This window comes from Flavobacteriales bacterium, from assembly GCA_020635795.1.
In the GTDB taxonomy this organism is placed as follows: Bacteria; Bacteroidota; Bacteroidia; order Flavobacteriales_E; family Vicingaceae; genus Vicingus.
On sequence record JACJZD010000001.1, the window covers coordinates 195,001 to 310,343 of the forward strand.

Annotated in this window: 108 protein-coding genes, 1 tRNA gene and 1 pseudogene (2 of these 110 only partly in view); 43 read left to right on the forward strand and 67 right to left on the reverse strand. The window is 33.3% G+C overall.

Annotated elements, in window-relative coordinates:
- Positions 1–1,050, forward strand: partial view of a hypothetical protein gene (locus tag H6589_00815; protein ID MCB9173128.1) — the 3' portion only. It extends 741 nt beyond the left edge of the window; the window shows 1,050 of its 1,791 coding nt (coding positions 742–1,791); its start codon lies beyond the left edge, outside the window; its stop codon occupies positions 1,048–1,050.
- A gap of 6 nt (positions 1,051–1,056) precedes the next feature.
- Here H6589_00815 and H6589_00820 read toward each other — a convergent pair whose 3' ends face one another.
- Both H6589_00820 and H6589_00825 read right to left on the reverse strand, forming a co-directional pair.
- Positions 1,057–1,452, reverse strand: coding sequence for a hypothetical protein (locus tag H6589_00820; GenBank protein ID MCB9173129.1), 396 nt, complete (start codon positions 1,450–1,452; stop codon positions 1,057–1,059).
- A 48-nt stretch (positions 1,453–1,500) separates the two neighbouring features.
- Entirely contained in the window at positions 1,501–2,562 is a 1,062-nt protein-coding gene (locus H6589_00825; protein ID MCB9173130.1) for a hypothetical protein, read from the reverse strand.
- A gap of 112 nt (positions 2,563–2,674) precedes the next feature.
- Between H6589_00825 and H6589_00830 the strand changes: the two genes are divergently transcribed.
- Positions 2,675–2,878, forward strand: a complete 204-nt coding sequence (locus tag H6589_00830; GenBank protein ID MCB9173131.1) for a hypothetical protein — start codon at positions 2,675–2,677, stop codon at positions 2,876–2,878.
- Between the two features lie 82 nt (positions 2,879–2,960).
- Here the strand turns inward: H6589_00830 and H6589_00835 are convergent, their stop codons facing one another.
- The 3 genes from H6589_00835 to dnaB all read right to left on the reverse strand — a co-directional run bounded on the left by H6589_00835 (position 2,961) and on the right by dnaB (position 6,544).
- Entirely contained in the window at positions 2,961–3,548 is a 588-nt protein-coding gene (locus H6589_00835) for a hypothetical protein (GenBank protein MCB9173132.1), read from the reverse strand.
- A 47-nt stretch (positions 3,549–3,595) separates the two neighbouring features.
- Positions 3,596–4,861, reverse strand: a complete 1,266-nt coding sequence (locus H6589_00840; protein MCB9173133.1) for an asparagine synthetase B — start codon at positions 4,859–4,861, stop codon at positions 3,596–3,598.
- A 96-nt stretch (positions 4,862–4,957) separates the two neighbouring features.
- The gene (gene dnaB, locus H6589_00845; protein ID MCB9173134.1) at positions 4,958–6,544 is read right to left on the reverse strand and encodes a replicative DNA helicase; all 1,587 of its coding nucleotides are present in this window, start codon (positions 6,542–6,544) and stop codon (positions 4,958–4,960) included.
- Between the two features lie 187 nt (positions 6,545–6,731).
- Between dnaB and H6589_00850 the strand changes: the two genes are divergently transcribed.
- Positions 6,732–8,015: a hypothetical protein gene (locus H6589_00850; GenBank protein MCB9173135.1), complete on the forward strand. Its 1,284-nt coding sequence runs from the start codon at positions 6,732–6,734 to the stop codon at positions 8,013–8,015.
- A gap of 3 nt (positions 8,016–8,018) precedes the next feature.
- Here H6589_00850 and H6589_00855 read toward each other — a convergent pair whose 3' ends face one another.
- Positions 8,019–8,975 carry an acetyl-CoA carboxylase carboxyltransferase subunit alpha gene (locus H6589_00855; GenBank protein MCB9173136.1) on the reverse strand — a complete coding sequence of 319 codons (957 nt, stop codon included), beginning with the start codon at positions 8,973–8,975 and terminating at the stop codon, positions 8,019–8,021.
- A gap of 108 nt (positions 8,976–9,083) precedes the next feature.
- Here H6589_00855 and H6589_00860 point away from each other — a divergent pair, with 108 nt between their 5' ends.
- Together H6589_00860 and H6589_00865 are read left to right on the forward strand one after the other, a co-directional pair.
- A complete protein-coding gene (locus H6589_00860) occupies positions 9,084–9,839 on the forward strand; it encodes a 4-(cytidine 5'-diphospho)-2-C-methyl-D-erythritol kinase (protein ID MCB9173137.1) in 756 nt (251 codons plus the stop codon).
- Between the two features lie 16 nt (positions 9,840–9,855).
- Positions 9,856–10,863 carry a hypothetical protein gene (locus tag H6589_00865; protein MCB9173138.1) on the forward strand — a complete coding sequence of 336 codons (1,008 nt, stop codon included), beginning with the start codon at positions 9,856–9,858 and terminating at the stop codon, positions 10,861–10,863.
- A gap of 95 nt (positions 10,864–10,958) precedes the next feature.
- Here the strand turns inward: H6589_00865 and H6589_00870 are convergent, their stop codons facing one another.
- Together H6589_00870 and tgt are read right to left on the reverse strand one after the other, a co-directional pair.
- The gene (locus tag H6589_00870; GenBank protein MCB9173139.1) at positions 10,959–12,038 is read right to left on the reverse strand and encodes an LptF/LptG family permease; all 1,080 of its coding nucleotides are present in this window, start codon (positions 12,036–12,038) and stop codon (positions 10,959–10,961) included.
- 8 nt (positions 12,039–12,046) lie between these two features.
- A complete protein-coding gene (tgt, locus tag H6589_00875) occupies positions 12,047–13,177 on the reverse strand; it encodes a tRNA guanosine(34) transglycosylase Tgt (protein ID MCB9173140.1) in 1,131 nt (376 codons plus the stop codon).
- A 117-nt stretch (positions 13,178–13,294) separates the two neighbouring features.
- Between tgt and H6589_00880 the strand changes: the two genes are divergently transcribed.
- The 3 genes from H6589_00880 to rsmG are packed head-to-tail and all read left to right on the forward strand — an operon-like array spanning position 13,295 to position 15,738.
- Positions 13,295–14,446: a glycosyltransferase gene (locus tag H6589_00880; protein ID MCB9173141.1), complete on the forward strand. Its 1,152-nt coding sequence runs from the start codon at positions 13,295–13,297 to the stop codon at positions 14,444–14,446.
- Positions 14,437–15,048 (forward strand): sigma-70 family RNA polymerase sigma factor, encoded by a 612-nt coding sequence (locus H6589_00885; GenBank protein ID MCB9173142.1) that lies wholly within the window; start codon positions 14,437–14,439, stop codon positions 15,046–15,048. Before H6589_00880 ends, H6589_00885 begins: the two co-directional genes overlap by 10 nt.
- 42 nt (positions 15,049–15,090) lie before the next feature.
- A complete protein-coding gene (rsmG, locus tag H6589_00890) occupies positions 15,091–15,738 on the forward strand; it encodes a 16S rRNA (guanine(527)-N(7))-methyltransferase RsmG (protein MCB9173143.1) in 648 nt (215 codons plus the stop codon).
- 80 nt (positions 15,739–15,818) lie between these two features.
- On the opposite strand, the gene H6589_00895 is transcribed toward rsmG, so the two are convergent.
- The 3 genes from H6589_00895 to mfd all read right to left on the reverse strand — a co-directional run bounded on the left by H6589_00895 (position 15,819) and on the right by mfd (position 22,068).
- A complete protein-coding gene (locus H6589_00895; protein MCB9173144.1) occupies positions 15,819–16,289 on the reverse strand; it encodes a hypothetical protein in 471 nt (156 codons plus the stop codon).
- Positions 16,290–16,297: 8 nt separating this feature from the next.
- On the reverse strand, positions 16,298–18,610 hold the full coding sequence (locus H6589_00900; protein MCB9173145.1) for a SpoIIE family protein phosphatase: 2,313 nt from the start codon (positions 18,608–18,610) through the stop codon (positions 16,298–16,300).
- Positions 18,611–18,717: 107 nt separating this feature from the next.
- Complete coding sequence (gene mfd, locus H6589_00905) at positions 18,718–22,068, reverse strand: transcription-repair coupling factor (protein ID MCB9173146.1); 3,351 nt, start codon at positions 22,066–22,068, stop codon at positions 18,718–18,720.
- An 88-nt stretch (positions 22,069–22,156) separates the two neighbouring features.
- On the opposite strand from mfd, the gene H6589_00910 reads away from it, so the two are divergent.
- Entirely contained in the window at positions 22,157–22,585 is a 429-nt protein-coding gene (locus H6589_00910; GenBank protein MCB9173147.1) for a hypothetical protein, read from the forward strand.
- 1 nt (position 22,586) lies between these two features.
- Here H6589_00910 and H6589_00915 read toward each other — a convergent pair whose 3' ends face one another.
- Positions 22,587–23,717: an AhpC/TSA family protein gene (locus H6589_00915; GenBank protein ID MCB9173148.1), complete on the reverse strand. Its 1,131-nt coding sequence runs from the start codon at positions 23,715–23,717 to the stop codon at positions 22,587–22,589.
- A 168-nt stretch (positions 23,718–23,885) separates the two neighbouring features.
- Between H6589_00915 and H6589_00920 the strand changes: the two genes are divergently transcribed.
- The 5 genes from H6589_00920 (at position 23,886) to H6589_00940 (ending at position 28,256) form a co-directional block, all read left to right on the forward strand.
- Positions 23,886–24,401 (forward strand): hypothetical protein, encoded by a 516-nt coding sequence (locus H6589_00920; GenBank protein MCB9173149.1) that lies wholly within the window; start codon positions 23,886–23,888, stop codon positions 24,399–24,401.
- On the forward strand, positions 24,385–25,149 hold the full coding sequence (locus tag H6589_00925; GenBank protein ID MCB9173150.1) for a CPBP family intramembrane metalloprotease: 765 nt from the start codon (positions 24,385–24,387) through the stop codon (positions 25,147–25,149). The genes H6589_00920 and H6589_00925 overlap by 17 nt, the downstream gene beginning before the upstream one ends.
- A gap of 120 nt (positions 25,150–25,269) precedes the next feature.
- The gene (locus tag H6589_00930) at positions 25,270–25,617 is read left to right on the forward strand and encodes a hypothetical protein (GenBank protein MCB9173151.1); all 348 of its coding nucleotides are present in this window, start codon (positions 25,270–25,272) and stop codon (positions 25,615–25,617) included.
- 68 nt (positions 25,618–25,685) lie between these two features.
- On the forward strand, positions 25,686–27,890 hold the full coding sequence (locus H6589_00935) for a TonB-dependent receptor (protein MCB9173152.1): 2,205 nt from the start codon (positions 25,686–25,688) through the stop codon (positions 27,888–27,890).
- A 24-nt stretch (positions 27,891–27,914) separates the two neighbouring features.
- Positions 27,915–28,256 (forward strand): heavy-metal-associated domain-containing protein, encoded by a 342-nt coding sequence (locus H6589_00940; protein ID MCB9173153.1) that lies wholly within the window; start codon positions 27,915–27,917, stop codon positions 28,254–28,256.
- 52 nt (positions 28,257–28,308) lie between these two features.
- On the opposite strand, the gene H6589_00945 is transcribed toward H6589_00940, so the two are convergent.
- Positions 28,309–28,677, reverse strand: coding sequence for a hypothetical protein (locus H6589_00945; protein MCB9173154.1), 369 nt, complete (start codon positions 28,675–28,677; stop codon positions 28,309–28,311).
- A 209-nt stretch (positions 28,678–28,886) separates the two neighbouring features.
- On the opposite strand from H6589_00945, the gene H6589_00950 reads away from it, so the two are divergent.
- Together H6589_00950 and H6589_00955 are read left to right on the forward strand one after the other, a co-directional pair.
- Complete coding sequence (locus H6589_00950; protein MCB9173155.1) at positions 28,887–30,818, forward strand: 1-deoxy-D-xylulose-5-phosphate synthase; 1,932 nt, start codon at positions 28,887–28,889, stop codon at positions 30,816–30,818.
- Positions 30,819–30,822: 4 nt separating this feature from the next.
- A complete protein-coding gene (locus H6589_00955) occupies positions 30,823–31,920 on the forward strand; it encodes a bifunctional 3-deoxy-7-phosphoheptulonate synthase/chorismate mutase type II (GenBank protein MCB9173156.1) in 1,098 nt (365 codons plus the stop codon).
- Between the two features lie 36 nt (positions 31,921–31,956).
- Here the strand turns inward: H6589_00955 and fdhD are convergent, their stop codons facing one another.
- From fdhD to H6589_01020, 13 genes are all read right to left on the reverse strand, one after another.
- Positions 31,957–32,742: a formate dehydrogenase accessory sulfurtransferase FdhD gene (gene fdhD / locus H6589_00960; GenBank protein ID MCB9173157.1), complete on the reverse strand. Its 786-nt coding sequence runs from the start codon at positions 32,740–32,742 to the stop codon at positions 31,957–31,959.
- 1 nt (position 32,743) lies between these two features.
- On the reverse strand, positions 32,744–33,448 hold the full coding sequence (locus H6589_00965) for a methyltransferase (GenBank protein MCB9173158.1): 705 nt from the start codon (positions 33,446–33,448) through the stop codon (positions 32,744–32,746).
- Between the two features lie 2 nt (positions 33,449–33,450).
- On the reverse strand, positions 33,451–33,990 hold the full coding sequence (gene rimM, locus H6589_00970) for a 16S rRNA processing protein RimM (protein MCB9173159.1): 540 nt from the start codon (positions 33,988–33,990) through the stop codon (positions 33,451–33,453).
- A 3-nt stretch (positions 33,991–33,993) separates the two neighbouring features.
- On the reverse strand, positions 33,994–34,581 hold the full coding sequence (locus H6589_00975; GenBank protein MCB9173160.1) for a 30S ribosomal protein S16: 588 nt from the start codon (positions 34,579–34,581) through the stop codon (positions 33,994–33,996).
- Positions 34,582–34,692: 111 nt separating this feature from the next.
- Positions 34,693–35,013: a DUF59 domain-containing protein gene (locus tag H6589_00980; GenBank protein ID MCB9173161.1), complete on the reverse strand. Its 321-nt coding sequence runs from the start codon at positions 35,011–35,013 to the stop codon at positions 34,693–34,695.
- Positions 35,014–35,072: 59 nt separating this feature from the next.
- Entirely contained in the window at positions 35,073–35,432 is a 360-nt protein-coding gene (locus H6589_00985; GenBank protein ID MCB9173162.1) for a four helix bundle protein, read from the reverse strand.
- A 40-nt stretch (positions 35,433–35,472) separates the two neighbouring features.
- Positions 35,473–35,898 carry a SufE family protein gene (locus tag H6589_00990; GenBank protein ID MCB9173163.1) on the reverse strand — a complete coding sequence of 142 codons (426 nt, stop codon included), beginning with the start codon at positions 35,896–35,898 and terminating at the stop codon, positions 35,473–35,475.
- 80 nt (positions 35,899–35,978) lie between these two features.
- Positions 35,979–37,220, reverse strand: coding sequence for a cysteine desulfurase (locus H6589_00995; protein MCB9173164.1), 1,242 nt, complete (start codon positions 37,218–37,220; stop codon positions 35,979–35,981).
- 19 nt (positions 37,221–37,239) lie between these two features.
- A complete protein-coding gene (gene sufD, locus H6589_01000) occupies positions 37,240–38,526 on the reverse strand; it encodes a Fe-S cluster assembly protein SufD (protein MCB9173165.1) in 1,287 nt (428 codons plus the stop codon).
- Between the two features lie 21 nt (positions 38,527–38,547).
- A complete protein-coding gene (sufC, locus tag H6589_01005) occupies positions 38,548–39,303 on the reverse strand; it encodes a Fe-S cluster assembly ATPase SufC (protein ID MCB9173166.1) in 756 nt (251 codons plus the stop codon).
- A gap of 130 nt (positions 39,304–39,433) precedes the next feature.
- Positions 39,434–40,876, reverse strand: a complete 1,443-nt coding sequence (sufB, locus tag H6589_01010) for a Fe-S cluster assembly protein SufB (protein ID MCB9173167.1) — start codon at positions 40,874–40,876, stop codon at positions 39,434–39,436.
- A gap of 59 nt (positions 40,877–40,935) precedes the next feature.
- Positions 40,936–41,262 carry an iron-sulfur cluster assembly accessory protein gene (locus H6589_01015; GenBank protein ID MCB9173168.1) on the reverse strand — a complete coding sequence of 109 codons (327 nt, stop codon included), beginning with the start codon at positions 41,260–41,262 and terminating at the stop codon, positions 40,936–40,938.
- Between the two features lie 123 nt (positions 41,263–41,385).
- On the reverse strand, positions 41,386–42,129 hold the full coding sequence (locus H6589_01020; protein MCB9173169.1) for a YdcF family protein: 744 nt from the start codon (positions 42,127–42,129) through the stop codon (positions 41,386–41,388).
- A gap of 92 nt (positions 42,130–42,221) precedes the next feature.
- On the opposite strand from H6589_01020, the gene thiL reads away from it, so the two are divergent.
- From thiL to H6589_01035, 3 genes are all read left to right on the forward strand, one after another.
- Entirely contained in the window at positions 42,222–43,283 is a 1,062-nt protein-coding gene (thiL, locus tag H6589_01025) for a thiamine-phosphate kinase (GenBank protein MCB9173170.1), read from the forward strand.
- 9 nt (positions 43,284–43,292) lie between these two features.
- A complete protein-coding gene (locus H6589_01030) occupies positions 43,293–43,625 on the forward strand; it encodes a hypothetical protein (protein MCB9173171.1) in 333 nt (110 codons plus the stop codon).
- Positions 43,626–43,694: 69 nt separating this feature from the next.
- Complete coding sequence (locus H6589_01035) at positions 43,695–45,947, forward strand: TonB-dependent receptor (GenBank protein MCB9173172.1); 2,253 nt, start codon at positions 43,695–43,697, stop codon at positions 45,945–45,947.
- A 227-nt stretch (positions 45,948–46,174) separates the two neighbouring features.
- Here the strand turns inward: H6589_01035 and H6589_01040 are convergent, their stop codons facing one another.
- From H6589_01040 to H6589_01075, 8 genes are all read right to left on the reverse strand, one after another.
- Positions 46,175–47,092, reverse strand: a complete 918-nt coding sequence (locus H6589_01040) for a hypothetical protein (GenBank protein ID MCB9173173.1) — start codon at positions 47,090–47,092, stop codon at positions 46,175–46,177.
- Between the two features lie 19 nt (positions 47,093–47,111).
- Complete coding sequence (locus H6589_01045) at positions 47,112–47,753, reverse strand: hypothetical protein (protein MCB9173174.1); 642 nt, start codon at positions 47,751–47,753, stop codon at positions 47,112–47,114.
- Between the two features lie 227 nt (positions 47,754–47,980).
- Positions 47,981–48,340, reverse strand: a complete 360-nt coding sequence (locus H6589_01050; protein MCB9173175.1) for a hypothetical protein — start codon at positions 48,338–48,340, stop codon at positions 47,981–47,983.
- 83 nt (positions 48,341–48,423) lie between these two features.
- Positions 48,424–49,401 carry a polyprenyl synthetase family protein gene (locus H6589_01055; protein ID MCB9173176.1) on the reverse strand — a complete coding sequence of 326 codons (978 nt, stop codon included), beginning with the start codon at positions 49,399–49,401 and terminating at the stop codon, positions 48,424–48,426.
- Complete coding sequence (locus H6589_01060; protein ID MCB9173177.1) at positions 49,402–50,352, reverse strand: NAD-dependent epimerase/dehydratase family protein; 951 nt, start codon at positions 50,350–50,352, stop codon at positions 49,402–49,404.
- Positions 50,342–51,208, reverse strand: a complete 867-nt coding sequence (gene rfbA / locus H6589_01065) for a glucose-1-phosphate thymidylyltransferase RfbA (protein MCB9173178.1) — start codon at positions 51,206–51,208, stop codon at positions 50,342–50,344. Before rfbA ends, H6589_01060 begins: the two co-directional genes overlap by 11 nt.
- Positions 51,205–53,670: an MMPL family transporter gene (locus H6589_01070; protein MCB9173179.1), complete on the reverse strand. Its 2,466-nt coding sequence runs from the start codon at positions 53,668–53,670 to the stop codon at positions 51,205–51,207. Before H6589_01070 ends, rfbA begins: the two co-directional genes overlap by 4 nt.
- Positions 53,671–53,771: 101 nt before the next feature.
- A complete protein-coding gene (locus H6589_01075) occupies positions 53,772–55,499 on the reverse strand; it encodes an ABC transporter substrate-binding protein (protein MCB9173180.1) in 1,728 nt (575 codons plus the stop codon).
- Positions 55,500–55,686: 187 nt separating this feature from the next.
- On the opposite strand from H6589_01075, the gene H6589_01080 reads away from it, so the two are divergent.
- Complete coding sequence (locus tag H6589_01080; protein ID MCB9173181.1) at positions 55,687–57,492, forward strand: hypothetical protein; 1,806 nt, start codon at positions 55,687–55,689, stop codon at positions 57,490–57,492.
- Between the two features lie 134 nt (positions 57,493–57,626).
- Here the strand turns inward: H6589_01080 and H6589_01085 are convergent, their stop codons facing one another.
- The 6 genes from H6589_01085 to H6589_01110 all read right to left on the reverse strand — a co-directional run bounded on the left by H6589_01085 (position 57,627) and on the right by H6589_01110 (position 64,355).
- On the reverse strand, positions 57,627–58,661 hold the full coding sequence (locus H6589_01085; protein MCB9173182.1) for a DUF1016 domain-containing protein: 1,035 nt from the start codon (positions 58,659–58,661) through the stop codon (positions 57,627–57,629).
- A 370-nt stretch (positions 58,662–59,031) separates the two neighbouring features.
- A complete protein-coding gene (locus H6589_01090; GenBank protein MCB9173183.1) occupies positions 59,032–59,697 on the reverse strand; it encodes a hypothetical protein in 666 nt (221 codons plus the stop codon).
- Positions 59,690–60,406 (reverse strand): hypothetical protein, encoded by a 717-nt coding sequence (locus H6589_01095; protein MCB9173184.1) that lies wholly within the window; start codon positions 60,404–60,406, stop codon positions 59,690–59,692. The genes H6589_01090 and H6589_01095 overlap by 8 nt, the downstream gene beginning before the upstream one ends.
- A complete protein-coding gene (locus H6589_01100) occupies positions 60,406–62,919 on the reverse strand; it encodes a sensor histidine kinase (protein MCB9173185.1) in 2,514 nt (837 codons plus the stop codon). The genes H6589_01095 and H6589_01100 overlap by 1 nt, the downstream gene beginning before the upstream one ends.
- Positions 62,912–64,144, reverse strand: coding sequence for a DNA cytosine methyltransferase (locus H6589_01105; GenBank protein ID MCB9173186.1), 1,233 nt, complete (start codon positions 64,142–64,144; stop codon positions 62,912–62,914). The genes H6589_01100 and H6589_01105 overlap by 8 nt, the downstream gene beginning before the upstream one ends.
- Entirely contained in the window at positions 64,137–64,355 is a 219-nt protein-coding gene (locus H6589_01110) for a helix-turn-helix transcriptional regulator (protein ID MCB9173187.1), read from the reverse strand. The genes H6589_01105 and H6589_01110 overlap by 8 nt, the downstream gene beginning before the upstream one ends.
- Positions 64,356–64,817: 462 nt before the next feature.
- Here H6589_01110 and H6589_01115 point away from each other — a divergent pair, with 462 nt between their 5' ends.
- From H6589_01115 to H6589_01135, 5 genes are all read left to right on the forward strand, one after another.
- Positions 64,818–65,435, forward strand: coding sequence for a TetR/AcrR family transcriptional regulator (locus H6589_01115; protein ID MCB9173188.1), 618 nt, complete (start codon positions 64,818–64,820; stop codon positions 65,433–65,435).
- Between the two features lies 1 nt (position 65,436).
- Complete coding sequence (locus H6589_01120) at positions 65,437–66,777, forward strand: TolC family protein (GenBank protein MCB9173189.1); 1,341 nt, start codon at positions 65,437–65,439, stop codon at positions 66,775–66,777.
- Between the two features lie 115 nt (positions 66,778–66,892).
- Complete coding sequence (locus H6589_01125; GenBank protein ID MCB9173190.1) at positions 66,893–68,026, forward strand: efflux RND transporter periplasmic adaptor subunit; 1,134 nt, start codon at positions 66,893–66,895, stop codon at positions 68,024–68,026.
- Between the two features lie 23 nt (positions 68,027–68,049).
- Positions 68,050–71,490, forward strand: a complete 3,441-nt coding sequence (locus tag H6589_01130; protein MCB9173191.1) for an efflux RND transporter permease subunit — start codon at positions 68,050–68,052, stop codon at positions 71,488–71,490.
- Between the two features lie 5 nt (positions 71,491–71,495).
- Positions 71,496–72,272, forward strand: a complete 777-nt coding sequence (locus H6589_01135; GenBank protein MCB9173192.1) for a hypothetical protein — start codon at positions 71,496–71,498, stop codon at positions 72,270–72,272.
- Positions 72,273–72,344: 72 nt separating this feature from the next.
- Here H6589_01135 and H6589_01140 read toward each other — a convergent pair whose 3' ends face one another.
- The 5 genes from H6589_01140 to H6589_01160 form a co-directional block, all read right to left on the reverse strand.
- Entirely contained in the window at positions 72,345–72,746 is a 402-nt protein-coding gene (locus tag H6589_01140) for a polymer-forming cytoskeletal protein (protein MCB9173193.1), read from the reverse strand.
- Between the two features lie 68 nt (positions 72,747–72,814).
- Positions 72,815–73,546 carry a polyprenol monophosphomannose synthase gene (locus H6589_01145; protein ID MCB9173194.1) on the reverse strand — a complete coding sequence of 244 codons (732 nt, stop codon included), beginning with the start codon at positions 73,544–73,546 and terminating at the stop codon, positions 72,815–72,817.
- A gap of 95 nt (positions 73,547–73,641) precedes the next feature.
- Entirely contained in the window at positions 73,642–74,205 is a 564-nt protein-coding gene (locus tag H6589_01150) for a nicotinamide mononucleotide transporter (protein ID MCB9173195.1), read from the reverse strand.
- Positions 74,206–74,207: 2 nt separating this feature from the next.
- Positions 74,208–74,456 carry a hypothetical protein gene (locus H6589_01155; protein ID MCB9173196.1) on the reverse strand — a complete coding sequence of 83 codons (249 nt, stop codon included), beginning with the start codon at positions 74,454–74,456 and terminating at the stop codon, positions 74,208–74,210.
- A 63-nt stretch (positions 74,457–74,519) separates the two neighbouring features.
- The gene (locus H6589_01160; protein ID MCB9173197.1) at positions 74,520–76,763 is read right to left on the reverse strand and encodes an NADP-dependent isocitrate dehydrogenase; all 2,244 of its coding nucleotides are present in this window, start codon (positions 76,761–76,763) and stop codon (positions 74,520–74,522) included.
- 230 nt (positions 76,764–76,993) lie between these two features.
- On the opposite strand from H6589_01160, the gene H6589_01165 reads away from it, so the two are divergent.
- From H6589_01165 to H6589_01190, 6 genes are all read left to right on the forward strand, one after another.
- Positions 76,994–77,230, forward strand: a complete 237-nt coding sequence (locus H6589_01165) for a 50S ribosomal protein L28 (GenBank protein ID MCB9173198.1) — start codon at positions 76,994–76,996, stop codon at positions 77,228–77,230.
- Positions 77,231–77,298: 68 nt separating this feature from the next.
- Positions 77,299–78,738: an aminopeptidase P N-terminal domain-containing protein gene (locus H6589_01170; protein ID MCB9173199.1), complete on the forward strand. Its 1,440-nt coding sequence runs from the start codon at positions 77,299–77,301 to the stop codon at positions 78,736–78,738.
- An 87-nt stretch (positions 78,739–78,825) separates the two neighbouring features.
- A complete protein-coding gene (locus H6589_01175; GenBank protein ID MCB9173200.1) occupies positions 78,826–79,125 on the forward strand; it encodes a hypothetical protein in 300 nt (99 codons plus the stop codon).
- A gap of 72 nt (positions 79,126–79,197) precedes the next feature.
- Positions 79,198–79,881, forward strand: coding sequence for a queuosine precursor transporter (locus H6589_01180; GenBank protein MCB9173201.1), 684 nt, complete (start codon positions 79,198–79,200; stop codon positions 79,879–79,881).
- Positions 79,882–79,962: 81 nt separating this feature from the next.
- Complete coding sequence (locus H6589_01185; GenBank protein ID MCB9173202.1) at positions 79,963–81,975, forward strand: thioredoxin family protein; 2,013 nt, start codon at positions 79,963–79,965, stop codon at positions 81,973–81,975.
- A gap of 124 nt (positions 81,976–82,099) precedes the next feature.
- A complete protein-coding gene (locus H6589_01190; protein ID MCB9173203.1) occupies positions 82,100–82,846 on the forward strand; it encodes a sulfite exporter TauE/SafE family protein in 747 nt (248 codons plus the stop codon).
- 7 nt (positions 82,847–82,853) lie between these two features.
- Here the strand turns inward: H6589_01190 and H6589_01195 are convergent, their stop codons facing one another.
- The 3 genes from H6589_01195 to H6589_01205 all read right to left on the reverse strand — a co-directional run bounded on the left by H6589_01195 (position 82,854) and on the right by H6589_01205 (position 87,036).
- Positions 82,854–84,125, reverse strand: coding sequence for an alginate export family protein (locus tag H6589_01195; protein MCB9173204.1), 1,272 nt, complete (start codon positions 84,123–84,125; stop codon positions 82,854–82,856).
- A 123-nt stretch (positions 84,126–84,248) separates the two neighbouring features.
- Complete coding sequence (lnt, locus tag H6589_01200; protein MCB9173205.1) at positions 84,249–85,853, reverse strand: apolipoprotein N-acyltransferase; 1,605 nt, start codon at positions 85,851–85,853, stop codon at positions 84,249–84,251.
- Between the two features lies 1 nt (position 85,854).
- Positions 85,855–87,036 (reverse strand): proline dehydrogenase family protein, encoded by a 1,182-nt coding sequence (locus H6589_01205; GenBank protein MCB9173206.1) that lies wholly within the window; start codon positions 87,034–87,036, stop codon positions 85,855–85,857.
- 108 nt (positions 87,037–87,144) lie between these two features.
- On the opposite strand from H6589_01205, the gene aroB reads away from it, so the two are divergent.
- Positions 87,145–88,218 (forward strand): 3-dehydroquinate synthase, encoded by a 1,074-nt coding sequence (gene aroB / locus H6589_01210; protein ID MCB9173207.1) that lies wholly within the window; start codon positions 87,145–87,147, stop codon positions 88,216–88,218.
- Positions 88,219–88,311: 93 nt separating this feature from the next.
- Complete coding sequence (locus H6589_01215; protein MCB9173208.1) at positions 88,312–89,493, forward strand: 3-phosphoshikimate 1-carboxyvinyltransferase; 1,182 nt, start codon at positions 88,312–88,314, stop codon at positions 89,491–89,493.
- A 28-nt stretch (positions 89,494–89,521) separates the two neighbouring features.
- On the opposite strand, the gene H6589_01220 is transcribed toward H6589_01215, so the two are convergent.
- The 6 genes from H6589_01220 to H6589_01245 all read right to left on the reverse strand — a co-directional run bounded on the left by H6589_01220 (position 89,522) and on the right by H6589_01245 (position 94,374).
- A complete protein-coding gene (locus H6589_01220) occupies positions 89,522–90,394 on the reverse strand; it encodes a T9SS type A sorting domain-containing protein (protein ID MCB9173209.1) in 873 nt (290 codons plus the stop codon).
- A 49-nt stretch (positions 90,395–90,443) separates the two neighbouring features.
- Entirely contained in the window at positions 90,444–91,436 is a 993-nt protein-coding gene (gene gap / locus H6589_01225) for a type I glyceraldehyde-3-phosphate dehydrogenase (GenBank protein MCB9173210.1), read from the reverse strand.
- A 226-nt stretch (positions 91,437–91,662) separates the two neighbouring features.
- A complete protein-coding gene (locus H6589_01230; GenBank protein MCB9173211.1) occupies positions 91,663–91,914 on the reverse strand; it encodes a 30S ribosomal protein S20 in 252 nt (83 codons plus the stop codon).
- A 136-nt stretch (positions 91,915–92,050) separates the two neighbouring features.
- A tRNA-Glu gene (locus H6589_01235) sits at positions 92,051–92,122 on the reverse strand.
- Between the two features lie 75 nt (positions 92,123–92,197).
- Positions 92,198–92,887 (reverse strand): hypothetical protein, encoded by a 690-nt coding sequence (locus H6589_01240; protein ID MCB9173212.1) that lies wholly within the window; start codon positions 92,885–92,887, stop codon positions 92,198–92,200.
- 14 nt (positions 92,888–92,901) lie between these two features.
- Complete coding sequence (locus H6589_01245) at positions 92,902–94,374, reverse strand: proline--tRNA ligase (protein ID MCB9173213.1); 1,473 nt, start codon at positions 94,372–94,374, stop codon at positions 92,902–92,904.
- Positions 94,375–94,468: 94 nt separating this feature from the next.
- Here H6589_01245 and H6589_01250 point away from each other — a divergent pair, with 94 nt between their 5' ends.
- From H6589_01250 to H6589_01260, 3 genes are all read left to right on the forward strand, one after another.
- Positions 94,469–94,822: a hypothetical protein gene (locus H6589_01250; GenBank protein ID MCB9173214.1), complete on the forward strand. Its 354-nt coding sequence runs from the start codon at positions 94,469–94,471 to the stop codon at positions 94,820–94,822.
- Positions 94,823–94,924: 102 nt separating this feature from the next.
- Positions 94,925–96,304 (forward strand): hypothetical protein, encoded by a 1,380-nt coding sequence (locus H6589_01255; GenBank protein ID MCB9173215.1) that lies wholly within the window; start codon positions 94,925–94,927, stop codon positions 96,302–96,304.
- A 33-nt stretch (positions 96,305–96,337) separates the two neighbouring features.
- Positions 96,338–97,807 (forward strand): hypothetical protein, encoded by a 1,470-nt coding sequence (locus H6589_01260; GenBank protein ID MCB9173216.1) that lies wholly within the window; start codon positions 96,338–96,340, stop codon positions 97,805–97,807.
- Here H6589_01260 and H6589_01265 read toward each other — a convergent pair.
- Both H6589_01265 and H6589_01270 read right to left on the reverse strand, forming a co-directional pair.
- Positions 97,797–98,126 carry a hypothetical protein gene (locus H6589_01265; protein MCB9173217.1) on the reverse strand — a complete coding sequence of 110 codons (330 nt, stop codon included), beginning with the start codon at positions 98,124–98,126 and terminating at the stop codon, positions 97,797–97,799. The two genes, H6589_01260 and H6589_01265, sit on opposite strands and share 11 nt — an antisense overlap.
- Positions 98,127–98,130: 4 nt before the next feature.
- A complete protein-coding gene (locus tag H6589_01270; GenBank protein ID MCB9173218.1) occupies positions 98,131–99,120 on the reverse strand; it encodes a peptidoglycan DD-metalloendopeptidase family protein in 990 nt (329 codons plus the stop codon).
- Between the two features lie 168 nt (positions 99,121–99,288).
- Here H6589_01270 and H6589_01275 point away from each other — a divergent pair, with 168 nt between their 5' ends.
- The 5 genes and pseudogenes from H6589_01275 to obgE all read left to right on the forward strand — a co-directional run bounded on the left by H6589_01275 (position 99,289) and on the right by obgE (position 103,480).
- Entirely contained in the window at positions 99,289–100,302 is a 1,014-nt protein-coding gene (locus H6589_01275) for an SRPBCC family protein (GenBank protein MCB9173219.1), read from the forward strand.
- A gap of 13 nt (positions 100,303–100,315) precedes the next feature.
- Complete coding sequence (locus tag H6589_01280; GenBank protein ID MCB9173220.1) at positions 100,316–100,705, forward strand: hypothetical protein; 390 nt, start codon at positions 100,316–100,318, stop codon at positions 100,703–100,705.
- A gap of 9 nt (positions 100,706–100,714) precedes the next feature.
- The gene (locus H6589_01285; GenBank protein ID MCB9173221.1) at positions 100,715–101,254 is read left to right on the forward strand and encodes a lysophospholipid acyltransferase family protein; all 540 of its coding nucleotides are present in this window, start codon (positions 100,715–100,717) and stop codon (positions 101,252–101,254) included.
- Between the two features lie 78 nt (positions 101,255–101,332).
- A pseudogene (locus H6589_01290) lies at positions 101,333–102,471 on the forward strand (adenylate kinase).
- Positions 102,472–102,490: 19 nt separating this feature from the next.
- Positions 102,491–103,480 carry a GTPase ObgE gene (gene obgE / locus H6589_01295; protein MCB9173222.1) on the forward strand — a complete coding sequence of 330 codons (990 nt, stop codon included), beginning with the start codon at positions 102,491–102,493 and terminating at the stop codon, positions 103,478–103,480.
- Positions 103,481–103,541: 61 nt separating this feature from the next.
- Here the strand turns inward: obgE and H6589_01300 are convergent, their stop codons facing one another.
- From H6589_01300 to H6589_01315, 4 genes are all read right to left on the reverse strand, one after another.
- Positions 103,542–104,147, reverse strand: coding sequence for a hypothetical protein (locus tag H6589_01300; GenBank protein MCB9173223.1), 606 nt, complete (start codon positions 104,145–104,147; stop codon positions 103,542–103,544).
- Between the two features lie 18 nt (positions 104,148–104,165).
- Entirely contained in the window at positions 104,166–105,314 is a 1,149-nt protein-coding gene (locus H6589_01305; GenBank protein ID MCB9173224.1) for a serine hydrolase, read from the reverse strand.
- Positions 105,301–106,035: a lipoyl(octanoyl) transferase LipB gene (gene lipB / locus H6589_01310; GenBank protein MCB9173225.1), complete on the reverse strand. Its 735-nt coding sequence runs from the start codon at positions 106,033–106,035 to the stop codon at positions 105,301–105,303. The genes H6589_01305 and lipB overlap by 14 nt, the downstream gene beginning before the upstream one ends.
- A 112-nt stretch (positions 106,036–106,147) precedes the next feature.
- Complete coding sequence (locus tag H6589_01315) at positions 106,148–107,131, reverse strand: bifunctional phosphoglucose/phosphomannose isomerase (GenBank protein ID MCB9173226.1); 984 nt, start codon at positions 107,129–107,131, stop codon at positions 106,148–106,150.
- 141 nt (positions 107,132–107,272) lie between these two features.
- Between H6589_01315 and H6589_01320 the strand changes: the two genes are divergently transcribed.
- Positions 107,273–108,277 carry a glycosyltransferase family 9 protein gene (locus tag H6589_01320; protein MCB9173227.1) on the forward strand — a complete coding sequence of 335 codons (1,005 nt, stop codon included), beginning with the start codon at positions 107,273–107,275 and terminating at the stop codon, positions 108,275–108,277.
- Here the strand turns inward: H6589_01320 and H6589_01325 are convergent.
- Both H6589_01325 and H6589_01330 read right to left on the reverse strand, forming a co-directional pair.
- Entirely contained in the window at positions 108,274–108,924 is a 651-nt protein-coding gene (locus H6589_01325; protein MCB9173228.1) for a dienelactone hydrolase family protein, read from the reverse strand. The two genes, H6589_01320 and H6589_01325, sit on opposite strands and share 4 nt — an antisense overlap.
- On the reverse strand, positions 108,908–109,297 hold the full coding sequence (locus H6589_01330; protein ID MCB9173229.1) for a DUF983 domain-containing protein: 390 nt from the start codon (positions 109,295–109,297) through the stop codon (positions 108,908–108,910). Before H6589_01330 ends, H6589_01325 begins: the two co-directional genes overlap by 17 nt.
- A gap of 91 nt (positions 109,298–109,388) precedes the next feature.
- On the opposite strand from H6589_01330, the gene H6589_01335 reads away from it, so the two are divergent.
- Positions 109,389–111,320: an ABC-F family ATP-binding cassette domain-containing protein gene (locus H6589_01335; GenBank protein ID MCB9173230.1), complete on the forward strand. Its 1,932-nt coding sequence runs from the start codon at positions 109,389–109,391 to the stop codon at positions 111,318–111,320.
- A gap of 104 nt (positions 111,321–111,424) precedes the next feature.
- On the opposite strand, the gene H6589_01340 is transcribed toward H6589_01335, so the two are convergent.
- The 5 genes from H6589_01340 to hemB all read right to left on the reverse strand — a co-directional run.
- Positions 111,425–112,285: a ChaN family lipoprotein gene (locus H6589_01340; protein MCB9173231.1), complete on the reverse strand. Its 861-nt coding sequence runs from the start codon at positions 112,283–112,285 to the stop codon at positions 111,425–111,427.
- Positions 112,286–112,386: 101 nt separating this feature from the next.
- Entirely contained in the window at positions 112,387–112,677 is a 291-nt protein-coding gene (locus tag H6589_01345) for a hypothetical protein (GenBank protein ID MCB9173232.1), read from the reverse strand.
- Between the two features lie 5 nt (positions 112,678–112,682).
- Positions 112,683–113,720, reverse strand: a complete 1,038-nt coding sequence (gene hemE / locus H6589_01350; GenBank protein MCB9173233.1) for a uroporphyrinogen decarboxylase — start codon at positions 113,718–113,720, stop codon at positions 112,683–112,685.
- A gap of 96 nt (positions 113,721–113,816) precedes the next feature.
- Positions 113,817–115,097: a glutamate-1-semialdehyde 2,1-aminomutase gene (gene hemL, locus H6589_01355; protein MCB9173234.1), complete on the reverse strand. Its 1,281-nt coding sequence runs from the start codon at positions 115,095–115,097 to the stop codon at positions 113,817–113,819.
- A 132-nt stretch (positions 115,098–115,229) separates the two neighbouring features.
- On the reverse strand, positions 115,230–115,343 hold the final stretch of the coding sequence (gene hemB / locus H6589_01360; GenBank protein ID MCB9173235.1) for a porphobilinogen synthase. Its footprint extends 876 nt past the window's final position; 114 of the gene's 990 nt are visible here — the last part of the coding sequence; its start codon lies beyond the right edge, outside the window; it ends in the stop codon at positions 115,230–115,232.

Below are 115,343 nucleotides of genomic sequence, written 5' to 3' on the forward strand. Positions count from 1 at the left end.
GTATCAAGTAAACGCAGAGAGTATTTTGATTTCGATTCAAATGCTAAAATTTACGACACCACCTATTTTGATACCACTTTTACCCAATGGAAAGATTCTACGCATTTAAATACTTTTTTTAATAAGGTTAGTTTTGGTGTAACTACAACTAATCTTGAAATAGAACCATACGTGAGTTTTCAAAATTACAAGTACCACCAATATTTAGGAGTTGATTCTATTTTTTCGAGTAGTTATGTCGGTGCTTTATTCAATTATAAAAAAAATAGAATAAAGTTGATGGCAGATTTTAACTATGGCATAAACGGTTATAATCAGCAAGATGTGAATGGTAACATCCATTTTACTTATTTGAATAATGACAAGTATGTGTTTAATTTAATGGTTGACCACAAATTAAACGAAGCAGACGTGTATTACAAGACATTTCGTTCGAACCATTTTATGTGGGACAACTATCAATTTGAGAAACAACAAATAACTTTTATAGGTTCTGAGTTTTATATTAACGCACTTGATGTTAAACTGACTGCCAATGCTAAACTGTACAACAACTTTATTTACTTTGATACTTTAGCCTTACCTGCACAACAAAACAAAAATGAAACGACTAGTACGTTTATGGCTGAGAAAGGCTATAAATTTAAAAATGTACATTTTAAAACGGCGTTAATTTACCAATTAACTTCTGATAGATATATTTTGCCTATGCCAACGTATGCTGGGCGACAAATTGTGTATTACGAAAACCGTATATTTAAAAAAGCAATGAAAATAAGAGTAGGATTTAATTTAACCTATTCTTCAAAATTTTATGGGTATGAGTTTATGCCGAGTATTTCGAAGTTTTATGCTCAAAATACTACCAAGATTGGCGATTATCCTTTTGTAGATTTCTTTGTAAGTACGCATTTAAAACGTGCACAAATCTTTTTTAAATGGGAACACCTCAATGCAGGGTTTAGCAACCATACTTATTTAACCACACCTACCACTCCATTTTTAGACCGCTCGTTTAAGTTTGGGGTTAGCTGGAATATGTTTGACTAATTAGCATTATCTTTCTAAGAAGTAAAAGTTGCGTGGTTTTGTTTTGTTGTCATCTAATACGAAGTAAGTACCATTGAAATAAAAACTACCACCATTTTGAAATAAATATTTTGGATAACCTATAATGTCACCATAAGTGTCATATTCTTTTTCAATAGATTTTATTATAAAATTTTCAGAAGAACGGTCATTTAAATAGGTGTATTTATATTTTAAACATTTAAATACCTTGTAATTATCACCATTTTCAATAAATATTTGAATTTCACTTTTACCATTCACTGTGTCTAACAAAGTGTAAATTTCTATATCGGTAGAATCAGGAATATAAAAAGATTTATCTTGTCCAAGGGCATTGTAAAAGGAACTTAATACAACAAAAAATATTAGAATGATTTTCATAGAATAAGTTGTTCGATTGTTAAACTCAAATATTATTAATTGAAGTTACTAATAATATTCAATTTGCCTTTCTAAATAATGTATTTCTTTATTAACATCTATCGAAAAGCTTTTTAACCAATTTCCATGCTCATCATAATCTTCAAACTTTATCGTTTTATAATATCCGTTTTCAGCATCATTTTGAAACTCTTCAATCAGTTCGCCAAAGTTATTGTATTTATAAGATGCTTTAATTGATGTTTTATCGACATCTGAGTCGTAGATAGATTTTTCAATAAGATTACTATTTGCATCAAATTTAAATGTCGTGCTAGTTGTTAAATCGCCATTTGGACTATACTCACTTTCTTCGATTGTATTTCCAAAATCATCGTATTTATAGATTGTTACACAATGTAAGGTTTTATCATCGGGGCTAAAATGTAACTGTTCAATTAATTGTTTTTTATTATTGTATTTATAGGTATAACAACATTCAAAAATACCTGTAAAGCTAAAGCGTGAATATTTAATTAAATTGTTCTCATCATCGTATTCTGATATGGTATCTGTCCAATCATCCTCATTATTAAAGTAATGTTCTTTTATAATATTTCCTCTTTCATCATAGATATAGGTAGTGCCTTGGTCGAAAATATTGTTGTGGTATGTCTTTTCTTCTAATTTTTTTCCGTTGTCGTCGTAGCGATATTTTTTCTTATATGTTGCCTCATCGCAATATTCTTCTTCATATTCTAACACGGTATTTTCGTTGATGTATTTGGTTGTTTTCTTTGTTATTGTATTACCATCATTGGTGTAATGCGTACAAATTTCTTGCTTATAGTTTTTTTTATAGGTATAACAGCTTTTACTTGATAATTTATTTTGTGAGAGATAATTATAATCTTCAATAATTTTACCTCTTTCATCATATATGTACAATTGCTTAAAGCCGTTGTCATAGGTATTATCAAAGCTAGAATTTTCAATCATATTACCTCTAACATCAAATCTATTGGTTGCAATACTTAATAATCTTCCTCTTAGTATTTCACCACGCTGTTCTTTGGCAACATAATATAATTCTTTAATACAACTGATATGTCCTTTTGGTTTTAATTCCATCTATTATCTATATATAATTTAATTCGGTAATATATTAAATATAAAAATATAATAATTAAAGCAAATTGTGTTATCTTTAGTTTTGATAAACTATACAAAAAATCATTTTTCAATGAGAGCAATTGTTTTTATTTTGGCATTAATATGTGTTGTTCTTTTTTGGGTGTTCCCAGTTATTACAACCATTTTTAGAATAGGTTCTGCACCAATAAATACAAAATGGTGGCAAAATGTATTAGGATTAATAGGTTTTCTTCTAGTTATTGGATTATGGAATGATGGAAATGTTGATGGTAAAAAGGATAAAGAAAAATAAATATATTTTATGAATGTATAAACAAAAATTTATGAATTTTTCTTACTGAATTCCTGTGAGAATAGATTTTTGGTCTAAATATTTAGTAGCCAAAATTATCTTGAGTGCCTTCATAAAAAGACCTCATTATTATTGTCTCATGATCAGTATCGTCATTATTTAATTCATGTTCTTCATCTTCAATATTAGCATCAATCTTTGGCGTATTAACTTCAATAGTAGCTAATTTGTCAATATTATTTCTTTCTTGAATTAAATTAAACTGAATTTTTTTTAATTCGAAAATTTTTGTTTGTTTCAATAGATTTAACTCGCTTCTGTCTAAATCCTTATAAGGAAAGTTTATTTTACTAATTGATTCTAATTGTAACAATAAATAATTATAGGCTTCAAAATCTTTTTTATTGTGTATAATCTCATCTTCAGTAAAGCTAAAATTTGGATTAAAACTATAAATAAATAACTCTTTATTGAAATTTATATGATGCAAACAATGATTTACATAACTTTCATAAAATTCTAACTTTAACAATGTATACGTTTCTTTTTCAATTAGTTGGTTTTGGTCTTTGGGGATTTTTTGATTGTTTAATTCTAGAAAATCAATAATAGTTTGAATGCTAACATTTAGCTCTTTTGCAATCAATCTTAATCGTTTTTTGTCTTGCATATTTTCGATTTTAAAAAAGATTATAATATTTTTATTCAGATAAACATCTAAGTCTTCTGCTTTTTCTTCTTAGCAGCCGGAAATAAAATGTTGTTTAAAATCAACCGGTATCCAGCAGAGTTGGGGTGTAGGTTTAAATCGGTTGGAGGATCGCCAACCATGTGGCGATAATCTTCGGGGTCGTGCCCACCATAAAAAGTCCAAGTACCTTTACCCATTTCGCCGTGTATGTAACGTGCAGAGTTTAAGGCTTTGTTTTCGCCCATTACCAAAGTGCTCGATTTTATAAACTGTTTGTTGTAAGCAGTGGTTTGTCCAAAAAAGCCTTTAATTAGACTTTCGTGGTTTTGGCAGAGCATGGTTGGAACAGGGTCCCACTTTGCAGAAAAATCAAACAAAGTAAAATTGTCTAAGTTTTGAGGTGTTTTAGCATGTGTTTCGGTAGCATCAATATCAGAAAACTCATACTCCAACGGGTTGGTTTTTAAGGTGAAGTCTTTAAACGCAAAGGTTTTACTATAATCCAATTTACTGTTATAATTGGGCGTTGTTCCATCTCCATCGTACATGTTTTCGCAAATGTCAATGCCTTCGGCAGCCAAAGCAATGTCTAAAGCATCAGTACCCGAACACATGGCAAACAAGAAGCCACCACCCATGGTAAATTCTTTAATTTTTTTACCTACGCCTAACTTTAGTTCTGAAACTTTAGCAAAACCCAATTTGGTTGCGGTTTCTTCATTAAACCGGACTTGTTCTTTGTACCAAGCAGCACTTCTGTATGCAGCATAAAATTTACCGTATTGCCCAGTAAAATCTTCGTGGTGCAAGTGCAACCAGTCGTAAAGTGGTAATTTGTCTTCAATAATATCGGTATCGTAAACTACAGTATACGGTATTTCGGCGTAAGTCAGTACTAAAGTAACAGCGTCATCCCAAGGTTGAGCAGTTTTAGGTGAGTACACTGCAATTTTAGGTGCTTTTTCCAATTTTACCACATCCATGTTTACTTCTGGGTCGGCAATTTGCTGTAAAATAGCGGTCGATTTTGCATCGGCAATAATCTCAAACGAAACCCCTCTTATAATTAATTCTTCTTCAATCGGTTTAAGGTGTTTCATCATAAAACTACCACCTCTGTAATTCAATAACCAATCAATTTCCAAATTGTTTTCGAGCATCCAATAAGCAACACCGTAAGCTTTTAAATGGTTTTTTTGAACATTATCCATCGGTATTAACAAATACGTGGCACTTGCCTTCTGTAAAGAAAGTAGTGTTAGAATTGTTATGATGAATAATTTAAATCTCAAGGTTAATTGTTGTTTGTTAATGGTTAATTGTTGTTGTTTTCTGAATAATTAAAAAGGTTTTTACTATTAACTAATTACTGATAACTATTAACTAACTTAAAACGGAGGCTCTTCAAAATCATTGTTGTTAAATGAGCTGTTTGGCGATTCTGGGAATGAGTCATCGTCGTCAATTTCGTCCATTCTTGAGCTACGTGTATAGGTTGTTTGTTCAGTATCAAAATTATCACCAATAGGCATGGTAGTAAAGTTGGCATTGTCAATTTCTGCAAATTGTTGATTGGCTTTATCCAAGTCTTCGAATTTAGCCAGTTCATTAATAAATTTCAATTGTACATCACAAACCGCACCATTTCTGTGTTTTGCAATAATAATGTTGGCTACATTTCGTGTTGGATTACCATCGGCATCTTCTACCAAACCGTAATATTCTGGTCGGTGAATAAACTGAACCATATCGGCATCTTGCTCAATAGAACCCGACTCCCTTAAATCGGAAAGCTGTGGTTTTTTATCACCACCTCTACTTTCTACCGCTCTACTTAACTGCGAAAGTGCTAATACTGGAACATTCAATTCTTTAGCAATACTTTTTAACGAACGAGAAATCATACTAATCTCTTGTTCACGATTTCCTTTTCCTTCACCACCACCACTCATTAACTGTAAGTAATCAATGATGATTAAGTCAATGCCATTTTTTGCCTTTAAACGACGAGCTTTTGCACGAAGTTCGAATATAGAAAGACCAGGCGTATCGTCGATATAAATTTTAGCATTGGTCAAATCATTAATTCTAGAGTGGATTTGTTGAATTTCATCAGCCCTTAAATTACCGCTTCTTAATTTCTCGGAAGATATTTCAGCCTCAGCAGAGATTAAACGAGTAACCAACTGAATAGAAGACATCTCTAATGAAAAAATGGCTACCGATTTTTTAAATTCGACTGCAGCATTACGCGCTAGAGAAAGTACATACGATGTTTTCCCCATTGCAGGACGAGCAGCAATAATAACTAAATCGGATGGTTGCCAACCAGATGTAACCCTATCTAAAGCAGTAAAGCCAGAAGGAACGCCAATTATACCATTGTCGTTATTTTTGGCTTTTTCTATTTGTTTCATTGCATTACGGACTAATTCCGACATGCTTTCGTAATTCTTTTTTAAGTTACCTTCCGCTACAGAAAATAAGTTGGATTCCGCTTTGTCTAACAAATTGAAAACGTCAGTGGTTTCATCAAAAGCATCGGTAATAATTTCAGATGAAATTCGAATCAATTCGCGTTGAATAAATTTTTGTGAAATGATACGGGCATGAGCTTCAATATTAGCTGCCGAAGCAACTCTATTGGTAAGTTGAGTAATAAAATATGCACCACCAACTATTTCTAACTCCCCACGTTTTTTTAATTCTTGGGTAACGGTTAAAATATCAATGGGTTCAGATTTAATAAACAGTTCTTGAATTGCAGCAAATATTTTTTGGTGCGATTCTTTGTAGAAACTTTTTGGTTGTAGAATATCAATAGCGGTATTTAACGCTTCTTTTTCAAGCATCAAGGCACCTAAAACAGCTTCTTCAAGTTCTACTGCTTGTGGTGGTAACTTGCCATGTTCTGCAAATGTGTTGGTGGCTGGTTTTACTCGTTGTCTTCCAACCGGTTTATTCGAATTAGTCATAGACTCAAAGGTACAAAATAGTGTATAGATTTTTGATAAAAGAAAAACGTAACTGCAATATATTTATTACGGTAATTAGTGTTTGATTATAAAGTAGTTACATTTTTTATAACAATTTGCTAACAGTAAATGAAGTAGAAAAGTTTATAAGCTTGAATTGTAAATCAAATTAATGTAACTTTATTTAATGGTAAAACGAATTACATATTTGTTAATGTTGTTGGTATTGTTTTCTTGTAAAAAAGAAGAAAACGATGATCAAGGTCCTGCCATTTCTATTTCATCACCAACTGAGAATCAATCTTTTACTGCTCTGCAATCCTTTACCATTCAAGGAGCTGTTTCTGATGATAAAAATATCTCATCCATCACTATTTCGTTACGAAATGCCAATAATATTAAGGTGTTGAGTAGTATTTCAAAAACGCCAAATACCACATCTTATCAATTAAACGAAACATTTGGGTTAAACGATTTGCATTTGCCATCAGGTTCTTATACGTTAAAAATAAGTGCTACAGATGGTTTTAACCAAACGGATAAATACATTCCGTTATTGATTAACGAATACCCCAAAATTAGAAATGGATTGTTTGTGTTTAGTAATATAGGCTCAACTAATCAAGCAGTAAAATTGTCGAACACACTTGTTGCAAGTAGCTTTTCTTCTGCGTTTGGAGATTTTTTAGGCGGTGTAGTCAATTCATATTATCAAGAAGTAATTACTTGTCCGAATTATAGTGGTGATTTAATTTCTACAGATATTATGTCCGCTGGAACAAATTGGAGTGTAGCCAATTTTTCTGCAGCTGTACCTAATTTTACAGGCATAGCCAAAGCAAGTAATGAAGTTTTTATTGCATACTATAACGGAAATATAAGAAGTTACTTTAATAATAACACATCAAATTATACAGGGACAGCATTTGCAAGTAGTTACGCTCGTAAAATGTTCAAACATGATAATTTATTAATTACAGAACAGCCAGAAATTTCGGGAGGGAAAGTAAGGTTAGTTAGTTATTATGTAGTTTCTGGAGCAATAAAGGACAATGTTGAATTGAATGAAAATGTAGTAGAAATGTTTAGTTTTTCTACCAATGAAGTGGTTGTGTTTACAAATGTGGGTGGTAATGGTACCATTAAGATTTACTATTTAAACACTAATGCAATAACAAATCCTTTTGCTTTGGGAGCAGGATTAATTACTTCTTGTACAGAAATTAGTAGTGGTATTTATTTAATTGCACAAGCAGGAAATTTAATTAAAGTAAATTACAACAATTTTACCTATTCTACTTATTTATCAGGCATTGGAGCAAACTTGGTTAAGTACGATAGTATTGCCAACGAAGTAGTAGTAACAAACGCAAATGTGTTAATCAGTTACGATTATTCTACAAAAAGTGTAAAATCTACTTACACTCATTCGAGTACAATTCTTGCATTTGATTTTTGGTATAATAAATAACGATTACGCTTCTTCGTAAACGCCCATTGAACAGAATTTCTTGATTCTTGCAGCAACCAATTTTTCTTTTTCTATTTCTTTTAGTTTGGCTAAATGTTTTAATATTTCTTTTTTGGTGATATCAAACATTTCTGTTGGATTGGTATGAGCTCCACCAATGGGTTCTTTAATTATTCCGTCAATTAATTTGTTTCCCAACATGTCGTTTGGTGTAAGTTTAAGTGCTTCAGCAGCAACCTCTTTAAAGTCCCAACTTCTCCATAAAATGGACGAGCAAGACTCTGGTGAAATAACTGAATACCAGGTGTTTTCTAACATCAATACTTTGTCGCCAATACCTATTCCTAAAGCACCACCAGAAGCACCTTCGCCAATAATAATAACAATAATAGGAACTTCTAATTGCGACATTTCTAATAAGTTACGAGCAATAGCTTCACCTTGACCTCTTTCTTCTGCCTCTAAACCAGGAAAAGCTCCTGGAGTATCAACCAAACAAACCACAGGTTTATTAAATTTTTCCGCCATTTTCATCAAACGTAAAGCTTTTCGGTATCCTTCAGGATTTGGCATCCCAAAATTACGGTATTGGCGCATTTTAGTGTTAATACCTTTTTGCTGACCAATAAACATAACCGTTTGTCCATCAATACTGCCAAAACCGCCAACCATGGCTTTGTCGTCTTTTACGGTTCTATCGCCGTGTAATTCAACAAAGTTTCCGTCAGTTATTGCTTTAATGTAAGCTAAAGTGTAAGGTCTATCAGGATGACGAGAAACCTGTACGCGTTGCCAAGCCGTTAAATTACTATAGATTTCTTTTCGAGTATCAAGAATTTTTTTCTCAATCTCTTTGTCAATTTTAGAAGTGTCAACGCCTTTTTCTTGGAGCTTCTTGTTCTCTTCTATCTGGTCTTCTAATACTTTTATTGGTTCTTCAAAATCTAAATATACAGCCATCTTTTTCCAATAATTAATGAGGGGTAAAATTACGAAAATTTGATAATGAAAAAATGGAAAATGAATAATTGCATTTCAATTTGTAATTTTCAATTTTAAAATGATAGGATGATTGGTTTTCCGAATGCTAAAATAAATATTGGGCTTAACATTATTGAAAAACGCCAAGATGGTTTTAACAACATTGAAAGTATTTTTTATCCAATCATGGACTTGTTTGATGTATTGGAAATCATAAAATCTAACGAGTTAAAATTTACTTCTTCGGGAATTGTTATACCTGGGAATGAGGCTGATAATTTATGTTTAAAAGCTTATCATTTAATAAAAGCAGATTTCGATGTTTTGCCAGTACACATTCATTTGCATAAAGTTATACCTATTGGAGCTGGTTTGGGAGGAGGTTCTGCCGATGCTGCATTTACATTAAAGTTATTGAATCAAATTTTTGCACTTAACATAACTAATGATGAGTTGATTAATTATGCCAGAAAATTAGGTAGCGATTGTGCTTTTTTTATCAAAAACAAACCAGTTTATGCTTTTGGTAAAGGCGATGAATTTGAAGAGGTTGTTTTGGATTTGTCTAAGTATGAGATAAAAGTAGCCTATCCAAATATCCATATTGGAACTGCCGAAGCGTATGCTGGAGTGAATCCATACCCACCAAAGGTTAACTTAAAAGAGTTGATAAAACTTCCTATTAAAGATTGGAAAAATAACATTAAGAACGATTTTGAAGATTCTATTTTTCTGAATCATTCTCAAATTAAAGCGTTAAAAGATAAATTTTACTCTGATGGAGCTGTTTATGCGTCCATGACAGGTAGTGGTTCGGCTGTTTTTGGGATATTTAACAAATAATTATTATGTATAAATTATGAAGAAATTAATTCTGTTTTTTTTAATTGGATTCAATATTTTGAATGCTCAAAATATAAAGGAATTGGAAGCACTTTCTAAGGAGGGGAAATTGAATCTTGTTCCAATGTATGGAAATGGGTTGGTTGAAAAACCTGAAGAATATAAACTTTTAGACTTGAAGTTTATTGAAGATGCAATTAGAGAAAACGGAAGCAGAGATAGTGCTATTATCAACTATAATAAATTTGGATGGTCACATCTTTTTTCAGGAGATGTCAAAACATCGATGAAAAGATTTAATCAAGTTTGGTTGCTTGATTCTAATAATGCGGCTTGTTATTTTGGGTTTAATATTGTTTTTAATTTGATTAAAAATAATCCTAATTCATATTTTGAATCCAAACTGGTAAAAGTACAGGGAGTGGAAAACCCACAGGAATATTATAAAATGGGTCAGCAAAGAGATTTTAAGTATGAACATGAAAGAAAAGCTCTTTCGTTGTCTTTAATACTTTTTACTAAGTTTGGAAAGTATGAAGAAGTTATAATTTCTGCGACTAAATTATTAGAGTTTGATGATAGGGATTCCAATGCTTTGGACTATAGAGAAACAGCTTATATTGAATTAAAAGAATACAAGAATGCTTTAGAAGACTTAATAAAATTAGAAAAGATTAAAACGTCTAAAGAATATCTCTATAATGATTTTGGCTATTGTTATCAAAATCTTGGAGATACAATTGCAGCACTTAGATATTATGATTTAGCAAATCAAATGAACTCAAATTTCTTAAATCCAGTTTTTAATAGCACTGTATTGTATTTGCAGTTGAATCGATTTGATGACGCTTTAATTCAAATTGAAAAATGTCTGGCAATTAAAAACGATGTTGCTGAATTTCATAAAGTAAAAGGAGAGATTTTGCTAAAAATGAATAAAAAAGATGATGCAATGATTAGTTTGAAAAAGGCTAAATCAATGGGAGATAAAGAAGCAGCTAAAATAATAAAAGAGAATAAATAAAAATCACCTTCATTCCTGCGTATGCAGGAAACCAGCTTTTAGTAGATGGATTCCTGATCTTCGTTGCACTTTGTCAGGAATGAAAAAGACATAGATTACTTCGGAGCTTTCTTCAATAAATACAAAGCCAAAATACTATACAGTACGTTTGGAATCCAAACAGCAACAATGGCAGGCACGCCAGAGCTTTTTGCAAAGGTGGACGATATTTGCATAAATAAAATGTAAGAAAAGCTAATAAGTAAGCCCAAACCAATATGTAAGCCAATGCCACCACGAACTTTTCGGCTCGATAAAGAAACGCCAATAATAGTTAGCACAAAAGTGGCAAAGGGATAGGCTGCTCGTTCTTGTTTTTTTATTTCGCAATCAATTACATAACTTGACCCTTTAAACTTTTCTTCGGCAATCAATTCGTTCAACTCAAAGTAGTTTTTGGTTTCAATAAAATTATCACGACGCCTAAATTCGCTAGGTGTAAAATTCATTAAGGTATCTTTCTGAAATCCTTTGGTAATGGTTTCGTTTAAACCATCTAAATGCCTCTCGGTATAATTGTTTATTTCCCAAGAATTTTTAATGCTATCCCAACGAACGTTATCAGACAATAATTTATAAGTCAATTTTCCGTTTTCAAAGGTTTCTATCGAAAAATTTACTCCCATGTTTAAGTCAACATTGTAATTTGACATATAAATAAAAGTCTTGGGGTCAATTTGAACGTGAATGTGGCTAGAGTGATTTATTAATTTATTTCGGTAGTACACCTCCTCAAAAGCTAATCGTTCTTTGTTTGCGTTAGGTATTAAAAAGTTGTTTAAGTAAAACGATAGAATGGCTAATACAAAAGCAGAAATTAAATATGGACGAAGTAATCGCTTAAAACTTACGCCACCCGATAAAATGGCTACGATTTCGGAATTACTTGCCATTTTTGAAGTAAAAAATATAACCGCTATAAAAACAAAAAGCGGACTGAATTGATTCACCAAATAAGGCACAAAATTGAAATAGTAATCTACAATAATACCCTTTATAGGAGCTTTTCGTTCAATAAAATCGCGCATTTTTTCTGATAAATCGAACACCACAATAATGGGTACAATTAATAGCAACGAAAAGAAAAACGTTCCTAAAAATTTTTTGATGATATAGATGTCAATTTTCTTTAACAAAACGCTAATTATAATTTTTGCCCTAATTTTTTAACCATCATATCTTTCCATGAACTGAATGTACCAGCTAAGATTTGTTCGCGAGCTTCAGTTACTAACCACAAATAAAACGCTAAATTGTGTATGGTAGCAATTTGAGCACCTAAAATTTCTTTTGAAACAATTAAATGGCGTAAATAAGCTTTTGAATAAAAATTATCTACATAACTTGTTCCGTTAGGGTCGATAGGAGTAAAATCGTTTTCCCATTTCTTGTTTTTAATGTTGATAGTTCCTTCAGAAGTAAACAACATGCCGTTACGAGCATTTCGGGTTGGCATTACGCAATCAAACATGTCAATACCCAAAGCAATGTTTTCTAATAAGTTTAACGGTGTGCCAACACCCATTAAATATCGAGGTTTGTCTTCTGGTAAAATATTGGTAACAATGTCGCACATTTCATACATTTCATCATCGGGCTCACCAACCGATAAACCTCCAATGGCATTTCCTTCACGCTCAAACGAAGCGATTTTTTCGGCAGACTGAACACGTAAATCTTTGTACGTACTACCTTGTACAATTGGAAAAAGTGTTTGAGAATATCCATACAACGGGTCGGTAGTATCAAATCGTTCGCAACAACGTTTTAACCAACGATGAGTCATGTGCATCGAATTTTTAGCGTATTTGTAATCGCAAGGGTAGGGCGTGCACTCATCAAAAGCCATAATAATGTCAGCTCCAATAATCCGCTGAATATCCATAACTCCCTCTGGAGTAAACAAGTGCTTAGAACCATCAATATGAGATGAAAATGTAGCTCCTTCTTCTTTTATTTTTCTCCTTCCTGATAAAGAATATACTTGGTAACCACCACTATCGGTTAAAATTGGACCATTCCAATTTATAAATTTGTGCAAACCACCAGCTTCTTGTAACACATCTAATTTTGGACGTAAATACAAGTGGTAAGTATTTCCAAGTATAATTTGAGCTTTAATATCTTCTTTTAGTTCGTGTTGGTGAACGCCTTTCACTGTTCCAGCAGTACCAACAGGCATAAAAATAGGTGTTTTTATTTCGCCATGGTCGGTAGTAATTGTTCCTGCTCTAGCTTTCGACTTCGGGTCTTTCTTTTCTAATTTAAATTTCATTCGGTGATATTCAACAATTTTTATTAACTCGGTTTGTTTAAAACTTGGTCAAAGATAATTAATTAGGCACAAGTAAGATTGTACTTTTGATGAAGTATTAAATAAAATTAAAACTCAATGAACAAAGTCATCACCGAACAATTTCTTTTTGTTGAATTTAACCATTGGTTAGATTTTGTGGTGGTGGCATTTTTAGTGATGTTTTTAATTCAATTGTTTTATTACTTGGGGGTGTTTTCAAGATTCGCTTTTGCAAAACCAAGTGAAGAAAATGAAAGTAGTCAAGAACCAGTTTCGGTGGTTATTTGTGCTAAAAATGAGCGAGATAATTTGTTGAATTTTTTACCAGAATTTTTATCCCAAGATTATCCAATTTTTGAAGTGGTTGTGGTAAACGATAACTCTGTTGATGATACCGAAGATGTGCTTAAAGCCTATTCGTTACAATATCCTACACTCAAAATTGTAACGCTGCCCGATAGCGATAGGTTTTATGGTAGCAAAAAATTTGCGTTAACTTTAGGTATTAAAGCGGCTAAATACGACAATGTGTTGTTAACCGATGCTGATTGCAGACCCGTTTCATCGAAATGGATAAAATCAATGAGTAAGTATGCCGACAAAAAAGAAATTATTTTAGGGTTTGGAGCTTACGAAAAACAACCGGGTTTTTTGAATAAACTAATTCGTTTTGAAACCTTGTTTACCGCCATGCAGTATTTTTCATTAGCCTTATGCAAAATGCCTTACATGGGTGTTGGAAGAAATTTGGCTTACAAAAAAGAACTGTTCTTTAAAGTAAAAGGATTCTCAAAACACCAGCATATTCTTTCGGGCGACGATGATTTGTTTGTTAACGAAGTTGCCAATAAAACCAATACGAGCATAGCCTTTGAAAAAGATGCGCAAACCATTTCTTTACCAAAAACTACTTTTTCCGCGTGGTTAAAACAAAAGAAAAGACATTTGTCAACGGGTAAATATTACAAGTTCAAACATAAAGTTGTTTTAGGGTTGTACCCATTTTCTTTATTTCTTTTAATCTGTTGCTTTTTGCTATTGGTCGTTACTCAAACATCGGTTTATCTAATACTTACCTTATTACTTATCAGATATCTAACACAAATGCTTATATTTAAGCTTTCTATTGATAAATTGGAAGGAAAAGATTTGATGCTGTTAATTCCTGTTTTAGAATTATTTTATCTTGTTTTTCAACCAATTTTATTAATAGCTAATTTTGTAAAAAAGAATAGTAGATGGAGCTAAACCCAGAATCGAATTTATCACCTAAAGCTCAAGTTGATTTTGACTTGGTAATTAGAGCTCGTGAGCACCACGATGAGAAGGCTTATGCTGAATTGATGGATAAATATCGAGATTCTATTTTTTACATGATGCTTAAAATGGTGAAGAATACCGACGATGCTGATGATTTAACCATTGAAGCCTTCGGAAAAGCATTTAATCGCTTACATCAATATACTCCTAACTATGCATTTAGTACGTGGTTGTTTAGAATTGCCACCAACAATTGTATTGATTTTATTCGTAAAAAACGAATGAATACTTTTTCGTTGGATAAAGATATTGATACCGAAGATGGAGGTATGTCGTTTGAGGTTAAAGATGAAAACCTTGACCCTGAAGAACGATTCATTAGAAAGCAGAAAATTAGAATAATGCGAGAAATTGTTGACCAACTAAAACCTAGATACAAAAGTTTAGTGGTGCTTCGTTATTTTAGAGAGTATTCGTATGAAGAAATTGCTGAAGAAACCGATTTGCCAATTGGTACAGTAAAAGCTCAGTTGTTTAGAGCTAGAGAGCAGCTTTATGCGTTGATGATAGGTAAAAAAGGCTCGTTTTAACATATAGTTAGAAGTTTATAAGGTGAATAGTTTAATCTAAAAATGTCTTCCTCTAAACTCATTTTGAACATAATAACAACATATTTTCCAGATTTAACTGAACTGCAAGTAGAACAATTTGCTAGGTTAAAAGAGTTGTACCAATTGTGGAACGACCAAATCAATGTGATTTCACGTAAAGATTTAGAAGAGCTTTATGAACGTCATGTTTTACATTCGTTAGGTATTGCCAAAGTAGTTTCGTTTAAAGCTGGCACTAAAATTTTGGATGTTGGTACTGGAGGAGGTTTTCCAGGTATACCGTTGGCTATTTTGTTTCCTGATTGTGAGTTTGTGTTAGTAGATTCTATTGGTAAAAAAATAAAAGTGGTTAGTGAAGTAGCAACAGCATTAGAACTGCAAAATGTAAAAGCTATAAATGCTCGAGCAGAAGATGTGTCAGGTCAGTTTGATTTTGTGGTAACACGAGCAGTGGCTAGAATTAACAAGTTTTTACCTTGGGTAAAAGGAAAATTAAGCCCTGATAGTTTTAACGATATTAAAAATGGCGTGCTGTTTTTAAAAGGTGGAGATTTAACAGAAGAAATTGCTGAAAGCAACAAACAAGTGGAGTTGTTTCCATTATCGAATTACTTTAAAGAAGCATTTTTTGAAACTAAAGAGGTGCTTTATACTAGGGTGAAGAAGTAGTCAGTCATTAGTTCGCAGTTTTTCAGCCTTTGTTTGTGTCTCACAAACAAAAACAAAAGATTTAATTGATGAAGTATAGATTAACACATCCAAAATTTTTTGTTTTTAAAATCTATAATAGAAGGACCTCCAGAACACCCTCCAATTTCTTCTAAATAAACATCGTCTTCATCTTGTGAAATAATAAAATTGCCAGATATATGTTTTCTTATAATTCCACTATCTAAAACATCACCTTTTTTTGCTAAAGACAATTGACCATCACCTTCGTAAATGATTTTAATGGAGGCGTCTTTAATAACAACTGTTACTTTTTCTCCCATAGAATCGCCATCCCATTCTGCAAAAGCTATATCATAACGATATTTACCATCTGCTGGAAGTTCACTTTTATCTAATTTAATAGCTATCTTCTGTATTTTAACAGGTGTTTTTGAAATTATATTTAATGAGTCATTATCTTGTTGGGAATCTTTATTTATTGAATCAGTTTGATTTGAACATGAAATCAAAATAATAACCGTCCAAATATTTAGAATAATAATTTTCATATTATATTTTACAACTTAATCCCAATAACCAAAATATCATCAATTTGTTCTAAACCATCCATCCATTCTTCAATAAAAGTGTCGAGGTAGTTTTGTTGGTCTGCCATGCCAAGGTGCTGTATGCTTAAAATCAAATCTTTAAACTTTCCAGTCATTAATTTTTTCTTTTTAACCCCACCAAACTGGTCGGCATAACCATCACTAAACAAATAAATAGTATCGCCTTTTTTTAATGAGACATTGTGTTGTTCAAACTCTTGTAAATCTTCTGTAAAACCACCAATAGCCAATTTTGTAGCTTTTATCTCTTCAATTTCTTCAGATTTATCTCTTACTATCCATAATGGGCGGTTTGCACCAGAATAGCTGATATCTATGGTTTCTCCTTCCATTTTTGCAGGTAAAGAGCACAAGCACAAATCCATACCGTCTCGGGTAGATGTAGATTCTGCAGATTGACGTAAGGCTGTTTTTACACCTTTGTTTAATTCTGCTAAAATTTGAGAAGGTTCTTTGCTAACGCTTACCGCATCATTTAATTTTTCGTGACCAATAACACTCATAAATGCACCAGGAACCCCATGTCCGGTGCAATCTACAGAAGCAATATGGATAAGTCCATCCTTGCTGTGTTTGTCAGAAAAGAAATAAAAATCACCACTTACAATGTCTTTTGATTTATAAAGTATAAAGTAGTCCTTTAGGTATTTTTCAATTTCGCTATGCGGCGGAAGAATAGCATGTTGTATACGTTTTGCATACTGAATACTTTGTTCGGTTTCTAAGTTTTTTTGCTCCAACAAAAGGCTTTTCTGTTCAATCTCCGATTTTTGAGCTAAAATTTCAACGGATTGTTGTTCTAACAAGATGTTGGCTTTCTTTTTTTGGCGAAAACTTCTGAATACAAAAAAGGCAAACAAACAAACTAAAAATAACCCTCCAACAAGAATGTAGAAATAGAACATTTTTTGTTTCAATTCTTGTTCTTTTATCTGTTTTTCGCGTTTAGCAAAATCCAATTCTTTGCCACGTTTAATGTTTTCGGCAACCGATTCTGCTAGATCTTCATTGGTTTTTGTAAGGGCAGTTTGTTTTTCTTTTAACTCTAACTCTTGAATTTTTTTGAGCATAGCCAAATGCTCTATTTCTTTAGCACTACGCTCGGCTTGAAGCATTTGTTTTTCTAAAATAGCTTTTTGTTGATCGAATTTAAGGTCCTTTATTTTTTGCTCTTGTTGAGCTATTGATAAATCTTTTTCGTTTTTTTCTTTTTCTAATTTCTGAGCCAATATTTCCGCTTCTTTCTTTTTAATTTCAGCCTCAATTAAGTCTTGTGATTGTTTTAAGAGGTAGATTTCATTCATTTTTTGGGCAGCTTCCATTTTAAGGTTTTCAATCTCAAGTTGTTTTTTGTCTTCTGCTGCTTGTGCAAGAAGTGCTTGGGTTGATTTGCTAATTCCTCTTAATTGTCGCTTAAAAAGATTTATATATATCCCATCAGAAGTAAACTCTTTCTTTTTTTTATTGAAATAAATTTTTCCAGAAGGTTTATTCAATAGAAAGCTCATAAAGTCAGTACTTATGGAGGTTGCCATGTTGTCACTCATGTTTACTTTCCAGTTCTTTAGTGTGTAAACAGTTGTGTCGGTAATTTCTCCAACATCAGTATTGACTATAATAGTGTAGTCATTAAAGTTTTCTTTTTTGAACGAAATAACGTATTCAAAACCTAGCTCTAAATTGAGATTGAAATTACCGTTAGCATCTGCTGTAGTTACATGAGTTGAAACTTCTTCTCGTTTAACTCTTATTTTAACATCAGGAATACCCTTGCCTGATTTTTCAGCTTTGCCATTGAAAACGAGCATGGCATAATTGTTTTTTCTGGAAGCTTCTTTTTTAAATCGTTTTCCTGAAGAGTCATAAATAAAATAATCACCAACAAATTCCTTATTCTTCTTTATGCCCTCAACAATAAGTAACCCATTTTTGTCGTAGTATTTTGCTAAGCCATCAATGGTGTCGTTTATATATTTTAATTCACTCTGAATTTTCCCGTTTGTATGGTACCTTATCCAAATGCCAGTTTTTTTATTATCCTTATAATATCCCTCTTCAACAATTTGGTTGGGTTTATAATCTTTAAACCAGGATTCAATTTTGTCTTGACCTAAATATACCCATCTACCTTGTTTTAAGTCATTATCATCGATAACACTTACAGTATCTCCAAAATGTAGGTTGTATGATTTAATGTTTTGACCCCGAACAAGGTTTGACAACAATAAAATAATAACCAATATGGATGAAAGCTTTTTCATTTTATTCAAAAGTAGAACGAATTTTTTAAATATCGAATTTTTTGTTGATTTAGCTCAAACCGTTCAAGGTAGGTAGTTGTAAAGTTGTTTTGATTTAATAAAAGCAACTAAGCGATTGCTGTTGGTTGTAATATAGGCTCAATAAGTTCTATAGCTTGTTTTATAGATTTTACGTTTTCAAATACCAAGGTTAATTTTTCGTTGCGTTCTTTCATGGCACAAAAACGAGGGTTGCTTTGAACATATTTTAGCACTTTGGTAAAAGAGTCGGATTGGTAGAATAGCGAGTCTTGATTGGCAATAAAATATCCAATGAGTTTTTGTTGTTTTAAGACCAATTTTTCAAACCCAGTTTTTTTAGCAATTTTCCGAAGAATTAAGGCGTTAAAAAGCTCTATAGTTTCTGTAGGAATTTCACCAAAACGGTCTTTTAATTGAGTTTTATATTGTTCAATTTGTGCTTCATTGTCTAAGTCGTCAAGTTCGCGGTAAATGGTTAAACGTTCAGCAACATTAGAGATGTAAGCATCTGGTATCAATAATTCCAAATCGGTTTCTAATTGGCATTCACGCACAAAATCTTTATTGGCTAATTCTTCAGCGTACAATTCTTTAAAGTCGCTTTCTTTCAATTCTTCAATAGCTTCTTGAAGAATTTTTTGATACATATCGAAACCAATTTCGGAAATAAAACCACTTTGTTCGGCACCTAAAAGGTTTCCCGCACCACGAATATCTAAATCTCGCATGGCAATTTGAAAACCACTTCCTAAATCTGAATATTGCTCAATGGCTGTTAGTCGTTTTCGTGCTTCGGGGGTTAATTCGTGCATTGGCGGTGCTAATAAATAGCAAAACGCTTTTTTGTTCGATCGACCAACACGTCCACGCATTTGATGTAAATCGCTTAAGCCAAAATGGTTGGCATTATTTATAATAATGGTATTGGCGTTAGAAATATCCAAACCTGATTCGATGATTGTTGTAGCTACCAATACATCATATTCGCCATCAACAAAAGCCATCATTTTCTGTTCCAATTCGTCGCCAGGCATTTGTCCGTGAGCAATTAAAACTGAAGCTTCAGGACATAAACGTTGAATCATACCTGCTATTTCTTTGATGTTTTCGATTCGATTGTTTACAAAGAAAACTTGCCCACCTCTTGAAATCTCATAACTCACCGCATCACGAATAACTTCTTCGTTAAATCCTTGCAATCTTGTCTCAACAGGTTGGCGGTTAGGTGGAGGAGTAGTAATGTTCGATAAATCACGGGCTGCCATTAACGAAAATTGTAATGTTCTTGGTATTGGTGTTGCTGTTAATGTTAATGTATCAACATTTGTTTTAATGGTTTTTAATTTGTCTTTTACCGATACACCAAACTTTTGTTCCTCATCAATAATCAACAACCCTAAATCTTTAAATTTCACATCTTTACCTACAATACGGTGCGTTCCAATTAAAATGTCAACCTCTCCTTTTGCTAGTTTTTCGAGGGTTAATTTTTGTTGCTTAGGGCTTTTAAAACGGTTGATGTAATCTACATTACAAGGAAAATCTTTAAGTCGTTTTTTAAAGGTTTTATAATGCTGTAAAGCCAAAATGGTTGTAGGAACTAAAATAGCCACTTGTTTGCTATCAGCAACAGCTTTAAAAGCTGCTCGAATAGCAATTTCTGTTTTTCCAAAACCAACATCTCCACAAATTAATCTATCCATCGGATATTCAGCTTCCATGTCTTTTTTAACATCAATAGTAGCTTTTAATTGGTCAGGGGTATCTTCATAAATAAACGATGCTTCCAATTCGTTTTGTAAATACGTGTCAGGCATAAATTGAAAACCTTTGTTCGATTTACGTTCAGCATACAGTTTTATTAAGTCGAAGGCAACTTCTTTTATTTTGGTTTTGGTTTTTTGTTTGGTTATTTGCCATTGGTTAGAACCCAATCGATTTACTTTGGGTTGAGTGCCATCTTGCCCAACAAATTTTGAAATTTTATGAAGCGAATGAATGTTTACATAAAGCAAATCGTTGTTGGAGTAAACAATACGAATAGCTTCTTGAGTTTTTCCATTTACGTCGATTTTTTCTAATCCTGAGAATCGCCCAACACCATGGTCGATGTGAGTAATAAAATCGCCAGGTTGTAAGCCATGAATTTCCTTTAAGGTTAATGATTCTCCTTTTTTATGACTATTGTTTTTTAATTTAAAGCGTTGGTAACGGTTAAATATTTGATGGTCGGTATAACAACAAATTTGTAAATCAGTATCAATAAATCCTTGATGAATAGGTAATAGCATAGATTCGACATGTAGTTCTTTGCCAATATCTTCAAAAATGGCATGTAAACGTTCCACTTGTTTACTGCTATCAGCCAATAAAATATTGGTGTAACCCTCTTTTTTGTTGGCAACTAAATTTTGGTGAAGTAGATCAAAATTCTTGTTGAATTCGGGTTGAGGTTTTTGGTTGAATATTATTTCAGTAGCATCTTTATTGAAACATTGAATACCAAATTCAATGGTGTTTTTTTTGTTGATGGTATTAAAAAAATCCTGTTTTGAGAAAAATAACTCGTTGGGTTTCGCATGATTAATAGGTGAGTTTTCCACTTTAGTGTAAGCCTCTAAAATTTTATCAAAATTTTGGTCGAGCAAATTGGCAGTTAATTCAATGTTGTTGAACCAAAAAAGTGTTGAATTGGGTAAATAGTCAATTAACGACTCTCTTCCTTCAGTAACAAGGCTAGTTTGTAAATTGGGGATGATAGAAATTTTATCAAAATTTTTGATGCTTAATTGCGAAACAGGGTCGAAAGTTCTAATGGATTCAATATCGTTTCCAAAAAACTCAATTCGATAAGGGTTATCGTTAGAAAATGAGAACACGTCAACAATACCTCCACGAATAGAAAATTGACCGGGTTCAATAACAAAATCTTCACGTTCAAAACCATATTCGTAAAGTACTTCATTAATAAACTCAATAGAAAATTGCTCACCAATACCAATTTTAAGCGTATTTTTTTCGAGATTTTTTTTTGTTACTACTTTTTCAGCTAAAGCTTCGGGGTAGGTTACTATAATGTTTGGCGATGCTGGGTTGGCTAAAGCATTGAGTACTTCTGCTCTCAATAATACGTTAGCATTATCGGTATCATCAACTTGATAGGCTCTTTTATAGGAAGCTGGAAAAAACAAAACATTTTCTTCGCCAACAACACTTTCTAAATCGTTTAAAACATAAGCAGCTTCTTCCTTGTCGTTTAACACAAAAAGCTGGTTTAACGGAAATTTTTGATAAACCGTGTTGCTCACAAAAGACACCGAAGAGCCAACCAATCCTTTTAAATAAAGTTGAATAGACGCATTGTTTTCAATGGTTGAAACAATTTTTTTTAATTGAGAAGAATTGCTAAATATGGATTTTAACTCAGGGATATTCATTAACACAAAAGTAACATTAAATCAATTAAATGGTGGCTTAAATTTGCCCAGATAGTGCCTAAATTAAATTTATTTATACCTTAGCAGTATGCAAAAAATCTTTTTAATAGTTGTGTTTGTTTCGAACTGTTTGGTAAGTTATTGCCAAACTAAAGATAGTGTAGAGGTGAAAGCAAGACACATGGAGTACAGCGACTTTATTGCAAAATATTCAATTAACGATACTTCGTCAACGGTAATTAATATTTTTTTTGATAAAAAGAGCAATTCTGCATTGGGTCAAATGTCGATGTTCCCGATAACGGCAGCTTTGTATCCTGTCCTACCAATTTTTAGTGTAGGTTTGTCGGTTGTTAGCTTTCCATTTTTTGTAAATGGTTCTATGATGTTAATTAAATACCGAAAAAGTAAACTTAAACAAGTGCTGATTGAGTACAAAGAAACACGCCAACTGCCAAATTGGGTTCGAAAAAAAGTGAATAAATCACTTGATTATGGACGGTTTGATGAGGAATAGATTACTTCAAAACTTCTTCAAGTTTTTTGTGCAAATCCTCGCCTCGCAGGTTTTTTGCTATAATTACACCTTCTTTATCTAACAAAACTGAATGAGGAATAGAGTTAACACCATACAATTTAGCAGCTGCATTACTCCATCCTTTTAAGTCGCTAACGTGCTTCCATGTTAAACCATCTTTTTTGATGGCTTCTAACCACTTGTCTTTGTTTTCATCTAAAGAAACACCAAAAATGTCAAAACCTTTTTTATTGAATTTTTTGTAAGCTGCAACAACATTAGGGTTTTCAGCTCTACATGGTCCACACCACGAAGCCCAAAAATCGATAAGCACATATTTGCCTTTAAATGAAGATAGAGCAATTGGATTGCCATCAGCATCATTCATAGAAAATTCAGGAGCAGGAGAGCCAACTTGAGAATTTTTAAGAACAGCTAAGCGGTCAGTAATATTAGTGGTATAAATCGATTTTTTAGCATCATCCTTAAAAGAAGCTACCAATGATTCTATTTGAGGAATTTCATAACCACTCAACAAATATCTTAAACTCAAATAAGGAGCGACAACTGATGAATTGTTTTTTGCTATAAACTCTTCTATGTAAACATTTTTAACAGAGTCAGCGGCGTAATATTCTGTATCAATGCTTTTCATGGCTTCTTCATCGCCTTTGTCTTCAGCTTCATAGTATCGATCAACTATTCCGTTCATGATTGCTTCATGAGATTTAAGACCAGTTTTAAAGTCATCTACAATTTTTTGAGAAGCCGAGCCTACAATTTTAATACTATCAGGACTAGCTAAAGATCCTGTAATTTGAATGGTGTTATTTTCAACAAAAACAGGAAACATTTCTTTTCCATCATTAAAACTTACATATCTTACTTCAGGTAATACTAATTCGCCTTTAAAAGAAAACACTCCATCTTTTACGTCTGCCGAATCAATTTTTAACATTTCACCTTCTTTATATTCCGATAAATAAGCTTTTTGGTAAGTTAATCCGGTTATCGAAGCTTGTAATTCAAATCCAACTTCTTTGGCTTCTTTTGGCTCATCATTACCACCACATGCCATTAAAAATAATGTTGTTGCTATAAATAATGCTGGTAAAATTGATTTAGTTTTCATTCGGTATGAGTTTTATTTTTTTGTGAAATTAAATAAAATATTACCTCAAAATAAATAACAAATAAACTGTTTTTTGGAATCCTAGATAATAATTAAGATTCTTTTGAGAAGAATGTTTATGTGTCTAATAATATTTATATTTGGTTATATCAAAAAAAGGATACCTATATGGAAATTGAAGTTGAAAAAAAGGACTCAAAGTGTTCAAATTGTTTTGAAAGTATTGAATTAAATGCTTTTTTCTGTTCTTCTTGTGGTTACCCTGAGAATGGAACAGATAAAGAAAAGTCTGTCTTTCATGCGAACAACGTTATGGAAAAGAATAAGCATTTTGATGCTGATAAAGTAGTTAAATCAGCTAGAACTACTTTATTTGTTATGTCTGGAATTACCTTTCTTTCTGGTGTCGTATTTTATTTTCTTTCAAAAGAATTAGCTGTTTTAATAGTGAATATTATTTTAACTGTAATATATGTTGCTCTTGGTTTTTGGTCTAAGAAAAAGCCATTAGCAGCTATTTTTTCAGGGTTAGTTTTATATGTTACAGTAATAGTGTTAAATGGATTAATTGATCCTTCAACAATATTTAAAGGTATAATTCTTAAAGGAGTTGTTTTGTTTTATTTAGGAAAAGGGCTTTATTCTGCTAAAGCAGCTCAAAAAAATAATGAAAGAACAAGTTGATTTGATAAAATGTAAAAACTGTAATGAAGAATTTCAATTACCTGTAAAATTCTGTTCAAGATGTGGTTCTAAAGTAAATGTGGAAAAAGATTTGTCGACTTATTTGACTAAATCTCTGATTTTTTATTTTGTAAATATCTTGTATTTAATTGGGGTGTACATAACTATGCCACAAAAGTCCCAATTTTTATATGAGCTGTTTATTGAAATGACTTTTGCCATCATTGTTTTTATTTTCATGTTGATGGATCTTCGTAAAATCATCGATTTATTTATAATTAAAAAAATTCCGTATAAAATAATAGGGTTCACTCTTATTTTTCCAATTATTAGTTCGTTGATAGTTCATTTCAGTATGAATGAGATTAATATTTTTCTTTTTGATGACAAGTATAATTGTTATCAAAAATATTCAGAATTTGATTACCCGATTTTTTGGTCTGTAATTTTTATTTCTGTTACCCCTGCAGTATTCGAAGAGATAGGTTTTCGAGGTTTTTTGTATAATCAACTTATTAATGTATCTAGCCCTTGGGTTACGATATGTTTAACTTCTTTTTTGTTTGCGTTAATTCATTTGTCTTTTATATCTTTTTTATGGATCTTTCCCTTTGGCATTGTGTTGGGATACATTAGGTATAGATTTAAAGTGATATGGTTAGGAATGATTATTCATTTTCTTCATAATTTATTTATACTTTATTTAGATTATTTACATTATAACAACATAGGGTTTAATTCACTTTAGTTATGGTTTAAAAGTTAATTGAAAGAAGTAATCATATTTAATTTAAAAAAATGTAAATTTGTTAACATATTTATGCTTAATGTTTTAAAACATATCACAGCTTATTTTTTAGTACTATTAATGTTAGTAGCGTCTGTTAATGTTAGTGTTACTAAAATGACTTGTCTATTAAGTGGTAAGGTAAAATACAGTTTAGAAAAAATGGAAGATTGTGCTCCAGTTAAAGGAAACAACACCATTTCGAAAAAATGTTGTGATTTTGATAAAATTACCCTCGATTATGATTACGATACTGTAGTTAAAGTAACATCATTTGATGCTTTGACATTTTTAGTTGTGTTTACCAAAGTATTAGTAACTGAATTTGATGGAGTTAGCTCATCCAATTTAGTTAATTTTTATTCCAACTCTTCACCACCACTCGGCGGGTACAGTTTATTAAAACTTATACAAGTATTTAGATTATAACCGATAATGAATTTGGTAGTCCTCAGAGGCTATAAAATCATTAATAGTATTTACTAAAGGTTATAATTATGAAATCAATTAAAATAGCAAGTTTATTTCTGCTGATTTTGCTCTTAAAAAGCGGTTTTTCGCAAAAAATATCGGGTAAGGTTTTTGAAGAAATAAGGGAAGAATCAAAAAATAGACAAGAATCTATACCAGGGGCAAATGTGTATTGGCAAAATGTACAAGGAGGAACTGTTACTGATGTAGACGGTAATTTTGAGATAGATGCTCCAACTAATTTTCCAGCCACATTAATCATCAGTTATGTTGGTTATCAGACCGATTCGATTGTGGTAAAAAAAATTGAGAATAGTCTCAAGATAAAACTAAAAAAAGATATCCAATTAGCCGTTTTTGAAATCGCTGAACGTGAAAAAACAAGTTCAGTAAGTTTAGTTTCGCCCATTCATGTCGAAACACTTTCTTCAAAAGAATTAACCAAAGCAGCGTGTTGTAATATTTCGGAAAGCTTTGAAACCAATGCTTCTGTAGATGTTAATTTTACTGATGCCGTATCAGGAACCAAAAAAATTCAGATGCTAGGTTTGGATGGTTATTATACTCAAATTCAAATTGAAAACATGCCGTTTGTACGAGGGTTGTCGTCGGCATATGGATTAACGTTTGTACCAGGAACTTGGGCTCAATCTATCCAAATTAAAAAAGGAGCAGGTTCTGTGATAAATGGTTATGAATCTATTATTGGTCAAATAAACATAGAACTACAAAAGCCTGAAGAATCGGATCGTTTTTTTGTGAATGGTTACATAAACATGTTTGGGAGAGCTGAATTAAATGTTCATGCTGCTCAAAAATTGAATACAAAATGGAGCAATATGCAGTTTGTTCATGTGAGTAACCAATCTCCTCAATTAGACAATAACAACGATAGCTTTTTGGATAATCCAATAAAAACACAATACAATATTTTTAATAGATGGAAATATAGCGGAGAAAAACGTGAGTCACAAATTGGAATTAGAGGGGTTTATGAAGATTTAAAGGCTGGACAATTTAAAATTACTGATGTTCAAAATCCGTTTAAAATAAATGTAGAAACCAAACAGTTGGAATTGTTTTCTAAAAATGGTTTTTTGTTCCCTAAACAGCCATATAAAAGCATAGGTGTAATATCTACTGTTCGATATCATGAACACAATTCTAATTATGGGTTAAAGAAATATAATGCTATTCAAAAAAGTGGGTATTTAAACACGATTTATCAAACTATTATTGGAAATACCGACAACACCATTCGAATGGGAGGAAGTTTGGTTTTTGATGATTTTCAGAACAACTTTAACGATTCGTTGTTTAGCAGAGAAGAAGTGGTTCCGGGTATTTTTACGGAGTTTAGTTTGGTTAAAGACAAAACTTCGTTAGTTGTGGGGTTGCGTTACGATTATCATAATTTATATGGTGATTATATTACGCCAAGGGTTCATTACAAATACAATTTAACTGAACTAACTGCTTTAAGGTTTTCGTTAGGGAGAGGTTATCGAACAGCTAACCCATTAATAGAAAGTGCATCGGTAATGTCGAGTTCAAGAAGAGTTGTTTTAGCTACAAATTTAAAACCAGAAGTTGCTTGGAATTATGGAACGAGTTTAACGCATAAGTTTACTGCTCTAAAAAAGGACATGACACTTGATTTTGATTATTATTTCACTGATTTTGAAAATCAGGTAGTAGTTGATGTTGAAAACCCTAGAGAGGTTGCTTTTTATAATTTAACTGGTAAATCATATTCTCACAGTTTTCAAGCAGAATATAGTATTAATTTAACCAAACAAATTGAGTTTAAAACGGCTTACAAGTTTTACGAAATTAAAACTGATTATAGAGCAGGATTAAGGGATAAACCACTTGTTCCAAAACATAGGGTTTTAGCCAATGTTGCCTATTTTACTAATTTCGATAAGTGGAAATTTGATGCTACTATGCAATGGTTTGGAGTGAGTCGACTACCTTCAACAACAGCTAATTTACCCGAAAATCAGCTAAAGAATGTTTCTAACGCATTTATAACCATAAATACTCAAGTAACCAGAGCGTTTAGAAAGTTTGAAGTGTATTTAGGGGTAGAAAATGTAACCGATTTTAAACAGTCATCACCTATCATTGCTTCAAATCAACCATTTGGTTCGGAATTTGATGCTTCAATGATATGGGGTCCGATTAACGGACGGATGGTTTATACCGGATTTAGATATAATATAAAATAGTAATAATTATAAAAATGTAAAAAAATGAAAAATGTAATTCAATCAATTCTTGTACTTGTAATAATGAGTACTACTGCTTTTGCTCAAAAAGCAAATGATTTAGAAAAAATAAGCATTAAAACTTCGGCTCAATGCGAAATGTGTAAACAAACCATAGAAAAAGCAATGGCTTACGAAAAAGGAGTTAAAACTTTTAATCTTGATGTTGCAACGGCTACTTTAACTGTGGAGTATGTAGCTAAAAAAACTTCGGCAGAAAAAATTAGAGAAGCAGTAAGTAAAGTTGGTTACGATGCAGATGATGTTCCAGCAGATGAAAAGGCTTATAATAACTTGCCCGATTGCTGTAAAAAGGGAGGTCATTAATTAATAAGAGGGCTATCATTGATAGCCCTCTTATTATTTTGTTGATGTTGTTTTAGTTTTTTGTTGCAGACGAAGATTTTACAGGTCTTGTTTTTGGAGCTATTACAGGATTGCTCTCAGCAGTTAAGTAAGCTCTATATTTTGTATACTGTTCTTCAGTTAGGAGTTTCTTTGCTTCAGCATCAGCTTCATCATTCAGTTGTTTTCTTTCTTCATCAGTTTTAGCATTTGACATTAATCCAAAATACTTTTCATTAATGATTCTTGCCTTTGCTGCTTGCTCATTAGATAATTCTAAATGAGTTATTATTTTTTCAATTCTTGCTTGATTCTCAGCTTTTTGTTCAGCAGTTTGTGCAGAACTAAAAGTTACCATTGCAATCATGGCAAATAAAGTTAATCCAATTTTAATAGCTTTCATAATTCTAATTTTAAGTTGTTTGAGTGTTAAAAATACAATTTCTTTTTTACATATAGATAACTTAGATACCATTTTTATGCTACAAAAGCAGCGTGATTTTAATCATTTTTAACAAATCACATCTAATTTCATGCAATACATCTTTAAATAAAAGGTTAGAAGTAGGTATTTAAAATATCAGTAACTTTGAACATCTTAAAAAGAACTAAATGACGTCTTATAAGGCAGGGAAACTTTTAGAGCAGGTTAATTTACCTACAGATTTACGTGAGAAAATCACTGAAGATGAATTGCAACAGTTTTGTGAAGAACTACGCGATTTTATTATTGATGTAGTTTCAAAAAAGGGAGGTCATTTTGGAGCAAGTTTAGGAGTTGTAGAGCTTACGGTTGCACTTCATTATGTTTTTAATACTCCATACGATAAGCTGGTATGGGATGTTGGGCATCAAGCATATGGACATAAAATTTTAACAGGAAGAAGAGAACAATTTCATACCAACAGAATTTATAAAGGGATTAGTGGTTTCCCAAAACCATCTGAAAGTGAATACGATTCTTTTGCCGTTGGACATTCTTCAACCTCAATTTCTGCTGCTTTAGGAATGGCTGTTGCTTCTCGTCAACAAAATGAAGATAGACAACATGTTGCCATTATTGGAGATGGCTCAATGACTGCAGGTTTAGCATTTGAAGGATTAAATCATGGTGGTGTTGAAAATACCAATTTGTTGGTGGTGTTGAATGATAATTGCATGGCTATTGACCCAAATGTTGGGGCTTTAAAAGAATATTTAACTGATATCACTACATCACATACTTACAATAAAGTAAAAGATGAGGTATGGAATTTGTTGGGATTGGTGAGTAAATTTGGACCAAATGCTCAAGCGATTGCACAAAAAATCGAAAATGGAATAAAATCTACCTTGTTAAAACAAAGTAATTTATTCGAATCGTTAAACTTTAGGTATTTCGGTCCAATAGATGGACATGATGTAAATCACATGGTAAAAGTCCTAAACGATTTAAAAGACATTCCTGGGCCAAAAATTCTACATTGTATCACCGAAAAAGGAAAGGGTTACAAGCCTGCCGAAGATGGAGATTCCACACAATGGCATGCACCAGGTATTTTTAATAAAGAAACAGGTGAGATTATAAAAATTACGCCAAAAAATCCCGAGCCTCCTAAATTTCAGGATGTGTTTGGACATACCATTGTTGAATTAGCTGAGAAAAACGAAAAAATTGTTGGAGTAACTCCTGCAATGCCTTCGGGTTGTTCGTTAAATATTATGATGAAAGCCATGCCTGACAGAGCTTTTGATGTTGGTATTGCTGAGCAACACGCTGTAACTTTTTCTGCTGGAATGGCTGCTCAAGGTTTGATTCCTTTTTGCAACATTTACTCATCGTTTATGCAACGAGCGTACGACCAAGTTATACACGATGTGGCATTGCAAAAATTACATGTGGTATTTTGTTTAGATAGAGGGGGATTGGTTGGTGCTGATGGAGCAACACATCATGGAGCTTATGATTTGGCGTATTTTAGATGTATCCCAAACATGATAGTTTCTGCTCCACTCAATGAAGAAGATTTGAGAGATTTAATGTATACTGCTCAGGCTGAAAATCATGGTCCTTTTTCTATTCGTTATCCGCGAGGAAATGGTTCAATGGTGGATTGGAAAACGCCTTTTAAGAAAATTAAAATTGGGGAAGGAAAGCGTCTGAAAAATGGAAATGATGTGGCAATACTTTCGATTGGAGCAATAGGTACAGAAGCAATAAATGCAATTGAGGTGTTAGAAAAAGACGGGTTGAGTATCGCTCATTACGATATGCGTTTTGTAAAACCTATTGATGAATTGTTGTTACACGAAGTATTTGCCAAATTTGATAAAGTTATTACGCTTGAAGATGGATGTGTAATGGGTGGAATGGGTAGTGCAGTATTGGAATTTATGGCAGACAACAATTATAAAGCTACAGTGAAACGCCTGGGTGTGCCCGATAAATTTATAGAGCATGGTACTCAAAACGAATTGTACAACGAATGTTTTTATAATGTTGATGCGATTGTAAAAACGGTAAAGTCGATGGTGCAACAATCACTAAACAAGGCTTTAGCATAATAGCGTGTCGAAAATCAATTTAAATATACAAGATAAAAATACGTGGCTGACTAAAACAAAGCCATGTGTTATTTCTGGTCCTTGTAGTGTAGAAAGTCCTGAACAAGTTTTAAAAACAGCACAATTAGTTGCCGAAAGTGGCAAAGTTTCTGTCTTACGTGGAGGAATTTGGAAGCCACGAACACGACCAAATGCGTTCGAAGGAGTTGGAAGTGTTGGCTTAAAATGGCTAAAAGATGCTGGTTTGGCTGTTGGATTACCAGTAGCAACTGAAGTTGCCAATGCTCAACACGTAGAAGAATGTTTGAAAAATAACATTGATATTTTGTGGATTGGTGCTCGAACAACTGTTAACCCATTTTCAGTGCAGGAAATTGCTGATGCCTTAAAAGGTGTGGATATTTCTGTTTTAATTAAAAACCCGATAAACCCCGATTTAAATTTGTGGATCGGAGCTATTGAACGTATTAATGCCGTTGGAATTACAAAAATAGCAGCTATTCATAGAGGTTTTTCTTCATTTGATAAAAACACTTACCGCAATGCTCCTATGTGGGAATTACCCATAGAATTAAAAATGCTTTGTCCTGATTTGCCTATGTTGTGCGACCCTAGCCATATTGCGGGCGATAAAATGTTGATTCAGGGAGTTGCTCAAAAAGCGTTAGACATGGAAATGGATGGGTTAATGATTGAAACACATCACAATCCTACTATTGCAAAAAGCGATGCCGAACAACAATTGACTCCAGCAGAACTCTTGTTGTTGTTAAACAACTTAACGGTACGAGAAAAGCTTTGCCAAAACCAAGAATTGATTTCGCACATTGAACAATTACGAGTGGTTATTGATGAGTTAGATGAAGAATTGATTAATAAATTTGCCTCACGAATGGCAATTATTGAAAAAATTGGAGTCTATAAAAAAGAGAACAATATTACGATACTTCAATTGGATCGTTGGGAGAAAATTTTAAACAACCGAACTTTTTTAGCCGAAAAAGTAGGGCTGAGCCACGATTTTATTCGAAAAATGCTTGAACTAATACACGACGAAAGCATACGAATTCAAACAAAGGTGATGAATAATGTAGATAAGTAGAGACGGATAATTATCCGTCTCTACGGTTTTATTTAATTATCCAATCCTTTCAGTATGCGAATAACAAGTGGCATTATCACCTCTACAAAAACCTAACAAGGTAATGCCTAATTCTTTGGCGAAATCTACCGCTAGGGTAGAAGGTGCAGAAACTGCGGCTAAAATGCCAATTTTTGCAGCAAAGGACTTAATTACAATTTCGTACGATATTCTTCCACTTACTACAATGCAACAAGCTTGCTTTAAGTTGTCTGCAATAATAAGGTCTCCAATAACCTTATCCACAGCATTGTGTCTGCCTATATCTTCCATAATGGAAAGTAACTCTCCATTTTTATTAAAAGCTGCCGCAGCGTGTGAGCCACCTGATTGTAAAAAAGTATGTTGCCCTTTTTTCATTTGCTCAAACATACTGGTTAAAGTTGCATGAGAAATGGTGTATTCAGGAATTTTATCGTGGTGTTGCACCAACTCGTCCAATTCTTTTTTACCACAAATTCCGCACGACGAAACCGATAAAAAATTCCTGCTGTTTAAATAACCTTTTCCTAATAATTTTTCATCGACTGTAACATTTGCAATAGAGGTATTTTCTTCCTCTTTAAGCGTAATGTTAAGATGTTGCAGGGTATTTCTATAAATGTCTTCAGAGTACAATAAACCAGTAATGAGTTGCTCATCGTTGCCTGGCGTTCGCATGGTAACGGTAAAGGGTTCGTTGTTGATGCAGATTTGTAATGGTTGTTCAACGGTCAAATTATCGTTCACCATAATGGTTTTGGTGGTGGTAAATTTTTTAGCTTGGTAATTATCGAACGCCATGTTAAAAATGCAAATAAAAATCTTGGGTTAAATTACGATATTCTTCGGTGTAATGGTGTCTTTTTTCTGTTTCTATAGTAACAGATTCCATAATAACAGGTGTGTTGGTTAACGAGAATTCCATTAAAATTCGTTTCGGTTCTTTTTGTAAATTAGGTTTTACGTAACAAATTCTGTTTAAAAATAACTCATGTACTGAAGCTATTTTGCAAAATTCAACTTCTTCTATAATAGGTAAAACAACACTAAAAACGCCCTCTTTTTCGAGTAGTTTAGAAACATGATGAAGCAAATCGTTAAACGATAATTCATCAGTATGTCTGGCAATGTTTTTTGAGTTGTTTGCTGATTTTGTAGCATTTACAAAAAATGGTGGGTTGGAAACGATAAGCTGGTATTTTTTATCCGTTGTAAAGTTTTGTAAGGTCGTGTGATGCGATTTTATGGAGTGTTTCCATTCTGAATTTGCAATGTTTTCGGTTGTTTGCAAAAAAGCGTTTTGGTCAACATCTATTGCATCAATTTGGGTATTTGGGTTGCGTTGAGCTATCATTAAACTAATTAAACCAGAGCCACAACCGATGTCTAGTACATTCCCAGTTGGTGCTTTAGTCCAAGCACCTAATAATACGCCATCTGTACCAACTTTCATGGCACATAAGTTTTGTTTTATAGCAAAATGTTTAAATTGGAAAACATCAGACATGATTAGTCTAAATAAATGTCAATCAGACCCTCTGGTGCATTAATTTCTATTGTTTTGGCACTGCGATCAACTTTTTTTACCACATCGTCGGTAATCGGTATTAAAATTTCTTTGCCCGATGAGTGTTTTATCTCCAATACCGATTGTTGAGGTAATTCCATCACATTGAAAACTTTTCCAATATTTCCTTTTTCAGCATCAATAGCTTCAAAATCAATTATTTCGTGATAATAAAACTGGTTACCTGTAAGTTTTGGCAATTTGGTTAGGGGTAAAAACAACTCTTTACCAACTAAAGTTTGAGCATGTTCTACATCGTTAACATCTTCAATTTTTAGTTTAACAGTGCCATTGTTTAAAACTTGGGCAGAGGTAATAAAAAAAGGAATCAGTGAATTATCGTTTTTGTTTAAACGAATCAACACTGATTCCAATTTATTGTATTTATTCGGATTGTCTACATCAAGCTTGGCGATGAGTTCTCCGTGTTTAGCATGAACTTTAGAAGTGTAACCTAAATAAAAGCACTCTTCAATTTTCATGATTTATTCTTCTGTTTTTTCTTCTTCAGCAGGAGCTTCAGTTTCTGGAGTAGCTTCAGCAACTACTTCTGGAGCAGCTTCTTCAGTAACTTCAGCAGTAGGAGCTTCTTCAGCAACTACCTCTTCTACAACTGGAGTGTTTTTAGCTAAAATTTCAGCAGCTTTCTTCTCGTTCGCAGCTTTCTCAGCAGCCATTCTTGCTTTTTCAGCATCTTGAGCAGCTTTGCTTAAACCAGCTTTTTTACCGTCAATTTTACCTTCTTTTTCACTTAACCAAGCAGCAAATTTTTTGTCAGCTTGCTCTTGTGTTAAAGCACCTTTAACAACACCTTTATCAAGGTGGTTTTTGTAAATAACTCCTTTATAAGAAAGAAGTGCTTTACAAGTGTCGGTAGGTTGAGCACCGGTTTTAACCCAGTGTAAACTTCTTTCAAAGTTTATGTCAATTGTTGCTGGGTTGTTGTTTGGATTGTACGTGCCTAATTTCTCAATAAACTTCCCATCTCGTGGGGCACGACTATCAGCTACAACAACATGGAAAAAAGCATAACCTTTTTTACCAAATCTTTGTAATCTAATTTTTGTAGGCATTTTTTAATATTTAATTGTTAATAAAATTTTAAGGCTGCAAATGTAAGCTTTTGTTTAGAATAACAAAACATTTGTGCAGATAATATTCTGAATGAGCTTTTTAGCTCGTTTTCACATGAAGCCCAACTCAAATTTGGCTTCTTCACTCATCATGTCTTTTGTCCAAGGCGGTTCCCATGCTAGTGTTACTGTTGCTGACTTTACGCTCCATAAGGCTTCGGTTTTTTGGCGTACTTCTTCTGGCAATGTTTCTGCAACTGGGCACGATGGAGAAGTTAAAGTCATGATAATTTCAGCATTAAAATCATCGTCGATGTTAATTTCATAAATCAATCCCATTTCATAAACATCAACAGGAATTTCAGGGTCGTAAACCGTTTTTAATGTTTCGATGATTTGTTGCTCTACATCTTGTTTGGAGATTTTCTCCATGTGTTGATTATCTTCACTCATAATTTGTTCACAGTTTTTCAGTTCACTGTTCTCGGATGTTAGTCTTCGCGTAAACTTTTTCTTAATGCTTGAATTTTTATAATAAGTTGTTCGGTTATTTTGTAATATTCTTTAAAGATATCGTCATTAATTAGAGACCTTCTTTTTGCAACATATAAACAGGAAATGATTTCAATTCCAGAGCGTAAAGCAAAGCCTAAAAAACGGTTAAATTCTTTTTTTGATTGTCCGGTTGAGCCTTCTGCAATATTTAAAGCTATAGAGTCAGCCGCCCTTTTTATTTGACTGTTTAAGACATAAAGTTCTTCTTTAGGAAAAGTTAATGTTAAATTATGAATCTTTCCCGTTAATTCAACTGCTTCTTGCCAAACGACTAATTTCTCAAAATTAAATCCCATTTCTTTTTTTGTTAACGGTTTTTAGTTCACTGTTTTACTGTCAACTGTTGGACTGTGAACTAAAAACTATAGCGTACATTTTTATTTGTTTTAACATGGCTAAAAGACCATTGCTTCTTGTTGGAGATAGATGTTCTTGTAATCCAATTTGGTCGATAAAAAACAAGTCAGTTTCAGCAATTTCTTTAGGTGTATGACCTGAAAAAACCCTGATTACTAAACCTACTATCCCTTTAGTAATGATGGCATCGCTATCTGCTGTAAAATTAATTATACCATCTGTATATTCGGCATGCAACCACACTCTACTTTGACAACCTTTTATTAAATTTTCGTCAACTTTGTATTTGTCATCAATTAAGGGTAAATCTTTTCCTAATTCAATGATGTGCTCATACTTGTCCATCCACTCATCAAACAAAGCAAATTCTTCGACTATTTCTTCTTGTTTCTCTTTTATTGTCATTATTCTATATTTTCCTTGTCATGCAGAGCTTGTCGAAGCATCTTTTAACAAGATTTCTCGACTTCGCTCGAAATGACAACCTATCTTAACATCTTTATTGCTCTGTTTAATGCAGCAATAAATATATCTATTTCTTCAAAAGTATTGTAAAAAGCAAAAGATGCCCTAGCTGTACCAGGAATATTAAACCGATTCATTAAAGGTTCAGTGCAATGATGTCCAGTTCTTATGGCTATGCCTAATTTGTCGATTATCATTCCGATGTCTGATGGATGAGTCCCCTCAACAACAAATGAAAGTACACTTGCTTTTTTTGTTGCTTCGCCAATGATTCGAACGCCTACTATTTGTTTAATTTGTTCGGTAGCATAAGTCAATAATTCGTGTTCGTATGCTTCAATTTTATCAATACCGATAGCATTCATATAATCTACGGCTACACCTAAACCAATTCCACCAACAATATTTGGCGTTCCAGCTTCAAACTTATGAGGCAGTTCGTTGTAAGTCGTTTTTTCAAATGTTACGGTTTTGATCATATCTCCACCACCTTGGTATGGAGGTAGGTCGTTTAACAAACTTTCTTTGCCATATAAAATTCCAACTCCGGTTGGACCAAACATTTTGTGTCCAGAAAACACATAGAAATCACAATTTAATGCTTGAACATCTACTTTTGTATGAGGGACAGCTTGAGCGCCATCAATCAAGATAAAAGCCCCCTCCATCTCCCCCGAAAGGGGAGCGTGTTGACGAACATAGTTGATAATCTCTTTTATTGGATTAACCGTTCCTAAAGTGTTAGATACATGGGTTACAGCTACCATTCGAGTTTTGTTGGAAATCAACTTGGTAAATTCCTCAAAAATAATTTCGCCTTTTTCGTTGATTGGAATCACCTTTAAAATAGCCCCTTTTTCTTCACAAATCATTTGCCAAGGAACAATGTTTGAATGGTGTTCCATGGTTGAGATGATAATTTCGTCTCCTTTTTTTAAGTGTTTTTTTCCAAAACTTGACGCGATTAAATTAATGCTGTCGGTAGTTCCTTTTGTAAAAATGACTTCGTGTTCGTGTTCTGCATTAATAAAATGTTGTAGTTTTTTTCGAGCAATTTCGTAGGCATTTGTTGCTTCTTGGCTTAATGTGTGAATGCCTCGATGTATGTTGCTGTTTTCAAAAGTGTAATACTTATTTATAGCATCAATAACCAATTTCGGTTTTTGTGAAGTAGCTCCATTATCCAGGTAGACTAGAGATTTTCCGTTTACTTCTCGATGGAGAATAGGAAAATCTGCTCGGATTTTTTCAATGTCTAATATTGGGGTAGCTGTCTTCAATTTATTTTTGGAATCGTTCTTCAATTTTTAAATCAATGTACTCCTGAAAAGCAGGAATACCTATTTTTTCTAAAGTATCTTTTGCAAAGGCATTTATCATCAAGTTTAAAGCTCCTTTTCGGCTAACTCCTCTCGATTGTAAATAGAAAATCGCTTCTTCGTCAATTTGCCCAGTTGTTGAGCCGTGACTACATTTTACATCGTCGGCATATATTTCCAGCTCTGGTTTTGAGTTTACCACAGAATCGTCTGACAATAAAATGTTATTATTAGCTTGAAAAGCATTGGTTTTTTGCGCATCTCGGCGGACAAATACTTTACCATTAAATACTCCAGTAGATGTATTGTCTAGAACTCCTTTATAAACCTCGTTTGAGTTACAGTGTGGTTTCTTGTGGTCAACAATGGTATGATTATCTATGTGGTCGTTGTTTTGCCCTAAATACAGTCCGCTTAAGTTGGTTTCGCAATTGCTTGCATCAACTTCAATGTTTAAGTTGTTTCGAACCAAAGCACCATTGAGAGTAGTAGTATTAATTGTGAAATTACTGTTTGCTTGTTGGTAAACTTGTTCGGTTGAAATGCTATAATTGTCTTGTGTTTTATCTTGTAGTTTGTTGTATTCAAATTGAGCATTTTCACCAACTACAATTTCAGAAACAGAATTGATAAAATTTTCTTTTCCATCAATATTTACAAACGATTCAAGAATTTTGATGTCGGTACTTTTTTCAGCAACAAACAAATTCCTTGTTTGTGTAATTGTATGGTCTTGAGTAGTAATGTTGATGATGTGATAAGGCTTGTTTGCTGTTTTGTTTTTATCAATAGCAATAAAAACGCCATCGGTATGGAAGGCATTGTTTATTGCTAAAAACAATTCGCTTCTTTCTTTTGTATAAGCGTTAAAAGTTGTTTTGAATAGTGCTGTATTGTTTTTTTTAGCCTCTGATAAAGAAGATGCAACAACACCAACCTGTTGCTCAATTTTTGATAAACTATTGTTGTAAATTCCATTTACCAAAACAATGATGTTAGCATCTAAATTTGGTATTAAAAAGGGTTTAACGTCTTGAATTTGAGGGCTTGAAATATTGAATTTTTTGTTGGTGATTTTACCTAGACGAGTATATTTCCAATATTCAGTTCCAGTTGTAGGTAATTCTAATGATTCAATTTCTTTTAAAGCATCTTTACGGAGATTGGTATAATAGTCTTGTTCTGCACTAAAATTAAGTGCTTTAAAGGTGTCGAGTAGTTGGTCTTTTTTTGTTAGTTCTGTTACCATTTTTGTTTTTCAATTATCATCTTACAATTCAACATTCGCTTCTTTAATCCAGTCGTAACCTTTTTCTTCTAGTTCTAATGCCAATTCTTTGCCACCTGTTTTTACAATTTTACCGTTGTATAATACGTGTACAAAATCTGGCACGATATAGTCCAGTAATCTTTGGTAGTGCGTTATTACAATAGTAGCATTTTGGTTCGATTTTAATTTGTTTACACCATTGGCAACTATTCTTAAAGCGTCAATGTCCAAACCTGAATCAGTTTCATCTAAAATAGATAACTTCGGCTCTAACATTGCCATTTGAAAAATTTCGTTTCTCTTTTTTTCGCCGCCAGAAAAACCTTCGTTTACCGAACGGTTAGCTAATTTAGCATCCAATTCTACCAAAGCAGATTTGTCTTTTACTTTGGCTAAAAATTCTTTTGCAGAAATGGGTTCTAAACCTTTGTAAGCTCTAGTTTCGTTTATTGCAGTTTTCAAAAAATTAATGTTGCTAACTCCTGGTATTTCAATTGGATATTGAAATGCCAAAAACAAACCTTCTCTAGCTCTATCTTCAGGACTTAAATCTAAAATATCCTGATTGTCAAACTCAACGCTGCCCTCTGTTACTTCATATTCTTCTCTTCCTGCTAATACAGCCGAAAGCGTACTTTTTCCAGAACCATTTGGACCCATTATAGCGTGTACTTCTCCTGCTTTTACTTCAAGGTTAATTCCTTTTAGTATTTCTTTTCCGTCGATGTTTGCGTGTAAATTTTTTATTTTTAACATAGTAGCCCCTCCAACCTCCCCGAAGGGGAGGCTTTAGTTTAGTGTTTATATAATGTTTTATTTTTCAATTTGTCTTTCTTCTTTTTTGACATTAGTCTCTCCTCCCCGAAGGGGAGGTCGGGTGGGGCTTTTAGCCCACACTTCCTTCTAAACTAATTTCTAATAATTTTTGTGCTTCTACTGCAAATTCCATAGGCAGTTGATTTAAAACATCTTTACAATATCCGTTTACAATTAAACTAATTGCTTTTTCGGTATTGATGCCTCGTTGGTTGCAATAAAATATTTGATCTTCACCAATTTTTGAAGTGGTTGCTTCGTGTTCAATTTTAGCCGTGCTGTTTTTTGCCTCGATGTAAGGAAAAGTATGGGCACCGCATTGGTCGCCCATTAATAGCGAATCACATTGAGTAAAGTTTCTAGCATTTGCTGCATTTTTATTGATTTGAACCAACCCTCGATATGAGTTGTTGCTAAAACCTGCAGAAATTCCTTTTGAAATAATGGTGCTTCGTGTGTTTTTACCCAAATGAATCATTTTGGTACCTGTATCTGCTTGTTGGTAATTATTGGTTACAGCTACCGAATAGAATTCACCAATAGCATTATCACCTTTTAAAATGCAAGAAGGATATTTCCAAGTAACAGCAGAGCCTGTTTCAACTTGAGTCCAAGAAATTTTTGAGTTGGTGTAACAAATACCACGCTTTGTTACAAAATTGTAAATACCACCTTTACCATCTTTATCACCAGGATACCAGTTTTGTACGGTAGAATATTTTATTTCGGAATTGTCTAAAGCAATTAATTCCACCACGGCGGCATGCAGTTGGTTTTCGTCTCTCATTGGAGCAGTACAGCCCTCAAGGTAACTAACATAACTACCTTCATCAGCAATAAGTAAAGTTCGTTCAAACTGACCAGTGCTTGCTTCGTTTATTCTAAAATACGTAGAAAGTTCCATTGGGCATCTTACTCCTTTTGGGATATAACAAAACGACCCATCAGAAAATACGGCAGAATTTAAAGCTGCATAAAAGTTATCCGTTGAAGGAACAACAGAACCTAAATGTTTTTTTACAATTTCAGGGTGTTCTTGAACGGCTTCGCTGAAAGAACAGAAAATAATGCCTAGTTCGCCCAACTTTTCTTTAAACGATGTTTTTACGGAAACTGAGTCCATTACAAAATCAACAGCTACACCAGATAAAGCTTTTTGTTCATCCATAGAAATTCCTAATTTATCCATGGTAGCTTTCATTTCTGGATCAACATCTTCCCATTTCACATCCTTTTTTGATTTTGGAGCAGCATAATAAGAGCTGTCTTGAAAATCAATTGGAGGGTAATTTACGTGAGCCCATTTTTTCTCGGTCATGGTTTTCCAATAAGCAAAAGCTTTTAGTCTAAAATCCAACAACCATTGTGGCTCATTTTTCTTTGCAGAAATCAATCGTACCACATCTTCATTAAGACCTTTAGGAATAACTTCCGATTCAATATTCGATGTAAACCCGTATTTATATTCTTGGGTTTTAAGTTCTTTTTTTAATTCGTCTTCTGTATAAGCCATTTTAATAAGTTAAAAGTTAAAAGCTAAGAGTAGAAAGTTTTTCTACTTACAACTTTTCACTAAAGGGAGAAACTTTCTCCACAACCACAAGTTCTATTTGCATTCGGGTTTTTAAATACAAATCCTTTCCCATTCAATCCACCAGAAAAATCCAATTCAGTACCAGCGAGGTATAAAATGCTTTTTTTATCACAAACAATTTTTATCCCTTTATCCTCAAAAACTTTGTCGTCGTCAGTTATCACATGGTCGAAAGTTAAATCGTAAGTTAAACCAGAACAACCACCGCCTTTAACACCAACACGAATAAAGCTTCCTTCAGGAGCACTGTCGTCTGACATTAAATGAATAGCTTGTTTTTTTGCGTTTTCTGAAACTGTTATCATAATTATCTTATTTAGATTGATTCTAAATTAGAGCAAAAGTACCTAAAAAGTGGTAGTGAAACAAAATTCTGGGCTTGTTTTTTGTGTTTTTTTTGAGATTTAAGGAAAAGAAATTGAAATAAATTAAATCCAGCCTTTGATTTTATAAAAAGCGATGGCAAAATATTCTCTGTATACCAAGGTTTGAAAACGTAGGTGATTCCAAAATTGATAGCGAACTTGAAGGTTGTTTCCAATGTCTGGAATCACTTTGTTTCCGCCTAATTTATCGTCATCAAAACTAAAGTCAGCTTCCATTTCTTGTGCCCAAGCAGGTTCGCCAGAAACATTGGTCATGCCTAATTTGTTGAAACATTTTACTGACCTATAAATATGTTCGGGAGAAGTAATAATTAAAGTAGGGGCATCTGAGTTGATTATTTTTTGTGTTTCCTGTGCTTGTGAACGAGTGTTTGTTCCTACATTTTCAAAAATAATTCTGTCGGGATTTACACCTCGTAATACAATTTCTTTTTTCATTAAGTAACAAGATGCATTAGTATCGGCAGTATCTCCAGGCATGGTAACAATAACTTTGGCAGCAGGAAATAGTTTAGCCATTTCAGCAGTTTTGTACGTGCGCATTAAGCCCGATTCGCTAGGAATGCCGCCACCACTCATTACTACAATATACTCTGGCGGATTGGTTAACTTATGTTCAGAGATACTCAAATCGTAATACATCCAAAAGGGTAAAGTAGTAAACGACAAAATCATTGTAATGACAAAAAAAATACCATTAACAATGAAAAACCATTTCGTGAATGTTTTTAGTTTGGGTAATATGTTTTTTAGTGTTTTGATGAGTACGAAGATACAAAAGTTCATAAAGTAAAAAGTTTATAAAGATTAAAGTTTGTCGTTTCTTCAACAAATTTTCAAATCATTACATTTTCAAATTATCTAATTACTTTTGCATCATGTTAGAAGATAAAAATCCAAAACCAGTTAGTGAATTGGGTCAACTCGGAGAGTTTGGCTTAATTAAACATCTTACTGAAAATATAGAACTACAAAACAAATCGTCGGTTAAGGGTGTTGGCGACGATGCTGCTGTTTTAAATTACAAAAACAAACACACTGTTGTTACTACCGATTTGTTGGTGGAAGGCGTTCATTTCGATATGCTATATTCTCCGTTAAAACATTTGGGGTACAAAGCTGTTGTGGTAAATATTTCTGACGTTTATGCGATGAATGCTCATCCGAAACAAATTACGGTTTCGTTGGCGGTATCAAATAAAATGTCTGTTGAAGCATTGGAAGAACTGTATGAAGGCATTTATTTGGCTTGTAATATTTATGGTGTTGATGTGGTAGGAGGAGATACCACTTCTTCAACTTCGGGTTTAATTATAAGCATTACAGCTATTGGCGAAGTAGAAGCTGCCGACGTGGTTTACAGAAACGGAGCAAAAGAAAACGATTTGATTTGTGTGTCGGGCGATTTGGGCGGAGCTTTTATGGGCTTGCAATTGTTAGAAAGAGAAAAACAAATATTTAAAGATAATCCAGCCATACAACCTGATTTTTCGGGTAATGATTATGTGTTGGAACGCCAATTAAAGCCAGAACCACGACAAGATGTGATTGAAATGTTTAAAGAATTGGGTGTTAAACCTACAGCTATGATTGATGTTTCAGATGGTTTGTCGTCAGACTTGTTGCACATTTGTAATCAATCGGAAGTGGGTTGTGTAATTTATGAAAACAAAATTCCTATCGACTATACAGTGGTTGGATTGGCACAAGAAATGAGTTTAGATCCTACGGTTTGTGCATTAAGTGGAGGCGAAGATTACGAATTGCTTTTTACCATCTCGCTTGACGATTACGAAAAAATTAAAGATCAAAAACGAGTAACCATTATTGGTCATATTACTTCTGATAAGGAAAATTATACTATTGTAGATAAGAACGAGCAAGTTCATAAGTTGATTGCGCAAGGTTGGAATGCTTTGTTGAATAATAAAAATGACTAGTTTTGTAAGGTGAAATTTTTAAAGAACATACTCAGTTTATTTTTAGTACTTACTATACTCAACACTTTTGTTGGTAAGACTATACATGAGGTGTTTTTTCATCATCACCACGATGATTTTCATTGTGAAGCCAAAAATACTCAACACTTTCATGAGCAAGAAGCTTCGCCTACCGATTTAGTTTGTAGTTTTAATTTATCTGCGTCAATAACTTCAGCAAGTTTTCAATCGGGTAAAGTAGTCTTGAATGAGCTAGGCGAATTTTCGCTTGGAACACTCCAAGTATATAGTAAAAACTTATTTCTTTCCATAAAATCGTTACGGGCACCGCCTGTGTGTTAAATAATTTACGAAACAGTAAACTATACTGGTTCAAGTCAATTTTTTGAAAATTATTTAATTCAATCAACAATGAAAAAAATAGCGTTTTTTTCTGTCCTCTTTTGGATAGGAATGATGAGCATATCTGCTCAAACAATTAGTGGAAATCTTTCTGATTTTGAAACCAATTTAACCTTGCCTGGCGTTAACATTTATTTGCCAGAACTCAAAAAAGGAGTGGTTAGTGATATAAATGGAAATTTCACCTTAAAACTAGGTAGAAAAGGCACTTACAAACTTCAAATCTCGTACGTGGGTTATGATATCATTTTAAAAACCATATTGGTAGAAAATGATACGGTTATAGATTTTAAACTTAAACCAACTGTAATTGAAACCAAGGAGTTTGTGGTTTCTTCGGTTTATCACAGTAGCCAAAACGAAAACCCTGTTGAGGTTATACAGTTCGATAACAAACAACTTCCCCAATCATCGTCGCCAACTTTAATGCAATCGTTAACCAATGTGGCTGGGGTAAACATGATAAGCACAGGAACCAATATTGGTAAACCTGTAATTCGTGGATTGAGTTACAATAGAGTGTTGGTTTTCAGCGAGGGTGTTGCAGTCGATAATCAACAGTTTGGAGATGAACATGGCTTGGGGTTGAGCGATATTGGTATCGACAAAGTGGAAATAATAAAAGGACCTTCATCACTTCTTTATGGAGCTGATGCGATGGGTGGGGTGTTGCATTTTATTTCGGAGCGACCAGCAAACATCAATACCATTGTTGGTGATGTTGGGACAAAATATTTTTCGAATACCAATGGTTATACTTCCAATATGGGTTTTAAAGGAGCTACTGATGGCTTTCGATATAGAGTTAGAGGTGGTTATAGTTCGCATGGCGATTATATGCAAGGAAATGGGGAGCGAGTGACCAATACGCGTTATACCGAAAGTGCTTTAAAAACTGGAATTGGGTTTATGAAAAAATGGTGGACAAACGATGTTGATTATTCGTTTTTGCAATCTGCAATTGGCATACCAGAGGAATTGGGCGAACAAAACACGCAACGTAAGTTATTATCGCCATTCCAAATTATTACCAATCACACGCTTTCTACACAAAACACTTTTTACATCAAAAAATCACACATTAACCTAAACTTAGGTTACATGGTTAATAACCGAACTGAATACGAAGAAGGCGAATTGTCGGAAACGGTTTATCACAATTATCCTGCCCCAGCAGCATTGAACATGTTGTTAAAAACCACTTCGTATGATGTAAAATGGCATTTACCAGAAATGAATCACATTGAAGTAATTGTGGGGTCACAAGGTAAATATCAAACCAACAGAAACAGTGGTGAAGAAAATTTAATACCCGACGCCAACGAACAACAAGCTGGCGGTTTTGCTATGGTTAAATATGGTAAAAATAAATTTACCACCATGGCTGGTTTGCGTTATGATGTTAAAAAAGTGGAAGGTTTTAAAATGGGAGAGCAAGATGAGGAAGGGTATAAAAGAGCATTTAAACAATTTTACGATAGTTATAACGGTTCATTAGGATTTACGTATCAGGCAAACGAAAAATTATTGTTTCGTACCAATTTAGCAAGTGGTTTTAGAGCTCCGAATTTAGCAGAGTTATCGTCAAATGGCGTACATGAAGGAACATTTAGGTACGAAATTGGAAATTTAGCCTTGAAAACAGAACAGAATTTTGAAATTGATTTGGGTTTTGAGTATGTGAGTGAGCACGTTTCAATTGCATTTGCTGGGTTTAACAATTTAATCAACAATTACATTTTCTTGTCGCCATTAGACTCGGTTATAGGAGAAGAAACCGTTTTTACTTACAGCCAAACCAATGCACAGTTGTATGGACTAGAAAGCACCATTGATATACATCCACACGCTATGCATTGGTTACATTTTGAAACGGGCTATGCCATGGTAATTGCTAAAGACCGACAGGGCAATTATTTACCGCGAATACCTGCATTTAACCTAAACAATACCTTAAAAGTGGAGTTGAATAATTTTAAGAAATGCGAAAATCCGTTTATTAGTTTAACCACTAACACCATTTTTGCACAAAACAATTTTGCCGAGTTTGAAACTGCCACGCCATCGTATGTATTGTTGAGTGCTAAAGTTGGAGCTGACTTTGCTTTGGGTAAACAAAAATTGGAAATAAGTATTGGTGCAACTAATTTACTGAACACTAAATTCTACAACCATTTATCGCGATTAAAGCCTGATGGTATTTACGATATGGGTAGAAATTTTGTGTTGAGTGTTAAAGTACCTTTTGGGATTAAGGGGTAGTTTTTTGTTGATGGTTGATGGTATTTAGTTATTAGTGTTTTGTTTACAGTAGCTAGATTCCTGTTTTCTCCGTCAGCCGACGGATGCACAGGAATGACGATGTTAATTGGGTTTTCTACGTCATTCCTGCGACGGCAGGAATCTAGTTGTTAAAAACAACAGAAATATTTCTAACTCGGTAAAACCGAGCGAGTAGTAAGAGATTACGAACAGATAGAGGGGAAATGTTATAAATTTTCATTTAACCATTTGCAGCAATCATTATTAACTGATTTTAAATCTTCCCATGTTATCCACCCAATTCGGCTTGAAATTTTTTCACATTGATCCTTATCAAGATTCCTATGAACTAAATCAGCTTGAATTGTTTGAAAATCATTTTTATAATCTCGAAAAGCATATCCATATAATCTTGCTCTTGGATTGTCTTTATAGAGTTTAGGCGTTAGCAATAAAAACAACGATTTATCAGGTATTCTTTTATTTAATGGGGTTGCTAAATTTTTATTTTCACCAAGCATAACATCAATATTTCTAATTATTTGGTTTCGTATGCTATCATAACTAACCTGATATGAAATATCAGACAAAACTTTTGCTTCAATTATAATTGCAAACCCATTAGTTGAATTAATTATTAAAGCATCAACATTAGTAGCTCCTTCCAAATCAGAACGAAAATCGCCCTTTATGTTACGAGTTTTTTCAATGATGTAGGGAATAAAATTTTGAATAGTTACATTTTCTTTAAGCCAATCAAGGTAAATTTTTGGAGATGGAATATTCGGTTCAAAGAATAAATTTAATTCTCCTGCTAAGCATTCATTCCAATTTGTAAAATTATCTAAAGGCGGCTTTTCTCCATATGCAAGAGTCAATAATTTTATTAATTCGCTAATTCTATTAGGACTATGAAATATGGTCATTAAAGAACTAGCTGTCCAAAAAATTTCATCTTTTTCAATTTGTCGAATCAATTTAATATCAGTAGTAAATGGTGTTTTTGACTCAAACAATTCATAATTTTTTATACTCTTTTTATACCTAGCTATATGATTATCAATATTAGTTGAATCGTTGTCTAATTGAACAAAATGTTCTTTAAGCTTATCTTCTGAAAATGGTAAATAAATTTTGTGTAGCATAATCGTTGATTTTTGTTTATTAAAAATTACTTTTTGCCTTGTTTTGTTCTTTTAATGTCTTTATTTTATCTTGTTCGTTTTTTCTTTTTTCTAAATCCATTTCAGTCATTGAAAAAGAAACTTTCCAAAAGAACATTGAGATCTTACTAGGAGAAACGCCCATCCCACTGTTTATTGTTGTTAACGTATATTTTACCCCATTTTTATCAGCAACGTATATATATTTTACATCTTTCCCATATTGACCTCCATTTACTGGAAGTTTGTATGGGGAAGAAGGTTTTACTGGTAAAAGTTTAAATTCTATACCATAATATTCTTGGATATCTAGCCTAAATGTTTTGGATTTATCCATAGAACTTCCACATGACATTCCTTCTGCATTAAGCTTGTAAATTGTACCGTCATCATTTAAATAAATATTCAATTCAACATCTTTGAAATTTCCTAAAGAAATCCGATCTAAATAACAAATTGCTTTTCCAAAATCATCAAATTTTGGAGTCCATCCCTTTTTTTCAAATCTATCACCTAAAGTGTACGTTTTTATTGATTTGAATTTTTTAGTTAAACTATCATTTTGTGCATTTACAAAATTTGTAAAAGATGTAATAACTAAAAGTAGTATAACAATGAAGTTTTTCATCCATTTATTTTTCATCGCATTATTTTTTATTAATATCAAATGTAACTCAAATATAACCCTTTACTTATACATTTCCCGAATAATTACTTTTTGTTTAGTCTAGAAAAATCAAAAAAGTTTCGAGGTGTAATTGTTTGTGAGGACACAAACTTGAGCAAAAGAGTACTAAAAATTCCAATATAATGGAAAAATTAATACAAATATTTCCATTACAACGGAAAAATTAATGGTTTTTTAATGATTTACTTATACATTTCTCGAATAATTACTTTTTGTAATTCTCGTTTTATGATGAGGTCGGTAATTACTTCATCGGTATCGGCGTGGGCAGCTTCTTTCAGTTTACGGTTTAAAAAATCAGAATCAATGTCAATTCGGTAAAGTAAAGCTTGTAGTTTGTTGTAATCGTCGTTAAGCATTTCATCTACCAATGGCAAAATTTGGTTAAACAACTCTTGGTAAGGTGTAAGGTCTTTTCCTGTAAAAGTAACGGTAAGGTTAAACCAGTTAAAATCTTTGGCTAGTTGTGCAACAACTTTTTCAATTAAATCTTGTCGGTTGTAGTAGGGGGTAAGCTCGCTTAATGTAGGGATAATGTTCATTTAGTTAATAGTTTACAGTCTTAAGTAATCAGTCTTCAATCTTCCAACTTCGGTCTTCCGACTTCCAATTTTGGTCTTCCAATTCAGCTTTCACGGTTCATCAGCACTTTAGCAAAATCTTCAAAAACTTGCTTTTTATCTTGAATAACATTTATCGAATCTAAATGAGCCAAAGCTGTGTTGTAAAACAAATTCATTTCAGCTTCGGCTTTTTGTTTTATTTTAAGCGAATCAAAAATTTTGGTAACACGCTTTACTTTACTTTCTTTATCCAAAACAGCCGAGTTTAAACAAAAATCCAATTCTTTTTTCGTGTCGCCTTTAGCAAGCTCTTTGGCTTTTAAAAGTAAATAGGTTTTTTTATTAGCTAGCACATCGCCACCAATTTGTTTTCCGAATTTTTTAGGGTCGCCATACAAATCAAGGATGTCGTCCATTAACTGGAAAGCTATACCTAAATTTTTACCAAACTCATAAATATGATTGGCATCTTCTTTTGTAGCGCTTCCTAATACTGCTCCAATTTTTAAACTTGCCGCTAATAAAACGGCAGTTTTTAGCTCAATCATTTTAATGTATTCGTCAATGGTAACATTGTCGAGCGTTTCAAAATTCATATCCAGTTGTTGTCCTTCGCAAACCTCTATTGCAGTAGCATTAAACAAGATTAAAATTTCGGGTAAATGAGTCGGGTTTGATTTGGCTAAAAATTGCAAGGATTGTACAAACATTACATCGCCAGAAAGAATGGCAATGTTGGTATTCCATTTTTTATAAACTGTTGAGTGATTTCTTCTTAGTGGTGCATTATCCATGATGTCGTCGTGCACCAAGGTAAAATTGTGAAAAATTTCTATGGCTAAAGCTGCATTAATAGCATCTTCTTCTTTGCCTCCAAATAAATTGTTAGCCAATAAAAGTAAGGCAGGTCTTAAACGTTTACCACCTAATTCTAAAGAATATTTTATAGGTAAATAAAGCTCTTTGGGTTCTTTATCGATATAAGAAATTTTAGCTAATTCCTTATTAACAACATCAATGTATTCCTTGATTTTTTGCATTTACGACAAGATATACGAAGGATTTTTTAAAATGATGTTTATTCCTTCTTCCAAACTAATCAAGGGTTTATTGTTTAGTAATTTTTTCATGTTGGTAATATCGGGGTGCCTTCTCGTCATGTCACCTTCTTCAAGTGGTGGTAAAAATTTTATTTCAGATTTTGAGCCTGTTAATTTTATAATCAACTTGGCCAAATCCAAAATAGAAGTTTCAACATTGTTGCCAATATTAATGGTTTTGTTTGCACAATCGTCGGAAAAAGCAGCAGTAATACAGGCATTAATATTGTTTTCCATAAAACAGAACGTACGGGTTTGGTCGCCTTTACCGTAAATGGTAATTTCTTGGTTGTTTAAAGCCGCATTTATAAATTTAGAAATAACAAAATCTTTGCTTTGTTTTGGCCCGTAGGTGTTAAAAAACCTAAAAATGGTATAATCTAAACCATATTCTTGTTTGTATGATTTTAAAAAAGCTTCACCAACATTTTTAACTATGGCATAAGGTAAACGCGAGTTTAATGGAGTTGTTTCTTCGTGTTGGGGATATTCGACAGGTTCGCCATAAACTTCAGAAGAAGAAGCGTACATCACTCGTTTAACTCCAGTGTTTTTGGCTAATTCCAATATGTTTTTTATCCCAGTAATATCGTTTAAAACTTTAATTGGATTTTCAAGTGTTCGTTTAACGCCAACCAATGCAGCATAATGAAAAGCATAATCGAATGAAAAGGTATGGAAAACACTAGTTATTTCTGATGCAATGTTTACATCACATTGAATAAACTTTAAATTCTTATTTGGGGCTAAAGGTAACTTGTTTTTGCTTCCTGTTTGTAAATTATCTACAACCACCACGAAATGGTTAGGCTTTTGAATTAAGCCTTCTACAAGAGCGCTACCTACAAAGCCAGCACCACCGGTTACTAGAATGTTTATTTTATTGCTCATTTACAATGTCCATTAAATAAATGCCATACCCGCTTTTTATAAGAGGTTCTGCTAATTTTTGTAATTGTTGTTTAGAAATAAATCCTTTTCTAAAGGCTATTTCTTCAATACATCCAATTTTTAAGCCTTGTCGTTCTTCAATAACTTGAACGTATTGACCAGCCTGCATTAATGATGCATGAGTCCCAGTGTCCAACCAAGCAGTTCCTCTATCCAGAATACCAACCTCTAACTTACCTTGTTCTAAGTATTTTTTATTTACATCAGTAATTTCGTATTCTCCACGTTTACTTGGTTTTAGCTCTTTGGCTATTTTTACCACATCATTATTATAAAAATACAAACCTGGTACAGCATAGTTTGATTTAGGTTTTTCGGGTTTTTCTTCAATAGAAATAGCCTTGTGGTTTTTATCAAACTCAACAACACCATATCGTTCTGGGTCGCTAACATGGTAAGCGAAAACTACCCCACCATCAGGATTGGTTTTTTGAGTTAACAAATCATCTAATCCTGTTCCGTAAAAAATATTATCACCTAAAATAAGAGCAACTTTGTCGTTTCCAATAAATTCTTCACCAATAACAAACGCTTGAGCTAAACCATTCGGGATTTCTTGTATAGCATAAGTAAATTTACAGCCAAACTGAGTTCCATCTCCCAACAGCATTTTAAAACTAGGGTTGTCGTGTGGTGTTGTTATTATTAAAATTTCGTTTATTCCAGCACTCATCAAAACCGAAAGGGGATAATAAATCATTGGTTTATCGTAAATAGGCATTAACTGCTTACTTACTGCTAGTGTAAGTGGGTGTAATCTTGTGCCAGAACCTCCGGCTAATATTATTCCTTTCATATTTGATTCTTTTGGTCTATTTCTTCAGTTTGATGTTCTATAGGTTTTACTTCTAAATCATCTAGTTCTATGTCTTCTTCTTCGTCAAAAATTTCAATTAATGGTTCTTTTTTAAATGCTTTTGTGGTCAATGCTTTATCTAACGATAAAAGTAATGAAGGTAAAAGTAATAAATCAGACAAAATTGCCATTAACAATGTAAATGAAACTAAGAAACCTAGAGCAACAGTTCCTCCAAAACTAGAGGCGGTGAATACTCCAAATCCAAAAAATAGAATGGTTGAAGTATAAATCATGCTCACACCCGTTTCTTTTAAAGCGATTAAGACTGATTTTTTTAAGCCAACAGTATGATTTTTAAGTTCTTGTCGGTATTTGGCTAAAAAGTGAATAGTGTCATCTACTGAAATACCAAAAGCAATACTAAAGATAAGAATGGTTGACGGTTTTATAGGGATGCCAATATAACCCATTAAAGCTGCAGTGGTAATAAGTGGTATTAGGTTTGGTATTAAAGAAACAACCACCATTCGAATTGACGAAAACAGTATTGACATAATCGAGGCAATTAACAAAACGGCTAAAGCCAAGCTAGTAAATAGGTTTTCAACTAAATAGTTGGTTCCCTTTAAAAAGGCAACGCTTGTCCCTGTTAGGGTAACTTTATATTCGTCAGGACTAAAAATAGAATCAATTTTAGGTTTTATCTCAGTAAGTAACATTTCCATTTCTTCAGTGCCAATATCAGCCATTTGAAAACTCACTCTAGTTACTTGGTTATTGCTATCAATAAACGAAGAGAAGTCTTTTCTTGTTGAATCTTTAGAGATGTATTCCTTTAATTTATTGAGTTCAGTTGCAGGAGGCAAAATGTAAAACTTTGGATTCCCTTTTTTGTATGCTTGGTAAGAAAATTGAATGGCCTCTACAACCGATAGGGGTTTCGAGAACTGAGGGTAGTCAGAAATAACTTTTTGTAATTTTTTTATTTTGTATAAAGCTCTTGCGTTTTCAGCAAAAACACCATTTTTCTTTTTGGTATCAATCACAACTTCAAAAGGCATAACACCACTAAAGTTTTTTTCGAAGAATTTAAGGTCGGTAACTATTGGGTCATTTTTTGGTAAGTCATCAACAATGTTACCCGTAGTTTTAATTAATGAAATACCATAAAACCCTAGTCCAACAATAATTATAGTTGCAATGTAAATGTATTTTCTGTGGTAGCTCACAAGGTAAACAAGCTTGTCAACCATCTTTTCCATGAGTTTGTTCTCTAAGTGTTTTACATGGCGGTCTTTAGGTTCGTTTAAAAAACTAAAAATGATAGGAATTAATAATATTGATAAAACAAATACCAGTAAAATATCTATAGCGGCAACAATACCAAATTCAACCAAAATGGAACTTTTAGTAAAAATAAATGTAGCAAAACCAACGGCAGTGGTTGTATTGGTTAAGAAAATCGCGTTCCCAGTTTTTTGAATAACTCTGCTCAACGATTTTATTTGATTGCCATGTTTTTTAAATTCTGTGTGATACTTGTTCAGTAAAAAAATGCAGTTTGGAATACCAATAACAATTAACAAAGGAGGAATCAAGCCTGTTAAAATGGTGATTTCAAAATCGAATAACACCAAAATACCCATAGACCAAATAACACCGATACAAACCACTAACAACGAATACAACGTTGCTTTAAACGACCTAAAAAATAAATACAGAATAACTGCTGTAATTAAGATGGATAGTAGAAGAAACAGCTTTATTTCGGAAGCAACTTTAGTTGAAGAGTTGGCTCTTATTAAAGGCAACCCTGATTTATGAACTTCTATGCCTGTTTTGTTTTCAAAAGCTTCTACTTTTTTTGCTATGGCATCAAATATTCCGTTTCTGTATTTTGAATCAAGTACTTCTCTGTTTAATGTTACAGCAATAAGGGTAGCGTTTGTGGAGTCTGAATACAAAAAACCCTCATAAAAAGGATAGTTGAACAACACTTCTTTCAAAGAATCTACCTCATGTTGAGTAGTGGGCTTCTTTTTTACAAGCTGCTCTAAATCAAATTGTTTTTTGGATTTGTTACGGGTAAGTGTATAAGCATTAGCAATTGAAAGTGCTTCAGTAACACCATTTACAATAACTTTTTCTTTACCTTTTTTAAAAGGGACTTTAATGTTTTTTAAGTTTTTGGTTAAATCATACCAAGCATTAAAGTTGTTTAATTCAAAAAGTTGTTCATTTTTTATTCCTAGAACAACAACACTTCCATCAGCACCAAACGTTTTTCTAAAATTTTCATAATCAATATAAGTTGAATCCGTTTTTGGAAGCATTTGAGCCATCTGATAACTCATTCTAACATTTTGGGCAAAAAACAGCATTACAGCAGTTATTAGTCCAATTCCAATTAGAATTACCAACCGATTTTTTAAAATGATTTTAGAAAGGTTAAACCACATATTACTTAACTTCAAGATATTGTTGAAGAGGGTGCAAATATCTGAAAATAAATAAGGAATTAACTTACACGAGGTAAGTTAATTCCTTAAAAATACTTTTTTTACTTTGTAGCTGTTGCGTTGGCTTGTTTTACGATTCTTACCGCGGTAAGGTCATGAATATGCATAACATTAGGTTGATAACCCACTACACTAGATTGAAACAGTCTATAGTTTTCGTTGTACCATAATGGAATGATAGGAGCTTCGTTAATAAGAATTTGTTCAGCCTTTAAACACAATTCATTTCTTTTTACTTCATCAGTTGAGGTTGTTGCTTGTTCAAAATAGTTGTCGAACTCACTGTTTACAAAACGCGATGAGTTAGGAAAAGAAGGTTCGGTGAGAGTGCTTGGGACATAGCCACCGTAGCCGATGTTTAAAAAATTGTCAGGTGTAGGGTAGTCGGCAAGCCAAGCAGAAACCCCCATGCTTCCATGAGCCATTTTGTCAAGAGCTAACTTCTCGGCAAAAGTTACGGTAACAATTTCTGTATTTACATTAATTTCTGATAACAATTGTTTTTGAATTTCTAAAGCCACTCTTAATGTTTGGTTTTCGTTGCCACTAATGTAAAACTTGATTAATGGTAAACCTTCACCATTTTTATACCCAGCATCAGCAAGCATTTTTTTTGCTTTATCAATATTGTGTTCAATACCTATAACCGATTCGTAGTCGTAACCTTTAATTACAGGAGGAACCAAGCCGTTTAGTGCTGGTCCGTAAGCCTCTCCATTTAAAACCACATCAACCAATTTAATTTTGTCAATTGCCATGGCAATAGCTTGTCTAACCTTTGTGTTTTTAAAAGGTTCAGTTTTAGTGTTAAACTCTAAATAAACAGTAACCAATTCAGGGTATCTTCCCAAAACATATTTTGGTGGTTTTGATTCAAAATCAGAAATTTGGTTTTCAACTACATTTTTAATGGATGCAGAAGGCAAATCAACAATGATATCCAATTGTTTGCTTTCAAACTTTTCAAGTCTTTCTTGACTAGATTCAATGACGTGGAATGAAACAGCATCTAAATAAGGTAATTTACTTCCTGCAGAATCTAGTTGGTGATAATTTGTATTGCGTTTTAAGGTGATTTGATTGTTGTGTTTCGAGTTTTTGTCAAAAACAAATGGGCCTGTTCCAACTATATCAAATTTTTCTTTGTCAAATGCTTCTTTAGGAACTATAGCAAGGCTAACTGTTGCCAATGTTTGTAAGAAGTTTGAAGATGGTTTAATTAAATTAAAACTTACCGTATAATCATCAATAACTTTAACACCACTTACAGGTACGAATTCAGCTTTTTGAAACGATTCTTTTGCACCTACTAGTTTGCTTTTTATAATGCTATAAGCATAATTTACTTCACTATTACAAATTCTATTAAATGAATATGCAACATCATCAGCTTTTACTTCTCTTCCTTTGCCCCCCGAAAAACAATCGTTGTTATGAAAAAAAACTCCTTTTTTTAATTTAAAGGTATAAACTAATCCGCTTTCGTCAATTTCCCAACTTTCGGCTAATTGTGGCTCAACACTCAAGTCTTTTGAATTAAATTTAACAAGGCTCTCGAAAATTTGACCCAAAACTTGTGAAGAATATCCATCAATAATTTTAATTGGATCAAAACCAATTACATCTTGGTTAATTGCTACATCTAATGTGTCTCCAAATAAAGATGAAGTTTGATTGTCGTTTGCCTCAGTTTCAGTTTCGTTTCCACCACACGAAACAAGGCTGATTGAAATTGTTAATGCAAAAATAAATTTAAAAATCTTAGTCATGAGTTTTTATTTAAAAAGCAAATGTAAGAAAATCAATAAACTAAAATTATAGTTTTTTATTTTACTTCATGTATTTGATAACATGTTGTTTAACTTGATTTTTTTATTGATGGTTTATTTTAAGGGTATTTGATAATATTATTACTTACCTTTGTAAGTTAGAAATACGAAAGATACTACTTAAACTATGACATTTTCGCATAATTTCCACATACCAGTAATGGGTATTGGTTTTACAGTTGATACTCCTGTAAAAGTTGCACATTATGGTATTTCCTCGGTTTTATCTGCTGGTGATGATATGCTGCTTGAACGACTTAGAGAATTTTATTCTACTAAATTCAATTTCCCATTTACCCCCATTCATAAAAACGAATTCGATAAAAGAGCCAAGCGTATTACTGCTTATCTTGATTTGGTTAACCACATGGTTAACGATAAATTTCAAGAGTTAAAAAACGCTTCATTTGAAAAAGGAAGTGAAATAACCAAATACTTTGAAATGTTGCCCGATTTTTCAACACTTAAGAAAGAATACTTAAGAATGTTGGAAGAAAAAGAAACAGAGGTTAAATCGTCAATTCAAAATTGGTTGAGATCTAATATGGTTGCTGGGTCTATTGATATTAATATCATGACCAAATTAGATAGAGATAATTATGATTTAAAGGGAGAAAAGTTACCTATTGAGTTTAATGATGCTCATGCCGCGGTAAGAGGTTTTGCAAACAGTACGCTAAAATCAGGATTGGTGTTGTCGGCAGGATTGAACCCAAGATTGTACAGTTATCTGGCAAATTTTGAAGGGTTTTTCCCAAATGAGCACAACGAAATAGACAAAAAAGTTATTTTAAAAGTGAGCGATTACCGTTCGGCTTTGGTACAAGGTAAATTTTTAGCTAAAAAAGGAATTTGGGTATCGGAGTACCGTGTAGAGTCGGGGTTAAACTGTGGAGGGCATGCTTTTGCTACCGATGGTTTTTTAATGGGACCGATTTTAGAAGAATTTAAACAAAACAAAGAAACTTTAATTGCTGAGGTTCATGAAATACTAAACGTTGCGTTGGAAGCTTCTGGTCGAAAAAGATTAGAACAACCATTGGCTATGTTAGTAACAGCTCAAGGAGGCGTTGGCAATTTAACCGAGCACCAATTTTTAACCGATTATTATAATGTTGACAGTGTTGGTTGGGGAACTCCATTTTTATTGGTTCCTGAGGCTGTTAACATAGATAACGATACATTTAATTTGCTTGCAAAAGCAACAGAAGACGATTTGTATTTAAGCGATATATCGCCAATTGGAGTGCCTTTTAACTGTGTTGTTGGAAATACAAAAGACAACGAAAGAGATGAGAAAATACAATCAGGTAAGCCTGGTAGTCCTTGTCCTAGTCAGTATTTAAAACTGTACAACAAAGAATTTACCGATAAGCCAATTTGTTTAGCATCGCGCCAATACCAGAAATTAAAAATTGCTGAGTTGGATGGTAAAAACCTTACCGATAAAGCAGAATACCAAAGACAATACGATAAAATAACCGTAAAATCGTGCCTTTGTGCAGGATTGGTAATGACGGCTTATACCGAGAATAATTTACTGAAAACATCAGATGGCAAGGGTATTTCTGTTTGCCCTGGTCCAAATATGGCATATTTCAGTAAAAAATCGACGTTGCAAGAAATGGTTGGTCACATCTATGGTAAAAATAATTTGTTAAACGATACCTATCGACCAAATATGTACATCAAAGAGTTGGGGATGTATATCGATTACTTGAATAAAGAAATAAACAACACACCTGCCGAAGAAGTAAATGAGCGTAAGTTAAAATACTTTAATTCGTTTAAAAACAATTTGCTCGAAGGTATTGAGTATTACAAAACAATGCTTCCTAAATTGGCTGATAAAACCAATTGGAAATTAGAGTTAGAAATGTATTTAGCGAAAGTACATTTAATAGAAATACCAGAATTGGTTTCAGTTAATTAACATTTTTGTCACACTGAGCTCAGTCGAAGTGTTGACCCGCAATCCCTTAAAAAATCCTCACAAATTTGTGAGGATTTTTTTTTATTCGTAAAACAACCGTTGAGGAACGAAATGAGTTTGGCTTAATACGTTGACTACCTTACCTCATTTATTAATAGTTTTAATTCTTCTTTGCTCGGTAATACTGTTTTGTATTTACTAGCAAATATTTGTTCGTTATTTTCTGGTAATGTGTATTCTACAACAGCTTCACTTTTGTTTTGGCAAAGCACAATTCCGATAGTCTTGTTTTCGTCATCTAACTTAATTTCTCTATCATAGTAATTTACATACATCTGCATTTGTCCAATATCCTGGTGCTTTAACTCACCAATTTTCAAATCAATCAACACAAAGCATTTTAATATTCGGTTGTAAAAAACTAAATCAATGCGAAAATGTTTGTCGTCAAATGAAATCCGCTTTTGTCTTGCTACAAAAGTAAATCCAGTACCTAATTCAAGTAAAAAGTGTTCGAGTTTATCAATTATTCCTTGCTCTAAATCACTTTCAGAATAAGTAGATTTTTCAGGAAGTCCTATAAATTCTAAAATATAAGGGTCTTTAATTACGTCTTTTGGTTTTTCTAGGACTAATCCTTTTTCTGAAAGCTTTTTAACTTCGCCTTTGTCTCTGCTTAAAACAAGCCTAGTATATAGTGCTGAATCATATTGTCTGTCAAGTTCTCTGACGCTCCAATTATTCTTTGCACATTCTATTTCGTAAAATTTTCTTTCGTTTTCATCATCAATCCGCATTAGCTTCAAATAGTGAGACCAACTCAACTGAAAATTAGTAGACACTGTCTGTTGAATTGATTTCTCTGAATCCGCAGACATTGTCTGCGTTATTGAGTAAGTAAGATAAAACTTTCTCATTTGTTCAATATTTCGAATTGAAAAACCTTTCCCGAACTCATCTGTTAATGATTCAGAGAGACCTTTTAACAAACCTTTACCGTATTCAGCTCTGTCTTTACCTTGTTGTTCTTCCTCTACAATCATTCGTCCAATCTCAAAGTAGGTTTGAACCATTGTTAAGTTGACTTGCTTAACAACTTGTTGCCTAGCAGCGTGAAGCAAGTCAATTGCTTGCTTAAAGAAGTTGGTCTTTTCTAATTTATCAGCCATTTTCTATATTATGGTGTCAAATATACCAAATTCATCATTTATTCTTAAAACAACCGTTGAGGAACGAAATGGTTGTTTTAAAGCTAAGCCATCCGAAGTGAAACGAGAAATTTTATTTAACGACCCGGCTATGCGTAGTGCGGGATTTTAAGGCACTTCACTATCCGTTTAGCAGTTAGTTTATTTTAATTTAATTACTTTCATATTAGTGCTTTTGCCCGTATTACGTATAGCCACTGTTGGGTAATCGTACTTTTTCGTTCGTCTGACAGCGTTGGCCCAGACACACGTATTGACAAGCTTAGGCTCGTGGGGTTGGCTTGAGCGGATTGGCAATGTGTGTGGCTGTTGCATGGCGAAATTTTCATTATTAAGCTTTTGGATTTTTCTTATACAAAAATTCATTTCTAAAATCAAACAATAATCTTGAGAAATGAAGCCTATTAGAATTGTTTTTATCAAGTAAAAGCTGATTAATATCGGAATTAATCATAAACCTCAGGTATTTGGGAACATCAAAAAAATAAATTTCATTATTAACGAGTTTCTTAATGACTTTGATTGAGGAATTTACATAGATTTTATTAAACCTATCTATATCGCTTTGTTGCAAAGGAATTTTTAAGGAATTACTTTCATTGTGATGGTCTAATTCAAATTTAGAACTTATGATATTTCCAAAACCAATTGAAGAATTCGCTTTGTATATTTTCTTGATATAATCATTAGACTTACAACTCAATAAAAATATGTCATGTTCATCAAAAAAATGATTTCCCCAAGTTGCATCAAGAAAATACTTTTCATATGAGTGACTGTCATCTGGTTCATATAATCCTGAAGAACTCCCGTGACCAAGATAAATAATTAATGATTTAGGTTCTAAGTTACCCAAAATACTTTTCGCATTGTTTAAAGATTCTTGTTCGGAATTAAAAGAAAAATAATAGTTTTCGAATTCTTCTTTATATACACTTAAAAAGTTTGTTGACTTATCTAAAGCGTGAAGTATTAATATTTTGTTATAATTATTCATTAAGTCTAGAATAATGTGATATTGACAAATCAATAAATTCTTTAATGAATCTTAATCCTCCTATGTCTATGCTATTTGTGTTAAGAATATCGGCAATTCGTTTACCATCAAAGTCGGAATTACCCGTATTTATTACCATATTTGAATCAAAGGATAGAATAGAATCTAAAACAACATTTGAGATTGTATTTGATTCTCTGAGTAGTGTTTTAATTTCCTGAAAACGCTGCTCGTCTCTTCTGCAAAATTTAACTTTTAACTCAATTACTTTGCTAATAAAGTCTAGTGCTGGGATTATATCATCAGGTTGATTTTCTAATTCATTTTTTATTTTCCCAATAACATAATCAGAGGCTTTTTTAATGTCAGAAGAATAAACTAAGAAAGTTTTACTTTTCCATTTGTCTTTAATTTCTAAAACATTTTCAATTATATCCCAACCTTTAATTCCTGCAAATCCATCTGTATTATCTGGTATGATGTTCCAATCTGTTATTATTAAGTTGATATTTCTTCCTTTTGATTTTTCTAAAACCTCTGTTTTAAACTTTTCAAACTCAAATTCATTCGTATCAACATTAAAGGAATCATTTGGATTTATAACAATAGGATTAACTTGACATCCTTCAATAGTTATTTTATTGTTATACTGATTTGGAGCATCAGAATCATCATCAAAAACTAAATAATTCAATTCAACTTGACTCATTAGATTACAATTTTAAAACAAGCTCCTTTGAGCTTTTCATTATTCCCAATAAAGTCAATGGTTCCCTTTAAACTATTAACTCTTTTTTTGACATCAAACATACCAATACCTGAGCCTTTTGATTTTGATTCTCGAACACCTAATTCAAAAATTGATTGAGAGTTTTTAACTAAATTTTCAGGCATTCCATCACCATTATCATAGTAATAGATTTCTAATTTATTGCCATTTAATTTAAACTCTACTATAACTTCCTTGGCGTTTGCTTTTCTTGAATTTGAAACCAAATTATCTAAAATAATGTCAATTTCAATCGGATTTATTAAAACAAATTTATCTGTAACATTAACGGTTTTCACTTTTAGACCTTTAAATGATACAGCTAAATCTTCTAAATATTCTGAAATATATTTTGGCAAGTTGACGCGTTGATTAGTAAACTTGTAGTCGAAATTTGACTTAATAATAATTTGAGAAACTTTAATAGCTTTATCAATGTTGCTTTTTATTGAATATAATTTGTTTTTAACCTCATCACTAATATTTGATGTAATCAATTCATTGATATAAGTTGAGGCATTACCAACATATAAATCAATAGAGTGAACAAGCTGTTCTGCATCATCACTTAGGGTTTTACGGGTAGCATTTAAGTATTGATTTTTTTTAGTTTCAATATTTAATTTATCAGATAAATTCTTGCTTTTTTCTTTTTCTTCCTTTGCTTTTTGTTCTGCTTTAATTTTAGCTAACTCTGCTTCAGCTCTTTCTTTTTCCTTTTTTAAGGTTTCAAGTTCAGCTTTTCTTCTTTTTTCTTCTTCTTCCTTTTGTTTCCTTTCAGCTTCTTCTCTTTTTTGTTTTTCTATTTCAGCTTGTTTTTCAGCTTCAATTCGCCTCTTTCGCTCTTCTTCTTCGCGGTTTTCAGCATCTTCCTTTTCCTTCGCTAACTTGTTAAAATTATCCTCAGTTAATTTAACTTGGTTAAAAAGAATCTTATCATTTGTTTTTTCAGCAATTTTTTCTAATTCTGCAATAAATTTGGGTTGAACTATATCAAGTTTTTCATTTACAAAACTTACTAAGTCTTTGTTATAATCGATTATTTTAATTTCTTTATCATCACTTAAGGTCTTTATTAGATTTACAAAATCAATCTTACTACCAATATTACTTAATGCATCTTCATAAGTATCTTTATCTTTATCTTGTTTTAATCCTTCTCTTTGTAAATCAGCAATTTCTTCATTCAGGAAATACTTTTTTCTTCTAAATGCTTCCCCCCACAGAACTCCTGTAACATATCTTTCAAGTCTTTTTAAAGCTTTTTGTTCAAATATGTCAAAAAGGAATTTTTTGCCTTTTGTTTCAACTAACCCTCCATCTCTGCTTGAAACTTCCTTAAACTCAATATTATTAACTGTTGTTAATTCAACTTTTCCAAATAATTCACGTGTACCTAAATTTCTTCCAAAGCCTTGCTGTTTACTTGAGTCTAATTTCCAACTATCATCACCGACATTTCCATATGGTTGTACACGAAATCCATTTTTAAACAAGAAGATATTCCCATAATTCACAGGCTCAATATCCATTAATTTTCCAAAATTGATTTTAGCACTTCGGTTTAAGAAATAAAGATTAATTTCTAGGTCATCAATTATTGATATATAATTATTTGGTTCTTCAATATGATAAATCAAAGTTCCTCTATCAATAATTTTAGTGGTAATTGTATCACCTTTTAAGCTTAAATCAATTTGAGTAGTTTTAATGTCAAGCACCTTAAGGATACTGTTGTCAATTACACCATTGATTTTTAAATTATTCCCTGAATTTTTATCTAGTTCAACAAATTCCTCCGCTACAATTTCAATTTTAAATGAGTTAACCTTCGAAAAAGGATTAATTAATTTTTCAAGAGACCTTCTCAATTCTTGAAGTTTTTGCTTATCCCAAGTAGAATTGAGGTTTTTAACCTTTAAGATAGTACCGTGATGTTTTGATTGAGGAAAAATATTCTTGGATTCAATTTCTTCAAATGGAATTTCAACAGAACCAAAACTTTGTTGTGCATCTTTTTCAAATTCTCTCCAATCGACATTTACTTTAAAAGTAATGTTAGAATTAATTTTAGAAGTTATTAATTCAAGATCTTCACCTAATCTATCGCAAGAAAAACGACCAACACCTTTTGCTCCGGCATAAAACCTTCTTGACTTAAGATTATTTAAATGCGAATCCCGTTTTAAATCTTTATCTTCTGTATTATCTTTTTTCGCTGAATAAGCAACTGCAAACCATTTCTTTTCCAAATCATCTTTAGACATCCCTTTTCCATTATCAGAAATGATAATTTCGTTTTTGCTAAAGGAAATCTTTACATAATCAGCATACGCATCATAAGAATTTTTAACAAGCTCATATATTGCAATAAAATCATCAGTAATTAAATCTCTACCAATGATGTTTTTCATCCCTGTTTTTACATCAAATTTTAGCTTTCCCTTATCCATTTAACACAGAGTTTATTATTAACCCAGCCTGCTCGCCAAAAAGTGGGGGGATTGCATTTCCAATTTGCGAATATCTTGGAACTTCTTGAGTTCTTCTTTTACCTCCAGTAGTATATTTTCCTTTAAACTCATACCAATCATTAAATGATTGAATTCTTGCGTACTCACGAACAGTGAAAATCCTAGGCTCACAATAGTGAATATAGTCGTCTGGCAATGTTGTTATTGTTGGAGTAGGTCTATTACCTGATAATGGAATCACCGTCCTCTTTTTAAGATTAAATCTTTCTTTTAATTCGTTTGAAAGTGTTTTATTTTTTTCTGCATTTTGGAGAATAAACTCGAATTTTCTTATTGTATCATCACTGTGTTTTGCAAATCTATGGCTGTCTGGGATTTTTAAATCAACTCTACCTCTAAGTAATTTTTGATATTTTGATTGAATGGGATTGTAAAGACCTGCTGTGAATGAAGTTGTATCGGGAGATACAACTTCATTAATTTTTAGCAAGTCTGAAATAGCATCCTCTAAAGAATTTGTCAATCCAATTCCTTTCTTAATTAAAAAAGTTTCTTTTTGCATTTGGATTTGCTCAAAAAATCCGTTTGGTTTTACTTGATTAGCAATATCCTTTCTAATACCAACCAAAATAAATCTTGTACGCTTTTGCGGAATACCAAATTCTGAGAAATCGATTAGTTTACCCTCAACATTATATCCTTGGAAATCGCCTTTAGGAGAATCGTATTCTAGTGCATTTGTAACATATTCTGAATAGATTTTTCCCTTGATTTTATTTTTATCAAACTTCTGTGTAAAACCTTTTACATTTTCAAAAAAAATAACCTTTGGCTGAACTAGTCTAATAAATTTGATGTAAGACTTAATTAATTCATTCCTTGAATCTCCTTCAATTCTTCGTCCTGCTGTTGAAAATCCCTGGCAAGGTGGACCACCTGCAACAAGGTCAATTTTACCCCTTAGGGATTTTAAATTGTCCTTATGGTTTTTAATAACTTCGTTGATGTCGTGATTTTGTTTTGGCAACCAATCTGGCCAATCAAAATGATTTTTCTTTTCAATCAAGTTATATTGAAGTGTTTCAAAAGCGTCTGGACTTTTTTCAACGGCAAATTTCCCTTTCCAAAATCCTGAATTATACAATCCTAGTGAAAGTCCACCACAACCTGCGAAAAGGTCTATGTATGTTTTCTTCCTAATCATTGTTAATTTTTGATGGATTTAAAAGTTCTCTAATATCAATTTCAAGTGCAATGGCAATTTTGTGCAAGTTCTCTAATGATGGTTGCCTTGCATTTGAGCACCATTGAGATATAGTTGATTCATCTTTCCCAAGTTGTTCAGCTAACCACTTGTTTTTTCTTCTAGTCTCGGCTAGAGCAACTTTGATTCTATTTATTTCAATCTTTGTCAAGATGTTTTTGTTTTGCGCAAAGATATTAACTTATTTGGAATAAAATTTACTTTTTTCTGTCTTTCTGTCGATCGTTGGCAAGAAACAGCTCTTTTGATTTTTTTAGCGTTGGCTTTCGTGTCGAAAAAAAAACCAAATGTGCTTGAATGTGCGTTGGCTTTTTACACTGACGCACAACATCCGAATAAGTACACTGGTGTACTTATTCGCACTATATCTTTTTCCAAATGTAATAAAAAAAACAATCCATTCAATTGTATTGATAATCAATACAGTATGGTTTTATCCGTATAATTATACGTTTAAATATACGGATAACTCCAATGTACGGATAATTTTTTTTAGGCTGCATAGATTAAAATATTCAACTTAAAATCAGTAAATTAATTCCAGTTTAATGCTCGCGGAAACATTTTAAACAAAAAATGTTTCCGATGATAAAATGTTTCCTACTTTTGTGGCATGGAAACAAAAGAACAACTTTTACTTGCAATAACAGAGCTCTTTATGAGGTATGGCATTAAGAGTTTAACCATGGACGATATTTCTCGTCATTTAGGTATTTCCAAAAAAACCTTGTACCAATTTGTATCCGATAAAAAAGATTTGGTTAAACAATGTGTAGAATTAACGGTTACTGCCGAGCAATGTATGCTTTGCGAATTTGCTACTGAAAAAGGAAATGCTATCGACGAATTATTTTTGGTAAACAAAAGAATTAGTGAGAAGCTGCAAAATGTTCAGCCTGCTGTAATGTTCGATTTGCAAAAATATTACCCTGAAGCATGGAAATTAATGGAAAATCACAAACATTGTTTTATTTACGATATGATGGTAAAAAACATCAACGATGGCGTAGCACAAGGATTATATAGAGACAATGTAAATGCCGAAATTGTGGCGAGAATTTATGTGGGGATGATTGACAAAATGTTCGATACCGAATTTTTTCCAAACAACACTTTTTCATTCGAAATTTTACACCGCGAAATTGCCAGGTACCACATTAGAGGTATTGCCAGCGAAAAAGGCAGAGAGTATTTAAAAGCAAAAATTAAAAACGAAAATTTAAATTATTGATATGAAGTTTATTCTATTATTATCAACCATCACTATTTCGGTGTTTACTACAGTAGCACAAACCGAGAGCAGTTTTACTTTAAAACAAGCTCAAGAGTATGCGCTTAAGTACAATTATCAGCGAGTAAGTGCCGAAAAAGATGTGTTGATAGCCAAAAAGAAAGTGATGGAAACCACTGGTATAGGTTTGCCACAAGTAACTGCCGAAGCACAATTTCAAAACTTTTTGGCTTTGCCTGTGAGTTTAGTTCCAGCATCAGCATTTAATCCTTTAGCACCTAAAGATGAATTTGCCGAATTAAAGTTTGGAACAGATTATAACACCACGGCTAAAATTACAGCAACTCAGTTGTTGTTTGATGGTTCTTACATTGTAGGGTTGCAAGCATCGCGTACCTACAAAAGCTTAACAGAAAAAAGCTTAGAAAAAACCGAGTTAACGGTTCGTGAAGAAGTGGCTCAAGCGTATTATTTATGTTTGGTTGCCGACGAAAATGTAAAAATTTTAAGTGAAATAGTTACATCAACTGAAAAACTGTACGAAGAAACTCAACGCATTTATCAAGAAGGGTTTATGGAAGAACAAAATGTGGACCAATTGAGGTTAACCTTGAACAACATTAACAATTCGTTAACCGAATCAAAACGTCAAAAAGAAATTGCCTTGAATTTGCTAAAGTTCCAAATGGGAATGGAGTTGGTAACAACCATTACTTTAACCGATAATATCGATGTGTTGTTAGTAGCGGTTAATCCAGCTGATGCGCTAGCCAAAGAGTTTAAAGCAGAGAATCACATTGAAAATCAAATTATTAAGGTAAATGAGGATTTGATGAAACTGAATTTACGAAAAGAGAAATATGCTTTTGCTCCCCAAGTTGCTGCTTTTTTTAATCATCAACAACAAAACATGAGCAATAAATTTGAGGTGTTTAGTGGAGGTACTTGGTATCCATCAACATTGTGGGGATTATCAATAAAATTACCAATCATTTCGGGTGGTATGCGTTTGGCTAAGGTTGGACAAGCTCGTTTGGATTATGAAAAAGCGAAGAATACCTCAAAACAAGTAGAGCAAAGCTTGTTGTTAAAAGCTCAACAAGCAAAATCAAATTACACCTCGTCGTACAGCATTTATTTAAACCAAAAAGACGGATTACAAATTGCTGAAAAAATTAACAACAACTCGATGAAAAAATACACGGAGGGAATAATCTCTAGCATGGAATTAACACAATCGCAAACACAATATTTAGAAACCGAAGCAAAATACATCAAGTCATTACTCGACTTGTTAAATGCTTCATCTCAATTAAATATCGCTTTAGGAAAAAATCAATAACCAACAATAAATATACAATATAAATGAAATTGCCATGTTCAAAAGCAAAATAATACTGATGAAAATAACATGGCGAATTCCATATAACCTAACTAAAAAAAATAAATATCTATATATGAAACAATCAATTATACTATTAGGAATTGCTTTACTAGCTTTTTCGTGCGGAAACAACAACGAGAACGATAGTTTATCAGCTTTAAAAGAAAAGAAAGATTCGTTAAAAACCGTTTACGACGAAATTGCGGCTCAAATAGCTATTATCGACCAACAAATTAAAGCTGCCGACACCAATTTAAGATTACCTTTGGTTACGTTGAGCAATGTTGAAGTAAAAACTTTCAACCATTTTGTAGATGTACAAGGTGCCGTAGAAACAGGTGGTAACGCTTTACTTTATCCTGAAGCACCAGGAGTAATTACTGCTATTTTAGTTAAAGAAGGCTCGCGAGTTAACAAAGGAGATGTCATCTTAAAAATTGACGCAGATGTTATATTATCTACATTAAATGAGGTTGAAACTCAATTGGAATTAGCTAAACAGATTTTTGAAAAGCAGGAACGACTTTGGAAAGAAAAAATTGGTTCGGAGGTTCAATATCTTCAGGCAAAAACCAATAAAGAATCGTTGGAGCAAAAATTGAAAACGGTAAAACAACAAGCTAACATGTATGTGGTAAAATCGCCAATAACTGGTGTGGTTGATGAGATTTTGCCAAAAGTAGGTGAGTCGGCTAATCCAGGTATGCCCGTTGCAAGAGTTATCAACTATAACGAGACCTATATTAAAGCCGATGTTTCTGAAAATTACATCAGTATTTTAAAAGAAGGGACTCCAGTTCAAGTTAATTTCCCAACCATAAAAAAAGTGATAGAAAGTAAATTGTCAAGGGTTTCTGATTTTATCAGTCCAACCAATCGTTCGTTTAAAATTTACATTGATTTATCGGATGTAAAAGCAGAATTGAAACCAAATTTATTGGCTGATATTAGCATTCGTGATTTTTCAAAAGATTCGGCAATTGTGGTGCCTTCAAGTATTATTCAGCAAGACAGAACGGGTAACAATTATGTTTATGTGTTAGAAGGAAATTCAACCAAACAAGTGGTTAAAAAAATGATTGTTAAACCAGGTTTGTCTTATCAAGGTCAAACGCTTGTTGTTGATGGGTTAAACGGAACAGAAAAATACATCGATAAAGGTTCTAGAAGTGTTCAAGATGGAGATCAAGTTGAAGTTGTAAAATAAGAACCTATTAATCAAATTTAGTTATGGATAATCAAGAAAATAAAGGGTTGAAACAATTTGGTTTATCAACACTTTCAGTAAAAAATAAAACCACTGTTTTTGTATTAACTGCAATTGTGTTAATTGCTGGTGTGCTGTCGTATGTGTCAATGCCTCGCGAGGCTTTTCCAGAAGTTATAACACCCGAAATTTATGTTGGAACGCCTTACCCAGGTAATTCGCCAGTAGATATTGAAAAATTAATTACTCGTCCAATTGAAAAAGAAATAAAAACCATTTCTGGGATAGATAAATTAACCTCAAATTCTATTCAAGGATATTCCTCTATACGCGTAGTTTTTGACTTCAGTGTTTCGCCCGAAAAGGCTTTGCAAAAAGTTAAAGATGCGGTAGATAAGGCAAAAAGTAATACTGATTTTCCTACCGATTTGCCTATGGAACCAAATGTTTTTGAAATGAATTTTTCAGAACTTACGCCTGTAATGAACGTGAATTTATCAGGCGATTTTTCTGCCGAATTGCTTGAAGATTATGCCGAAATTATTGAAGATAGGATAGAAGCTTTGCCGCAAGTTACCAAAGTAGATATTAGAGGGACACAAGTTAAAGAGGTTAAAATTAAGGTTGATGTTCAAAAAATGGAGAGTATGAACATCAGTTTTAACGACATCGAAAATGCGGTTGCTTATGAAAATATGACCATTTCTGGAGGGGATTTATTGGTGGATGACATAAAACGAAGTGTAAGAACGGTTGGTGATTTTAAAGATTGGAAAGACATTGAAAACCTTATTGTAAAACAAGAAAAACTTGATATTGTTTATTTAAGAGATATTGCAGAAATTTCTTTTGAAGGTAAAGACAGAGATTCTTACGCTCGTGAGTTTGGTAAGCCTGTGGTAATGTGCGATGTGTTTAAACGTAGTGGTGAAAATTTATTAGAAGTATCAGATGCTATTGCAGCAATTATCAAAGATTTAAAACAAAATGAATTTCCTCAAAGTTTGTCGGTAACCATTACAAGTGATATGTCGGAACAAACTAGAACCCAAGTAGACGAATTGGAAAACAGTATCATTTTTGGGATGCTGTTGGTTGTTGGGGTTTTATTGTTCTTTTTAGGGTTAAGAAATGCTTTGTTTGTTGGTATAGCAATACCCATGTCGATGTTTTTAGCTTTTATGGTGTTAAGTGCTATGGGCGTTACTTTAAACATGATGGTGTTGTTCTCGTTGATTTTAGCATTGGGAATGTTGGTAGATAATGGTATTGTTATCGTCGAAAACATTTATCGTTTACACGATGAAGGTTATCCGCTCATTAAGGCTTCGATTTACGGTGCAGGTGAAGTTGCTTGGCCCATTATTGCATCAACAGCAACAACATTGGCAGCATTTATTCCTTTAGCCATTTGGCCAGGGTTAATGGGTGAGTTTATGAAATACTTGCCAATTACATTGATGATAGTGTTGGGTTCGTCATTGTTTGTAGCATTGGTTATCAACCCAGTTTTTACTTCAGTTTTCATGAAATTGGAAGAGAAACCAGCCAACAAGAAAAAAATATTAATTACTTCAATTACTGTAGTAATGGTTGGTTTGATGTTTAGCATTTTTGGTTCAATGGGTTTTGGTAACTTAATTATTGCAGGTGGATTAACCGTAATTACCACTACTTTCTTTTATAGCCCTGCAACAAAGTATTTTCAAACGAAAGTTTTACCGAAATTGGAAAATGGGTACAAGAACTTTTTAAGTAAAGCCTTATCTAAAAAGAATCCAAGAAAACTATTGTTAGGTACTTTCTTGTTGTTGATTTTCTCGTTTGTTATTTTAGGTGTTGCTACTCCAAAGGTGGAGTTTTTCCCAATAAACATGCCTAAATACTTGAATATTTTTGTTGAACAACCTATTGGAACAGATATTGAATCGACCAATGAAGTTGCCAAACAAATTGAAACAGAGGTGATGAATTACTTTGAGGAAGAAATTGAAGTAAGAGGAAAAAAGATGAAAAGAGGTTTTATTGTAGAATCAATTATCGGGCAAGTAGGGCAAGGAACATCTGATCCCGCACAAGGCGTTTCGATGGGTGATACACCTGAAAAAGCAAGGATTACGGTTTCTTTTGTGCCGTTTAATGAGCGAAAAGGGATGAGTACCAACGAAATAATGAACGATATTCGTGATTTAACTCGAAAAATTCCTGGCGCTCAAATAACCGTAGATAAAGATCCCGCTGGACCTCCAACAGGAAAACCAATTAATATCGAGATTTCTGGGGAAGATTACGAAGTGTTGATTGATGATGCTGAAGAAATGAAACAGTTTATCAATAACCAAAATATACCCGGAATAGAAGAGTTAAAATTAGATATTCAATCGGGTAAACCAGAGTTGTTAATTAATATCGACAGACAAAAAGCGCGTCGATTTAATGTGTCAACTGCTCAAATTGGTTCGGCCATTCGAACGGCTTTGTTTGGTAAAGAAATTTCTAAATACAAAGAAGGAGAAGACGATTATAAAATTGTTTTACGAATGAACGACGAATCACGTTATAACGTAGAAAAAATTATGAATCAATTGATTACGTTTAGAGACCCATCTAACGGTAGAATTGTACAGGTTCCTATATCGGCAGTAGCTGTAGCTGAGAAATCTGCAACCTACAGTTCTATAAATCGTAAAAACCAAAAACGTGTGGTTACGTTACAATCAAACGTGTTGGAAAATTACAATGCTAATGAAGTAGTTGAAAACATTAAAAAATCGTTGTCGGGATATGATGTAAATGAAAAAAACACATGGAAATTTACTGGTCAGCAAGAGGATCAAGCCAAAGAGATGAAGTTTTTAAGTACGGCTCTTTTAATTGCGGTGTTCTTAATATTTTTAATTATTGTGGCACAATTTAACTCAGTATCAGCACCAGTAATTATTGTAACGGCAGTATTGTTTAGTTTAATTGGTGTGTTGTTAGGTTTGGTTATTTTCCAAATGGATTTCATTATTATGATGACCATGATTGGGATAATTTCACTCGCAGGTATTGTCGTTAATAATGCTATTGTATTGATTGATTATACCAAGTTGATAATGGAAAGACGTAAAGAAGAATTGGGTATGGAGGAAAACGAAAAATTATCTATCGATGAAATTAGAGAGGCGTTGATTGAAGGGGGAAAGACCAGGTTGCGACCAGTTTTGTTAACTGCTATCACAACAATTTTAGGATTAATGCCGTTAGCAGTTGGAATGAACATAAATTTCTTTACCTTGTTTACCGATTTAGACCCTCAAATTTACTTTGGTGGCGATAACGTGGTGTTTTGGGGCCCTATGTCGTGGACAATTATTTTTGGATTGACTTTTGCAACATTTTTAACATTAGTTATTGTTCCTGCAATGTTTTTAATAATTGAAAAAATAAAAGCGAGAGGGAGAAGAGCTATTGCAAAATAGAAAGAATGAAACATAGAATTGTAATATTGTTACTAATGATGATGAGCTTTGCATTTTGCAAGGCTCAAACTCTTTTTGAGCAAGGTGTTCATTATTATCAAATTCGAGCCGAAAAACATCAAGAATTAAAAGTTGATTCGATTAACATTAATAAAGCCATTGACTTTTTTACTAAAGAAATGGGAACTACCAACGATGAAAAAGCCACAGAATATTTATTGCTCTCGTATTATTATAAGGCAGCCTTTGTAGTTCGAACAAAGCAAGACCAACAGCACAATTATCAGCTAGGTGCTTTATTGGGCGAAAAAGCAATAATTAAATACCCTAAAAATGAAGCTGTCTTGCTTTGGTATATTGCTAATTTTAGCAAATACGGAGAAAGTTTAGGAGTGGTGAGTTCAGCTAAAAATGGTTTGGCAGATAAAGTAAAACTGCATACCGAAAAATTAATTGCATTAAACCCTAAATTTAACGATGGTGCGGGTTATAAAATTCTTGGGGTAATCAATTACAAGGTGCCACATATACCATTAATCATTACTTGGCCATCAAAACAAGTGGCTGAGGATTATTTAAAAAAGGCTTTGGCAGTAAACCCAAAATCTATCTCAAATTTGTTTTATTATGCCGAATATTTGAGTGAGGTAAAACGAAAAGAGGAAGCCAAAATAATTTTAAAAATGGTGGTGGAATCTACTCCTAGAAAATCTAATTTAATTGAAGACCTTTACGATATTACTCAAGCCAAGAAACTCTTAAATAAATTATCGGACAAATAAAAAAGCAACCTAAAAGGTTGCTTTTTTATTTGTCATATTGAGCCTGAAGAAACACAAACTCAAGAATGGCTATTAAATATCAAAAAACTCGAAGAAGAAGATAACTGCAGCTTGTTCTTTTTTTACTCCTTTAGCCGAGCCAACAACACTACCATTTTTTCTGATGTCTCCATTACTTTCAATTTTACCTTTAACGCTTCCATTAATTCTAACATCCCCGTTTGATTCAACTTTACCAATTACAGAGCCATTTTTTCTGATGTCTCCATTACTTTCAATTTTACCTTTAACGCTTCCATTAACTCTAATGTCGCCGTTACTTTCAAACTTGCCTTTAACACTTCCATTAATTCTAACATCACCGTTCGATTCTACTTTTCCAAAGCTAGAACCACCTTTTCTTAAATCTTGAGCTGAAGCATTGCTAACAAAAACGCATATTGCGGCAGCCATAACAAATTGTAATAATTTCATGTTGTATTTTTTTAGGGTTTATAATATTACCAATAATAAGAAATAATTGGAAAGTAGGCAAATAAAAGTTAAACCTTGTAACTCATAAACCAGCTACGTATTTTCATTTGAATGATACCGAAAATAGCTTCTTTAAAAATTCCGCCACTCATTTTAGAGGCTCCTTGTTGGCGGTCGGTAAAAATAATAGGAATTTCTACCACGTTAAAACCAAGTTTGGTGGCAGCAAATTTCATTTCAATTTGAAAGGCATAACCTTTAAATTTTATTTTTTCTAAATTAATGGTCTCCAATACTTTTCGGCTATAACACTTAAAACCAGAAGTGGTATCTCTTATGTTCATGCCAGTAATAAAACGCACATAAGCAGAAGCGTAGTACGACATTAAAATTCTGCCCATAGGCCAATTTACTACATTTACACCTTTAATGTAACGAGAGCCAATGGCTAAATCGGCACCAGCTTTATCGCAAGCATGATGTAATTTTATTAAATCTTCGGGGTTGTGCGAAAAATCGCAATCCATTTCGAAAGTATATTGATAATTGCGGTTTAACGACCACTTAAAACCATGAATGTAGGCAGTACCCAGTCCAAGTTTTCCTTTGCGTTCTTCAATGTGTAATTGATTCGGGAATTCTTTTTGTAATCGTTTAACAATATCAGCAGTTCCATCAGGCGAACCATCATCAATAATTAATACATCAAAAGCCTTGCTTAACGAAAAAACTTTTCGAATCATGGCTTCAACGTTTTCTTTTTCGTTGTAGGTTGGTATAATTACTATTGAGTCTGACATTATTTATAAATCTACTGTAAAGATATAAAATTCGAGTAGAGTTTTTAACCTCTAGTTAAATACTTGCTTTTTTTATGAAATTTTAACGAAATATGTTATTGATTTATTACACTTAGTTTCTTCCATTGTAAATAGCCATAAATAGCGATAAATGAATAAGCAAACATAAGTAATGCATATATTTCAAGCCCTCGACTAAAATATAGATAGGTGCTTAAAGCATCAATTACTATCCAATACACCCAGTTAGAAATCCATTTTTTAGCAGTTAAGTATGTTGCGATAAAACTAAAAATGGTAGTAAACGAATCAATTAAAGGTTTTTCAGCTTCTTTAAAAAATGCATCAATTACATAGTATAGGGCTAATGAGAAAACGGTTCCTACAATTAAAATATAGACATGAGTTATTAGTTTTTGCACATAAACTTCAGTATGCTCTTTCTGATTTTTCCATGTAACCCAGCCGTAAATTCCAGCAATTACATAAAAGAAGTACAAAACCGCTTCGGCATATAATTTAGCATAACCAATAAAAAGAAAAATGCTGATTAATGAGCCAATTATTCCAAACAGCCAACACCAGTTATTGTTTTTTGCAGCCAAAACTACATACACAATACCCAAAACAACGGCAGTAATTTCAAGGAATAATTCCATGATTAAATGGCTAAAGCTCCATTTAAAACTTTCATTACAAAAATCATTTTACCGTATTTTTCAAAAGAAGCTTTAATCTCTTTTTGTAAAATAACCATTACCTCATCGTACTCACCTACAATGTGAGTGCTCGTAGCATTTGTTTTTACGGTTATGTTTGTATTTAAATTTAAACGGTCAATAAAATCTTGAATAGGCGGTATGTAGTCTGCGTTTAATGGGTAGTTACTAATTTCTACGGTTGTTTTCATTGGTTTTGTTTTAAAAAAAATCCCATTCTTTTTGAATGGGATTTTAATGTTATTCAATTATTTTTAGGCTAACTGAGCAGAAGTAATTCCTTCTAGTATAGCGTTTAATGTTTTGCTCGGACACATTGCTTTTTGTACTTTTTCTACTGATGGAAAATAGTATCCATCAATATCAACGTGAGAACCTTGAGCATCATTTAACTCGTTAACAATGATGGTTTCATTTTCTGTTAACGAAGCTGCTGTTTTTGCAAAAAGTGCTTGTAATTCGGCATCTTTAGTTTGTTTTGCCAAAGCCTGAGCCCAATACATGGCTAAATAAAAGTGACTACCTCTATTATCTAATTCTTTGGCTTTACGCGATGGAGATTTGTCTTCTTCCAAAAACTTACCTGTTGCTTCGTCTAAAGTTTCAGCTAAAACCTTCGCTTTTGGATTGTTAGTAGTTTCGCTCAAATGTTCTAACGATACAGCTAAAGCTAAAAACTCACCTAACGAATCCCAACGTAAATGCCCTTCGTTTACAAATTGTTCAACATGCTTTGGAGCAGAACCACCAGCGCCGGTTTCAAACAAGCCACCACCATTCATTAATGGAACAATTGAAAGCATTTTTGCACTTGTTCCTACTTCTAGTATTGGGAATAGGTCGGTTAAATAATCTCTCAACACATTTCCAGTAACAGAAATCGTGTCTTTTCCTTCTCTAATTCTATCTAGTGTAAATTTCATAGCATCTACAGGAGATAAAATATGAATTTCCAATCCTTTGGTATCATGGTTTGATAAATAGTTGTTCACTTTTTTAATGATGTTTGCATCATGAGCTCTGTTTTTGTCTAACCAAAACACAGCAGGAGAACCTGTTGCTCTTGCTCTAGAAACAGCCAACTTAACCCAGTCTTGAATTGGAGCATCTTTAGTTTGGCACATTCTAAAAATATCACCTTCGTTCACTTGTTGCTCCATCAATATTTTACCAGCTTCGTCAACAACTTTTACAGTACCAGCTGTTGCTATTTGAAATGTTTTATCGTGCGAACCATATTCTTCGGCAGCTTGAGCCATTAAACCTACGTTTGGAACACTACCCATGGTTGTTGGGTTAAAAGCACCATGTTTTTTACAGTTTTCAATTATTTCTTGATACAATCCTGCATAGCTTGTGTCAGGGATAATAAATTTGGTATCTTTTGGTTTGCCATCTGGTCCCCACATTTTACCCGAACTACGAATGTAGGCTGGCATCGAAGCATCAATAATTACATCGTTTGGCATGTGTAAATTGGTAATGCCTTTGTCAGAATCAACCATGGCTAATGATGGTCTGTTAGCATAACAAGCGTTAATGTCTGCAATTATTGCATTTTTTTCGGCTTCTGGTAATTGATTGATTTTTGTATATAAATCAGTTAATCCATTGTTTACATCTATACCTAAAGTTTTAAAGGTGGTAGCATGTTTTTCGAAAACGGGAGCAAAAAATACAGAAACAAAGTGACCAAAAATAATAGGGTCAGAAACTTTCATCATGGTAGCTTTTAAGTGTACCGAAAATAGGATGTCTTTTTGTTTTGCATCTTCAATTTGCTCTGCGATAAAGCTTCTTAATGCATTTTTACTCATTACTGAGCAGTCGATAATTTCATTGGCTTTCAAGGCTGTTTTTTCTTTTAAAACAGTAGCTTTTCCTGTTGCATCTACCAATTCAATCCTTACATTTCCTGCTTTAGCAACTTCAACCGATTTTTCAGAGTGATAAAAATCTCCAGTACTCATGTGTGAAACATGTGATTTAGAATCTGATGCCCAAGCACCCATACTATGAGGATGTTGTTTTGCATAGTTTTTCACTGCTTTTGGAGCTCTTCTGTCAGAGTTTCCTTCACGTAGAACAGGGTTTACAGCACTACCTTTTATTTTATCGTATTTCGCTTTTGCTTCTTTTTCTTTGTCAGTTTGTGGAGAGTCAGGGTAGTTTGGAATGTTGTAGCCTTTTGCTTGTAATTCTTTAATGGCATCTTTTAATTGTGGGATAGATGCACTAATGTTAGGCAGTTTTATAATGTTGGCTTCAGGTTTTGTAGCTAATTCGCCTAATAAAGCTAAGTCATCTGTAATACGTTGGTCTTCTGTTAAATATTCAGGAAAATTTGCAATAATTCTACCTGCCAATGAAATATCTTTGGTTTCTACATTAATGTTTGCACATTTAGTAAAAGCATTTACGATTGGAAGTAATGAATAGGTCGCTAAAGCAGGAGCTTCATCAGTTTTAGTATAAATAATTTTAGTTTTTTGTGTCATGATATAAGCTGTTTTTAGAAGAAATTATTATCGATTTAATTTGTAGTTTTACACTTGCAAAATCGAAAGCGAAGTTAACGATTATATCAGCCTTTTCAAACCATATTTCAACAAATTTTAGACTGGTTTTCGAAAAGTTGATTTATTTTAAAAATTATTCACACTGAATTGTTTGAATATTAAAATAAAATTTACGTATTTTGCACTCCTAAAATTTAAAGAGTAAAGAAATGTCAAAAGTTTGTCAAATAACAGGAAAGAGTGTAATTACAGGTAATAATGTTTCTCACTCGAAAAGAAGAACAAAAAGAAAGTTCTATCCAAACTTATTTTTAAAGAAATTTTATGTTCCTGAAGAAGATGCTTGGATTACATTGAAAGTTTCTGCTGCAGGTATTAGAAATATTGATAAAAAAGGTATCTCTGCTTGTTTAAAAGAAGCAAAAACAAAAGGTTTTTTAGCATAAAATAAGATATAATTTTATTATTGGTATAAACGTTGTTACTTTAGTAGCAACGTTTTTTTTGTTTATAGATGTACAAATCAATTTTATATTGTTTATTGCTTGGAGTGTCTTTTTCTGGGCTTGTTGCTCAAGAAAAGGTGATTGATTTAAAACAATCGACAGAGCATGTTGCTTTGATTGAATACGATAATGATTTATTGCCAACTTCATTTTTTGAAAGAAACAGGAATGAGTTGAGAAAACTAATGCCTCCAAATTCTGTTGCGGTGTTGTTTGCCAATCCCATTCAAAATCGTTCTAACGATGTTGATTTTCAATACCATCAAGACCCCAATTTCTATTACTTGACAGGCTTGCGAGAGCCAAATGCAATGATATTAATTTTTAAAGATGTACAAGAGTTTGGCGATGGAATGAAAACAGACGAGATTCTGTTTTTACAAAGCAGAAATAAATTAGATGAAGTTTGGACTGGAAAAAGATTAGGCGCGGAACGTGCAATATCTTATTTGGGAATAAAATCGGCTTTAGATGCTGCTGATTTTAATAAGTTTAGTGCTGAGTTTGCAACCTTCGATAAAATTTTAGTTGGTGAAATTCACCATGAATTAAAAAATAAATTTAACAAAGAAGATTTGTACAGTTTGATTCAATCGTTTCATTCAAAAACGGAGAAGTGTTTAGAGAAATTAGAAAAAAATCAAATCAATAATCAGTTTCTGCCTCAACTACGTCAAGTAAAGCAAGGCGAAGAGTTGGTTTTATTAAAAAAAGCCATTGACATTACCTGCGAAGCCCAAATTGAATTGATGAAATCATTAACTCCAACAATGAAGGAGTATCAATCTCAGGCTATTGTAGAGTATATTTTTAAAACCAATGGAGCTGAATACCCGGGTTTTCCTACTATAATGGGTGCAGGTGAAAATACTTGTGTGTTACATTATACAAGTAACAGAAAACCTTTGGAGAAAAACGATTTGTTGGTTTCTGATATAGGGGCAGAGTATCATGGTTATACGGCAGATGTTACACGGACTTTGCCAGTAAATGGAAAGTTTTCGGAAGAACAAAAAATTATTTACAATATTGTGTTAGAGGCTCAAAAGGCAGGTATTGCTCAGTGCAAAAAAGGAAATAAGTTTTGGGACCCGCACGATGCTGCAACAAAAATTATTGCTGCAAAATTAGTTGAGCTGGGTATTATTGATAAAGCTTATAAAGTAAAAGAATATTTTATGCACGGAACATCTCATTATTTGGGATTAGATGTACATGACGCAGGTTTGTTCGGTTCCTTGCAGTCGGGTAATGTTATAACTGTTGAGCCAGGAATTTATATTCCAGCAGGATCTAAATGTGATAAGAAATGGTGGAACATTGGTGTTAGAATTGAAGATGATATTTTAATTACCGATGGTGAACCTATTAATTTATCGGAAAAAGCACCTCGCGAGATTGCAGAAATTGAGCAGCTTATGTTAGAAGTTGGGAATTTCGAAAAATAACATCTTTCTAATTTTTCTTAAAAGAATGTAACCATTTGTTGATTTGTAGCGTTCAACTAACATTGTTTAACTCCTAAAAATTTTGCTATGAACTCAACTACTACTCATGTTCCACAAATTGTGGAGAAAGAAGATATCGCTAAATTGGTTTTTCCAAAAGAAGAAGTGTTGAAAGATGCAGAAAAGCAAAAAGAGTTGAAAGCAGCTTTAGACAAAGCCTTAAAACTTGGTAATGCTTACAAAGGAAAGGTAAAAATATTGTTTGAAGATAACGAAGGCTTAAAGTCGGTAGAAACTACCATTTGGGGAGTAACTGACAAGAATATTCTGTTAAAACAGACGATTATTCTTCCGACTAGAAGAATACATGAAATCAAATTTTATTAGAAATAAGATAAGTATAGTCAAATGAAAAACCTCCCATTGCGAGGTTTTTCATTTTTAGCTTATTTTTGTTTTATGAGCAAACTAAAATCTTCTGCCGAATTCTATTACTTTCTTTTAGCAGGATTATTTATTGCCTTGTTGGTTTCGTGTAATTTAATTTTTCAGAAATTTTTTAGTTGGAACCCAATGGGACTTTTTAATTTTGAGTTATCGGTAGGATTAATACCTTATCCGCTCACTTTTTTAGTTACCGACTTAATTTCTGAAATATATGGGAAGCAACGAGCAAATCAAGTTGTAAAAGTTGGGTTAATAGCTTCAGTTGTAGTAATGTTAGTCGTGATTATTTCTTCCCTTGTTCCTGCAACGAGTTGGTCGCCAGTAAATGATAATGTTTTTAATAATGTGTTTGGGTTAACTGGAGTTGCAGTTGCAGCATCGATGCTGGCATATTTGTTTGCTCAATTTATCGACATTCAAATATTTCATTATTTAAAACAACTTACCAACGGAAAACATTTGTGGATAAGAAACAACTTTTCCACCATTACTTCTCAATTTGTCGATACCTGTGTAGTTTTACTGTTGTTGTGTTCTTTTAATGCCATTAAATGGGATATGTTTGGAACACTCTTAATAAGTGGTTTCTTATTTAAAGTGTTGGTTGCTTTATTGGATACACCTTTCTTTTATCTCTTTACCTATCTTTTAAAAAGAAAATTCAAATTGAACGATTGTCAGGAAGTAAGTTTTTAACGTCTATTAACAAAAGCCATTTAAAAAGATGATTTAACTGCAATCAGAATCATTAACTTTACAATCGATAAAAATTTAAGTATGAAGTTCAATTTCCTAAAAAAATCTCTCACAGTTTTAGTTGTTTTTGTATTATCACTATTTAGTCTGCAAGCACAAATTTACGATCCCGTTGCTTGGTCGTACGAGACTAAAAAAATAAACGAAACAGAAGCTGAATTAGTTATAAAAGCTACTATAGAGAGAGGGTGGCATTTATATGCAATTGAACTTCCAAGCAATGATGGACCAATAGCAACTACAATTGTGTTTGCTCCTTCTGATAATTATGAATTAGTTGGTAAACCTACAGAAGGAAAATATAAAACCGAGTTTGATCCAAATTTTAATATGGATTTAAACTATCATGAAGTGGAAGCTATATTTACACAAAAAATAAAAATTAAAAATAACGCTCCATTTAGAATTGAAGGAACTCTTGAATCGATGGTTTGTAATGCAGAAATGTGTCTGCCTCCCGAAATTGTTGACTTAGATTTTGCCATGAATGGTGCTTCAATCAGTAATGCTGAAATTGGAGTTGCAGGAGATGTTTCCAAAATTATCCCTCAATTACCCAATATGAAGATAGACGAACCCCTGAGTGATTGCGGTGAGAAAAAGGAAATAAGCAATGTTTGGTTAGTGTTTCTTTTTGGATTTATTGGAGGTTTAATAGCTTTGCTAACTCCTTGTGTTTTTCCGATGATTCCTTTGACAGTAAGCTTTTTTACCAAAGGTGGTAAAGACGGAAAGAAAGGTTTGGGTCGAGCTGTTTTATATGGTTTTTTCATCTTTTTAATTTACGCGGTATTGAGCGTTCCATTTCATTTTAACACCGACCCAGAGGTATTAAATGAAATAGCTACCAGCGTGTGGTTGAACGTGATTTTCTTCGCTGTATTTTTAATCTTCTCAATTTCATTTTTTGGATTTTTCGAAATTACTTTGCCAAGTAAGCTAACCAATAAGGCTGATTCAGCATCGGATGTTGGTGGTATATTGGGTATCTTTTTTATGGCATTAACATTAGCATTGGTTTCATTTTCTTGTACAGGACCGATTTTAGGAACGGTACTAGGAAATTCACTAAAAAATGGACCTTGGCCAATTACAGCAGCCATGAGTGGGTTTGGAGTAGCTTTAGGTTTGCCTTTTGCTTTGTTTGCTGCTTTTCCTAGTATCATGAAAAACTTGCCTCAATCTGGAGGTTGGTTAAATTCTGTTAAGGTTGTTTTAGGATTTATCGAACTAGCATTGGCATTAAAATTCTTATCAAATGCCGATTTAGTAATGCAATGGGGTTTAATACAACGTGAAACATTCTTTTTAATTTGGACAATAATAGGAGTAGGGTTAACACTATATTTGTTAGGCATCTTAAAGTTCCCACATGATTCGCCAATTATCAAGTTTTCACGATTTAGAATTATTTTTACCACAATAATTGTGCTGTTTACTATTTACATCTCAACTGGTATTTTTAAAAGTTCACCATGGAGCCATAACTTTTTGAGTGGATTTCCACCACCAGCATTTTACAGTTGGTACGAAAATGAAACATTCCATGCAGAGTTTACTGATTTTAATGAAGCATTGGCTGAATCCAAACGAACAAACAAGCCATTACTTATCGATTTTACAGGTTGGGCTTGTGTAAATTGTCGTAAAATGGAGGAAAGCGTTTGGACAGTTGCTGAAATAAAAGAAAGACTGAAAAACGATTTTGTGTTGGTTTCACTTTATGTAGATGACAAAGTTAAATTACCAGAGAATGAACAAGGTGTTTTTGAATTTGATGCTAACGGAATTGTTAAAAAGAAAACCATCAAAACCATTGGAAACAAATGGGCTACTTTTCAAACCCATGTATTCAATAATAATTCTCAACCGTATTATGTAATGCTTTCGCCAGATGGTGAGTTGTTGGCAAACCCTATTGGTTATATGGACGATGAAAAGGAGTATAAGGCGTATTTAGATTGTGGAATAGTTACATTTAAAAGTATTGAAAAGAAAGATGAGGTTGCACCAACTTTTCAAATAATCAATTAAAAATATTTTTCGACATTGATTTAAATCATGTTTTAATTACTTCTAGAAAAGTACTTTCGTTATATGTTTGAAAATATAACCAAATAGGTTTATTTTTTTACAGTTAACGTTTTAAATAATAAGTATGAATCTGTTTGAGATTGAAAACATTTGGATTTTCTTGATGATTTTGCCTTTGGTGGCATTTATGTATGCTGCTGTCGGACATGGTGGGGCAAGTGGATATTTGGCATTAATGGCATTATTTGGGTTTGCACCTGAAACAATGAAACCAACAGCATTGGTCTTAAATTTATTCGTTGCAGGAATATCGTTTCTGCATTATGCAAAATCGGGTCATTTTAATAAAAAATTGTTTTTCTCTTTTGCTATAACTTCAATTCCCCTGGCTTTTGTAGGTGGTATGATAGAAATTGATGCTTCGTTGTATAAAAAAATATTGGGAGTGCTGTTGGTTTTTGCAATTTTAAAGATGTTAAATGTTTTTGGAAAAGAAACGAATGAAACGAAGGAAATAAAAATTTGGCAAGGATTAAGTGTGGGTGGTTCTATTGGTTTCTTTTCAGGATTAATTGGCATTGGTGGAGGAATTATTTTAAGCCCTGTTATCTTGTTAATGAAATGGGGAAATATGAAAGAAGCTGCTGCTGTTTCAGCGTTATTTATTTGGGTAAATTCTGCAGCTGGGCTAGCAGGTCAGTTTAGTAGTGGAGTACATATCGATGCTCAAGCATTAATTTTAGTAGCTATTGCAGTAGTAGGAGGTTTTCTTGGTGGGTATTTAGGTAGTAAGAAATTCAACAACAAGATTCTACGATATTTGCTAGCTTTCGTATTGCTTACGGCTTGTATCAAGCTGTTTTCTATATAACCAATTACTACTGTTTGCTTTTGTAGTGAAACAGTTCTGGTTTAAACGTTATCATGATAAATGCCCACGTTGGTGTTAAGGAACTATTCCCTCCTTTTATTGTTTCCATACTTTTTTCAGCAAGCATAAAAGCAAATCCACCGTCGAGCGTGGTAAACTCGTTAAACTTATATTTTATGGAGATATCGTTTTCAAAGGCTAAAAATGGATGGATGATGTTGTTGTTTTTATCTAAAACATTATTTTGAGTGTAAAATAAGTGAGCATCGTTTTTAATAGAGCATTTTTTACTGAAAGCGTATTGAATAAATAGGTATGGATTGATTAATCCACCATTTTTAACGTCTTTAGGAAAGGAAGTAAAATAATCCATTCGCCCCATAAATCGATGCGCTACACCATACAATGGCTCAAACGAATTAGAGACCTTGCTTTTTTTGGAAGCATCATCACCACTTAATAGTTCAGCACCAAGCCATGTGGTTAACTTTTCTGAAGGCTTGTACTTTATTTCTGGTTGAACGTAAAATGCCGATAATTTTACTCCGTTAGGTGTATTCCCGTATTGGTAATAACCTGAAATGGTTGCATAAAACTTATTGGTTTTAAATTCTATTCGTCCACCACTTGTCGCTCTTAAAAAAAGCACTTGTTGATTTGTTTTATGCTCAAAACCATCCGTAGCGTTTATCGTCGTTAATGTAGTTTTTTCGCTTACTTGCCATTTTAGATGATGCACACCCAACATTTTGTAGTTGTTAAAGCCCATTGGAGAATAGTTGGTTTGAAAAACGTTTTCGTTACTTTGACTAAAAGCACCCAATATTTCCGAAAGCACTTTTTTATTTTTATAGATGAAACGAATACCTTCATGAGCCCTGCTTTGTTGTGACCAATCTGCTGGAGAAAATAAGCGGTTGTTGTCTAAATCTAATTTTTGGCGACCAATTCTAATAGAAGTAGTTTTCGATAGAATGGGTTCGATATAAGTTTCAAAAACTCCGATACTTCCTGAACTTGAAAATTGCCCTGTTTGACCATAAAGTCGAATATCTTGTAAAGAAGTATGAAAAATTAATTTGTCGGTTTGATACGTAATATTTAATCGAGTTCGTTGGTTTACAAAATAAGAAGGACTTGTAGTATCGTTTTTTAATTGTTTGTAACCATCGCGGTATTCTGCACGTGGTCTAAACTCTAAATCAACATTGAACTCTTTAAAATGTGTGGTATCTTGAGCAACTAAATTGTTGGTGCAAAAAAACAAAAATGCTACCATGCAACAGAAACTAGTTATGATGTTTAAGCGAAGCATTTTTTTACGCTATGTATTATAAAATATAACGCAAAGAAAAGTAATACTCTTCATGTAGTTTATGACTTAAATCATTATCTTAAAAAATTAAACGAATTTTTGTTTGAAGTACAACGACAAACTCCAGAAAATTAACAAAGCACCAATAAAGGCTGAAACTCTACCAATATAATCACCATGTTTGGAGTAGAAGGTTAACTCACTGTTTAGGTTAATTTTTCCTGAAATAACAGCTTGTTCCCACCATTTGGTAGCTTGTAAAATTTCTCCTTTTTGATTGATAAAACATGAAATACCAGTATTTGCACTTCTTGCAATGCTTCTTCGGGTTTCAATAGCCCTCATTTTCGCATATGCTAAATGTTGTTTATAACCAGGAGTATCTTCCCACCAACCATCGTTGGTAATAATAAAAATAACATTAGCACCCTTTGTAATATAGTCGGTTACGTATTCGCCATAAATAGACTCGTAACAAATAACAGGAGCAATTTTAGCAGTTTCATTTTCAAAAATCTTGGCTTCTTTTTCTACGCCCAAACTACCCATGGTACCACCCAAATTGATTGCATATTTTTCGAATGGAGCTAGAATTCTGGCAAAGGGTAATTTTTCTACACCCAACACTAATTTCGATTTATGGTAAATTTTTATTTCTTCGTAGGGTTTAATTTGTAAAGCAGTATTAAAAGCATCGTACCATCCACCCGTTTGTTCATCAGGTCGAGCAGTTGCCGTAGGTTTTTCATTACTTTTAGCGTAATCGATGTAAGTGTTAGCACCAATTATTAATTTGCTTTTTGGGAAATCAGTTAGAAGTCTTTTGGCTTCAATTACACCATAATTATCTTCTAATTCAATTTCTAAGCAACCTCTAGGTATGGCAGTTTCAGGAGCAACCACGAAATCGGTGGTCGTCGTCATTTTTTGTTTTGCTAACGATAAAATCCTATCTACCTGTTGTGCTTCCGACATACCTCCAAATTTATCTTTGTATGGGTCGATGTTTGGTTGTATAACCACGACTTCAATTGGGTTTTCGGCTTCGGTATAATTACTTCCAATAATTAATGATGCTACAATTGGCACAATAATTAAAAGAGCTAAAATGAGTATTAACTTTACTTCCTCCTTCCATTTGTTGCCTAATAAAACAATTTTACGGAATAGGTTAAAAACCAAAATGTTTACCAACAAAATCCATAAGCTACCACCCAATGCTCCAGTGTATTCGTACCATTGGATTAAATTGGTGTAATTGGCAAAAGTATTTCCAAAGGTTGACCACGGGTGAGATAAATCCCAATTGTAGTGCAGCCATTCAAAGCCTAACCACATTACGATTAAAGCAAAATAGCCTTTGTTTGTTCCTAACCTTTTTTTAATGTTGTGAAACCACATAAATATGGTTGCCATAAAAAGTGAATTTAACACTTCTGCCATAACCATTCCTGCTTCTGAGGCATACCAAATCCACCAGGTAGAAAAAGTGTTAAAAACCAAAAAGGCTAAGTAGGCATAGCCAAAAACCGTTATCGATTTTGCTTTGTTTTGAAATAGGTGGTATTCTACATAAAGTAAAGGAATTAAAGCCACAAAAAATAAAGGTGCTAAGTTTCCAGTTTCAGGCCAAGAAATGCCCATCAGTAAACCACTTAAAATAGATAAGCCGAGAAGTTTTAGTTTTTGCATCTTATTTTTTTATAATTGCTGGAAACATTTCTCTACGTTCTTTTTCTTTTAAAATTAATGATAATTCACGTCCAGTTTGTCCAGCAATCGAAGTGTTTTCTTCTGCTCTTCGAATTAAGTAAGGTATTACATCTTTAACGGGACCATAAGGAACATATTTTGTTACGTTATAACCTTTTTGTGCTAAATTCATGCTGATGTGGTCGCTCATGCCTAATAATTGAGCAAAATATACTCGTTGGTCGTCTAATGCAATATGGTGTTCTTGCATTAAATCAATTAAAATTTGTGTGCTATTTTCGTTATGCGAACCACAGCAAAATGCAATTCTATTAATGTTTTCAACACAATATTTTAAAGCGGCATTAAAATCTTTATCGGTACTTGCTTTGTCAGGTTGCATAGGGTCTTTGTAGCCTTTTTCGGCGGCTCGTTCTCTTTCTTTTTCAATGTATGCACCTCTAACTAATTTCATTCCAATAAAGAAATTTTCTTGCTCGGCAATTTTAGTTACGGCTTTAAGATAGTCCAATCTATCCCAACGATACAATTGGATGGTGTTGAATACAACTGCCTTTTCTTTGTTGTATTTTCTCATCATATCCATTGCAATATCGTCAATGGTGTTTTGAATCCAAGTTTCTTCTGCATCAATAAAAATTGGAATTCCAGCAGCTGATGCAGCACCACACATTTTGTCAATTCGAGCTTTTACTCTTTCAAATTCTGCCGTTTCTGTTGGGGTTAAATCTTGATTAGCATTTATTTTTTCGAGCAAAGCAAATCTTGCAAAACCAGTTACTTTAAACACAGAAAATGGAATCAGTTTAGTGGTTTTTGCTTTGTTAACCGTTGCAATAGTTTCTAATACGTTCGCATCAAAGTCGGTTTCACTTTCTTTGCCTTCAACCGAATAATCTAAAATGGTTTTAACATTGTTTTTTCCAAGATTATTAATGGTTTCGTCGCATTCGTTAATGGTTTCTCCTCCACAAAATTGTTTGTAAATGGTTGATTTTATGACTGGAATAGGAAAGCGGAGAGGCATTAATATTTTTAACATGGTTGGACCCATTTTAATCAACCAACTCCAACTGATTATTTTAAACAACCAATAGCTTCGGTTTAAATCAGCTTGATTTTTGCCTTTAAAGGCTACTTCGGTGTCGTCAAAATTTACCATATGCCAAAAGTGTAAAATATTATGCGAAAGTAGAAGATTTTTTTGGTTTCACTTACCTTAAAAGTGGTATTTTTACGAATAAATTAAACTTAAAGAATGCCTAAAAGTATTAAAACATATAAAACACTTAACTCCGAAATTTTTATTGGAAACGATGTGTTATTGTTGTTGAACGAATACTTAGTATCTTACCAAAAATCGAAACTGTTTTTGTTGGTTGATGAAAACACGCTGAACAGTTGTGCTACTCAATTGATTGCACAAGTAAAACCACTCGAAAAAGCTGAAATTATTGAAATTGAAAGTGGTGAAGAAAACAAAACCATTGACATTTGTTATCAGTTATGGAAAACCCTTGCAGATTACAAAGCTGATAGAAATGCTTTGTTGATTAATTTAGGTGGAGGTGTAATTACCGATATGGGCGGTTTTGTTGCCTCTACATATAAAAGAGGAATTGATTTTATCAATATTCCTACTACATTGTTATCGCAAATAGATGCTTCAGTTGGGGGTAAAGTAGGAGTTGATTTAGATGGGCTGAAAAATATGGTGGGTGTTTTTAACGAACCTAAAGCCGTATTTATTTATCCTGATTTTTTAAAAACATTAGATAAACGACAAATGATGTCGGGTTATGCTGAAGCTTTAAAGCATGCTTTAATTGCTGATGCTGATTATTGGAGTAAATTGAAAAAAGGAATGCTTTCTGATGCCGCTTTTTGGTCGAAATTAATTACACAATCGGTAGAGATAAAAAACAACATTGTGTTAAACGACCCAAAAGAGAAAGGAGAGCGTAAAATCTTGAATTTTGGTCATACCGTTGGACATGCCGTAGAAACTCATTATTTAAGTGGCGACGATTTGCCCTTGTTACACGGCGAAGCCATTGCCATAGGTATGATTTGCGAAGCGTTTATTTCTCACAAAATAAATGGGTTGACTGAAACTGAATTGAACGATATTACGGCAACTTTTGCCAAATTTTATAAATTACCAACGTTGAAATTGGAAGAATTTCATGTGATGTTGGAATTGATGAAAAACGACAAGAAAAACAGTAAATCGAATGTGAATTTTACCTTAATAAAAAGTATAGGGGAAGGTACTTTCGATCATAAAGTAGACACCGATTTAATTATTGAATCGCTACATTTTTATAATACCATATATCAGTAAATTGTTTTGGCTATAACACTTTCTCATAATAGTAAAATTTTAACTGGAAACATTGAGCTTACTTCATCGAAAAGCATTAGCAATAGAGTGTTAATGATAAAAGTGTTGAGTGGATTAAATTTTGAAATAAAAAATTTAGCTGAAGCAAAAGATACCCAAACCTTATTAAAGTTACTTTCTAACGATAACATCATTTTTGATGTTGGACACGCTGGAACAGTTATGCGTTTTTTAACTGCTTTTTTAGCAATTAAAGAAGGTGAATTTGCGCTAACTGGTTCGGAGCGTATGCAAGAACGACCAATTAAAATTTTGGTTGGTGCACTTAAAACACTTGGTGCAGACATTACTTATTTAAAAAATGAAGGTTATCCGCCATTGCAGATAAAGGGTAAAAAACTTGCTGGAGGTAGCATTGAAATTGATGGTTCGGTAAGTAGTCAGTATATTTCGGCATTAATGCTTGTTGCACCGTATTTAGAAAAAGGCTTAAACATAACGTTTTTAGGAGATATTACCTCAAAACCTTACTTGGAAATGACGGCTCAAATTATGCGTTACTTTGGTGCGGAATTGATTTGGAATAGTACAGGGATGGAAATAAAATCTGGAAAATATATCGCTAAAGATTTTTTTATAGAAGCTGACTGGAGTGCTGCATCGTATTGGTATGGTATGGTGGCTTTGGCTGATAAAGCTGATGTAACATTGTACGGATTACAACAAAACAGTTTGCAGGGCGATGCCGTGGTACAAAAAATATACGAGCAATTTGGAGTTAACACCGAGTTTATTAAAAACGGAATACGACTAACTAAAGCTTCCAACTTCCAACTTCCAACTTCTAACTTTGTTCTTGATTTTACCGAATGCCCCGATATTGCTCAAACTGTTGCTGTAACTTGTGCTGCGTTAAATGTGCCTGCAAAATTTACTGGGTTACATACCTTGCGTATAAAAGAAACCGACCGAATTGCCGCATTGCAAACGGAGTTAACGAAACTAAATTATTGCGTTGAGGTTGAAGGAGATGATTTAATTATTTTACCGTCATTGCGAACGGAACGTAGTGGAGAGAAGCAATCTGCTCGTGATAATACGATTGCTTCGTGTCTCGCAATGACGAGTATTAAAACCTACGACGACCACCGTATGGCGATGGCATTTGCTCCGTTGGGGTTGCTTTACCCTATAACTATTGAAGATGAAAATGTAGTGGTTAAATCGTACCCCAATTTTTGGGAAGATTTAAAGAGTGTTGGGTTTGAAAAGTGAAATTTTTTTAATGATAATAAATTTAGAATTATTCTTTTATGATTTTTGTAAAAAATACAGAATCACCGTTATTTACTTTAACATAGTATATTCCATTAGTTAATTCACTTAAATCTAAATCAAATTTTGATTTTGATGAAAAATCGAATTTTTTAATTTCTTGACCTTTAATGCTTAGTATTGAAATATAAATTTGTTGAAACAATTGTTTGAATTCTATTGTAATATGAGTAGTTGTAGGGTTTGGGTATACAAGAAAATAACTAGACTTATTTTCTTGTATTGAAGTAGAATTAATATTACAAGCAAATTCTTCAATTGTAACCGAAGTAGATGTTAAATCTTTGATTTTTATCCAGCCGTATAAAGTGTCTTGATTATGAAATACTCTAACTCCAATATATTTTGAGTTATCGTAAAAATTACCACCACTACAATTAAAGCTGGCAATAACCCAATGATTATAGCTTAGAAGGGCAGTTGAATCAATCCAATTTCCAAATATATTAATTGTGTCATTCATTGCAAATCCATGAGCTAACTTATAGGTGTAAGCAAGATGAGGTGGGGTAGGATACATGCTCGGATTTCCAAAACATGAGTCTAATGTTAATGATAGTGCTATCTCATTGCTGTTTTTTGGTATAATAGCACATCTTTTGTATGCACCATTTTGACCACTACCATCTAATGGATTTATCTCAAAATCAATTATTCCATCGTCATTCAAATCAATGTTATATATTTTCTGAAATCCAAAAGGACTACCTCCGCTATTACAAACTGTATCAGGAATAATATCAAAGTAATAGCCATTTATTAATTGTTGTCCAGCAGTAATAATTTGAGCGCTAAATCTTAATGGCAATAAGGATACAAGTAAGACAAGAATATATCTCATACAATTGAATATTTTTTGAAGGAAAAACTTATCAAATGTAAGAAAAAACTTACTTACTAATCTTCTCAATCAAATCAATTAAACGGTTGGAGTAGCCAGCTTCGTTGTCGTACCAGCCTACAATTTTTACCATGTTTCCGATAACTGTGGTTAGCTGAGCATCGAAAATACACGAGTGTGAGTTGCCTACTATATCAATTGAAACAATTTCATCTTCGGTGTATTCTAAAATACCTTTTAATTGGTTGTTAGCAGCTTTTTTAAAGGCAGCATTAATTTGCTCTACGGTAATGTTATTTTTTATTACCGCACAAATGTCAATTAACGAACCATCTGGTACAGGAACACGAATAGCTCCTCCTTCTACTTTTCCTTTTAATTCTGGAAAAATCTTGGTGATAGCTTTTGCAGCTCCTGTAGTGGTTGGAACAATTGATAACGCGCCAGCTCTTGCTCTACGTAAATCTTTGTGTGGAGCATCGTGTAAACGTTGGTCGTTGGTGTAAGAGTGTATGGTAGAAATGTAAATGGTTTCTATTTCGGCAATTTCGCTTAATATCTTTATCATTGGCGAAACCGCATTGGTAGTACAAGAAGCGTTGGAAATAATGGTGTCGGTATCGTTTAAAATAGATTCGTTAACACCAAGTACCACTGTTTTTATGTCGGCATCTTTAGCTGGAGCAGAAATAATCACTTTTTTAGCTCCTGCGGTTATGTGTTTTTGAGCCAGTTCTCTGGTTAAAAAGAAGCCTGTACATTCAACTACAAAATCAATGTTTAAATCAGCCCAAGGTAAATTAGCAGGGTCTTTTTCATGAAAAGCTTTTATAGGAGTTCCGTTTAAAATTACTTCGGTTTCGGTGTGGTCAACCGTCCCATGAAATCTGCCGTGTACCGAGTCATACTTAATTAAATGAGCCATAGTAGCTGTGTCGGCTAAATCGTTTATGGCAATTAAATTAATGGCTGGGTGGTTTTCTAAGGCACGAGTAAAAACTCTTCCTATTCTTCCAAAACCGTTTATCGCTACTCTTATCATGGTTGTTTATTTTATTCAAAGTTAGAAAATATACTCAAACTTAATGGCTTTTCGGGAGAAAAGCTGATTAGGTTGAGTAATGCCGAAACTAAAGTTTTAATTGTTTTCCGAAAAGCTAGTTGTTTGCGGTATAGTTGGGCTTAACTATTTTTTAAGTGGGGTTATTTCAAAAAAAAAAGACTCCCGATAGCTATCGGGAGTCTTTTTAAAATGCGATTATAATAAATTATAAACCTGCAACATGTTTAGTTAAACTAGACTTTAAGTTTGCAGCTTTATTTCTATGAATAATGTTTCTTTTAGCTAATTTATCAAGCATTGAAGATACTTTTGGCAACATAGCAGCAGCTTCTTTTTTATCAGTAGATTTTCTTAAATCTCTAACTGCATTACGCGTTGATTTATGTTGATATTTATTACGTAAAGTTTTCGCAATAGTTTGTCTTATTCTTTTGATTGACGACTTGTGATTAGCCATAATGTTTAAATCTTAAATTATACTTAATTTTTTAAGGACTGCAAATGTATGAATTTTTTACAATATCCAAACAATTTCAGTTTTTATTTTTAAATAAAAAACCACTTCATTAAATCGAAGTGGTTTTTATCTTTTGCAGCCCGTAGGGGAATCGAACCCCTGTTTCCAGGATGAAAACCTGGCGTCCTAACCCCTAGACGAACGGGCCTAATTTATGATCCTATAAATTTAGGAGTGCAAATGTATATTTTTTTCTTTTGTCTGCAAATAAATTTCAAATAATTTATTCGAAATTATCGCTATCTGTTTGAAACTTAAAGCCTAAACGTTTTCCAGTTTTTATTTTCATGGCATTGGTTACCTCAATAATATCCATTACGCTCACTTCTCTCATGTTATTGTAGGGCGGGGTTAACAAATCAAAGTCTAACGAATAAAGTATAGATGTTTCGATAATTGCTCTTACTTTTTTTGGATTAATGGTTTCATTTATAAAATCGTTGAATAAAATTCCCATTTGTTTTTTTCCCTCAACAAAGTAGTGTAAATCGTTGTTTACAAAAAATCGTCCAACCAAATAACCCACGTCATTAACTCTGTTGTATTTCATAGAGTCGGCCAAAAAATTGTAAATGTTTATCATGCCACAATAAGCTCGTAACTCGTCTTCTTTTACATAAGAGTTGTCCCAAATGTTGTGGTTTTTAGGGAAATCGAACACGTTGGTGTGCATGTAAAAGACCAATATATCGCCACCAAATTTAATGTGAAATTCAAAATCGCCTTTAACTTGAAACTCTATAACTACATGTTTATCAATTTTTTCCATGTCCGATTTTAATTCTTCGGCTAATTTTTCTGCTTCGGTTTTAAAATCGTTAAAAACATCAATGGTTTTTCTAAAAACGCTTTGCTTTAAACTGGCTTTGCGTTTTAAAACTTCAATAATTTGGTTTTTAGAAGATGTTGACATGGTTTAAATTTTGGTTAGTACGCTCTCGCAAACACTACGCGTTGAGTTGATGGATTGTTAGTTAAAATACATTTTCCTGATTCTTGTTTGTTGTTTAAAGGAACGCACCTTATTGTTGCTTTAGTCATTTCTTTTATCTTGTCTTCAGTTTCGGGTGTTCCATCCCAGTGTGCTAAAACAAACCCTCCTTTATCCAATAGTTTTTCAAACTCTTCCCAGCTATCCGCCTTATTGGTGTTTTCTTCTCTAAAATCAATGGCTTTTTGATACAAGTTAGCTTGAATGTTTTGTAACAAGTGTTCAATTTTAATAGCAATATCTTGTTGTTGTAAAACTTCTTTTTCTTTAGTGTCTCTTCTGGCTACTTCAACAGTGCCATTTTCAATGTCTCTTGGTCCAATTGCAATTCGAACAGGAACACCTTTAAATTCGTATTCCGCAAATTTAAAACCAGGTTTGTGTGTATCTCTATCGTCAAATTTTACAGAAATGCCTTTTGCTTCAAGTGCAGCTTTCATTTTTAATGCGTGAACTGAAATTTCAGCCAATTGCTCTTCGCCTTTGTATATAGGAACAATAACAACTTGTATTGGAGCTAAATTTGGAGGTAATACTAAGCCTTCATCATCTGAATGCACCATAATTAATGCTCCCATTAAACGAGTTGAAACTCCCCAAGAGGTTGCCCAAACGTATTCTTGTGTTCCTTCTTTTGTCGCAAATTTTACATCAAAAGCTTTAGCAAAATTCTGACCTAAAAAGTGTGATGTTCCTGCTTGTAAAGCTTTTCCGTCTTGCATTAATGCTTCAATACAATACGTTTCTAGAGCACCAGCAAAACGTTCGTTTTTGGTTTTTACTCCTTTTAATACAGGAATAGCCATAAAATTTTCTACAAAAGTGGCGTAAACTTCCAACATTTTTTCAGCTTCTTCAATTGCTTCTTGTTGTGTGGCATGAGCTGTATGTCCTTCTTGCCAAAGAAATTCGGCTGTTCTTAAAAACAAGCGTGTACGCATTTCCCAACGCACCACATTTGCCCATTGGTTAATTAACAATGGTAAATCTCTGTATGATTGAATCCAACCTCTGTATGTATTCCAAATAATGGTTTCTGATGTTGGTCTGATAATTAATTCTTCTTCTAATTTTGCATCTGGGTCAACAACTACACCACTGCCATCTTCAGCGTTTTTTAAGCGGTAATGAGTAACAACAGCACATTCTTTAGCAAAACCTTCAACATGGTCGGCCTCTTTACTTAAATACGATTTTGGAATAAAAAGTGGAAAATAAGCATTAACATGACCTGTTTCTTTAAACATTTTATCTAACTGTGCTTGGATTTTTTCCCAAATGGCATAACCATAAGGTTTAATAACCATACACCCTCTAACAGCAGAGTGTTCTGCTAAATCAGCTTTAACTACTAATTCGTTATACCATTGCGAATAATCTTCTTTTCTTGTTGTAAAATCTTTTGCCATTTATTTTGGGTATAATAATTGATTAACTTAGCTTTAATCAACTGTTTAATAAGTCGGTAAAATTAAGTGAATTTTACCTAAAAATTGGTCCGATATGAAAACAATTCTAATTTATTTCCTTCTTACTTTTTTTTCAATTATTAGTAATAATATCTTGGCTCAAGATGAGTTTTATAGTAATAAAAAAGAAGCAGAAAATGCTGTTGTTAAAACAGATAGTGTTGATTTTGGCTCTTATTCTACTGCCGAAGATTATTATGATGTTGAAAATAGAAGTGTAGTTTATGATAACAAGAAATATGCAGTTGATGCGGTTAAGGAAGAGGAAGTACACGAAGAAACTCAAGAGGAAAAGAGAGATAGAAGAGAGCGAGCTGCATTCATTACCAATGTAGTTTTTGATGTTTTTGTAAATGCTGTATTCATTTTTGCCACTTTTTTACAATAGTTATGGCATGATATTTGTCTTTTTACTAATCACGAATGAATTTAACATTTCATTAACAAATGTCCAATAGTAAAATTTAGAGGAGGATTTAATATGAAAAAGATGATAAAAATAATACTTCCAATAGCGCTGATAGCTGCTATAAGTAACGTTTCTGCACAAGATGATTTTTACCCTTCTAAAAAGAAAAAATCAAAAGAAGTAACCATTTCGCCTGTGGATGAAAAAATAAACGATAGCCAATATTCTACGGCTACCGATTATTATTATGATAAGAAACAAACCGAAAAAGAAGCTCAATACAATCAACGTATGGGTATTACCGATTCTACCACGTATTTTGAAGATGAAAATGGTAATACTAGAATTACTAATAATTATTACAATGGTGATAACTATGACTACAACAATGAATATTATGATTATGAATATTCTTCTCGTATAAGAAGATTCCATAGACCTTATGCTGGGTATGGTTATTACGATAACTGTTATACCAATTATTATTGGTACGATTACAATCCATACAATTATGGAGTAAGTGTATATACCAGTTATGGTTGGTGGTATCCTCGCCCATGGGGTTGGAATGTAGGCTGGTCGTGGGGTGGTTGGTACACTAGCTGGGGCTGGAATACGATGGGATGGGGTTGGAACAGACCTTATGGTTGGTATGGAAATTCATATTGGTCAGGATATAATCATGGTTATTGGGATGGCTACTATGCTGGAAATTACTACAACAGTTATGATAGAAATAGCCATTATTATGGACATAGAGGAGGTTCTTCAGGCTATGCAGGATATGGTAGTGGTGGAGGACGACCAAGTGGCTCGTCAATGGCAACCATAAATAGTATACCAAGACCTGTTGGTCCAACAAAAACATTTGGAGAGAAGTATGAAACCGCTGTTAGAGGTAATACATTAAATAATAATTCAGGTAATCTTAATGGGCCAAGAGCAACTGGCGGAACATTAAATGGAGCTGGTCAAATCAATTCCACTCCTAGAAATAATACAGGGAATCCGAATGTAGGAGGATCTCAGCCGCGTCCAAATCCTTACAATCAAACTAGTCCTGTGGTTGTTCCTAGAACTTCGACCGATGGTCCGAGTGTAAACCCTAAACCTAGAATGAATAATGAACCAGGTAGTTTTTCTCCTTCACCAAGAACAACATCAGAACCCAATGTTATTCCTCCAAAGCCGAGAACAACAAACCCTTCTACACCTTCTAGTCAGCCGACCTATAATCAGCCAAGACAACCAAGAAATGAAGGAACACCAAATGTTGTACCTCCAAAACCAAGAACATATTCAAACCCTACAACACCTCCAACTTATAGTAAACCAAATAATAATGGTCAGTCAAAACCGAGTAATTCGTATAGTCGACCATCGGGTAATAGTTATAACAGAGGAGGTTCTGCTCCATCTGGAGGTGGAAGCGGAGGTTCTGGAGGTAGAAGACCAAGATAAATAATAATTGAATAGGTAAAAAAATTAAAGAGGATGAAAAAGTTAGGTTTATTGTTGGCTTCTACTATTGGATTGATTCAATTTACAGTTGCACAAAACGAATTTGATGCATTAAGATATTCAAACTTAGAGTTTTTTGGTGATGCAAGATTTAATGCAATGGGAGGTTCGTTTGGTGCTTTGGGAGCAAATATGGCTTCGTTAAGTGTTAATCCAGGTGGTATAGGGGTTTATAAAAGTTCAGATTTTTCTTTTACCCCAGCATTTCATTATAATTTTACGGATACCAAGCAAGATGGAAATACCTTGAGTGATGGAAAATTAAATTTTCATTTTTCTAATATTGGTATTGTTGGAAACTTTGGTTCTAGCGGGAATTGGGAGAGCGTAAGTTTTGGTATGGGTTATAATAGAACTGGAAACTATAATACAAGTATTTCGTCAAAAGGAACTACAGACGTTTCGATGTTGACGAAATACACCAACGAATTGAATCAAGGTTCGGGTACTTACGATGGAGATATTGAGGCTTTATATCCTTTCAGTTCAAACATGGCTTATCAAACCTATTTGGTAAACCCAACATTGGCCGATTCATTAAAATATGATAATGTTTTTCAAAATTCTAAGAACATTGCTCAATCTACTCGATACGAGACAAGAGGTGGTTCTGGAGAAATCTTTTTTACGTTTGGAGGAAATTACAACGATAAATTGTTTGTTGGTGCTACAATGGGAATACCTACAGTAAGGTATGTGTACGATAAAAATTACACCGAAACGGTTGCCGATAATGATACGCTTTCTGATTTTAAATCGTTCAATTATCACGATTATGTTAAAACTACGGGTGCTGGGTTTAATTTGAAATTAGGGTTGATTTATAAAGTAACCGATTGGGCAAGAGTTGGTGTTGCATTTCATACCCCTACGCTTTATGGGTTAACCGATAGTTATAATTCAACAATCAAATCTGAAATGAAAAATGGTACTACTTACGATAATTCTACGCCAAATGGCACTTACAATTATATGTTAACCACTCCGTATCGATTTATAAGTGGTTTAGCTTTTGTTGTAGGGGAGTATGGTGTAATTAATGCCGATTACGAATTGGTAGATTATTCTACTGCCCGATTAAATAGCGATAATAGTTTGGGTACTGATGGTTATGATTTTTCAACCGAAAATCAAAACATTAGAAACAACTTTAATCTTACTCAAAATGTAAGAGTTGGTTCTGAGTGGAGGTTAGATCCGTTTAGAGTTAGAGCAGGTTATCGTTATCAAGGAAACCCTATTAACAGTGCCTTTTCTGGAAATCAAAATGCTTCAACTTATTCGGTTGGGTTGGGTATAAAAGAAGACGATTATTATTTTGATGTGGCTTATGCTTTAAAAATGTACAACAGTCAAACCATTATAGTTGCAGAAAATAATGATTTTGCGAGTACCGATTTACGTGATCATTACATCACTTTTACATTAGGATTTAGGTTTTAAGATAGCCTAAAATACCTAGTATTAAAAGAATTAAGCTTATTAAATAGATAATAATTCGAAGCGGTTTGCTTGAAATTGATGGCTTCCTAAATTTTGCATTTACCAAGTAATTAATCTTGTATACATCAGTTAAGTTAGAGTTTCTTACCCCAAAAAAGTAGGTCGTTTTTTCAGGTGTTTCGTCAATATCAGCTTCAAACCAAATGTTTTGTTCCATTAAAAGTTGTTCAAAATAATCGGCACGTTCTTTATTGAAAAAGTGAAAAATGGTATATGCTTTTCGTGTGGGGTGTTCGTTGTAGTTGGTAATGTTAATCATGTGGTTATTTAATTCTTAACGTTTTACCCACTCGCAAAACAGAACTTTTTCTCATGTCGTTTAAATCGCACAATTCTTTTACAGTTATACCATATCGTTTGGCAATTTTAAACATAAAATCACCACGCTCAATGGTATGGTATTCAACTCCAACGGGTAATGCTGCAAAAGTATGTTTTTGTCTTTTAAGCTCAACAGCATCACTTATCAATTTGTTTTCTTTAAAAGAAATAAGGTGTTTTGGGTTCAGTGGTTTTCCTTTAAAACGCAGTTCGTAATGCAGGTGACTACCTGTTGATCGACCAGAACTCCCTCCTAGTCCAATAACTTGTCCAGCCTCAACAATATCGCCTGGTTGTACTTTTAATCGATGTAAATGTGCATATAGGGTTTCCAATCCGTTGTAGTGACGTATAACAACAACTCTTCCGTATCCAGGATGTTTTAATGCTATTCTAACCATGCCGTCAAACGACGCAACAACTGGGTCCCAAACTTGCAAATCTAAATCAATTCCATTATGACTCCTGCCTTCTCTATATCCGAAATTTGAAGTGATAACCGGATCGGGTATGGGCATTACAAAGTCACATAGATTTTCAATGTCAACAAGTGTTAACATTACACTTGTGTCGTTTGCAGAAAGCTCATCGTCGTATGGTGAAATGTGTTCTGTATCCCAATTGTCGTACATCGAATTCGAAGGGATAGGGGTGTCTTCGTAAAAATTAGTTAACGAAATATAAAAATCATGTTCAGTTAATCGTTCTTCAACATAAGCATTTAACTCTTTCAGTAAACCTTTTGGAATCATTTTTTGATCTAATAATGAATCAATCAATGATATGATTTCATCTCCAGACATGCTGGATAAATTATCGTACATTGGATTGGATGGTGTAATCACTAGCGCACTAACCGTATCTTTCTTTGTGTTGTTTTCCTCATCACTATTTTCTGCAAAAACAGAAGTAAGGCTTGCGAAAAGCAACATTAAAAAGAGTATATTTTTATGCAAGTTTTGCATCAATTTTTTTGAAAAGGGAGAGCAATATAGTAAAAAATCATAAAATCGCCAATCATTTGTAAAATGAATAGAACAATCTTTTGGATAAATAACTTAAAACATTACTTTTATAAACCTTAAATTATTTGTCATTTTATGAGTTTTCTGAAACGATTTTCTCTTGTTTTTCTTGGGTTTATACTACTCTTATTCTTCTTCTCATTTTTTTTACCATCAGCACTAAAAATTGAACGTAAAATAGCTATTGATGCTTCTGCTGATATGGTTTTTCATCAGGTTGATGAATTAAAAAACTGGAAAAATTGGTCGGTTTGGGCAGAAAAAGATGCGTCAATTTATACAAAAAAAGATAATTTCTCTGTTCCTTCGAGTGGGGTTGGAGCAACATTCAGTTGGGCTAGTGAGGATGATGGTGTTGGAGAGGGGACTATGAAAATAACTAAATCACAACCTTTTGATTTAGTAGAATTGTCTCTTGATTTTGGAACAGGAGATGTGCTTTCATATTGGAATTTTCAGCAAAAAGAAGATGTTGTTGAGGTAACTTGGGGTATAAATTTCGATTTTGGATTTAACCCTATTTCTAAATGGTTTGGTCTTTTTTTAGAAGACGAATTGGCTGAAGATCTTGAAAAAGGACTTCAAAAACTAAAATCCTTCACCGAAAATTTGCCAAAAATTAATAGTGGAATTGTTACCCAGCAAAAAATAGAAAAACCACTTTGGTTTCTATCGATTAGAGAACTTGTTGATGGGCGAGCAATAGCAACAATACATTCAAAGTTGTTTTCTGAAATTGGAATGTACATGGAAAAAAATAAGATTTCAGATGATTTGCCACCTTTGGTAATTTATCATTCTTGGACAGATACCCTTGTTGACATCGAGGCAGGATTACTGTTAGAGGATTCTATTGGCGTAAATAGTAGTAGAATTAAATTGAATAAAATAAAACCTGGAAATGTTGTAATGGCTACTCATTATGGTGCTTACGATAGAATTCCAGAAACGTATTTTAGTATTAACGAATGGATGAGAAAAAATGAAGTTCAAGTGATTGGTGCTCCTTGGGAATTGTACATCGTTGACCCATCAATTGAACAAAACCCTGATAAATGGGTAACAGAGATATATTTTCCAATAAATTAAATACCTTTGCAGTATGAATAAATTAATCAGTATCAGTGCTACTCTTTTAATCGGTTTTTTTCTCCTATCAGGATTAACGCTTAAAGCTCAAGAACCTTTAAACGTAGTAGGTAAACTTAAAAGTTTAACCAAAAAAGGCGATTATGCTGTTTTAGAAGTTAGACTGAATAACGAAGATGAGTTTAGAACAATTGAAGGAGGTAGTTCAAGTTTGGCTCGATTAGCACTTTTTACAGGTAATAATGAAGGAGCTGAATTGCTTTCAAAAGGGTTTGATGGTATGAATGCTATTGTTGCGATATTAAATGACCTAAAAGCCAATGGGTTTCATTTGGTTGATATCAATACCATAAAAGGAGAGTCCTTAATTATTACTCACTACATTATTGAGCGAAAAAAGTAATATCTATTCGTGTCAAAATTAGCAGCTTTCATATTTAAAATTTTAGGTTGGAAAATTGTTGGAGAACTCCCACAGTTTAAAAAATTTGTCATTATTGGAGCTCCACATACGAGTAATTGGGATTTTTTTTATGGGAGGTTATACTTTTTTATTTATAAAATTCCAGTTCAATTTTTCATCAAAAAAGAATGGTTTTTCTTTCCAATGAATTTGTTGTTAAAATCGCTTGGAGCAATTCCTGTTAATAGAGCTAAAAACACTAAAATGACAGAGGAAATTGTTAAAACCTTTAACAATAGAGAGGAATTGGTAATGTTGGTTACACCTGAAGGAACAAGAAAATACAACCCAGAGTGGAAAAAAGGATTTTACTACATTGCTCTAAAAGCCAAAGTGCCTATTGTTATGGGATATGTAGATTATTCGACTAGAACAGCAGGCATAGGACCTCACATCTATCCTTCAGGTAATATTGATGAAGACATGAAAACCATTTTGGATTTTTATAGAACCAAGAAAGGTCGTTTCCCTGAACAAGGAGTGAGATAGCTCGGTTTATTGTGCTTTATGATGTTTATCCTATAAACCGACAGTTAAAATAATTACATTTGCAGTCCAATTTTTTTTATGGCAACAATCAAAATAAAAGATTTATCGTTTAAACCCTATATAAGCGAGCAAGAGTTACAACAATTAATAAAAAATGTAGCTCAAAAAATCAATCACGAATATAAAGGGAAATCACCATTGTTTTTGGGAGTATTAAACGGTTCGTTTATGTTTATGGGCGATTTAATGAAATCGATAGATTTAGAATGTTCGGTTTCGTTTGTAAAGTTGGCGTCGTATGAAGGAACTGAAAGCAAAGGGACTGTAAATCAACTAATCGGTTTAAACGAAAGTTTAGATGGTAAGGATGTGATTATAGTTGAAGATATTGTAGATACGGGAAATACCTTAGAGAAATTATATCAAATTATTGAAGAAAAAAATCCAAAAAGTTTAAAAATAGCCACCCTTTTATACAAGCCAGAAGCATACAAAAAAGACTTTAACATTGATTTTGTAGCAAAAGAAATACCTAACAACTTTGTTGTTGGATATGGTTTGGATTATGATGGCTATGGAAGAAACCTTTCTTCAATTTATGTGTTAAATCAATAAAAGTAAAGAGTATGTTGAACATTGTATTATTTGGACCTCCGGGAGCAGGAAAAGGAACACAAGCAGAAAAACTTATTGCAAAATATAACTTGTGCCATTTATCAACAGGCGATATTTTTAGAGCCAACATTAAAGGTGAAACAGAATTGGGAAAACTTGCCAAAAGTTACATGGATAAAGGAGAGTTGGTTCCTGATACGGTAACCATTGCCATGTTAGAATCGGAAGTAAATAAAAACCCATTAGCTAAAGGGTATATTTTTGATGGATTTCCAAGAACTACGCCTCAGGCAGAAGCATTAGCTACTTTTTTAGAGTCGAAAGCTACCGAAATTACGGTAATGTTAGCCTTAGATGTGGAAGAAAGCGAATTGATTAAACGGTTGTTGTTGAGAGGAAAAGATAGCGGTAGAGCTGATGATAGCGACGAAAACATTATTGCAAACAGAATAAAAGTGTATAACAAACAAACTGCAGTTGTTGCCGATTTTTATGCTGCTCAAGGAAAATTTGAAAAAATTAATGGTGTAGGTGATATTGATATCATCTTTAAAAGATTGTCAGAGGCAATTGAAAAACACTCACAAGTAACCAGTAACTAGATACGAGAGAAAATAAATCATGGCTATCACAAACTTTATCGACTACGTAAAAATTCATTGCCGTTCTGGAAAAGGAGGAGCAGGCTCTAGACATTTTCGTAGAGAGAAGTATGAAGCTAAAGGAGGGCCAGATGGTGGTGATGGTGGTCGTGGCGGGCATATTATTTTAAAAGGCGATAAAAATCTTTGGACATTGTTGCATTTAAAATACAAGCGACATGTTAAAGCAGGACATGGTGAAGCCGGAGGAGAATCTCGTAGTACAGGAGCTGAAGGTGAAGATACTTATGTAAATGTGCCTTTAGGTACAATTGCAAAAGATCCGGAAACTGGAGAAGTTATTTGTGAAATAACAGAAGATGGTCAGGAGTTTATTTTAGTTCCAGGTGGTCGTGGTGGTAAAGGAAACGACCATTTTAAATCATCTACCAACCAATCGCCGATGTATGCGCAACCCGGTGGAGATAGTGAAGAAGGGTGGAAATTATTGGAGCTTAAAGTTTTAGCTGATGTTGGTTTGGTAGGTTTTCCGAATGCTGGTAAATCAACATTGTTGTCGGTGTTGTCGGCTGCAAAACCCGAAATTGCTGATTACCCGTTTACAACCATAGTACCTAATTTAGGGATGGTTCCTTACCGCGATTACCGTTCGTTTGTAATGGCTGATATACCAGGTATTATTGAAGGAGCACACGAAGGTAAAGGCTTAGGAATTCGTTTTTTACGCCACATAGAGCGTAATGCGGTTTTGCTTTTTATGATTGCAGCTGATAGCGATGATATCAATAACGAATATAAAATTTTATTAAACGAAATAACTCAGTTTAACCCTGATTTATTGGATAAAAGTAGGGTTTTAGCCATAACGAAAGCTGATTTGTTAGACGAAGAACTAAAAGCAGAAATTAAAAAGGATTTACCAAAAGTTCCTTTTATATTTATTTCATCAGTAGCCGAGCAAGGGTTAATGGAATTGAAAGATTTGCTTTGGGAAAAAATTAACGAGTAGTTTTTTTTTGATTTACTACGTCATTCCTGCGAAGGCAGGAATCTATTTTGATTATTTCCATTTAGTCTCCTTTAATAATTCTTAAATTATCTAATTGAGTTATTAAATCTTCGTATTCTTCTTTAGTTATTTGATTAGATCGATACAACCACAGGAAATTAGATTTTTGAATTTCTGTCGGAACACACTCATCAATTTTTAGGTTTTTTTGTCTAAAATGATTTTTCTTAGCATCTTGTAATAAGTGTATAAAATTATCTACAGTTTCTTCGTCATCTTTTGAGTAAAAAAAGCTAAGATTTTGTTTCCCTTCAAGAAATTTAATAGATTCTTTTTTTAAAATTTTTGAAGCCCATAAACTTATACTACCTAACATACCAAATAGTATAGCACTCAATAGTGGTTGTGTTATTTGGTTATCCATTAAAATGAAAAGAAACAATGAGATATTTATTATCACAGATGCAAACAAAATAACTTCATTTCTATTGGGTTTTTTGTTGTTGATAATTTCATTGAATTCAATATCATCAAAAGGAATCTTGTATTTAAGATAGTTACCCTCATTTTTGTATTCAAATAATACTCCATCTTCAAGAATTTCATAATTGCGAAAATCTCTGCCTTTTTTCTGAATTAATTTTTTATCTTCAATAACTGATTTCATAAAATACTAGTTTAGATTTCACTGTTCCAAAGCAAAATCAATATAGGTGTAAAGGTCGCTTGGGTTGTTGTTTACAAACTCTTTTGAGCGTTCTTTCCCAAGACGAACCACAATCATGTTTTTATCAGGTATAACTATGGTGTATTGTCCTTTTATGCCTCTAAAAAAGAAAATATCCATGTCTTTGTAGTAGGTTGTCCAAATTTGGTAACCGTAATAATCAACCAAATTGCCGTTGCCATCTTTTAAATAATAAGCAGGGCAAGTACTTTCTGTTACATAGTCTTCAGAAACAATACGTTGATTGTTCCATAAACCTTTGTTGAGGTAAAGTTTACCAATACGAGCAAAATCTCGAGCGTTTGAGTAGAAACAACAATAAGCTTTTTCTTTACCATCTTTGTGGTCGAGGTTCCACAATGCAGGGTTTTGAGCGCCAAGTGGTTGCCAAACTTTTTCGCTCATGTATTCCGAAACGGTTTGTCCGGTAACTTTTTCTAAAATAAACGAAAGGATAATGGTGTTACCACCCAAATATCTGAAAATCTCTCCTGGAGTTTCTGTAACGGTGTAATTTTCGTTTAGTTTTTCAATGTCTTTGCCATAATAAGCTTTTGCCATGTGTCCAAAAGGGCTGGTGTAACTTTCGTCGAAGTTTATACCCGAACTCATGGTTAACAAATGTTTGATGGTTAATTCTGGGTGGTCTTTGTATAATGGTAAATAGTTTGCAACGGGGTCTTCAATACTGTTTATCTTACCCTCATCTAACGCAATTCCTATCAACATACCTATGTAACTTTTCGCCATTGAAAACGAGTTGGTTAGTGAGTTTTCGTTGTATCCATCCCAATATTCTTCAAAAACAATGGAATCGTTTTTTATTACTAAAAAAGCTGCAGGGTTTAATGCTTCAATTTGTTGATGAAGTTTTTCGTTATTTTTTTTATTGTAACTCGAACTAACTGCCCATGGCTGAGGTGTACCAATTTCAACTGTTCTGTTTTCAAAAATGTCGTATTCGTCAATGCTTGGGCCAGTTTTTCCAACTAAATAGGTTGTTGCAATGGCTTTAAACAAATGTTTGTTGCCTGTTAAAAAGATGATAGATGATGCTAATGCAAGGAAGATGATTAAACCAACGAGAATTTTTTTAACTGTTTTCATAAGATTGAGTTTGCTGGTTGTTAGTTAATAGTTTAGCTTCGAATAAGTTACAAAAGTGTTTTTTCAATTTTTCTTTTACCTCGTTTACGTCAATTTCACGATTAAGTTCTTTTTGTAACGAAGTAACTTGTTTGTCGGTTATCCCGCAAGGTACAATGTTGTTAAAGTAGTCTAAATTGGCATTGATGTTAAATGCAAAACCGTGCATAGTTACCCAGCGACTACATCGTACACCCATAGCACAAATTTTACGAGCTTTTAGTGGATTGTCGGCATCTAACCAAACGCCAGTATAGCCTTCGTATCTTCCTGCTTCAATACCATATTCAGCCAATGTTAAAATAATCATTTCTTCTAAATAGCGGAGGTATTTGTGTATATCGGTAAAAAAGAAGTCTAAATCTAAAATAGGATAGCCTACTAGTTGTCCTGGACCATGGTATGTAATATCGCCACCACGATTTATTTTGTAATAGGTAGCACCTTTTTGTTTGAGCATGGTTTCAGAAAGTAGTAAATGGGTTTCATCACCACTTTTACCAAGCGTATAAACGTGCGGGTGTTCGCAAAAAATTAAATGACTTTTGGTTGGGGTTACCGTTTTATCTGCTCTTCTGTTTTCAATTTTAGCATCAACATTGGCTTTAAAAAGTGTTTCTTGAAAATCCCAAGCTTCTTTATAGTCAATTAATCCTAAATCTTTAAAAAATACTTCTTGCATTTTGTATACTTAGAGTTTGTCACACTGAGCTAGTCGAAGTGTATTAGATTAAAGATGTATATATAAGTTTTTTGTTTATAGTTCGACAGGCTCACTATGACAAAAAAACCAATTAAATTTTCGACAACTCGTTTTTTAGATGTGTAATAATGTCAACTTCTGTAACATCCACCCCATTTTTTTCTGCTAAATAATAAGAAATCCAATCGCCTAAATGAATTAAATACAAAGATTGTTCTAAACGATTTTTACCTTTTGAGTATATTTCTAAAATGGTTGAAGTATATTTTTCAAAAACAGTTTTATTTATTTCCATTCTTTTTTGTGTGCGGAAATAATCATCGTCGTTTCTGAAAAGAACTACAGCTAAATCGTCATTTTTAGTTGTCCAACCAACCAATTCGTTGTGATTCATTTCAGGTATAACATGGTGCCAGCAAAGCATTTTTGCATTTTCGTTAATTTGCTGACGAAAGCGAATGCTAACCCCTTCAAACCATGCATCAGAATAAATCACTGGTATTTTTTTGTAAAGTTTTTCGGTTATTTTTTTTGCTTCGATAATGATGTTTTGTTCGTCAGCATCTATATTTTTAATGCTTGTAGCAAAATCTTCAAAATAATTTTTATTCACCACATTGTAGTGGGTTAAAAAATGAAAAATAGTAGGTAACGATAATCCAAAAGCTGCTCTTGGAGGATTTCCTCCAGGTATTTTTATTAGGTTGTAATTTTTTGCATTAGCAATTTCTTCTAATTTTCCAGCAGAAGTTACACAAGCAATTTCAGCACCTTTTGCTTCAGCTTGAGCCAACATTTCCAACGTTTCTTCAGTGTTTCCAGAGTAAGAGCTACAAATAACCAAGGTGTTTTTATTTACAAAAGCAGGTATTTTATAGTCTTTGTTTACTACTATTGGGGTATTGGCATCGTTTGCTACAATTTGAGAAACAACAGTTCCACCAATACCTGAACCACCTAATCCACAAATTAAAACAGATTCAATTTTCTTATCTGTTTTCTTTAAATTGGTCTGGTTGCAAATGGCAATAGACTCAGCTAAATGTTTAGTAAAATCTTCAATTAATCCTTTCATGCGTAAGTGTTATAGTCTAGTCAAAAAGTAAAAGTAATAAAAACTAGTATTATAGCGTTCCGAATTAAATTAATTTCAGGTTAAAGTAGTTGCTTATAAAGGAATCGCAACGGGTTAATATTTTTATATTTGTGATTGAATTTGAGTAATGCGGTTAAAATATTAATTATTCGGTTTAGTTCAATAGGCGACATTGTGCTGACTACGCCTGTGATTCGTTGTTTACAACAACAACTCGATGGAGAGGTAGTAATTCATTATTTAACGAAAAATCAATACAAATCCATTTTACTTTCTAACCCAAGAATTTCTAAAGTATTAGGCATTGATAAAAGTACCAACGAAGTAATTGAAGAGCTGAAAAATGAAGGTTATGATTACATTATTGATTTACACAAAAACCTTCGGTCGAAAAGGGTCATTAAAAAGCTAAAAGTTTTATCGTTTGCATTTGAGAAGTTGAATTACCAAAAATGGTTGATGACTACTTTTAAAGTGAATAAATTACCAAACATTCATATTGTTGAGCGTTATTTAAATGCAACCAAGGTGTTAGGTGTAGAAAACGATAAGGATGGTTTGGAATATTATATTCCTGATGCTGATAAAGTGGATTTGAAAACATTGCCTGTTACTCACCAAAATGGATATGTGAGTTTTGCAATCGGGGCACAACACAACACAAAGAAAATACCTTTAGAAAAATGTTGTGAAATTATACAGCAACTTAATTTGTCTGTGGTTTTGTTGGGAGGAAAAGAGGATGTGGAATCAGCCAATTTTATTCGACAAAAAGTTGGTGATTTGGCTTTTGTGGGTTGCGGAAACTATACTTTAAATCAATCGGCATCAATCATACAACAAAGCAAAGTTTTGATTACTCCTGATACTGGCTTGATGCACATTGGAGCTGCTTTAGGAGTGAACATTGTTTCGGTTTGGGGAAATACCATTCCTGAATTTGGAATGTATCCGTATTACCCTAAGAACCCTGAAAAATTTGTTATTATAGAAAACAAAAATTTAAACTGTCGACCTTGCTCGAAAATTGGTTACGATAAATGTCCGAAAAAGCATTTTAAATGTATGGTAGATTTAGAAAATGCAAAAATTATAAATGCTGTTAAAGGGTTTTATAATGGTTAATTCCAAACGTTTTTTACCGATTCTTCAATCAAAACATCTTTAGGTATACCGTGTTTTCCATCAAAAGTAATCACTTTGCATGCTACTTTTGATTCTAGTATTTGCTTTTTTAATCTCGACATGCGTTCTTCGGTTAAAAACTCGTCTTGAGTTCCATAAATTAAAAAGAGTTTGGTTTCACTTTGAGCAAGGTTGAACTCCACATCATCAGGAAAGACACTCGCCCACAAGATAAAATTTGTACAAGTAAATTTCTTAGCAGAAAACCATCTACACGCGGTTGCTCCTCCTTGTGAAAATCCAACAACATTTATTTTAGTGCAATTTTTATTGTTTTCTGATAAAACAAAATCATATAGTTTTTGGAGGTAATTGATGTAGTCAACAATTTCATCTTCACGATTGTGTTTGGTCATCCAGCTAGCACCAACTTTACCATAGAAACCATCTAAATAAAAGTGAGATAACGCTTCAGGGGCAATTACACAAGTTTCGTTATTTGTAATCGGCTCAAATTTTTTAATAAAAAACTCTGCCAAATAACCATAGCCATGCAAAACAAACCAAATGGTTTTGGCCGTTTTAATATTACCTAGAGTAAAATAGGTGGCTGTTTTATCAACAACTAAACTATTTTTTTTGTTCATGTTTTTCAATGGCTTTTGGGTCATATTTTATCATTAAGCTAATCCACGCTGAGCGAGATAGTCTAAAAATATAAGGAAGAACAAGTATCAATACAATAGAATCAACAATTAAAAAACGATTGATTTCGAATACATCAAAAATTACCATGGCAACAAAAACAGCAACAATAATGGCTATGGTAAATGCATAACTCATGTACATGGCGCCATAATAAAAACCCGTTTCTATCTGGAAATCTTGGTTGCATTTTGGACAATTTTTTGGCATGTCAAAAAAACCTTTGTATTGGTACGAACTTTTGTTGCAAAACAAATCTCCTTCTCTGCATTTTGGGCATTTAAACGTGAGAATACTTGAAACAATATTGGGCATGAATAGAAGAGTTTTAAATAAAATACAAAGTTATCAAAATAGAGAGGTTAAAATGGAATTGTATAAATTAAGTTTTCGGTAATTTCGCGACATGGTAGGAATTAATGAATTAACAGTACATTTTGGAGAACGTTATTTATTTAACAAAGTATCTTTCTTAATTAATAAGCAAGATAGAATTGGATTGGTGGGTAAAAATGGAGCTGGAAAATCTACCATGCTCAAAATTATTGCAGGTGTAAATCAATCGGATGGTGGTAATGTTTCTACCCCTGCCGATTTTACATTTGGTTATTTGCCTCAAGACATGGATTTTAGCCATGGTAAAACTGTGCTGGAAGAAACGAAATCGGTTTTTAAGGAGGTAAACGAAATCAATGCGAAAATTGAGGATATCAATCATCAATTGGAGACTAGAACCGACTACGAATCGGACAGCTATATGGATTTGTTGAATCATTTGAATGATTGCAATGAGCGCTTATCTATTATTGGTGGTTTTACAGTAGATGCTGATGTGGAAACCATTCTAAAAGGATTGGGTTTTACGCCAAAAGATTTTACTCGACAAACCGACGAGTTTAGTGGGGGTTGGAGAATGCGTATTGAGTTGGCTAAAATTTTGTTAACCAAATCCGATTTGTTGTTGCTCGATGAGCCTACCAATCACTTGGATATTGAATCGATTCAGTGGTTGGAAGATTTCTTGAAAGTATATCATGGTGCTGTAGTGTTAATTTCTCACGATAAGGCATTTTTGGACCATGTAACGAATAGAACCATTGAGATTTCGTTAGGTAAGATTTACGATTATAAAACTTATTACTCTAAATATTTAGAACAACGACAAGAACGAAGAGAACAACAAATTGCTGCTTTTACCAATCAACAAAAACAAATTGCAGATACCGAGAAGTTTATTGAACGATTTAGATCGAAAGCATCGAAAGCTGTTCAAGTTCAGAGTAGAGTTAAGCAATTGGATAAAATTGACCGAATAGAAATTGACGAAGAGGATACTGCTTCGATGAGGTTTTATTTTCCTCCAGCCCCTCGTTCGGGTAAAGTGGTAGTAGAAGCAAGTGGGGTGGGTAAATCATTTGGCGATAAAAAAGTGTTCGACGATGCCAATTTCTTTATTGAATCAGGTAAAAAAATTGCCTTTGTAGGAAAGAATGGTGAAGGTAAAACCACCATGACTAAAATTATTGTTGGAGAGCTAGAGCACGAAGGTGAATTGAAAATAGGACATAACGTAAACCTATCGTATTTTGCTCAAAACCAAGCAGAGGAATTGGATAAAGAATTGACTGTTTTTGAAGCGATTGACCAATGTGCTCACGGTGAAATCCGTAAACAAGTTCGAAATTTATTAGGAGCATTTATGTTTGGAGGCGAAGAAGCCGACAAAAAAATTAAAGTGCTTTCTGGGGGCGAACGAGCAAGGGTTGCTTTGTGTAAACTAATGTTAGAACCGGTAAATTTATTGGTGCTGGATGAGCCAACCAACCACTTAGATATTCGCTCGAAAGAAGTGTTGAAAAATGCCTTGAAAAAATACGATGGAACGTTGGTGGTTATTTCTCACGACAGGGATTTTTTAGATGGATTAGTTGAAGAAATGTATGAGTTTAAAGATGGAAAAGTGAAACAATTCTTGGGTGGCGTTTACGATTTCTTAAAATCTAAAAAGGTAGATAGCATTAGAGAATTTGAGCAAAATGTAAAAGTTGTTGCTAAAGTTGAGAAGGTTGTTACCGAAAATAAACTTTCGTTTGAGGAAAAAAAGCAATTGGAGAAAGACTTGAAAAAAACTCAAAATAAGATTAACAAACTTGAAAATCAAGTAGAAGAATTGGAAGCTAAAATTGAGGAGTTGAGCAATGATTTGCATGACCCAACTAAATATTCTGATGCTTTATTGGAACAATACAATGCTACCAAGCAAGAACTTGAACAAGTGATGACAGATTGGGAAGAAAACCAATTGCAAGAAGAAGAGTTGAAAAACAAACTGAATTAATTTCTATGTCTTTGTGGGCTTAACCTATACGTCTTTGCTGGCTTGACCCGCAATCTATTGAGGTTAAGTGTCAACTCTTCGACAGGCTCAGAGTGACAAATCGTTTAATGTGTCTTCGTCATCGATTCAGGTGTAGCAATAATAAAGTGAGCAGTGCCTTCGTATTCGGTTTCTAATTTTTCAATTTCTTTTTGCTCTACGCAGTTTATGGTTAGAATTCTTAAATCGGGGTTGGCTTGTTTTAAATACCACATAATGCCTTCAAAATTATTGGAGTGGTATGATCCATTAAAATGTAAAAATGTTCTTCCTTTTTTCCAGTTTTTAAGTATAAAATGTGCCATGGTAGCATCTTTCGATGCTTGCGATTTTGGTAAATTATCTCCTCCATGACCACCAGCCATCTTTTTCATGTTGGCGTAACCTGGTAATTTCTCGTCATACTTAAGTGGTAATGGAGCAATGTATCTTTTTGCGTCGTCGTTTAAATCGTTAAAAGCTCTGAACCCATCTTTATATACCATGTTGGCATATCTGCGAGGAATGTTGGTGGCAACAAAAGTCAATTGGTTGGCAACAGCAAAATCTAACAATGGTTGGTAGTCGGTAGTGTTGTTTGGCCAAACTTTTGCTTCTTTTTTAAATATTTCGTAGTTGTAATGTCCTCCCAAGTATTCGTTGATAATCAATTGGTCGTCAGCTTCAAACATTTCTGCTCCTAAAACTAAGCCGTCTAAAACTTTTGCATGTAAGTCTTTGGTTAGTTCTAATTGCAACCAATGGTTAATTGGGTTGTTGTGTAATTCGCCAAATAAAATGATATCGGCTTCTTCGGCTTTTTTTAAGATTTTACCGTAGCTCGATTTTTTGCCTATGTCGTTAAACACCTCAAAAGCTTCTTTTTCGGCACAAAACGCAAATAAAAAGAGTGCCAAAATAGGTGCAATTATTTTTTTGAAATTCATTGTGTATTAGTTCGTTAGTTGCGGAGCAAATGTAATTTTTCTTTCTCTTAACATCCAAAAAAAATTATTGTGGAGTTATGAACAGGTGAAAAAATAGTGAATTAATTTTGTTCAGTTTTGATAATGTTGACTAGAGCCAAACTTTCTTTTATTAAAAAAGTAAAACACCATACATTTTTCACTGATTTTAATTGAATAGGAAGAAAGTTATTATCATCAAAAAGTTCTTTATAAATTGTTTGATAGTTTTGGTTGTTTATAAATTCAATTTCTGAATCCATTAACAAATCTTTTAACCAAATCTTAGTGGAATCAGTAGAATTTATGCCATGAACTTGTTTGACAAAAGTACCTTCATTAAATTCTAATATGTATGTGAAAAGATTACTCATTAAAATTATTTTCTCGTATACTCATGAACAAACTTACAAAGTTGTTTTACGTTTTCAACAGGAGTACCTGGTAAAATACCATGCCCTAAATTAAAAATATGCCCTGGTTTTCCTTTTACCGAATCCAATAATTTTTTGGTTTTTGCTTCAATTATACTCCAATCGGCAAACAATGCTGTTGGGTCTAAATTACCTTGTACGGCTACTTCGTAATTTAAGTCTTTCCAAACTTTTGCTAAATCTGTTTTCCAATCAATAGCAATAACATCAGGTTTAGCCTTACGTAAACTTGGTATTAAATGCGAAGAATTTACACCCATAGAAATAATTGGAGTGGTTGGGTGTTTTTTACGAATGATGTGAATCATTTTTTCAACATGAGCATACACATATTCGTTGTAATCATCAACATCTAAAGCACCCACCCAGCTATCAAAAATTTGCACCACCATAGCTCCACTTTCAATTTGAAAGTTAAGGTAATTTGCCATTACGGTAGCCAATTTATCCATTAACAAATGCCAAGCTTTTGGTTCGTTGTACATAAAAGCTTTCATGGTTTCGTAATTTTTCGAAGGGCCACCTTCAATCATATAACTCGCCAACGTAAACGGAGCACCAACAAAACCAATACAAGGAACGTTTAATTCTCCTTTTAAAATGGTTAATGCTTTTCCAGTGTACCACATTTCTGTAGCTGGGTCAACCACTTTAAGTTTTTCTACATCAGCAACAGTTCTTATAGGGTTATGAATTAAAGGACCGTAGCCTTTTTTGTATTCAAAACTAATCCCCATTGGTCCTAGCGGAATTAAAATATCCGAAAAAATAATGGCTGAATCCAATTCAAATTGATTGATAGGCAAAAGCGTAACTTCTGCACTAACCTCAGGTATGGTACTGATTTCTATAATGCTGTATTTTTCCTTTATTTTCATGTACTCTTTTTGGTATCGTCCCGCTTGACGGGCTAACCAAAGTGGAGTGTAAGGAGTTTCTTCTCTTCTACAAGCTTTTAAAAAATTATCGTTGAATGGTGTCATGTTTTATATTTCTTAATGTAGAGACGGATAATTATCCGTCTTGGTTATTTTAATAATTTAATGGCGACGCACAATTGTGCGTCTCTACGTTATCAATTAAACAAGTTTCATAGCAGCATTAATACCTTTTATCAGTTGTTCCATGTCTTTATCAGAAATAACTGACGATAAAAACCAAGCTTCAAATTGACTAGGCGGAATGTAAATTCCGTTTTCAACTAAGCCCCAGAAAAATTTGGTGAATTGAGTAGTGTCACATTCTTGAGCTTCGGTAAAATTAGTTACTGTTTTACCTATAAAAAATGGGTTTATCATTGAACCAAAACGATTTACGGTTAAAGCAATTCCATTTGCTTTCGCTGCATCTAACAATGCTTTTTCAAGCGTTTCTGCTTGTTGGTTAAACTTGTCGTAAGGGTTTTGGTTTTTTAATTCGGTTAAGGTAGAAATACCTGCGGCCATTGCCACTGGGTTTCCTGATAATGTTCCTGCTTGATACATTGCTCCTAAAGGTGAAACCATGTTCATGATTTCTTCACGAGCGCCATACGCTCCAACAGGAAATCCGCCACCAATAACTTTTCCTAAACAAGTGATGTCAGCTTCAATTCCTAATAATTCTTGTGCACCACCAAATTTAGAACGGAACCCAGTCATTACTTCATCAATAACCAAAAGAATACCGGCTTCTTTTGTTATTTTTCTAAGTTCTTTAATAAACGAATCGCTTGGCAAAACAACGCCCATATTACCCGCGATTGGCTCGATAAAAACGGCAGCAATATCTTTACATTCTGCAATGTGTTTTTTTACCGAATCAATGTCGTTGTATTCAGCAATTAAGGTGTTTTTTACTGCATCAGCAGGAACACCCGCACTACCTGGTAAACTATATGTTACCAACCCTGAACCTGCTGCAACCAATAATGCATCAGAATGACCATGGTAACAACCTGCAAATTTGATGATGTGATTTTTTCCTGTAAAGGCTCTTGCTAAACGGATAGCACTTAAAATGGCTTCTGTGCCCGAGTTTACAAATCGAACTTTGTCCATTCCTGGGAAAGCAGCGCAAACTATTTCGGCAAGTTTAATTTCATTTTCGGTACTCGCACCAAAACTAAATCCTTCTTTAACTTGATTGGTAACGGCTTCAATAACTTTTTCGTTACCGTGACCTAAAATCATTGGTCCGTAAGAAAGTACCAAGTCGATGTATTCGTTACCATCAACATCGTAAATTTTAGAACCTTTTGCATTTTTAATAAACAAAGGATTTCCTCCAACAGATTTAAATGCTCGTACTGGCGAATTTACTGACCCAACCAAGTGTTTCAGTCCTTTGTTGTATAGTTCTTGTGATTTTGTATTGTTCATAATTTGCCCCTCTTAATCTCCCCAAAGGGGAGAGACTTGTAATTATCGATTATTTTTTTATTTGTTTTTACACAGTATTTATTTTAGTATTCAACTTTATCGTAAATAAAGTCAATTCTTCTCATTTGGGTATTACTCCTTCCCTTTGGGAAGGTCGGGATGGGCTAATAGTTTTGCTGCTTCTTTTGCAAAGTAGGTGATAATAATATCTGCACCAGCTCTTTTAATTGATAGCAATGTTTCCAT

What these genes read in the sequence shown, in the direction of transcription:
- H6589_01220 (MCB9173209.1), bottom strand. Translation starts at nt 90,394, where the DNA reads ATGAGATATATTCTTGTCTTACTTGTATCCTTATTGCCATTAAGATTT.
- H6589_01280 (MCB9173220.1), top strand. Translation starts at nt 100,316, where the DNA reads ATGAATAAATTAATCAGTATCAGTGCTACTCTTTTAATCGGTTTTTTT.
- H6589_00825 (MCB9173130.1), bottom strand. Translation starts at nt 2,562, where the DNA reads ATGGAATTAAAACCAAAAGGACATATCAGTTGTATTAAAGAATTATAT.
- H6589_01205 (MCB9173206.1), bottom strand. Translation starts at nt 87,036, where the DNA reads ATGGTAAATTTTGACGACACCGAAGTAGCCTTTAAAGGCAAAAATCAA.
- H6589_01105 (MCB9173186.1), bottom strand. Translation starts at nt 64,144, where the DNA reads ATGATTAGGAAGAAAACATACATAGACCTTTTCGCAGGTTGTGGTGGA.
- H6589_01175 (MCB9173200.1), top strand. Translation starts at nt 78,826, where the DNA reads ATGAACTCAACTACTACTCATGTTCCACAAATTGTGGAGAAAGAAGAT.
- H6589_01240 (MCB9173212.1), bottom strand. Translation starts at nt 92,887, where the DNA reads ATGTCAACATCTTCTAAAAACCAAATTATTGAAGTTTTAAAACGCAAA.
- H6589_01345 (MCB9173232.1), bottom strand. Translation starts at nt 112,677, where the DNA reads ATGAGTAATCTTTTCACATACATATTAGAATTTAATGAAGGTACTTTT.
- H6589_00880 (MCB9173141.1), top strand. Translation starts at nt 13,295, where the DNA reads ATGAACAAAGTCATCACCGAACAATTTCTTTTTGTTGAATTTAACCAT.
- H6589_01340 (MCB9173231.1), bottom strand. Translation starts at nt 112,285, where the DNA reads ATGAATTTCAAAAAAATAATTGCACCTATTTTGGCACTCTTTTTATTT.
- H6589_01045 (MCB9173174.1), bottom strand. Translation starts at nt 47,753, where the DNA reads ATGAAAAATAAATGGATGAAAAACTTCATTGTTATACTACTTTTAGTT.
- H6589_01185 (MCB9173202.1), top strand. Translation starts at nt 79,963, where the DNA reads ATGAAGTTCAATTTCCTAAAAAAATCTCTCACAGTTTTAGTTGTTTTT.
- H6589_00935 (MCB9173152.1), top strand. Translation starts at nt 25,686, where the DNA reads ATGAAATCAATTAAAATAGCAAGTTTATTTCTGCTGATTTTGCTCTTA.
- sufD (MCB9173165.1), bottom strand. Translation starts at nt 38,526, where the DNA reads ATGGTAACAGAACTAACAAAAAAAGACCAACTACTCGACACCTTTAAA.
- H6589_01330 (MCB9173229.1), bottom strand. Translation starts at nt 109,297, where the DNA reads ATGCCCAATATTGTTTCAAGTATTCTCACGTTTAAATGCCCAAAATGC.
- H6589_00820 (MCB9173129.1), bottom strand. Translation starts at nt 1,452, where the DNA reads ATGAAAATCATTCTAATATTTTTTGTTGTATTAAGTTCCTTTTACAAT.
- H6589_01070 (MCB9173179.1), bottom strand. Translation starts at nt 53,670, where the DNA reads ATGTGGTTTAACCTTTCTAAAATCATTTTAAAAAATCGGTTGGTAATT.
- gap (MCB9173210.1), bottom strand. Translation starts at nt 91,436, where the DNA reads ATGATAAGAGTAGCGATAAACGGTTTTGGAAGAATAGGAAGAGTTTTT.
- H6589_01180 (MCB9173201.1), top strand. Translation starts at nt 79,198, where the DNA reads ATGAGCAAACTAAAATCTTCTGCCGAATTCTATTACTTTCTTTTAGCA.
- H6589_01130 (MCB9173191.1), top strand. Translation starts at nt 68,050, where the DNA reads ATGGATAATCAAGAAAATAAAGGGTTGAAACAATTTGGTTTATCAACA.
- H6589_00900 (MCB9173145.1), bottom strand. Translation starts at nt 18,610, where the DNA reads ATGAAAAAGCTTTCATCCATATTGGTTATTATTTTATTGTTGTCAAAC.
- H6589_00965 (MCB9173158.1), bottom strand. Translation starts at nt 33,448, where the DNA reads ATGTCTGATGTTTTCCAATTTAAACATTTTGCTATAAAACAAAACTTA.
- H6589_01095 (MCB9173184.1), bottom strand. Translation starts at nt 60,406, where the DNA reads ATGAGTCAAGTTGAATTGAATTATTTAGTTTTTGATGATGATTCTGAT.
- H6589_01100 (MCB9173185.1), bottom strand. Translation starts at nt 62,919, where the DNA reads ATGGATAAGGGAAAGCTAAAATTTGATGTAAAAACAGGGATGAAAAAC.
- hemE (MCB9173233.1), bottom strand. Translation starts at nt 113,720, where the DNA reads ATGACACCATTCAACGATAATTTTTTAAAAGCTTGTAGAAGAGAAGAA.
- thiL (MCB9173170.1), top strand. Translation starts at nt 42,222, where the DNA reads ATGTTAGAAGATAAAAATCCAAAACCAGTTAGTGAATTGGGTCAACTC.
- H6589_01125 (MCB9173190.1), top strand. Translation starts at nt 66,893, where the DNA reads ATGAAACAATCAATTATACTATTAGGAATTGCTTTACTAGCTTTTTCG.
- H6589_01085 (MCB9173182.1), bottom strand. Translation starts at nt 58,661, where the DNA reads ATGGCTGATAAATTAGAAAAGACCAACTTCTTTAAGCAAGCAATTGAC.
- H6589_01020 (MCB9173169.1), bottom strand. Translation starts at nt 42,129, where the DNA reads ATGAACTTTTGTATCTTCGTACTCATCAAAACACTAAAAAACATATTA.
- H6589_01335 (MCB9173230.1), top strand. Translation starts at nt 109,389, where the DNA reads ATGGTAGGAATTAATGAATTAACAGTACATTTTGGAGAACGTTATTTA.
- H6589_01275 (MCB9173219.1), top strand. Translation starts at nt 99,289, where the DNA reads ATGAGTTTTCTGAAACGATTTTCTCTTGTTTTTCTTGGGTTTATACTA.
- hemL (MCB9173234.1), bottom strand. Translation starts at nt 115,097, where the DNA reads ATGAACAATACAAAATCACAAGAACTATACAACAAAGGACTGAAACAC.
- H6589_01245 (MCB9173213.1), bottom strand. Translation starts at nt 94,374, where the DNA reads ATGGCAAAAGATTTTACAACAAGAAAAGAAGATTATTCGCAATGGTAT.
- fdhD (MCB9173157.1), bottom strand. Translation starts at nt 32,742, where the DNA reads ATGGCGTTCGATAATTACCAAGCTAAAAAATTTACCACCACCAAAACC.
- rsmG (MCB9173143.1), top strand. Translation starts at nt 15,091, where the DNA reads ATGTCTTCCTCTAAACTCATTTTGAACATAATAACAACATATTTTCCA.
- H6589_01015 (MCB9173168.1), bottom strand. Translation starts at nt 41,262, where the DNA reads ATGATAACAGTTTCAGAAAACGCAAAAAAACAAGCTATTCATTTAATG.
- H6589_01270 (MCB9173218.1), bottom strand. Translation starts at nt 99,120, where the DNA reads ATGTTGCTTTTCGCAAGCCTTACTTCTGTTTTTGCAGAAAATAGTGAT.
- mfd (MCB9173146.1), bottom strand. Translation starts at nt 22,068, where the DNA reads ATGAATATCCCTGAGTTAAAATCCATATTTAGCAATTCTTCTCAATTA.
- lipB (MCB9173225.1), bottom strand. Translation starts at nt 106,035, where the DNA reads ATGCAAGAAGTATTTTTTAAAGATTTAGGATTAATTGACTATAAAGAA.
- H6589_01165 (MCB9173198.1), top strand. Translation starts at nt 76,994, where the DNA reads ATGTCAAAAGTTTGTCAAATAACAGGAAAGAGTGTAATTACAGGTAAT.
- H6589_01305 (MCB9173224.1), bottom strand. Translation starts at nt 105,314, where the DNA reads ATGAAAACAGTTAAAAAAATTCTCGTTGGTTTAATCATCTTCCTTGCA.
- H6589_00930 (MCB9173151.1), top strand. Translation starts at nt 25,270, where the DNA reads ATGTTAGTAGCGTCTGTTAATGTTAGTGTTACTAAAATGACTTGTCTA.
- H6589_01115 (MCB9173188.1), top strand. Translation starts at nt 64,818, where the DNA reads ATGGAAACAAAAGAACAACTTTTACTTGCAATAACAGAGCTCTTTATG.
- H6589_00990 (MCB9173163.1), bottom strand. Translation starts at nt 35,898, where the DNA reads ATGACAATAAAAGAGAAACAAGAAGAAATAGTCGAAGAATTTGCTTTG.
- H6589_01145 (MCB9173194.1), bottom strand. Translation starts at nt 73,546, where the DNA reads ATGTCAGACTCAATAGTAATTATACCAACCTACAACGAAAAAGAAAAC.
- H6589_01050 (MCB9173175.1), bottom strand. Translation starts at nt 48,340, where the DNA reads ATGAACATTATCCCTACATTAAGCGAGCTTACCCCCTACTACAACCGA.
- H6589_01140 (MCB9173193.1), bottom strand. Translation starts at nt 72,746, where the DNA reads ATGAAATTATTACAATTTGTTATGGCTGCCGCAATATGCGTTTTTGTT.
- H6589_01170 (MCB9173199.1), top strand. Translation starts at nt 77,299, where the DNA reads ATGTACAAATCAATTTTATATTGTTTATTGCTTGGAGTGTCTTTTTCT.
- dnaB (MCB9173134.1), bottom strand. Translation starts at nt 6,544, where the DNA reads ATGACTAATTCGAATAAACCGGTTGGAAGACAACGAGTAAAACCAGCC.
- H6589_00855 (MCB9173136.1), bottom strand. Translation starts at nt 8,975, where the DNA reads ATGGCTGTATATTTAGATTTTGAAGAACCAATAAAAGTATTAGAAGAC.
- H6589_00895 (MCB9173144.1), bottom strand. Translation starts at nt 16,289, where the DNA reads ATGAAAATTATTATTCTAAATATTTGGACGGTTATTATTTTGATTTCA.
- tgt (MCB9173140.1), bottom strand. Translation starts at nt 13,177, where the DNA reads ATGAAATTTAAATTAGAAAAGAAAGACCCGAAGTCGAAAGCTAGAGCA.
- sufC (MCB9173166.1), bottom strand. Translation starts at nt 39,303, where the DNA reads ATGTTAAAAATAAAAAATTTACACGCAAACATCGACGGAAAAGAAATA.
- H6589_00835 (MCB9173132.1), bottom strand. Translation starts at nt 3,548, where the DNA reads ATGCAAGACAAAAAACGATTAAGATTGATTGCAAAAGAGCTAAATGTT.
- H6589_01150 (MCB9173195.1), bottom strand. Translation starts at nt 74,205, where the DNA reads ATGGAATTATTCCTTGAAATTACTGCCGTTGTTTTGGGTATTGTGTAT.
- H6589_01120 (MCB9173189.1), top strand. Translation starts at nt 65,437, where the DNA reads ATGAAGTTTATTCTATTATTATCAACCATCACTATTTCGGTGTTTACT.
- H6589_00830 (MCB9173131.1), top strand. Translation starts at nt 2,675, where the DNA reads ATGAGAGCAATTGTTTTTATTTTGGCATTAATATGTGTTGTTCTTTTT.
- H6589_00980 (MCB9173161.1), bottom strand. Translation starts at nt 35,013, where the DNA reads ATGGAGAAAATCTCCAAACAAGATGTAGAGCAACAAATCATCGAAACA.
- H6589_01055 (MCB9173176.1), bottom strand. Translation starts at nt 49,401, where the DNA reads ATGCAAAAAATCAAGGAATACATTGATGTTGTTAATAAGGAATTAGCT.
- H6589_00985 (MCB9173162.1), bottom strand. Translation starts at nt 35,432, where the DNA reads ATGGGATTTAATTTTGAGAAATTAGTCGTTTGGCAAGAAGCAGTTGAA.
- H6589_01060 (MCB9173177.1), bottom strand. Translation starts at nt 50,352, where the DNA reads ATGAGCAATAAAATAAACATTCTAGTAACCGGTGGTGCTGGCTTTGTA.
- H6589_00920 (MCB9173149.1), top strand. Translation starts at nt 23,886, where the DNA reads ATGGAAATTGAAGTTGAAAAAAAGGACTCAAAGTGTTCAAATTGTTTT.
- H6589_01080 (MCB9173181.1), top strand. Translation starts at nt 55,687, where the DNA reads ATGACATTTTCGCATAATTTCCACATACCAGTAATGGGTATTGGTTTT.
- H6589_00910 (MCB9173147.1), top strand. Translation starts at nt 22,157, where the DNA reads ATGCAAAAAATCTTTTTAATAGTTGTGTTTGTTTCGAACTGTTTGGTA.
- H6589_01265 (MCB9173217.1), bottom strand. Translation starts at nt 98,126, where the DNA reads ATGATTAACATTACCAACTACAACGAACACCCCACACGAAAAGCATAT.
- H6589_01315 (MCB9173226.1), bottom strand. Translation starts at nt 107,131, where the DNA reads ATGAAAGGATTAATTGAAGATTTTACTAAACATTTAGCTGAGTCTATT.
- sufB (MCB9173167.1), bottom strand. Translation starts at nt 40,876, where the DNA reads ATGGCTTATACAGAAGACGAATTAAAAAAAGAACTTAAAACCCAAGAA.
- H6589_00950 (MCB9173155.1), top strand. Translation starts at nt 28,887, where the DNA reads ATGACGTCTTATAAGGCAGGGAAACTTTTAGAGCAGGTTAATTTACCT.
- H6589_01160 (MCB9173197.1), bottom strand. Translation starts at nt 76,763, where the DNA reads ATGACACAAAAAACTAAAATTATTTATACTAAAACTGATGAAGCTCCT.
- lnt (MCB9173205.1), bottom strand. Translation starts at nt 85,853, where the DNA reads ATGCAAAAACTAAAACTTCTCGGCTTATCTATTTTAAGTGGTTTACTG.
- H6589_01215 (MCB9173208.1), top strand. Translation starts at nt 88,312, where the DNA reads ATGATAAAAGTGTTGAGTGGATTAAATTTTGAAATAAAAAATTTAGCT.
- H6589_00925 (MCB9173150.1), top strand. Translation starts at nt 24,385, where the DNA reads ATGAAAGAACAAGTTGATTTGATAAAATGTAAAAACTGTAATGAAGAA.
- H6589_00940 (MCB9173153.1), top strand. Translation starts at nt 27,915, where the DNA reads ATGAAAAATGTAATTCAATCAATTCTTGTACTTGTAATAATGAGTACT.
- H6589_01255 (MCB9173215.1), top strand. Translation starts at nt 94,925, where the DNA reads ATGATAAAAATAATACTTCCAATAGCGCTGATAGCTGCTATAAGTAAC.
- H6589_00860 (MCB9173137.1), top strand. Translation starts at nt 9,084, where the DNA reads ATGATTGGTTTTCCGAATGCTAAAATAAATATTGGGCTTAACATTATT.
- H6589_01230 (MCB9173211.1), bottom strand. Translation starts at nt 91,914, where the DNA reads ATGGCTAATCACAAGTCGTCAATCAAAAGAATAAGACAAACTATTGCG.
- rfbA (MCB9173178.1), bottom strand. Translation starts at nt 51,208, where the DNA reads ATGAAAGGAATAATATTAGCCGGAGGTTCTGGCACAAGATTACACCCA.
- H6589_01195 (MCB9173204.1), bottom strand. Translation starts at nt 84,125, where the DNA reads ATGGTAGCATTTTTGTTTTTTTGCACCAACAATTTAGTTGCTCAAGAT.
- obgE (MCB9173222.1), top strand. Translation starts at nt 102,491, where the DNA reads ATGGCTATCACAAACTTTATCGACTACGTAAAAATTCATTGCCGTTCT.
- H6589_00885 (MCB9173142.1), top strand. Translation starts at nt 14,437, where the DNA reads ATGGAGCTAAACCCAGAATCGAATTTATCACCTAAAGCTCAAGTTGAT.
- H6589_00945 (MCB9173154.1), bottom strand. Translation starts at nt 28,677, where the DNA reads ATGAAAGCTATTAAAATTGGATTAACTTTATTTGCCATGATTGCAATG.
- H6589_01250 (MCB9173214.1), top strand. Translation starts at nt 94,469, where the DNA reads ATGAAAACAATTCTAATTTATTTCCTTCTTACTTTTTTTTCAATTATT.
- H6589_01300 (MCB9173223.1), bottom strand. Translation starts at nt 104,147, where the DNA reads ATGAAATCAGTTATTGAAGATAAAAAATTAATTCAGAAAAAAGGCAGA.
- rimM (MCB9173159.1), bottom strand. Translation starts at nt 33,990, where the DNA reads ATGAAAATTGAAGAGTGCTTTTATTTAGGTTACACTTCTAAAGTTCAT.
- H6589_01260 (MCB9173216.1), top strand. Translation starts at nt 96,338, where the DNA reads ATGAAAAAGTTAGGTTTATTGTTGGCTTCTACTATTGGATTGATTCAA.
- H6589_01135 (MCB9173192.1), top strand. Translation starts at nt 71,496, where the DNA reads ATGAAACATAGAATTGTAATATTGTTACTAATGATGATGAGCTTTGCA.
- H6589_01075 (MCB9173180.1), bottom strand. Translation starts at nt 55,499, where the DNA reads ATGACTAAGATTTTTAAATTTATTTTTGCATTAACAATTTCAATCAGC.
- H6589_00915 (MCB9173148.1), bottom strand. Translation starts at nt 23,717, where the DNA reads ATGAAAACTAAATCAATTTTACCAGCATTATTTATAGCAACAACATTA.
- H6589_01035 (MCB9173172.1), top strand. Translation starts at nt 43,695, where the DNA reads ATGAAAAAAATAGCGTTTTTTTCTGTCCTCTTTTGGATAGGAATGATG.
- H6589_00850 (MCB9173135.1), top strand. Translation starts at nt 6,732, where the DNA reads ATGGTAAAACGAATTACATATTTGTTAATGTTGTTGGTATTGTTTTCT.
- H6589_00975 (MCB9173160.1), bottom strand. Translation starts at nt 34,581, where the DNA reads ATGCCTACAAAAATTAGATTACAAAGATTTGGTAAAAAAGGTTATGCT.
- H6589_01040 (MCB9173173.1), bottom strand. Translation starts at nt 47,092, where the DNA reads ATGCTACACAAAATTTATTTACCATTTTCAGAAGATAAGCTTAAAGAA.
- H6589_01155 (MCB9173196.1), bottom strand. Translation starts at nt 74,456, where the DNA reads ATGAAAACAACCGTAGAAATTAGTAACTACCCATTAAACGCAGACTAC.
- H6589_01190 (MCB9173203.1), top strand. Translation starts at nt 82,100, where the DNA reads ATGAATCTGTTTGAGATTGAAAACATTTGGATTTTCTTGATGATTTTG.
- H6589_01325 (MCB9173228.1), bottom strand. Translation starts at nt 108,924, where the DNA reads ATGAACAAAAAAAATAGTTTAGTTGTTGATAAAACAGCCACCTATTTT.
- H6589_01090 (MCB9173183.1), bottom strand. Translation starts at nt 59,697, where the DNA reads ATGAATAATTATAACAAAATATTAATACTTCACGCTTTAGATAAGTCA.
- H6589_00865 (MCB9173138.1), top strand. Translation starts at nt 9,856, where the DNA reads ATGAAGAAATTAATTCTGTTTTTTTTAATTGGATTCAATATTTTGAAT.